Source organism: Hymenobacter terricola (assembly GCF_017921975.2).
Lineage (GTDB): Bacteria > Bacteroidota > Bacteroidia > Cytophagales > Hymenobacteraceae > Hymenobacter > Hymenobacter terricola.
In genome coordinates this window covers 1-114,385 of sequence record NZ_JAGEMO020000010.1, presented here as the reverse complement: position 1 = coordinate 114,385, position 114,385 = coordinate 1, and the positions used below count along the sequence as shown (strand labels likewise).

102 protein-coding genes and 1 tRNA gene are annotated in these 114,385 nt (G+C 61.7%); 53 read left to right on the top strand and 50 right to left on the bottom strand.

Translation table 11 applies throughout. The features are described 5' to 3' along the window. The first annotated feature begins 180 nt into the window (after positions 1-180). Together yidD and J4G38_RS10345 are read left to right on the top strand one after the other, a co-directional pair. Positions 181-405 (top strand): membrane protein insertion efficiency factor YidD, encoded by a 225-nt coding sequence (gene yidD / locus J4G38_RS10350; protein ID WP_210516474.1) that lies wholly within the window; start codon positions 181-183, stop codon positions 403-405. A 43-nt stretch (positions 406-448) separates the two neighbouring features. Further along, positions 449-1,348: a hypothetical protein gene (locus tag J4G38_RS10345; protein WP_210516476.1), complete on the top strand. Its 900-nt coding sequence runs from the start codon at positions 449-451 to the stop codon at positions 1,346-1,348. Between the two features lie 110 nt (positions 1,349-1,458). Here the strand turns inward: J4G38_RS10345 and lgt are convergent, their stop codons facing one another. The 7 genes from lgt to J4G38_RS10310 form a co-directional block, all read right to left on the bottom strand. Beyond that, the gene (gene lgt / locus J4G38_RS10340) at positions 1,459-2,394 is read right to left on the bottom strand and encodes a prolipoprotein diacylglyceryl transferase (protein WP_210516478.1); all 936 of its coding nucleotides are present in this window, start codon (positions 2,392-2,394) and stop codon (positions 1,459-1,461) included. A gap of 157 nt (positions 2,395-2,551) precedes the next feature. Continuing rightward, positions 2,552-2,860 carry a hypothetical protein gene (locus J4G38_RS10335; protein WP_210516480.1) on the bottom strand — a complete coding sequence of 103 codons (309 nt, stop codon included), beginning with the start codon at positions 2,858-2,860 and terminating at the stop codon, positions 2,552-2,554. Further along, positions 2,853-3,494 (bottom strand): RNA polymerase sigma factor, encoded by a 642-nt coding sequence (locus tag J4G38_RS10330; protein ID WP_226163338.1) that lies wholly within the window; start codon positions 3,492-3,494, stop codon positions 2,853-2,855. The genes J4G38_RS10335 and J4G38_RS10330 overlap by 8 nt, the downstream gene beginning before the upstream one ends. A gap of 172 nt (positions 3,495-3,666) precedes the next feature. Next, positions 3,667-5,640: an NAD(+) synthase gene (gene nadE / locus J4G38_RS10325; protein WP_210516482.1), complete on the bottom strand. Its 1,974-nt coding sequence runs from the start codon at positions 5,638-5,640 to the stop codon at positions 3,667-3,669. Positions 5,641-5,803: 163 nt separating this feature from the next. Then, the gene (gene rnc / locus J4G38_RS10320) at positions 5,804-6,529 is read right to left on the bottom strand and encodes a ribonuclease III (RefSeq protein ID WP_210516484.1); all 726 of its coding nucleotides are present in this window, start codon (positions 6,527-6,529) and stop codon (positions 5,804-5,806) included. Between the two features lie 198 nt (positions 6,530-6,727). Further along, positions 6,728-7,978: a beta-ketoacyl-ACP synthase II gene (gene fabF, locus J4G38_RS10315; protein WP_210516486.1), complete on the bottom strand. Its 1,251-nt coding sequence runs from the start codon at positions 7,976-7,978 to the stop codon at positions 6,728-6,730. 166 nt (positions 7,979-8,144) lie between these two features. Next, the gene (locus J4G38_RS10310) at positions 8,145-8,381 is read right to left on the bottom strand and encodes an acyl carrier protein (RefSeq protein ID WP_019948606.1); all 237 of its coding nucleotides are present in this window, start codon (positions 8,379-8,381) and stop codon (positions 8,145-8,147) included. Between the two features lie 174 nt (positions 8,382-8,555). Between J4G38_RS10310 and J4G38_RS10305 the strand changes: the two genes are divergently transcribed. Together J4G38_RS10305 and pyk are read left to right on the top strand one after the other, a co-directional pair. Further along, positions 8,556-8,984 carry an IPExxxVDY family protein gene (locus J4G38_RS10305; protein ID WP_210516488.1) on the top strand — a complete coding sequence of 143 codons (429 nt, stop codon included), beginning with the start codon at positions 8,556-8,558 and terminating at the stop codon, positions 8,982-8,984. Positions 8,985-9,158: 174 nt separating this feature from the next. Beyond that, positions 9,159-10,598 (top strand): pyruvate kinase, encoded by a 1,440-nt coding sequence (gene pyk, locus J4G38_RS10300; RefSeq protein ID WP_210516490.1) that lies wholly within the window; start codon positions 9,159-9,161, stop codon positions 10,596-10,598. Positions 10,599-10,669: 71 nt separating this feature from the next. On the opposite strand, the gene J4G38_RS10295 is transcribed toward pyk, so the two are convergent. Then, positions 10,670-12,142 carry a T9SS type A sorting domain-containing protein gene (locus J4G38_RS10295; protein WP_210516492.1) on the bottom strand — a complete coding sequence of 491 codons (1,473 nt, stop codon included), beginning with the start codon at positions 12,140-12,142 and terminating at the stop codon, positions 10,670-10,672. Positions 12,143-12,378: 236 nt separating this feature from the next. Next, positions 12,379-12,630, bottom strand: coding sequence for a 30S ribosomal protein S20 (gene rpsT / locus J4G38_RS10290; protein WP_046245794.1), 252 nt, complete (start codon positions 12,628-12,630; stop codon positions 12,379-12,381). Positions 12,631-12,923: 293 nt separating this feature from the next. On the opposite strand from rpsT, the gene J4G38_RS10285 reads away from it, so the two are divergent. Then, a complete protein-coding gene (locus J4G38_RS10285; protein ID WP_210516494.1) occupies positions 12,924-13,910 on the top strand; it encodes a YheT family hydrolase in 987 nt (328 codons plus the stop codon). A gap of 7 nt (positions 13,911-13,917) precedes the next feature. Here J4G38_RS10285 and rsmG read toward each other — a convergent pair whose 3' ends face one another. The 3 genes from rsmG to J4G38_RS10270 all read right to left on the bottom strand — a co-directional run bounded on the left by rsmG (position 13,918) and on the right by J4G38_RS10270 (position 16,387). Further along, entirely contained in the window at positions 13,918-14,535 is a 618-nt protein-coding gene (gene rsmG / locus J4G38_RS10280; RefSeq protein WP_210516496.1) for a 16S rRNA (guanine(527)-N(7))-methyltransferase RsmG, read from the bottom strand. Positions 14,536-14,684: 149 nt separating this feature from the next. Beyond that, positions 14,685-15,308 (bottom strand): RNA polymerase sigma factor, encoded by a 624-nt coding sequence (locus J4G38_RS10275; RefSeq protein WP_210516497.1) that lies wholly within the window; start codon positions 15,306-15,308, stop codon positions 14,685-14,687. Next, the gene (locus J4G38_RS10270) at positions 15,299-16,387 is read right to left on the bottom strand and encodes a glycosyltransferase (protein ID WP_210516499.1); all 1,089 of its coding nucleotides are present in this window, start codon (positions 16,385-16,387) and stop codon (positions 15,299-15,301) included. The genes J4G38_RS10275 and J4G38_RS10270 overlap by 10 nt, the downstream gene beginning before the upstream one ends. 131 nt (positions 16,388-16,518) lie before the next feature. Between J4G38_RS10270 and tgt the strand changes: the two genes are divergently transcribed. The 3 genes from tgt to J4G38_RS10255 all read left to right on the top strand — a co-directional run bounded on the left by tgt (position 16,519) and on the right by J4G38_RS10255 (position 19,816). After that, the gene (gene tgt / locus J4G38_RS10265; protein WP_210516501.1) at positions 16,519-17,649 is read left to right on the top strand and encodes a tRNA guanosine(34) transglycosylase Tgt; all 1,131 of its coding nucleotides are present in this window, start codon (positions 16,519-16,521) and stop codon (positions 17,647-17,649) included. A gap of 71 nt (positions 17,650-17,720) precedes the next feature. Next, entirely contained in the window at positions 17,721-18,800 is a 1,080-nt protein-coding gene (locus tag J4G38_RS10260) for an LptF/LptG family permease (RefSeq protein WP_210516503.1), read from the top strand. A 107-nt stretch (positions 18,801-18,907) separates the two neighbouring features. Further along, positions 18,908-19,816, top strand: a complete 909-nt coding sequence (locus tag J4G38_RS10255; protein WP_210516505.1) for a DMT family transporter — start codon at positions 18,908-18,910, stop codon at positions 19,814-19,816. Between the two features lie 23 nt (positions 19,817-19,839). Here the strand turns inward: J4G38_RS10255 and ispE are convergent, their stop codons facing one another. Next, on the bottom strand, positions 19,840-20,667 hold the full coding sequence (gene ispE / locus J4G38_RS10250; RefSeq protein WP_210516507.1) for a 4-(cytidine 5'-diphospho)-2-C-methyl-D-erythritol kinase: 828 nt from the start codon (positions 20,665-20,667) through the stop codon (positions 19,840-19,842). A gap of 58 nt (positions 20,668-20,725) precedes the next feature. On the opposite strand from ispE, the gene J4G38_RS10245 reads away from it, so the two are divergent. The 3 genes from J4G38_RS10245 (at position 20,726) to J4G38_RS10235 (ending at position 23,317) form a co-directional block, all read left to right on the top strand. Then, positions 20,726-21,367 carry a sugar transferase gene (locus J4G38_RS10245; RefSeq protein ID WP_210516509.1) on the top strand — a complete coding sequence of 214 codons (642 nt, stop codon included), beginning with the start codon at positions 20,726-20,728 and terminating at the stop codon, positions 21,365-21,367. A gap of 11 nt (positions 21,368-21,378) precedes the next feature. After that, positions 21,379-22,068 (top strand): acetyltransferase, encoded by a 690-nt coding sequence (locus tag J4G38_RS10240; protein ID WP_210516511.1) that lies wholly within the window; start codon positions 21,379-21,381, stop codon positions 22,066-22,068. A gap of 91 nt (positions 22,069-22,159) precedes the next feature. Continuing rightward, complete coding sequence (locus tag J4G38_RS10235) at positions 22,160-23,317, top strand: DegT/DnrJ/EryC1/StrS family aminotransferase (protein WP_210516513.1); 1,158 nt, start codon at positions 22,160-22,162, stop codon at positions 23,315-23,317. Between the two features lie 91 nt (positions 23,318-23,408). On the opposite strand, the gene J4G38_RS10230 is transcribed toward J4G38_RS10235, so the two are convergent. Beyond that, on the bottom strand, positions 23,409-24,020 hold the full coding sequence (locus tag J4G38_RS10230) for a hypothetical protein (RefSeq protein ID WP_210516515.1): 612 nt from the start codon (positions 24,018-24,020) through the stop codon (positions 23,409-23,411). A gap of 366 nt (positions 24,021-24,386) precedes the next feature. Here J4G38_RS10230 and J4G38_RS10225 point away from each other — a divergent pair, with 366 nt between their 5' ends. Continuing rightward, on the top strand, positions 24,387-24,719 hold the full coding sequence (locus tag J4G38_RS10225; protein ID WP_210516517.1) for a carboxypeptidase regulatory-like domain-containing protein: 333 nt from the start codon (positions 24,387-24,389) through the stop codon (positions 24,717-24,719). Positions 24,720-24,980: 261 nt separating this feature from the next. On the opposite strand, the gene J4G38_RS10220 is transcribed toward J4G38_RS10225, so the two are convergent. Then, positions 24,981-25,673 (bottom strand): hypothetical protein, encoded by a 693-nt coding sequence (locus J4G38_RS10220; protein WP_210516519.1) that lies wholly within the window; start codon positions 25,671-25,673, stop codon positions 24,981-24,983. 151 nt (positions 25,674-25,824) lie between these two features. On the opposite strand from J4G38_RS10220, the gene J4G38_RS10215 reads away from it, so the two are divergent. Beyond that, positions 25,825-26,406 carry a hypothetical protein gene (locus tag J4G38_RS10215; protein WP_210516520.1) on the top strand — a complete coding sequence of 194 codons (582 nt, stop codon included), beginning with the start codon at positions 25,825-25,827 and terminating at the stop codon, positions 26,404-26,406. Here J4G38_RS10215 and J4G38_RS10210 read toward each other — a convergent pair. Then, positions 26,401-27,564: a glycosyltransferase gene (locus J4G38_RS10210; RefSeq protein ID WP_210516521.1), complete on the bottom strand. Its 1,164-nt coding sequence runs from the start codon at positions 27,562-27,564 to the stop codon at positions 26,401-26,403. The genes J4G38_RS10215 and J4G38_RS10210 overlap by 6 nt on opposite strands. After that, positions 27,557-29,176: an MAC/perforin domain-containing protein gene (locus J4G38_RS10205; protein ID WP_210516522.1), complete on the bottom strand. Its 1,620-nt coding sequence runs from the start codon at positions 29,174-29,176 to the stop codon at positions 27,557-27,559. Before J4G38_RS10205 ends, J4G38_RS10210 begins: the two co-directional genes overlap by 8 nt. A gap of 305 nt (positions 29,177-29,481) precedes the next feature. On the opposite strand from J4G38_RS10205, the gene J4G38_RS10200 reads away from it, so the two are divergent. Further along, on the top strand, positions 29,482-31,275 hold the full coding sequence (locus tag J4G38_RS10200; RefSeq protein ID WP_210516523.1) for a glycoside hydrolase family 15 protein: 1,794 nt from the start codon (positions 29,482-29,484) through the stop codon (positions 31,273-31,275). A gap of 83 nt (positions 31,276-31,358) precedes the next feature. On the opposite strand, the gene J4G38_RS10195 is transcribed toward J4G38_RS10200, so the two are convergent. The 4 genes from J4G38_RS10195 to atpD form a co-directional block, all read right to left on the bottom strand. After that, entirely contained in the window at positions 31,359-33,536 is a 2,178-nt protein-coding gene (locus J4G38_RS10195) for a bifunctional alpha,alpha-trehalose-phosphate synthase (UDP-forming)/trehalose-phosphatase (protein WP_210516524.1), read from the bottom strand. Between the two features lie 145 nt (positions 33,537-33,681). After that, a complete protein-coding gene (locus tag J4G38_RS10190; protein ID WP_210516525.1) occupies positions 33,682-34,803 on the bottom strand; it encodes a trans-sulfuration enzyme family protein in 1,122 nt (373 codons plus the stop codon). A 77-nt stretch (positions 34,804-34,880) separates the two neighbouring features. Continuing rightward, on the bottom strand, positions 34,881-35,126 hold the full coding sequence (gene atpC / locus J4G38_RS10185; protein WP_210516526.1) for an ATP synthase F1 subunit epsilon: 246 nt from the start codon (positions 35,124-35,126) through the stop codon (positions 34,881-34,883). Positions 35,127-35,243: 117 nt separating this feature from the next. Continuing rightward, on the bottom strand, positions 35,244-36,749 hold the full coding sequence (gene atpD / locus J4G38_RS10180) for a F0F1 ATP synthase subunit beta (protein ID WP_210516527.1): 1,506 nt from the start codon (positions 36,747-36,749) through the stop codon (positions 35,244-35,246). A 276-nt stretch (positions 36,750-37,025) separates the two neighbouring features. Between atpD and J4G38_RS10175 the strand changes: the two genes are divergently transcribed. The 4 genes from J4G38_RS10175 to pth all read left to right on the top strand — a co-directional run bounded on the left by J4G38_RS10175 (position 37,026) and on the right by pth (position 39,644). Next, positions 37,026-37,098: transfer RNA gene (locus J4G38_RS10175), tRNA-Gln, on the top strand. Between the two features lie 145 nt (positions 37,099-37,243). Further along, the gene (locus tag J4G38_RS10170; RefSeq protein ID WP_210516528.1) at positions 37,244-38,170 is read left to right on the top strand and encodes a ribose-phosphate pyrophosphokinase; all 927 of its coding nucleotides are present in this window, start codon (positions 37,244-37,246) and stop codon (positions 38,168-38,170) included. 138 nt (positions 38,171-38,308) lie between these two features. Then, complete coding sequence (locus tag J4G38_RS10165; protein ID WP_210516529.1) at positions 38,309-38,881, top strand: 50S ribosomal protein L25/general stress protein Ctc; 573 nt, start codon at positions 38,309-38,311, stop codon at positions 38,879-38,881. A 196-nt stretch (positions 38,882-39,077) separates the two neighbouring features. Continuing rightward, positions 39,078-39,644 carry an aminoacyl-tRNA hydrolase gene (pth, locus tag J4G38_RS10160; protein ID WP_210516530.1) on the top strand — a complete coding sequence of 189 codons (567 nt, stop codon included), beginning with the start codon at positions 39,078-39,080 and terminating at the stop codon, positions 39,642-39,644. Positions 39,645-39,721: 77 nt separating this feature from the next. Here pth and metG read toward each other — a convergent pair whose 3' ends face one another. Continuing rightward, a complete protein-coding gene (metG, locus tag J4G38_RS10155; protein ID WP_210516531.1) occupies positions 39,722-41,764 on the bottom strand; it encodes a methionine--tRNA ligase in 2,043 nt (680 codons plus the stop codon). Between the two features lie 234 nt (positions 41,765-41,998). Here metG and J4G38_RS10150 point away from each other — a divergent pair, with 234 nt between their 5' ends. Then, positions 41,999-42,808 carry an OmpH family outer membrane protein gene (locus tag J4G38_RS10150; RefSeq protein ID WP_210516532.1) on the top strand — a complete coding sequence of 270 codons (810 nt, stop codon included), beginning with the start codon at positions 41,999-42,001 and terminating at the stop codon, positions 42,806-42,808. Between the two features lie 109 nt (positions 42,809-42,917). Here the strand turns inward: J4G38_RS10150 and J4G38_RS10145 are convergent, their stop codons facing one another. The 3 genes from J4G38_RS10145 to msrB all read right to left on the bottom strand — a co-directional run bounded on the left by J4G38_RS10145 (position 42,918) and on the right by msrB (position 44,854). Next, positions 42,918-43,277, bottom strand: coding sequence for a hypothetical protein (locus J4G38_RS10145; RefSeq protein WP_210516533.1), 360 nt, complete (start codon positions 43,275-43,277; stop codon positions 42,918-42,920). A gap of 75 nt (positions 43,278-43,352) precedes the next feature. Continuing rightward, positions 43,353-44,144 (bottom strand): DUF3050 domain-containing protein, encoded by a 792-nt coding sequence (locus J4G38_RS10140; protein WP_210516534.1) that lies wholly within the window; start codon positions 44,142-44,144, stop codon positions 43,353-43,355. A 158-nt stretch (positions 44,145-44,302) separates the two neighbouring features. After that, positions 44,303-44,854, bottom strand: a complete 552-nt coding sequence (msrB, locus tag J4G38_RS10135) for a peptide-methionine (R)-S-oxide reductase MsrB (protein ID WP_210516535.1) — start codon at positions 44,852-44,854, stop codon at positions 44,303-44,305. Between the two features lie 238 nt (positions 44,855-45,092). On the opposite strand from msrB, the gene typA reads away from it, so the two are divergent. From typA to galB, 3 genes are all read left to right on the top strand, one after another. After that, positions 45,093-46,904, top strand: coding sequence for a translational GTPase TypA (gene typA / locus J4G38_RS10130; RefSeq protein WP_210516536.1), 1,812 nt, complete (start codon positions 45,093-45,095; stop codon positions 46,902-46,904). Between the two features lie 140 nt (positions 46,905-47,044). Further along, a complete protein-coding gene (locus J4G38_RS10125; RefSeq protein ID WP_210516537.1) occupies positions 47,045-47,533 on the top strand; it encodes a DUF6630 family protein in 489 nt (162 codons plus the stop codon). A 52-nt stretch (positions 47,534-47,585) separates the two neighbouring features. Continuing rightward, positions 47,586-50,039 (top strand): beta-galactosidase GalB, encoded by a 2,454-nt coding sequence (galB, locus tag J4G38_RS10120; RefSeq protein ID WP_210516538.1) that lies wholly within the window; start codon positions 47,586-47,588, stop codon positions 50,037-50,039. Between the two features lie 9 nt (positions 50,040-50,048). Here galB and J4G38_RS10115 read toward each other — a convergent pair whose 3' ends face one another. Beyond that, positions 50,049-50,879 carry a TrmH family RNA methyltransferase gene (locus J4G38_RS10115; protein ID WP_210516540.1) on the bottom strand — a complete coding sequence of 277 codons (831 nt, stop codon included), beginning with the start codon at positions 50,877-50,879 and terminating at the stop codon, positions 50,049-50,051. Between the two features lie 82 nt (positions 50,880-50,961). On the opposite strand from J4G38_RS10115, the gene J4G38_RS10110 reads away from it, so the two are divergent. The 5 genes from J4G38_RS10110 to J4G38_RS10090 all read left to right on the top strand — a co-directional run bounded on the left by J4G38_RS10110 (position 50,962) and on the right by J4G38_RS10090 (position 55,319). Further along, complete coding sequence (locus tag J4G38_RS10110) at positions 50,962-52,452, top strand: ATP-binding protein (protein ID WP_210516542.1); 1,491 nt, start codon at positions 50,962-50,964, stop codon at positions 52,450-52,452. Positions 52,453-52,555: 103 nt separating this feature from the next. Further along, the gene (locus J4G38_RS10105; protein WP_210516545.1) at positions 52,556-52,966 is read left to right on the top strand and encodes a response regulator; all 411 of its coding nucleotides are present in this window, start codon (positions 52,556-52,558) and stop codon (positions 52,964-52,966) included. A gap of 177 nt (positions 52,967-53,143) precedes the next feature. Continuing rightward, entirely contained in the window at positions 53,144-54,142 is a 999-nt protein-coding gene (locus tag J4G38_RS10100; protein ID WP_210516547.1) for a hypothetical protein, read from the top strand. Between the two features lie 125 nt (positions 54,143-54,267). Beyond that, on the top strand, positions 54,268-55,017 hold the full coding sequence (locus tag J4G38_RS10095; protein WP_226163337.1) for an endonuclease III domain-containing protein: 750 nt from the start codon (positions 54,268-54,270) through the stop codon (positions 55,015-55,017). A gap of 17 nt (positions 55,018-55,034) precedes the next feature. Then, entirely contained in the window at positions 55,035-55,319 is a 285-nt protein-coding gene (locus tag J4G38_RS10090; protein WP_210516549.1) for a DUF167 domain-containing protein, read from the top strand. A gap of 15 nt (positions 55,320-55,334) precedes the next feature. Here J4G38_RS10090 and J4G38_RS10085 read toward each other — a convergent pair whose 3' ends face one another. The 3 genes from J4G38_RS10085 to J4G38_RS10075 form a co-directional block, all read right to left on the bottom strand. After that, on the bottom strand, positions 55,335-57,188 hold the full coding sequence (locus J4G38_RS10085; RefSeq protein ID WP_210516551.1) for a polysaccharide deacetylase family protein: 1,854 nt from the start codon (positions 57,186-57,188) through the stop codon (positions 55,335-55,337). Positions 57,189-57,389: 201 nt separating this feature from the next. Then, the gene (locus tag J4G38_RS10080; RefSeq protein ID WP_210516552.1) at positions 57,390-58,592 is read right to left on the bottom strand and encodes a threonine synthase; all 1,203 of its coding nucleotides are present in this window, start codon (positions 58,590-58,592) and stop codon (positions 57,390-57,392) included. Positions 58,593-58,655: 63 nt separating this feature from the next. Further along, on the bottom strand, positions 58,656-59,561 hold the full coding sequence (locus J4G38_RS10075; protein WP_210516553.1) for a LysR family transcriptional regulator: 906 nt from the start codon (positions 59,559-59,561) through the stop codon (positions 58,656-58,658). A 94-nt stretch (positions 59,562-59,655) separates the two neighbouring features. On the opposite strand from J4G38_RS10075, the gene J4G38_RS10070 reads away from it, so the two are divergent. The 3 genes from J4G38_RS10070 to J4G38_RS10060 all read left to right on the top strand — a co-directional run bounded on the left by J4G38_RS10070 (position 59,656) and on the right by J4G38_RS10060 (position 62,681). Beyond that, the gene (locus tag J4G38_RS10070) at positions 59,656-60,153 is read left to right on the top strand and encodes a hypothetical protein (protein ID WP_210516554.1); all 498 of its coding nucleotides are present in this window, start codon (positions 59,656-59,658) and stop codon (positions 60,151-60,153) included. A 9-nt stretch (positions 60,154-60,162) separates the two neighbouring features. After that, positions 60,163-61,569 (top strand): M64 family metallopeptidase, encoded by a 1,407-nt coding sequence (locus J4G38_RS10065; protein WP_210516555.1) that lies wholly within the window; start codon positions 60,163-60,165, stop codon positions 61,567-61,569. Between the two features lie 251 nt (positions 61,570-61,820). Beyond that, on the top strand, positions 61,821-62,681 hold the full coding sequence (locus tag J4G38_RS10060) for an aldo/keto reductase (protein ID WP_210516556.1): 861 nt from the start codon (positions 61,821-61,823) through the stop codon (positions 62,679-62,681). A 123-nt stretch (positions 62,682-62,804) separates the two neighbouring features. Here the strand turns inward: J4G38_RS10060 and J4G38_RS10055 are convergent, their stop codons facing one another. After that, on the bottom strand, positions 62,805-63,542 hold the full coding sequence (locus tag J4G38_RS10055) for an SDR family oxidoreductase (RefSeq protein WP_210516557.1): 738 nt from the start codon (positions 63,540-63,542) through the stop codon (positions 62,805-62,807). A 76-nt stretch (positions 63,543-63,618) separates the two neighbouring features. Beyond that, the gene (locus tag J4G38_RS10050; protein ID WP_210516558.1) at positions 63,619-64,509 is read right to left on the bottom strand and encodes an AraC family transcriptional regulator; all 891 of its coding nucleotides are present in this window, start codon (positions 64,507-64,509) and stop codon (positions 63,619-63,621) included. An 84-nt stretch (positions 64,510-64,593) separates the two neighbouring features. Here J4G38_RS10050 and J4G38_RS10045 point away from each other — a divergent pair, with 84 nt between their 5' ends. Next, positions 64,594-65,514, top strand: a complete 921-nt coding sequence (locus tag J4G38_RS10045) for a helix-turn-helix domain-containing protein (protein ID WP_210516560.1) — start codon at positions 64,594-64,596, stop codon at positions 65,512-65,514. Between the two features lie 170 nt (positions 65,515-65,684). Here J4G38_RS10045 and J4G38_RS10040 read toward each other — a convergent pair whose 3' ends face one another. Next, positions 65,685-66,311: a chloramphenicol acetyltransferase gene (locus J4G38_RS10040; protein ID WP_210516562.1), complete on the bottom strand. Its 627-nt coding sequence runs from the start codon at positions 66,309-66,311 to the stop codon at positions 65,685-65,687. A gap of 174 nt (positions 66,312-66,485) precedes the next feature. Between J4G38_RS10040 and J4G38_RS10035 the strand changes: the two genes are divergently transcribed. The 6 genes from J4G38_RS10035 (at position 66,486) to J4G38_RS10010 (ending at position 81,579) form a co-directional block, all read left to right on the top strand. Next, a complete protein-coding gene (locus tag J4G38_RS10035) occupies positions 66,486-67,181 on the top strand; it encodes an HAD family hydrolase (RefSeq protein ID WP_210516564.1) in 696 nt (231 codons plus the stop codon). Between the two features lie 117 nt (positions 67,182-67,298). Next, a complete protein-coding gene (locus J4G38_RS10030) occupies positions 67,299-72,851 on the top strand; it encodes an alpha-2-macroglobulin family protein (RefSeq protein ID WP_210516566.1) in 5,553 nt (1,850 codons plus the stop codon). Positions 72,852-72,926: 75 nt separating this feature from the next. Continuing rightward, positions 72,927-75,293 (top strand): penicillin-binding protein 1C, encoded by a 2,367-nt coding sequence (gene pbpC, locus J4G38_RS10025; RefSeq protein ID WP_226163335.1) that lies wholly within the window; start codon positions 72,927-72,929, stop codon positions 75,291-75,293. 182 nt (positions 75,294-75,475) lie between these two features. Then, positions 75,476-76,825 (top strand): TolC family protein, encoded by a 1,350-nt coding sequence (locus J4G38_RS10020; RefSeq protein WP_210516570.1) that lies wholly within the window; start codon positions 75,476-75,478, stop codon positions 76,823-76,825. Between the two features lie 218 nt (positions 76,826-77,043). Beyond that, positions 77,044-78,168, top strand: coding sequence for an efflux RND transporter periplasmic adaptor subunit (locus J4G38_RS10015; protein ID WP_226163334.1), 1,125 nt, complete (start codon positions 77,044-77,046; stop codon positions 78,166-78,168). A gap of 147 nt (positions 78,169-78,315) precedes the next feature. Continuing rightward, the gene (locus J4G38_RS10010) at positions 78,316-81,579 is read left to right on the top strand and encodes an efflux RND transporter permease subunit (RefSeq protein WP_210516574.1); all 3,264 of its coding nucleotides are present in this window, start codon (positions 78,316-78,318) and stop codon (positions 81,577-81,579) included. Positions 81,580-81,980: 401 nt separating this feature from the next. Here the strand turns inward: J4G38_RS10010 and J4G38_RS10005 are convergent, their stop codons facing one another. The 4 genes from J4G38_RS10005 to J4G38_RS09990 all read right to left on the bottom strand — a co-directional run bounded on the left by J4G38_RS10005 (position 81,981) and on the right by J4G38_RS09990 (position 85,903). Continuing rightward, on the bottom strand, positions 81,981-82,964 hold the full coding sequence (locus tag J4G38_RS10005) for a 2-dehydro-3-deoxygalactonokinase (protein ID WP_210516576.1): 984 nt from the start codon (positions 82,962-82,964) through the stop codon (positions 81,981-81,983). An 81-nt stretch (positions 82,965-83,045) separates the two neighbouring features. Further along, complete coding sequence (locus tag J4G38_RS10000; RefSeq protein ID WP_210516578.1) at positions 83,046-83,954, bottom strand: NADP-dependent oxidoreductase; 909 nt, start codon at positions 83,952-83,954, stop codon at positions 83,046-83,048. An 80-nt stretch (positions 83,955-84,034) separates the two neighbouring features. Further along, on the bottom strand, positions 84,035-85,183 hold the full coding sequence (gene dgoD, locus J4G38_RS09995; RefSeq protein WP_210516580.1) for a galactonate dehydratase: 1,149 nt from the start codon (positions 85,181-85,183) through the stop codon (positions 84,035-84,037). Between the two features lie 87 nt (positions 85,184-85,270). After that, a complete protein-coding gene (locus J4G38_RS09990) occupies positions 85,271-85,903 on the bottom strand; it encodes a bifunctional 4-hydroxy-2-oxoglutarate aldolase/2-dehydro-3-deoxy-phosphogluconate aldolase (RefSeq protein WP_210516582.1) in 633 nt (210 codons plus the stop codon). A gap of 107 nt (positions 85,904-86,010) precedes the next feature. Between J4G38_RS09990 and J4G38_RS09985 the strand changes: the two genes are divergently transcribed. From J4G38_RS09985 to J4G38_RS09965, 5 genes are all read left to right on the top strand, one after another. Next, a complete protein-coding gene (locus tag J4G38_RS09985; RefSeq protein WP_210516584.1) occupies positions 86,011-86,616 on the top strand; it encodes a 2,3-bisphosphoglycerate-dependent phosphoglycerate mutase in 606 nt (201 codons plus the stop codon). A 154-nt stretch (positions 86,617-86,770) separates the two neighbouring features. Next, a complete protein-coding gene (locus J4G38_RS09980; protein WP_210516586.1) occupies positions 86,771-88,084 on the top strand; it encodes a family 1 glycosylhydrolase in 1,314 nt (437 codons plus the stop codon). 96 nt (positions 88,085-88,180) lie between these two features. After that, positions 88,181-88,924 (top strand): SDR family NAD(P)-dependent oxidoreductase, encoded by a 744-nt coding sequence (locus J4G38_RS09975; protein ID WP_210516588.1) that lies wholly within the window; start codon positions 88,181-88,183, stop codon positions 88,922-88,924. Positions 88,925-89,019: 95 nt separating this feature from the next. Beyond that, entirely contained in the window at positions 89,020-89,490 is a 471-nt protein-coding gene (locus J4G38_RS09970) for a MaoC family dehydratase (protein WP_210516590.1), read from the top strand. 118 nt (positions 89,491-89,608) lie between these two features. Continuing rightward, positions 89,609-91,651, top strand: a complete 2,043-nt coding sequence (locus tag J4G38_RS09965) for an alpha/beta hydrolase family protein (RefSeq protein ID WP_210516591.1) — start codon at positions 89,609-89,611, stop codon at positions 91,649-91,651. Between the two features lie 177 nt (positions 91,652-91,828). Here J4G38_RS09965 and J4G38_RS09960 read toward each other — a convergent pair whose 3' ends face one another. The 3 genes from J4G38_RS09960 to J4G38_RS09950 form a co-directional block, all read right to left on the bottom strand. Beyond that, positions 91,829-92,224: a DUF779 domain-containing protein gene (locus J4G38_RS09960; RefSeq protein ID WP_210516593.1), complete on the bottom strand. Its 396-nt coding sequence runs from the start codon at positions 92,222-92,224 to the stop codon at positions 91,829-91,831. Between the two features lie 39 nt (positions 92,225-92,263). Continuing rightward, on the bottom strand, positions 92,264-92,611 hold the full coding sequence (locus tag J4G38_RS09955; protein WP_210516595.1) for a hypothetical protein: 348 nt from the start codon (positions 92,609-92,611) through the stop codon (positions 92,264-92,266). 215 nt (positions 92,612-92,826) lie between these two features. Further along, entirely contained in the window at positions 92,827-94,356 is a 1,530-nt protein-coding gene (locus J4G38_RS09950) for an aldehyde dehydrogenase family protein (protein WP_210516597.1), read from the bottom strand. A gap of 174 nt (positions 94,357-94,530) precedes the next feature. Here J4G38_RS09950 and J4G38_RS09945 point away from each other — a divergent pair, with 174 nt between their 5' ends. Further along, the gene (locus J4G38_RS09945; protein ID WP_210516599.1) at positions 94,531-95,457 is read left to right on the top strand and encodes an AraC family transcriptional regulator; all 927 of its coding nucleotides are present in this window, start codon (positions 94,531-94,533) and stop codon (positions 95,455-95,457) included. Between the two features lie 102 nt (positions 95,458-95,559). After that, a complete protein-coding gene (locus J4G38_RS09940; protein ID WP_210516601.1) occupies positions 95,560-96,078 on the top strand; it encodes a transposase in 519 nt (172 codons plus the stop codon). 153 nt (positions 96,079-96,231) lie between these two features. On the opposite strand, the gene J4G38_RS09935 is transcribed toward J4G38_RS09940, so the two are convergent. Then, the gene (locus J4G38_RS09935) at positions 96,232-97,158 is read right to left on the bottom strand and encodes a bestrophin family protein (RefSeq protein WP_210516603.1); all 927 of its coding nucleotides are present in this window, start codon (positions 97,156-97,158) and stop codon (positions 96,232-96,234) included. A gap of 176 nt (positions 97,159-97,334) precedes the next feature. Between J4G38_RS09935 and J4G38_RS09930 the strand changes: the two genes are divergently transcribed. Both J4G38_RS09930 and J4G38_RS09925 read left to right on the top strand, forming a co-directional pair. After that, entirely contained in the window at positions 97,335-98,288 is a 954-nt protein-coding gene (locus J4G38_RS09930) for a bifunctional helix-turn-helix transcriptional regulator/GNAT family N-acetyltransferase (protein WP_210516604.1), read from the top strand. Positions 98,289-98,430: 142 nt separating this feature from the next. Then, a complete protein-coding gene (locus J4G38_RS09925) occupies positions 98,431-99,633 on the top strand; it encodes an MFS transporter (protein WP_210516606.1) in 1,203 nt (400 codons plus the stop codon). 3 nt (positions 99,634-99,636) lie between these two features. On the opposite strand, the gene J4G38_RS09920 is transcribed toward J4G38_RS09925, so the two are convergent. The 5 genes from J4G38_RS09920 to J4G38_RS09900 all read right to left on the bottom strand — a co-directional run bounded on the left by J4G38_RS09920 (position 99,637) and on the right by J4G38_RS09900 (position 103,394). Next, positions 99,637-99,924 (bottom strand): hypothetical protein, encoded by a 288-nt coding sequence (locus tag J4G38_RS09920; RefSeq protein WP_210516608.1) that lies wholly within the window; start codon positions 99,922-99,924, stop codon positions 99,637-99,639. Positions 99,925-100,023: 99 nt separating this feature from the next. Further along, complete coding sequence (rfbD, locus tag J4G38_RS09915; protein ID WP_210516610.1) at positions 100,024-100,887, bottom strand: dTDP-4-dehydrorhamnose reductase; 864 nt, start codon at positions 100,885-100,887, stop codon at positions 100,024-100,026. Between the two features lie 22 nt (positions 100,888-100,909). Then, complete coding sequence (locus tag J4G38_RS09910) at positions 100,910-101,761, bottom strand: TIGR03915 family putative DNA repair protein (RefSeq protein WP_210517004.1); 852 nt, start codon at positions 101,759-101,761, stop codon at positions 100,910-100,912. A gap of 93 nt (positions 101,762-101,854) precedes the next feature. After that, complete coding sequence (locus J4G38_RS09905) at positions 101,855-102,118, bottom strand: hypothetical protein (protein ID WP_210516612.1); 264 nt, start codon at positions 102,116-102,118, stop codon at positions 101,855-101,857. A gap of 7 nt (positions 102,119-102,125) precedes the next feature. After that, the gene (locus tag J4G38_RS09900) at positions 102,126-103,394 is read right to left on the bottom strand and encodes a putative DNA modification/repair radical SAM protein (RefSeq protein WP_210516614.1); all 1,269 of its coding nucleotides are present in this window, start codon (positions 103,392-103,394) and stop codon (positions 102,126-102,128) included. Between the two features lie 215 nt (positions 103,395-103,609). Here J4G38_RS09900 and J4G38_RS09895 point away from each other — a divergent pair, with 215 nt between their 5' ends. Beyond that, positions 103,610-105,493: a BamA/TamA family outer membrane protein gene (locus J4G38_RS09895; protein ID WP_226163332.1), complete on the top strand. Its 1,884-nt coding sequence runs from the start codon at positions 103,610-103,612 to the stop codon at positions 105,491-105,493. Positions 105,494-105,726: 233 nt separating this feature from the next. Here the strand turns inward: J4G38_RS09895 and J4G38_RS28950 are convergent, their stop codons facing one another. Further along, on the bottom strand, positions 105,727-106,182 hold the full coding sequence (locus J4G38_RS28950; RefSeq protein ID WP_210516618.1) for an energy transducer TonB: 456 nt from the start codon (positions 106,180-106,182) through the stop codon (positions 105,727-105,729). A 383-nt stretch (positions 106,183-106,565) separates the two neighbouring features. Between J4G38_RS28950 and J4G38_RS09885 the strand changes: the two genes are divergently transcribed. The 5 genes from J4G38_RS09885 to J4G38_RS09865 are packed head-to-tail and all read left to right on the top strand — an operon-like array spanning position 106,566 to position 109,227. Next, positions 106,566-106,901: an ArsR/SmtB family transcription factor gene (locus J4G38_RS09885; RefSeq protein WP_210516620.1), complete on the top strand. Its 336-nt coding sequence runs from the start codon at positions 106,566-106,568 to the stop codon at positions 106,899-106,901. Between the two features lie 60 nt (positions 106,902-106,961). Continuing rightward, positions 106,962-107,498, top strand: coding sequence for an ArsI/CadI family heavy metal resistance metalloenzyme (locus J4G38_RS09880; protein ID WP_210516622.1), 537 nt, complete (start codon positions 106,962-106,964; stop codon positions 107,496-107,498). 35 nt (positions 107,499-107,533) lie between these two features. After that, on the top strand, positions 107,534-108,064 hold the full coding sequence (locus J4G38_RS09875) for a GNAT family N-acetyltransferase (RefSeq protein WP_210516624.1): 531 nt from the start codon (positions 107,534-107,536) through the stop codon (positions 108,062-108,064). A gap of 45 nt (positions 108,065-108,109) precedes the next feature. Then, positions 108,110-108,541 (top strand): arsenate reductase ArsC, encoded by a 432-nt coding sequence (locus J4G38_RS09870; RefSeq protein WP_210516626.1) that lies wholly within the window; start codon positions 108,110-108,112, stop codon positions 108,539-108,541. Then, positions 108,538-109,227 (top strand): MIP/aquaporin family protein, encoded by a 690-nt coding sequence (locus J4G38_RS09865; protein WP_210516628.1) that lies wholly within the window; start codon positions 108,538-108,540, stop codon positions 109,225-109,227. The genes J4G38_RS09870 and J4G38_RS09865 overlap by 4 nt, the downstream gene beginning before the upstream one ends. 240 nt (positions 109,228-109,467) lie before the next feature. Here J4G38_RS09865 and J4G38_RS09860 read toward each other — a convergent pair whose 3' ends face one another. From J4G38_RS09860 to J4G38_RS09845, 4 genes are all read right to left on the bottom strand, one after another. Then, complete coding sequence (locus tag J4G38_RS09860; RefSeq protein WP_210516630.1) at positions 109,468-110,919, bottom strand: OmpA family protein; 1,452 nt, start codon at positions 110,917-110,919, stop codon at positions 109,468-109,470. Between the two features lie 224 nt (positions 110,920-111,143). Then, entirely contained in the window at positions 111,144-111,884 is a 741-nt protein-coding gene (locus tag J4G38_RS09855) for an SDR family oxidoreductase (protein WP_210516632.1), read from the bottom strand. 92 nt (positions 111,885-111,976) lie between these two features. After that, the gene (locus J4G38_RS09850) at positions 111,977-112,879 is read right to left on the bottom strand and encodes a helix-turn-helix domain-containing protein (protein ID WP_210516634.1); all 903 of its coding nucleotides are present in this window, start codon (positions 112,877-112,879) and stop codon (positions 111,977-111,979) included. 302 nt (positions 112,880-113,181) lie between these two features. Further along, complete coding sequence (locus J4G38_RS09845) at positions 113,182-113,619, bottom strand: hypothetical protein (protein ID WP_210516636.1); 438 nt, start codon at positions 113,617-113,619, stop codon at positions 113,182-113,184. Between the two features lie 117 nt (positions 113,620-113,736). Here J4G38_RS09845 and J4G38_RS09840 point away from each other — a divergent pair. Next, positions 113,737-114,385, top strand: a 649-nt coding sequence (locus J4G38_RS09840; protein ID WP_226163330.1) for a CvfB family protein, incomplete at its 3' end; no start/stop codon positions are given.

The window sequence follows — 114,385 nt, the reverse complement described above, 5'->3', positions numbered from 1 at the left end:
AGTAAGCCGCACCGTTGTAGTTTTGACGGATTTCCCATACTCCCGTCATTCTGCATGAGTTACTGCGAGTGCCGGGGCGCGTTGGCTGAGCACAATCAAAAACCCCAAGTTCCGGTAGCCGCACCCTGGGGAGCCTATTTCCTACGCCGGGTGTTGTGGCCGAACTGATTCTTTCTCCCCATGCTGTCCCGGCTGTTTCGCGCCCTTTTTCTTGGTATCGTGTGGTTTTACCGCCACTTCATCTCACCACTCACGGCGCCCAGCTGCCGCTACTCGCCCACTTGCTCGGCCTACGCGGCCGAGGCCATTACCAAATACGGGCCGTGGCGCGGCGGGCGTTTGGCGCTGCGGCGCATTGCCAGCTGCCACCCCTGGGGCGGCCACGGCTACGACCCCGTACCGTAGGCCCGGGGCTGCGTATAGGCAGGCTCACCTGATGCTTTTATTGATGCGCTTTATTCCCCTGTTGCCGGCCGCCGTGGCCTTGTTGTTTACCGCTGCCTGCTCGCAGGCCCAATCCGATAAAGCCAGCGACTCACCCACGGCCTCGGACATGCCCAAGGGCGGCGACCGCCGCAAGGATAAAGATGCTGCGGCCGCAATCCCCGGCCTGCGCAAAGTTGGCTCGCTCAAAGACGTGGTGCCCGAAAGCTCGGGCCTGGCCCCGGCCAATGCCGGCCAGAGCTACTTCAGCTTCGGCGACGACGGCAACGCCCCCACCCTCTACGAAATCAGCGGCGCGGGCAAGCTGGTGCGCACCCTGGAAGTACCCGCCGCCAACACCGACTGGGAAAGCCTGAGCCGCGACGGCCAGGGCAACTACTACATCGGCGACTGCGGCAACAACGAAAGCATACGCCGCGACCTCAAGCTCTTCAAGTTCCGGCCCGATGCGCCCACCACCGTGGGCACCATCGCCTTCAAATACCCCGACCAAACCGAGTTTCCGCCCAAGAAAAAGCAACGCAATTTTGACTGCGAAGCCAGCCTCTGGCACGACGGCCAGGTCTGGCTTTTCACCAAAGACCGGGGCCAGGACCGCACCAGCAAGGTGTACACCGTGCCCGACCAGCCCGGCACCTACACGGCTAAACTGGTCACGTCCCTCGCCATTCCCGGCGAAGTAACCGACGCTGCTCTGCGCGCCGATGGCCACCGCCTCGTGTTGCTGGGCCGTGGCGAGCTGTTTATTCTCGACGGTAATTCCTGGGCCGAAATCCTCAAGGCCACGCCCCGCGAAATTTCCCTGGCCGGCGCGGGCCAGACCGAAGGCGCGGTGTTCAAAGACGACCAGACGCTGCTCATCAGCACTGAGCAAGGAGCGCTGTACGAGTTCAAGCTGCCGTAGACGTGCAGGTTATATAAAAAGGGGTTTCGCAAGGTTGGTCGTTCTGCCAAACCTTGCGAAACCCTTTTTTTGTCAAACTCCTTGCTGATTGGGAGTTGCGGGAAATCCGGTTAGGCGCGCGGCTGGTTTAGGGCGGGCGCAGCGCCTTTGGCAGGCTGCGGGTCGCCGGCTTTCCCCAGGTCGCGCGGGGCGTAGCCGTAGGGGTTTTGGGGGTCTTTGCCGGCCCGCCACAGCACCCAGATACCGATGAATATCAACGGAATACTCAGCAACTGACCCTGGTTGAACAGGTGGCCGTTTTCGAAGGCCACTTGGTTTTCTTTCAGGTATTCGCCCAGGAACCGCTGCGTAAACAGCAGCACCACGAACAAGCCGAACAGCTGCCCGCGCGGCGTGCGCTCCTTGGTCCGGTTCCACATCGAGTAGAGCAGGATGAGCAGGAAGATGCAGAACAGCGCCTCGTAAATCTGGGTGGGATGGCGCGGCACGGCCACGCCCTGAATCAGGTGCTCGGTATCGCGGGGGAAAATGAAGGCCCATGGCACGTTGGTAGGCTTGCCCACAATTTCGGAGTTCATCAGATTGCCGGTGCGGATGCAGGCCCCGCCCAAGGCCACCACAATCACAATACGGTCGAGCACCCACAGGTAATCGAACTTATTGTTGCGCGCAAACAGCCAGCAGGCCAGCAAGATGCCAATGGTAGCGCCGTGGCTGGCCAGCCCGCCCTGCCAGATGCGGAACACCACCATGGGGTCGGCCATCAGCGCGTCGAAGTCATAAAACAGCATGTGGCCCAGCCGCGCCCCCACGATGGTGCCGATGAGCATGTAAATCGTAATCACGTCGACCCACTGCGGCGACACCCGCTCCGAGCGGTAGATGTGCGTGAGAATGAATGTGCCCAGCACAAAGGGCAGCATGAAAAACAGGCCGTACCAACGCAGCATTATCGGCCCCAGCTGGTGGCCGAACACCGACCACGGACCAAAGGAATGGATAATGGGATTGACGTCCCAGGTAATAGCGGCGAGAAGAGGCAGCATACGCAACAAAAATGAATTATGGTTTCAAAGGTACTACCCCTCGCTTCTTGGGCTTCGGCCGGGCAAAATGCCCGTACCGTCCCAGAGCAAGCAAGCGCAATGCAAGGAAGGCTGAACAAGAAGCCGCCATTCCTGGAATGTGGTTGAAGAGGGAGAATCAGCGCTGAAGCACCGGCGACTGCTGACCGTTGGAGCAGGCATCGCAATGAGTACCACCCGCTGCCGGGCGCAGCGCCGCCCCGTCTCCGCTGAGCGTCATCACCAACGCCCCGAGCAACGCCGCGTAGGCCGGCCGGCGCAGCCACCCAGGCAGCGTTTGGCGCTGTCCAGAAGCATCGGCGGTGAGCCTGGCATGCACCCGGTTATAAAAGAACGGCCGGGGCCCGGCGTGGGGCTGGGCTTGCAACTGGTGTACCAGGGTGTCCCATTCTTCGTCGGACATGGAACGAGCGGCTGAATCAGACATGGTAAGAATGGGATTGAAGGTGTTTACGGAGGGTTTGGCGGGCCCGGAATAGCAACGATTCCACGGCGGGCACGGTCGTATTGAGTACCGCCGCGATTTCCTCATAGCTCAACTCTTGCTCATGGCGCAGGGTGAAGGCCACCTGTTGTTGGTTTGGCAAACGGGCAACGTGGTCCAGTAAAACCTGCAGCTGCTGCTGGCCTTCGAGCAGCGCCAGGGGATGCGCGTGGTCGGGTACTTCATGCAGTACGTCATTGTCGAAACCCAGTAGGCTGGTGAAATAGGCAAAGCGCTTTTTGGTGCGGGCCTTCCGGCGATTTTTCAGGGCCCGCGACGTGGCCAACCGGTAAAGCCAGGTACTAAGGGCAGCTTCGCCCCGAAACCGGCCAATGGTCTGATAAACTTCCACGAAGACTTCCTGGGCAATATCTTCGGCCTCTTCCGGGGACCGCAGCAGGGAAAGCACCGTCCGGTAGATACGGTCCTGATAGCGCTCTACCAGGGTGCGAAACGCAGCTTCACTGCCCGACTGCAGCTGCGCTACCAAATTGGCATCGGCCGCCGAACCAATCAACTGAGCACAGGTCGGAGGGTCGTGGGTCTGGGCCGGCAGCAGTGGAAGCAAGTAAGCCACAAGAACTGGGACTGTAGGATTCGGAAAAGGGTCCGCTCAGTACCGGGCCTTCGCGGCGGCTACCAAGGGTTCATTGTCTTAGGTTCCATCCACTCCAAAAACTTGCGCCCGGCCTTCACTTTATTTCGAAGCAGTTGAGGAATTTCATTCCGGCAGTCATGTCGCGCTCGCACTACAGCGCCGCCAGTTCCTCCGCAAACCCGCCGCTGAGGATGGGAAACCGCAGCCAGGAGCGCGGGTCCACGTTGTAGTCGTCCAGGTGAAAGCTGGGGGCGTAGCGTTCCCGCTTCCACTGGTTGCGGCTCCAGAGGTTGTAGAAGCGGCGCACAAAGGTTTTCAGCTGCTCGTGGTCGAAGCCGGTTTCCTCGGTTTTCAGCGCGGCCAGCACCTGTTGGGGGCTGAGCCGGTCGTAGAATGCCAGCCGCTCAATACGGTTGAGCAGCGTGTACGGCATGAGGTCGCGCTCGTCGGTCTGCTTGTCTTCCAGCGGGCGCAGCTCGGCGGTGGGTTGCAGGGCATTCACGTGGCGCAGGGCGGCGTAGCCCAGCTCGGTTTCGGCCCAGCGCAGCCACTTCTTCACAAAGTCCTTGTCGACGCCCGCAATTGGGGAGATGCTGCCGGCCGTGTCGCCGTCCATGGTGCAGTAGCCCACGCTGGCCTCCGAGCGGTTGGACGTGGTGATGAGCAGGCAGTTCTGCACGTTGGCCAGCATCCAGATGCCCGGCGCCCGCACCCGCGCCTGAATATTTTGCAGGGCCAAATCGTCGGTTTGCCAGGTCAGCTCCCGGCCCAGCGCGCCCTGGATTTTGCCCACGTAGCCGGCTACTTCGTCGTCAATATTCCAGTTGTGAAACCGCGCCCCGATGCTGTCCGCCAGCTCCTGGGCCGAATTAAGGGTGTCGTCCGAAGAATTCACCGTGCCCTGGTAAGCGCAGGTCAGCAGCTGCCGCACCAACTCCTGGTTTACAGTTAAAAGGTGAGAGTGAAAAGTTAAAAGCTCGCTTGGATGCTGTTTACTTTTTAACTTTTCACTTTCACCTTTTAACTCGTTCTCCACAATCTGAGTAGCGGAGCCGCCTGCGCCGGCCTGCTGCACCACCGTTTCGCTCGCCGCCGGGAAGCAGCCGCTGCGGCGCTTGAACTCTTCCAGGCCCAGTTCCTCCACGCCCAGCCGCACCATCTCGGCCACGCCCACCGCGCAAAAGCTAGAGTCTGCCCCACCGCTCAAACTCAGCACGAAACCGCGGCTGCGCGCCTTGCGCAAATAGTCGAACAGCGCCAGGCTCATGGCTTGGTTCAGCTCCTTGTATTCGTCGGGCGTAGGCAGCGGCACTATTTCAACGGCCGGCTCCGGCGCGGTGCTGAAATCCACGTCCACCCACTCCAAATCCACTTCCTTAAAGCTCAGCAGCTGGTTGCGCCGCAGCAGATGCCCGTTGCGCGCCACCAGAATCTCGCCGTCGAAGATGATGCGCCCCGCCTCATTGCCCAGCAGATTGGCGTAGAGGTACGTGCAGTTGAACGTGCGCGAGGCCTTCATCACCAGCTGGTAGCGCACGTCGGTTTTGCTCATCGCAAAGTGGCTGGCCGAGGGGTTCACAATCAAATCCACTTTGCCCATGAGCCGGCAGGCGGGCCGTACGTTGTCGGCCCGCCAGGCATCTTCGCATATCTCAAACCCAAAGCGCACGCCCTGGTGCTCGAAGATGAGGTCGCCCAACGGCCACGCCTCCCCTTCCAAGCTCACGGTCGTGGTTTCGCCCGCCACCCAGGGCGCGAAGAAGCGCGTCTCGTAGTGCACCCCGTCATTGGCCAGAAACTGCTTCGCCGCGAAGCCCAGAATCTGGCCATCGCGCAGCACCGCCGCCGTATTGTAGGTGCGATGGTTGAGGCGAACGGGCAGCCCCACCACCACGCAAATCCCCTGCGTCCACTCCCGCACCTGCTGCAAATGCGCCAGCGCCGCCTGCGGCATCCAGTCGCTCAGAAACAGGTCTTCGCAGCCGTAGCCGCTCAGGCACAGCTCGGGCAGGCACAGCAGGTCTACGCCGGACGCTTTGGCCTGCTCAATGGCGGTCTGGATGTTCCGCAGGTTATTGGCCCAGTCAATGGGAATCTGGTTGAGGGCGGCTCCGGCAATACGCATGACGCTTCGCTTAATGAGGAATTGGGAATGAGGGATGAATAACTGGGCTTTCAAGAATTAACAACGTTTCGGCCAGGCCGGGTTTTCGCCAGTCTGATTTTTCTATCAACCCGACTCCAGCAAGTCTTCATTCCTCATTCCCAATTCCTCATTAAGCGAAGCGTTAAGCCACTCCCAGCGCCGTCAGCGCCCGGTCGGCCGCCAACTGCTCTGCCTGCTTCTTGCTCAGGCCCATGCCGGTGGCCACCACCTCCTCGTCCAGCAGCACCGTGGCGGTGAACTCCATCATCCCGCCCGGCCGGGCTTCGCCGGTGATGTCGTAGCGGAGGTTTTTGCCCTGGCGCTGGGCCCATTCCACCAACTTGCTCTTGAAATTGGCCGTGGTAGTGGTAAGCGTATGCACGTCCACAAAACCCTTCACGAGGCGGGCGAGCACAAATTTCCGGGCGGCTTTGTAACCTAAATCCAGGTATACGGCCCCTACCAACGCCTCCAGCGCATTGCCGTTCACGGAGCGCGAGCGGGCGGCCCGGCCCTGCGCGGCATCCAGTTGCACCAGCTTATCGAGGCCCAGCTTAAGGGCGATACCGTTCAGGCTTTCGCGGTTCACGATGCGCGAGCGCACCTCCGTCAGAAAGCCCTCCTGCTCGTAAGGGTACTTTTTGAAGAGGTATTCGGCCACCACCGTGCCCAGCACGGCATCGCCGAGGAATTCCAGCCGCTCATTGGTCTGGTGGCGGCCCGCGCCGGGCTGCTGCCGCACCGCCGAAGAATGAGTAAACGCCAGCCGGTAGAGCTTGGCATTCTTAGGCGACTGCCCCGTTACGGTAGCCACCGCCTGCCGAAACGCCTTGTCGGAAGCAAAAAACCGGGAAACGAAACCAAGCAAAGGAAAGGAGGCTAAGAAGTGGTAGAAAAGGCAGTTGATTGTAAAACCAGAACGCCATGCTCATCTGGCGTCCGCTTGCCAAAGCATCTCGCGTGCAATAGTAATTCAATCGAAAGAATTACCTGCGCGGTAGAGATGCTCCGGCAAGCGGACGCCAGATGAGCATGACGTTGTGCTGTTAGCGGTTGCACCGCCGGCTTACAGTTTGCGGAACACCACCGAAGTATTGTGCCCGCCAAAGCCAAAGGTATTGCTCATGGCCACGCGCACCTCCCGGGCCTGGGCCACGTTTGGCGTGAAGTTCAGGGCCTGGTTGATTTCGGGGTCGGGGGTGTGCAGGTTGATTGTGGGCGGCACTAGGCTGTTTTGCATGGCCAGCAGGCAGGCCACTGCCTCAATGCCGCCAGCGCCGCCCAGCAGGTGGCCGGTCATGCTTTTGGTCGAGGAAATATTGAGCTTCTCCGCGTGCTCGCCAAATACCTGTTCAATGGCTTTGATTTCGGCGCCATCGCCCAGCGGCGTGCTGGTGCCGTGGGTATTGATGTAGTCAACATCCTCGGGCTTGATGCCAGCGTCGCGCAACGCGTTTTTCATTACCAGCACCACGCCGCTGCCGCTCGGGTCGGGCGCGGTGATGTGGTACGCGTCCGACGACATGCCGCCACCGATGAGCTCGGCGTATATCTTGGCGCCGCGCGCCTTGGCGTGCTCGTATTCTTCGAGCACCAGCGCGCCGGCCCCTTCGCCCAGCACAAAACCGTCGCGGTCCTTGTCATAGGGCCGCGAGGCCGAGGCCGGGTCGTCGTTGCGCTCACTCATGGCCTTGAGGGCATTGAAACCGCCCACGCCCGACTCGGTAATGGCGGCTTCGGAGCCGCCGGTTATCACGGCATCGGCGAGGCCGAGGCGAATGTTATTAAAGGCCGCGATAATGGCGTCGTTCGACGAGGCGCAGGCCGAAGTGGTGACGAAATTGGGCCCGCGGAAGCCGTTTTTGATGGAAATATTGCCCGACGAGGAATCGGCAATCATGCGCGGAATAAAGAACGGCGAGTAGCGCGGCGTGCCGTCGCCGCGCTCAAACTGGAAGCATTCTTCCTGCAGGGATTTCAGGCCGCCGATGCCGGAGCCCCAAATCACGCCGACCCGGTCTTTATCGACGCCGCTTTCGAGCAGGCCCGAATCGGCAATGGCTTCGTCGGACGCCACGACCGCAAATTGCGTGAAGAGGTCCATTTTGCGGTGCTCCTTGCGGTCGAAGAAAGCATCGGGCTCGTAGCCTTTTACCTCGCAGGCAAAGCGGGTTTTAAACTTGGCCGGGTCGAAACGGGTGATGGTAGCAGCCCCGCTCAGGCCCGTGCGCAGGCCTTCCCAGTACGTTGGGGCAGTGTTGCCCAGTGGAGTGATGGCCCCAAGGCCGGTAACGACAACCCGTCGGATGGACGACATAAGCAAGCGCCACTGGCGCGAAAGGTGAAGCGGGATAAAACCGCAAAACCGGCCGGCGGCGGGCCGGCCGGTATGCGCAGAACGAAGGTGGTTATGCCGGGCGAAGCGAGGAAGCTGAGTAGAGAATCTGGCTCAAATTGCGCGCTTCGCCCAGGATGACACAAAACTATTTAGCGTGCTCTTCGAGGTAGCTGATGGCCTGGCCCACGGTACCGATGTTCTCGGCCTGGTCGTCGGGGATGCTCACGTTGAATTCCTTTTCGAACTCCATAATCAGCTCGACGGTATCCAGCGAGTCGGCACCCAGGTCGTTGGTGAAGCTGGCTTCGGGAGTAACTTCCGAGGCTTCGACGCCCAGTTTATCAATAATAATGGCCTTTACTTTTTCTGCGATTTCAGACATTTCCGTGGGGGTTTAAAGAAAACTACGGCACAAAGTAACGAGAGATTTTCCAACTAACCCACCGCCGCGCTTTCGAATGGTAGGTACAAGATTATGGCGGCGGCCCTGGCAGCGGCCCGCTGCAAGCCGTAGCTTTGCCCCTGCCCGCCCGCGGGTGCCCTATTTGCGGCTGCTATGAAGACCTTCACCCTGGACGTTGAGTATGAGTGCGACTTTGCCCTATTCGGGCTCGTGAGCAGCACCCGCGACTATACCCTGGCCTGGACCCTGAACCGGGCCCTGCGCCTGCGCCTCGTGAAGCAGCCCGAGCTGCTGCTGAACCTGCTCAGCCGCGGCCGGCTGGTATTCACGCACTACCTGCACGCCACCGAAACCCTCACGTTTCGCCTGCTGCGCAACCGCTCCATCGTGCCCTCCAACCTAAAAAAGCCCTTTCTGGCGCCCGATATAAAGGAATACGACTACCTGCTGGCCGTGAGCAACGGCAGCGGCGCCCTCGCCGACGAAGCGCTAATCCAACAGCTCACCGCCCTCGACGCCGTGCAGTACGTATGCCAGTTCGACCCCAATACCCTCAAATACAAGGAGAATTTGATTCTGTGAAAGCCCGCCGCGGCATTTCATTTAAATTAAACGACTTTTGCGCTGCCGGTAAGGTTGAGCCCGGTTTAAATTGCCGGCTTAGCGCCAAAACCGCCCCAGTTTCAGCTTCGCTGGAACGTCCCCTCCTTGACAAAATGAGGGGAGTTTTTTTGTTCTGACATTTCTGCATAACGCATGGAAAACCGCCCCACATTTAACAAGACCAAAATCGTGGCCACCGTCGGCCCCGCTTCCAACACCTACGAGCGTCTCGGCATCCTCATGCGGGAGGGCGTCGACGTGTTCCGCCTCAACTTTTCGCACGGCTCCTACGAGGACCACCTCTCGGTCATCAACACCGTGCGCCGGCTGAATAAGGACATGAAAACCTCCGTGGGCCTGCTCCAGGACTTGCAGGGGCCTAAAATCCGCCTCGGCGAGGTGGAAGGCGGCGGCGTCGAAATCAAGGCCGGCGACAAAATCAAGCTGGTGTGCGGCGAGAAGGAAATCAGCACGGCCACGCGCCTGAGCACCATTTACCTGGGCCTGGCCCGCGACGTGAAGCCCGGCGACCAGATTCTGATTGACGACGGCAAAATTGAGTTGAAGGTGCTGGCTACCGACCGCGACCACGAAGTGGACGTGGAAGTAATCTACGGCGGCCTGGTGAAGCCCCGCAAAGGCATCAACCTGCCCGATTCGGAAGTATCGGCGCCCTCCATGACCGAGAAGGACATTGAGGACCTGGAGTTTGGCTTGCTGCACGACGTGGACTGGGTGGCGCTGAGCTTCGCCCGCAAAGCGGACGACATTCGCTTCATCAAAAACCTCATTGCCCAGGCCGGCAAAAACACCCGCGTGGTGGCCAAGATTGAAACACCCGACGGCCTGCGCAACATCGACGAAATCATCGCCATCACCGATGCCGTGATGGTGGCCCGCGGCGACCTCGGCGTGGAAGTGAAGATGGAAGAGGTGCCGATGGCCCAAAAGATGATTATTGCCAAGTGCAACGCGGCCGGCAAGCCCGTCATCGTGGCTACCCAGATGATGGAAAGCATGATTACGGCCCCCCGCCCCACCCGCGCCGAAACTAGCGACGTAGCCAACGCCGTACTCGACGGGGCCGACGCCGTGATGCTCTCGGCCGAAACCGCCGTGGGCGCCTACCCGGCCGAGGTTATCCGCTCCATGGTGGGCACCATTCTAAGCGTGGAAAGCCGCAGTCCGCAGCTCTTCCACAAGTGGTGGCCCATCGACCCCGCCAGCACCAACTTCATGGCCGACAGCGTCCTTTCCGCCTCCTGCCACCTGGCTAAGAACACGGGCGCCAAGGCCATTACCGGCATGACGCACCACGGCTACACCGCCTTCCAGCTGGCCAAGTACCGCCCGAAGGCCGATATTTTTATCTTCACCGACAACCGCAACCTGCTCACGTCCCTGAGCCTGGTGTGGGGCGTGCGCAGCTTCTACTACGACCGCCTTATCAGCACCGACAGCACCATTACGGACATCCGCTACGTCCTCACCACCACCGGCCACCTGGAGCCCGGCGACGTGTTCATCAACACCGGCTCGATGCCCATTCAGGACAAAGGCAAAGCCAATATGGTGAAAGTCAGCATCGCCTAAACACCATCGAGGCACTACATAAAAAGAGCCCGTTACTTACGTAGCGGGCTCTTTTTATAGGTAGACTGGATTTACTCGTGAGTCAGTTTCCAGTTGGCCATGGCGTTGGGGCCGCTCAGGTGCAGCAGGTAGAGGCCGGCCGGCTGCCCGGCCAGCGGCACGGTAATAGTGGTTTGGCCGGTTGGCACGGTGGCGCTCCACACGGGGCGGCCCAGCGCATCGGTCAGGCGCAGGGCGCAGCCGGGGCGGGCGGGCGTGGCCAGCGTGAGCGTGGCCGCGTCGGTGGCGGGGTTGGGGTGTAGCGTGGCCAGGGATGCTGCCTGGGCGGCGCGGGTGGGCAGCAGGTTTATAAAGTTGGCCACAGAGCCACAAGTGACACTCCCACCGGATGTAGTCCTGAGCGAGTATTGCAGGAAGGTTTCGTAGGTTCTGGTATCGCCCACGCCAATTTGTGGCGCGAATGCTTGAAACCAGTTACCATCGGAGACAGGCGCATACGACGCTACGCCTCCGACGGTGCTGAAGCTATGCATTTGCTCGTACGCCAGCACGGCATTGCCTGCTTGGCAGGAAGGAATGGCCGATAATGAAATACCTAGACCAACCACCAGGCTGGTGGCCTGAGGAACAAGCGCTTTGTACTCGCCAGACAGCAGCGGCAGGGCCTCGTACTGCGGTGATTGGCCCGTGCGGAGCGAGAAGGCCAGTCGGCCATTCTGCACCGGCCCAATCACCGCGCCGGGCGTTCCGAAGCAGCCAAAAATGGCATAGTTGACGATTCGGGCCTGTTGGCGGTACGTGTACAGCAGCGAGTCGGCCACTACTTGGCGCGTTTGAATGATACGTAGCGTATAGGTACTGGTGCAGGGCGGGCTGCCCACCGACTGCGGGGTTTCTGCGTACCCAAATTGGTCGCCGGGCCGCATGTTAAATAACGTGGCTGGATAAACCGGCGAATTGGCGAGCGGAACCGGGAGTTGGGAGGCTTCATACTGCGGAGCCGAGTTGCTGGTTACTAGCCAGCGTGGCCCGGCCAGCAGGCCGTATTGCCGGCTCAAGCGCACCACTTGGCCCGAGCTGAGCGTGATAATTGCCACAGAATCAGAGGGACTACCGGGGATAATGCTCACAGGCTGCCACGTCCGGCTGGTAAGTGTGGCCGTAAGAGTAGGCGTGGTACTGGCGGCCCAAGTGCTGCCCACGGCAGCGCGCGGGCGCAGGCGTAATGACAGCGCGGCTTGATAACTGCCTTCCGCCACGCTTTCCAGCGAGAATTCTGCCGTGCCCGGCTGCCATACCAATCGCGCGCCAAACAAGTTATTTCGGCTCCTGCGACTGGTGCTGAATGCATAAGCGCCACCTAACGCGGTGCCGTCGAAAGGCCGCAGCAACCGATTGAAAGCCCAGGCCGAATCTCCAGTGACCGTGGTATACGCCGAGTCGAGCCGCAGCAGAAAAGAAGAACCGGGGCTGCCACTGGTGGCAAATGAGTAAATCAGCCCCGGCCGGAACGGCCGCCACGCCTGCTGGGCACTCGCGGTCATAGCAGTAAACAATAGGAGCGCGGCCAGAAGCAGCCGTGCCCAACGGTAGGCGTTGCCCATGAGCAGAGTGGGATGAGGTGGAAGAAGGCCCGTAAGGTACATCCTTTCCTCGTTAAGCAACTTTTGGTATTCGCCAAACGCAAGAAGCCCTGCTCGTTGCCGAGCAGGGCTTCTGTAAGAGGCGGAGAACCAGACCTTGGGGCGGCGCAGTCTGGTCCTCCTAAACTCGCTACGCGCTAAAGCGCATTGACGAGCTTTGTCAGCTTGCTTTTGTTGTTAGCAGCTTTGTTCTTGTGGATGATGTTCTTTTTGGCCAAACGGTCCAACATCGACGACACTTTTTTCAGCAGTTCCTGGGCCGCCGTTTTGTCGGTGGCTTCGCGCAGGCGCTTGATGGCGGTGCGGGTGGATTTGTGCTGGTAACGGTTCAACACGCGCTTAGCTTCGTTGCTGCGGATGCGTTTGAGGGCCGACTTATGGTTTGCCATGAGCAGGAATATATTGGAGCGTTATGCTTGAGTTCTGTGTTTGGGAGGGCAAAGGTACGAAGCGGCCCGGCATATTCAAACCCCGCCGGCAAAAATATTGAAGCAAGGCCCTGTTGGCTCCGCAATTTCTCCACCGAACAAGGCCCGGCGGTTCGGATTTTGCCGCATGCGGTGGCGCATTCATGGCAATTTCACTTTGACTGGCTGAAATTAGTATGCATGCCGATTAGGCACGAACTTTACTGTCTATCCAATCCCATCCAGCGCGCAACTTCATTTTACTTATCCGCGCCATGCCTCTCGTAGCCGAATCCCGTTATCAGCCGCCGTTTTACTTGTTCAACGGCCATTTGCAGACCATTGTGCCCAGCCTGTGGCGCACGGTGCCCGAGGTGGCCTACCAGCGCGAGCGGCTGGAACTGCCCGATGGCGACTTCCTGAACCTGGATTGGAGCTGCCTGCCCGCCATGCGCCCCACCGACGGCCTCGTCATTGTATCGCACGGCCTCGAAGGCGACGCTTCCCGGCCCTACGTGCGGGGCATGGTGCGCGCCCTCAACCGCGCCGGCCTCGACGCGCTGGCCTGGAACTACCGCAGCTGCGGCGGCGAGATGAACCGCCTGCTCCGCTCCTACCACCTCGGCGACACCGAGGATTTGGACCTGGTGCTGCGGCACGCGCTGGCCACCGGGCGCTACCAGCGGGCGTATTTGGTGGGTTTCAGCGCGGGCGGTAATGTGACGCTGAAGTACTTGGGCGAGGACGCCGACCGGGTGCCGAAGGAGGTGAAGCGCGCGGCGGTTTTCTCGGTGCCAACCGACTTGCAGGCCAGCTCGGTGCACATCGGCCGGCTGCAGAACCAGGTGTATATGCGGCGATTCCTGAAATCGTTGCGGCTCAAGGTGCGGGCCAAGGCCGAGCTGCTGCCAGGACAGGTAGACCTGGAGGGCATCGAAGAGCTGCGCGATTTTCAGCAGTTCGACAATCGCTACACCGCACCTATGCACGGTTTCGACTCGGCCGATGCCTACTACCGCTATGCCAGTTCCGGGCGCTACCTGAGTGGCATCCGGATACCCACGCTGCTGGTAAATGCCCAGAATGACCCATTTTTGCCGGCCTCCTGCTTTCCGCGGGACGTAGCGGCCAGCTCACCGTTTGTGTTTCTGGAAACCCCGCCCGAGGGCGGGCACGTCGGCTTTGCGGAAGGCTCGCCCGATGGGGAATACTATTCGGAACGGCGGGCGGCCGAGTTCCTCACCGCGGAAGTACCCGCGTAGCAGGCAGCTACTTGGCGGGCACGAAAACCACCTTTTTCGTCTCGTAGAATTCTTCGCTGAAGAAATCACTCAAATCCGTGACGGTGGCTTTCAGGCCGGATTCGGCAATTTCCTCGGTTAAATCCCCGCCTTTCAAATAATAGAGCCCGCTGCCGGCGGCGCCCTGGGGCTTGAAGCGGTGGGCCACCCAGGGGTGAAAGGTGGCGAGGCGCGCCACGGCCCGACTCACCACGTAGTCGTATTTGGTGCGCAGCTGCTCGGCGCGGGTTTGCTCGGCCGTCACGTTGTTCAGGCCCAGGGCGGCGGCCATGAACTGCACGGCCCGGATTTTCTTGCCGATGCTGTCGACGAGGTGGAAATGCACTTCCGGAAACAGGATGGCCAGCGGCAGGCCGGGCAGGCCGCCGCCGGTGCCCACGTCGAGTACAGCACTGCCTTTGGGGAACTGAATTACTTTAGCAACGCTCAGGGAGTGCAGCAGGTGGCGTTCCGTGAAATTTTCCATGTCGGGCCGCGACACGAGGTTGATGGCTTCGTTGGTGGCCCGAAACTCGGTTTCCAGCTGCTTGAAAAGCTTAAGCTGCTGGGGGGTGAGTTCGGGAAAGTAGTGCTGCAGAAGATTCATGCGGGGTGGGCTTAAAAAACGGTCATTCTGAATGCAGCGAAGCGGAATGAAGAATCTCTACCACGAGAGTAATAATTACTTCCGTGGTAGAGATTCTTCATTCCGCTTCGCTGCATTCAGAATGACAAAACGCAAGGCGGCAATTGAGATTAAATAATTTGCTTGGTGTGCTTCACCATGTCATAGAGCAGCTCGCGAGCGCGGTGCAGCTGGGCTTTCACGGTGCCGAGCGGGGCTTTGAGCTCGGTGGCAATTTCTTCGTAGCTGAGCTCGTCGAAATAGCGCAGCGACACCAGGCGCTGGTATTTATCGGGCAGGCGCGACACGACGTGGCGCATGATTTCGATTTTCTGGTTGCGCACGGCGTGCTCGGCCGGGTTCAGGTCGTTGTCGCGGAAATCGATGGTGATTTCGTCGCCATTGTCCACTTTAATAGCAGAGTCAATCGACATGGTTTTGATTTTATTCTTGCGAATAAAATCGATGCAGTTGTTGGTGGCAATGCGGAACAGCCAGGTGCTGAACGCATACTCGGGATTGAACTTGTGGAGGTTGCGGAAGGCCTTGGCGAACGCCTCGATGGTAAGGTCTTCGGCATCGTCCTGGTTGCGCACCATCTTGAGGACCACGTGGTAGACGGGCTTCTTGTAGATGTGCATCAGCTCGGCGTAGGCTTTCTCGTCGCCGTGGTCTACGGCGGCGCGAATCAGCTTGAAATCGTGCTTGGCTTTGGCTGAAAACTGCTTTTGAATGTCTTGATTGTTTATTTCCATCGAAGGGTGCGGTTAAGGAACAGCGAGATTCCCAGGGCCAGGTATTGGAAAAAATAAACCGCGTCGAGCACGGGCAGAAGCCCGACGATTACGGACTGGTCGAGGCGCCGGCTAAGACGGGCATACACGGCACTCACAAACAAAGTTCGGAGGATGTATATCACCGCCAAAGGTACCCAATTGTTTGGCGAAATTAATAGCACAACCGTAGTCAGATAAAACAACATATTGGCCATTATGAAGGTGCCCACCCGCAAACGGTCGGCCAAACGGTAGGCCCGGCCGGCCGATAAATGCCGGCGTTTCTGGCGCCACCAGGCGCGCCAGGTAGCGGCCGGCTCGCTGAGCGTATGGGCCGAGGGCTCGGCTACCACGGCCACGCGCTGGCCCTGGCGCACGGCATCCTGCACCAGCAAATCGTCGTCGCCGGAGAGCTGGCGGATGTGCGAGGCAAAGCCTTTGGTGGCCGTGAAGCAGGCACGGGTGTAAGCCAGGTTGCGGCCCACGCCCATATAGGGCCAGCCGCGCCAGGCGAAGCTGAGATACTGCGCCGCAGTGAGCAGCGTTTCATAGCGGATGAGCTGGTTGAGAAAGCCGGGTGCTTCGGTGTAGGCCGAGAACCCGAGGACAAGGTCGGCCCCATTGGCTTGTGAAAAGCCGCGCTGCATGAGGCGCAGCCACTGATTGGTGGCTGGAATGCAGTCGGCATCGATGAAGAGCAGGCGGGCGTAGCGCGTGGCTTTGACGCCGAGCGTGAGGGCGTATTTCTTGGGCGCGAAGCCGTCGGGCGTCTTGCTGACGGTGACGAGGCGGACTGTTGAGGGATAATACTGGGTGAGCTGCTGGGCGTAGAGGAAGGTGTCGTCGTGGCTACGGTCGTCGATGAGGACGATTTCGAAGCCGGCGGGGTAGTCCTGCTTCAGCAGCAGGGGCAGCAGCCGGCGCAGGTTATCCAGCTCGTTGCGGGCGCAGACGACGATGGAAACCGGCTCGGAATCGGGCCCGGGCGCGTCGGATGGCGCCTCGAGGGGCCGGCGGGCGAAGGGCCGGAAGAAATACGCCGCGTAGAACAGCTGCACCAGCACGCACGCAAGCAGAAGCCAGAAAAAGGGGGACTTGGGTACGTACGAAAGAAGCAACGGGGAAGCGGCACGAATGAGCCGGTAAAAGTACGGGGCGCGCAGCGGGCGGGCTACCTTTGCGCCCGCTTATGACCTTCGACCTCCTCGCCCAAGACCCTGGCACCAAAGCCCGCGCCGGCCTCATTCAAACAGCCCACGGCGCGATAGAAACGCCCATTTTCATGCCCGTGGGCACGGCCGGCACCGTGAAAGCCGTGTCGCAAACCACCCTCAAAGAGGACGTGAAGGCCCAGATTATTCTCGGCAATACCTACCACCTTTACCTGCGGCCGGGCCTGGAAGTGCTGCAAGCGGCCGGCGGCCTGCACAAGTTCAACGGCTGGGACCGGCCCATTCTCACGGACTCGGGCGGCTACCAGGTGTACTCGCTGAGCAACACCCGGAAGATTAAGGAAGAGGGCGTGAAATTCCGCTCGCACATCGACGGCAGCCAGCATTTGTTCTCGCCGGAGGGCGTGATGGACATTCAGCGCGTTATCGGGGCCGATATTATCATGGCTTTTGATGAGTGCACGCCCTGGCCCTGCGAGTACGACTACGCCGCCCGCTCGCTGGATATGACGCACCGCTGGCTCCAACGCTGCATCGAGCGGTTTGACAGCACTGAAGGGCTTTATGGCTACGAGCAGGCCCTATTTCCCATCGTGCAGGGCAGCACGTTCAAGGATTTGCGCATCAGGTCGGCCGAGTTTATTGCGGCCCAGGGGCGCGCGGGCAACGCCATTGGCGGCCTGAGCGTGGGCGAGCCGGCCGAGCTGATGTACGAAATGACCGAGCTGGTCTGCGACATTCTGCCCAAAGACAAGCCGCGCTACCTGATGGGCGTGGGCACGCCGGCCAACATCCTCGAAAACATTGCGCTGGGCGTGGACATGTTCGACTGCGTGATGCCGACCCGCAACGCCCGCAACGGCATGCTGTTCACCACGCAGGGCATCCTGAACGTGACCAATAAAAAGTGGGCCACGGACTTCACGCCCATCGACCCTGAACTGGGCGGACACGCCAGCACGTTCTACTCACGGGCGTACCTGCGCCACCTTTTTCAGTGCCAGGAAATGCTGGGGCCGCAAATTGCCTCAGCCCACAACCTGGCGTTTTACCTGTGGCTGGTGGGCGAGGCACGCAAGCAAATCGTGGCCGGCACGTTTGGCCCCTGGAAGGACCGGATGGTGAAGCAGGTGATGACGCGGCTATAAAATCAGTTAACAATTATCAGTGAGCAGTTATCAGTGCCGTTCTGAATTGTTCACTGTTCACTGACTTAAACATGAATATCCTCGACAAATACATTATCAAGAAGTTTCTGGCCGCGTTTTTCTTCTCGGTGGTTATTCTCGTGTCGGTTATTTGCGTCATTGATTTTACGGAGAAAAACGACGACTTTATTCAGCATAATTTGCCGATGTCGAAAGTTCTTTTCGGCTATTACATCTACCTCTTTCCTTATTTCGCCAATTTACTTTCGCCAATTACCATTTTTATCGCCGTGGTTTTTGTGACGGCGCAATTGGCGGCGCGGACTGAGATTGTGGCCATTCTGGCCAGTGGGGTGAGCTTCAAACGGCTAATGCTGCCGTATGCCATGGGGGGTTCGGTGGTGGGGCTGCTGATATTTGGGCTGATTGGCTGGGTGCTGCCGGTGGGCAATAAGGCGCGGGTGGCGTTTGAGCGGGCGTACATCAAATTGCCCTACCGGTTTCAGGGGCGCAACGTGCACATCAAGATTGGGCCGCGCAGCTACGTGTATATGGAAAGCTATGACAACACGAGCAACCGGGGCTACCGCTTCGCGCTGGAAACCGTGGACAGCACCATTCTGCGCCGCCGGCTCACGGCCGAGGCCATCAACTGGGATTCGACCAAGCACATGTGGCATCTCACGCCGCAGCTGGTGCGCACCTTCACCGGCGCGCAGGACGAAAGCCTGAAAACCATCCCGGCCCGCGACACCACCCTGAACCTGCTGCCCGCCGACTTCGCCAGCCAGTACAAGCTGGCCGAAACCCTCACCCTGCCTCAGCTGAACGCCTACATCCGCACCAAGATTGAGCGCGGCGCCGACGATACGCAGCTCTACATGAGCGAGAAATACGAACGGTATTCTTACCCGTTTGCCATCGTTATTCTCACCCTGATTGGGGTAACGCTCAGCGCCCGCAAGTCGCGGGCCGGCGTGGGCGGGCAAATTGCGCTGGGGTTTGTGCTGGCTTTCGTGTTCATTATTTTCGTAATGCTGAGCCGCAATCTGGCGCAGGTGGGCAGCCTGTCGCCCATTGTGGCGGCCTGGGTGCCCAGCGGCGTCTTCACCCTTATTGGGCTGACGCTGTACCGGTTTGTGCCGAAGTAATTGTTGATTTGCTGATTATGGGATGTGCTGATGTGCTGATAAGGGACCAGCCGAATTGCATTGAAAAACCAGCACAGTAGCACATCCCACAATCAGCACATCAATTCATGCTCCGCGACTACCTCAAGCTTCATTTCATTGTGCTCCTGTGGGGCTTCACGGCCATTCTGGGCAAGCTGCTGACGGTGCCGCCGGTGGAGCTGGTGTTCTGGCGCACGCTGCTGGCGGCCACCGGCCTGGCCGCACTGCTGGGGGCGCGGGGGCTGCCGTGGCGCGTATCAATGGGGCAGGCGGGACGGCTGCTGGCGGTGGGCGCGCTGGTGGCGGCGCACTGGATTACCTTTTTTCTGGCGGCGCGGCTGTCATCGGTGAGCGTGTGCCTGGCGGGCCTGGCCACGCTGGCGCTGTGGACCTCGCTGCTGGAGCCGCTGCTGCTGTGGCGGCGGGTGCGCGGCTACGAGGTGGGCCTGGGCCTCATCACGATGGTGGGCCTGTACCTGGTGAGCCAGGCCGAGCTGGACCAGCTGCTGGGCCTGGGCGTGGCGGTGGTTTCGGCGGGGCTGTCGGCGCTGTTCAGCGTGCTGAACTCCAAGCTGATTAAGACGCATCCGCCGCTGCGGCTCACATTTTATGAGATGGCGGGGGCTTGTTTGAGCGTGGTGCTGTTCTTCCCGGTTTACAGCCGCTATTTCACGCAGGGCCGGGGCTTGCAGCTGGCCTGGCACGGCTACGACTGGCTGTGGCTGGGCCTGCTGGCCGGCGTGTGCACGGTGTACGCCTTCTCCACGTCGGTGGAACTGATGAAGCGTCTCTCCCCTTTCGCCGTCAACCTGACCGTTAATCTGGAGCCGGTGTACGGCATTGTGCTGGCAGTGCTGGTGTTTGGCAGCAAGGAGCGCATGGCCACTGGCTTCTACTGGGGCACCCTGCTCATCGTCATCAGCGTGCTGATTCACCCGCTGGTGGCACGGTGGGCGAAGGACAAGGAGCCGGTGGTCGTCAACCTCACCCCCTGACCCCCTCTCCCAAAAAGAGGGGGTCAGGGGGTGAGGTTGCCCTGCCACACGCTGTACTCCGCTGGCCACTGCAGTGCCGCCGGTTCCCCACCCTCCCATAGCCCATACACGGCCGAGCCGGAGCCCGAAAGGCTGGCATAATCCGCGCCCGCCGCGTAGAGCTGCTGCTTAATCTCGGCCAGCACTGGATGAGCGGGCGCGAGGGCCGCTTCAAAATCGTTGCTGACCGTGGCGCGCCAGGTGGCCATGGGTTGCGCCAGCGCCTCGCGCAACGGGTATTTTGGTGGCTGCGGGGTGATGCGGGCATAAGCCTCGGCCGTGCTGATGTGCAGGTTGGGGTATACCACCACGCAGCTGGTGCCGGCCAGGTTCAGACTGATGTCCTCGAACATATCGCCTTTCTCCACGGCCAGTACGGGCTTGTTGCGGATGAAAAAGGCACAGTCGGAGCCCAGGCGGCGGGCGTAGCTTTCCAGTGCTTCAGCGGAAAGGCCCAGGCCGAAAAGCTCGTTGGTGGCCTTGAGGGCGAAGGCACAATCGGCGGAGCCACCGCCCAGGCCCGCGCCGATGGGCACAATCTTGTGCAGGTAAAGCTGGGCCGGCGGCAACTGCGGAAAGTCAGCTTGGAGCAGCTCGTAAGCCTTGAGGCAGAGGTTGGTGCCGGGGTCGCCGGGAATGGGGCGACCGGTGAGCGTGATGCTGGTGGCCTGGCCGGCGGGGGCGGGCAAAATTTCCAGCGCATCGGTCCAGGGCAGGGGCACAAACACCGATTCGAGGGTGTGGAAGCCGTCGGGGCGGCGCTGGGTGATGTAGAGGCCGAGGTTGAGCTTGGCGTTGGGGAAGACGAGCATACGGGGCGCGAACGGAAACGAAACGGTGGGGCGGCGGTGGCAAAGGTACTTTTGCTACGTGTCCGCCCCCGCTTCCTTTTATTCCCGCCACGGCAAACGCCTGCTCGACCTGGTGCTGGCGGCCCCGCTGCTGCTGCTCGCGCTGCCGTTGCTGGCCGGCGCGGCGGCGCTGGCGGCGGGCCAGAACCGGGGCCGCTGGCTGTTTCGGCAGGCGCGGCCGGGCTGGCACGGGCAGCTGTTCACGCTGTATAAGCTGCAAACCATGACCGAAGCCCGCGATGCCCATGGCCGGCTCCTGCCCGATGCCGAGCGCCTGCCCGCCCTCGGCCGCTGGCTGCGCGCCACTTCCCTCGACGAGCTGCCCCAGCTCTGGAACGTGCTGCGCGGCGACCTCAGCCTGGTGGGCCCGCGCCCGCTGCTGCCCGAATATTTGCCCCTGTACTCGGTGGCCCAGGCCCGCCGCCACGCCGTGCGCCCCGGCCTCACCGGCTGGGCACAGGTGAACGGCCGCAACACCATTTCCTGGGAAGAAAAATTCACCTTCGACGTCTGGTACGTCGATAACGTCTCCTTCCGGCTGGATTTGACCATCTTGTGGCGCACCGCCGGGCGGGTGCTGCGCGGCAGCGGCATCACCGCGCCGGGCCAGGCCACCACCACGCCCTTCCGGGGCAGCACTCCGCCCCCGGTTTCCTCGTAGCACATTTCGTTATGACCCAACTTTTCTTTTCTGATTTTGAGATTGAGTCGGCGGAAGCGCTGCCGCCGCTGGTGATTTTTGGCGCGGGCGGGCTGGGCCGCGAGGTGCTGCTGCTGCTGCGCCAGCTCAACGAGGCGCACCCTAGCTGGAGCGTGCGCGGCTTCTACGACGACCAGCCCCCCGCCACGGCCACCGTGGCCGGCCTCCCCTACCTCGGCACCGCGGCCGACCTCAACGCCACCGCCGAACCACTAGCCGTGGCCGTGGCCGTGGGCAACCCCGGCGGCCGGGCGGCCGTGGTTGCCCGGCTTACGTCGCCGCTGCTGAGCTTTCCGGTGCTGGTGCACCCCGACGTGGCCCTGCGGCCCCACCAGAACATTGCGCTGGGGTCCGGCTGCATCATTCAGCAGGGCTGCATCCTGACCTGTGACATTGCCCTGGGCCGGTTCGTGCTGCTCAACCTGGGCTGCACCGTGGGCCACGACGCCGTACTGGACGACTTTTGCTCCCTCATGCCGCACGCCAACGTGAGCGGCGCGGCCCACCTCGAAACCGGCGTGTACGTCGGCACCAGTGCCACCATTATACAAGGCGTGCGCATTGGGGCGCGCGGCATTCTGGGGGCCGGGGCCGTGGCCGTGCGCGACATTCCGGCCCATGTCACGGCCGTGGGCGTACCGGCTAAGGTGATTAACAGTTAGCAGTGAAAAGTCAGCAATTGACCAAGCTCCGCTTTTACTAACTGTTCATTACTAATTGTCAACTATTCACTGCTCACTGCTCACTGATTTAATGCGTAGCCAGGATTACGACCGTCTTTTTCTTTCCCCGCCCCACCTTGGCCGGCACGAGCTGAACTACGTGCACAAGGCCATTGAGGACAATTGGGTGGCCCCGGCCGGCCCCAACATCACCGGGTTTGAGGGCGATATCTGCCAGGCTGCCGGCATGGCGCACGCCGTGGCCCTCACCTCGGGCACGGCCGCCATTCATCTGGGGCTGATTTTGCTGGGCGTGGGGCCCGGCGATGAGGTGCTGTGCCCGTCCTTCACCTTCGTAGCCACGGCCAACCCGGTGCTCTATCTCGGGGCCACGCCGGTGTTCGTCGACAGCGAAGCCGATACCTGGAACCTGTGCCCCGAGCGCCTGCGCGAAGCCATTGTGGCCCGCCTCGCCCTGGGCAAAAAGCCCAAGGCCCTCATCCTCGTCCACCTCTACGGGATGCCCGCCCGGCTGCCCGAAATCCTGGCCCTGGCGCAGGAATTCGACATTCCCATCCTCGAAGACGCGGCCGAGGCGCTGGGTTCCCGCTTCGAGGGGCAGCCGCTGGGCAGCTTCGGCGCGGTGGGGGTGTTTTCCTTCAATGGCAACAAGATTCTGACCACCAGCGGCGGCGGCGCCCTGGTCACCAACGATGCCACGCTGGCCCAGCGCGCCCGTTTTCTGGCCACCCAGGCCAAGGACCACGCGCCGCACTACCAGCACTCCGAAGTAGGCTACAACTACCGGCTGAGCAACCTGCTGGCCGGCATCGGCCGGGGCCAGATGGAGCTGCTGGACGAACGGGTGAAGCGCCGCCGCGAAATCTTCGCCTGGTACCAGAAGCACCTCGCCGGCCGGCCGGGCCTCACCGTGGCCCTGGCTCCCGAGCCCGCCGGCAGCCGCTCGAACCGCTGGCTCACCACCATCCTACTAAATCAGCCGGAGGCCGACTCCGACGCCCCGCTCGCCACCCCCGAAACGCTGCGCCTGCACCTCGAAACCCACAACATCGAGAGCCGCCCGCTTTGGAAACCGCTGCACCTCCAGCCCCTCTTCGCCACCGCGCCCATGTACGGCGGCGAGGTCTGCGCCGACCTGTTTGCCCGGGGCCTGTGCCTGCCCAGCGGCACCGCCATGACCGAAGCCGACCTGCGCCGCGTGGCCGAAGCCGTGCGCGAAGTGCTATAAATTCGCCCCGTGTCACCCATTAAAAACGGCCCCAACCGGAAGGCAGGGGCCGTTTTTAGTAGTAGAGGACGTAGCTGACCTAAGTTGCGGACTACTCGGCCGGGTCAGTTTCTGTGGGGGCCGGAGGTGTAGCGGCGGGCTTGGCAGCGGGCCGTTTGGCGGCCAGGCGGCGGGCAACCACCGGGGCCGCGGCACGGGGCGCAGCTGGCCGGGCGGCTTTGGCAGCCGGAGCCGGCTTGACCCCGGGGGCCGCAGCGGCAGCGACCTTCGCGGCCTTGGGGCCCTGTTTGGCTTCCCTGGCCGTTTGCTTGGCTTCCGATTTGGCTTGTTTGGCGTGTTGCTTGGCCTGCTTGCGGCGCTGCTTCACCAGTTGAGCAGCCAGGCGCTTCACGGTTTTGGTGACGCCTTTGGGGGGTTGCCCGGCCTGGTCTTCGGCGGTGCCCAGGTAGGGCTGCAGCGCGGCGGCCAGTTCGCCGGCCAGCGCTTTGCGGGCGCGCTTGGCCGTGAGCGGGGTGGGGTTTGGCACCGCTTTGGCCTGCGCTTTGGCTTGCTTGCTTTGCTGCTTGGTGAGCTGTTTGGCAAGCTGCCGCAGGGTCTTGGCAACGGCTTTGGGGGGCTGGCCGGGGGTGGAGGCGTCGCCGCCGAGGTGGGAGGCAACGGCTTCGGCCAACTGGCCGGCGAGGAGCTTTTTGGGGGTACTCATAGGAAGAGAGGGATGAGGGGCCGCCGTGCAGCAGGCCCGGTTGCAGAATTAGCGTAGCGCCAGCAGCACGATGGCCAGCAGGGCCATTGCAGCCATGCAAACACTGACAATTAGGGTGTCGCGCGAGGGCGAGGCAGGGGTTTCCATGGGGCAATATTACAAAATCATTACCCCGTCAGCCGCTAAAAACGGCCTTTTCCAATGTTATGTTTTTCAAGCGTGCCGTGCCGTGGGCCGTTATAGCCATTCCAGAACAGGCGGGGCAGCGCCAATTGATAACCATTTCATAGCATGCAGACGGGCCGGGGCGGGCGTATTTTTGACAGGGGCCCCATCGGGCCCTTCCTCACCTCTTTCCGGAGCCGTATGCTGTTGGTGCGCCTGCTGTGGGTAATCATTCTTGGGGTGGGAGCCCTGCCCGGCGCGGCCCAGCCGGGGCAGCCGCTGCGCACCTATCGCGGGCTGGTGACGGACACCAACCGGCGGCCGCTGGTGGGGGCCAGCGTATTGGTGAAAGGCACCCGCACGGCCGTCACCACCAACTCCGAGGGGCAGTTCCTGCTCGCGCTGCCCGCCGGGGCCTACGAGCTGCTGGTGGATTACCCCGGCTACATCAGCCCCCCGGCCCTGCTCGGCCCCACCGATTCCGTCATCACCGTCATGTTGCGCTCGACCCGGCCCCGTGCCACGCGGCGCTAACGGCCGCGATTGAATAGCCGAAATGAGCCGTACCTCGGTACGCTCCCCTCCCGGCAGGTCCGCAACCCGGCCGTGCTTCGGTACGGTCCGGTGCCCGAATACCCGGAAGCCCATCGTACCTCGGTACGGTCCCCTTCCGAAGTCCCAAAAGGCAGCCGTACCTCGGTACGATGGGCTTCCGGACCTAAAAAAGCCGCCTGTACCGAGGTACAGGCGGCTTTTTGGCATTCAGCAAGCAGGTTGTACCGAAGTACGCTCGGGTTAGACCTCGGGAATGGTCGGGGGGGTTTGGGGCGTGGTCTTGTTGCCGCGCGCCGTCGAGAAATCAAAAAAGCTGTACACCTTTTCCGGCTTGTCGAAGGTGAGCTCCAGCTGGGCCTTGAGGCGGTGCTGGGCGCGGGCAATGGCGGCGCGGTCGTCGGCCAGGTCCACAATGGCGGTGTCGATGGTCGCGGCCTGCTTGTCGCGGTTTTCATCGGTGGCCACCAGGGCATCGTACAGCTTTTTGGCATCGGCTCCGAGCCCGGGGTACAGGCGGCCCTGCTCGGCGGTGTAGAGGGCGAGCAGCGCCTGCGCCTCGGTGAGCAGCTTGGGCTGCTTGCGAGCGGCCAGCTTGCTCTTGCCAAACTTCTTGAAATCGGCGTAGATGGGCAGCTTGCGGAGCTTGGGCGTGATGTGGTCCTTCATGGTGTCGTCCACGAATTCGAGCCAGGCGGTGCGGGCCAGGTGGTAGGCGTCGGTGCCGCTGGCCGTGGACTGGTTGCGGTCGGCCAGGGTTTCGTCGAAGCCGGTGATGGCCGTGTCCAGGTCGGCCAGCAGCGGGTCAAACTCCTTGCCGAGGGCGGCTTCGCGGCCGGCCCGCAGGGCATAGCTGGCCTGGGCTTTGAAATCGGGCCGGGCCATGCGCAGCGCCAGAAACAGGTTGTCGAAGTAGGTAGAGTACGCGCCTTTCATGAGAATAAACAAGGAGAAAAGGTAAACCGGAAAGCCCGGCCGTGCGCTGATTATCAGCTGCACTGTAAGAATACGGTTTTTTTCTGGAGCAGCCCGTTGCACACCGTAGCACGGTGTTTGCCGTTAAAGGCTTATCCACTCTTTTTTCGTCATGAATAATTCCCGCCTTCTCGCCGCTTTCCTGCTGGCCCTCCCCTTCGCCGCCGCCGCGCAAACCAAGCCGGCCACCACCAGTACCACCAAGTCCACCACCACGGCCACCACGCCGGCGGCCACCCCCGGCACCCAGCAGCAAACCGAAGTCACCGAAGACCTGGACCCGGCCACGGGCAAGGTCATTCGGCGCACCACGCGCACCATCAACGTGCCGGCCGGCACCACCCCGGCCCCTTCCAGCGCGTCCACCACCATGGATGCTCCCATCGCGGCGGCCTCCGACGCCCAGGTCACGGCCTTTCTGCGCAAGAAAACCACTGTTTCCACGCTCACCACTACCGGCCTGCTCAGCGCCTACGAGGCCTTTATCGAGCGCGTCCGCACCGACCGCCCCAACTGGAAACCCGCCGACTGGAACAACGCCGCCGCCGTGCTCAGCAGCCTCACCGAGCGCTACCAGCAGCTGCGGAGCACCTTTTCGCTCGATGACAAGCTGACCATCCGCTCGCAGCAGGGCGAGTTTCAGGCCCTGCGCACCGCCAAGCAGATTTCCTCGCAGGTCTCGGACAAGCTATAAAGCCGCCCCAATCCGGCTAAACAGCGCCTGCCACTGCCGGCTCACCGCCGCAAACGCGTAGGCGGGCGATGCCGCATTCCGGCGCGCCCGGCCCGCCATTACTTCCCGGTGGGCCGGGTTCCGGTAGAGGGTTTCCAGGCCGGCGGCCACGGCTTCGGGCGTGGTCAGGGCCTCGGCGAAGTAGCCGTTTGCGGTTCTTTCGTGGTCTATTTCCAGCAGCGTGGCGTGGTTCTGCCACAGCTCAGCCAGCACGCCGTGGGCCGGCAGCACCTGGGCCTTATGGGCGGCGGCGTGCTCGAAAGCCAGCAGGCCCCAGCCTTCGGCGTTGGCGGTATTCAGGCCCACGTCGCAGGCATTGTAGATGAGGTTGAGGGTGGCGGTTGAGACCTTATCCGTGGTCAGCTGCACCCGGCCGCGCAGGCCGTGCTGGTGCACCAGGGCCAGGATATTTTCATTGCCACACCTTTGGTTGGTGTGCAGCCAGAGCTTCACCGCCGGGTGCTTGCCCTGGGCAAAAAGCCGGAATCCGGCCAGCGTCAGCCCCATTTCCTTGCGCTCTTGAAAGCAGTTGGCGTTGAGCACCAGGAATTCTTCGGGGTCGCGGCGGTGGCCGGGCAGCAGCTGGGCGCGGGCCGCGGCCTGGTCCAGCTCATAAAAAGCCGCATTTTCCACGCAGTGCGGAATCACGGCCAGCTTGGCCCGCAAATCGGGGCGGCCCAGCTGCTGGCAAGCCGCTGCGTACTGCGCCTGGGCAAACTGCGTGGGCACCACCAGGGCATCGACGCGGGCCAAATCTTGGGCCCAATCCGGCACCAGCAGGCGGCCGGGCACGGTGCAGTAGTACACGATGCGGGGCCGGCGCCGGCTGCTTTCCAGAAAATACAGGTAGCGCGGCAGGCGAAAAAAGTCGTGGTTGATAAGCACGATGTCAATGCCCTCCGCCTCGATAAGCCGCCCCATTTCAACCCCGGCCACATGGTCCCATACGTGGGGGTTGGCGTGCAGGCGCACGCCCGGCGCGGCGGGGTGGCCCGGAACGCCATCAATCCCTGGTACCTGCACAGCGTGTGCAGGTACCAGGGAATTGACGAGGGTCTCGACGACCCGGGAGAGGCCGGTTCCGCCGTTGGCGAACCCGACCACCAGGACCTTAGGCAACGGCTTCCGTCTCGGCTTCGGCCGCCGCGTGGGCATGAAGGGCCGTGCCCCGCACGATAACGGGCGGGAGCCCCATCGCCGACAAGCCGTAGGTTAGCTCGCCCTGCCCGTTCACGTAGGGGTTCAGGAACCCGTACACGGTCAGCGGTTTCGGAAAGGTCATCATCGTGGCACCGTGCAGCATGGGCGGCTCGGCATATTGCTCCACGCCCGCGCGGGTGGCGCTGAAGGTGGTGAGCAAGCCGTAGTTGGCCCGGCCGCTGGGCTGCTCGTCGCTCCCGGTGAAGGGCCGGTTGAAGTAGGCTTTCAGGCCCGGCCCGGCCCCGCAGTTCGCCGCGAGGAAGTTGCCGAACGCCGGCCCGGCCTTCAGCATCAGGTGAGTGGCCCCCACGAGGCTGGCCATGCTCACAATCAGAATATTTTTAGTGGATTGGTAGGGCTGGAGGGCCGCCAGGGCCGGCGCGAAAAAGTCGACCAGGTCGGCGGGGTTCTGCGGGGCCACCCAGGCATTGGCATACACCAGGGCGAGGGTTTGGGGGTCCAGCACGGCCACTTCCAGCCGACCCCGCGAATAGCGCGGCGGCACCGATACGGGCGTGCTGAACAGGTCCGGGCGCACCTCGGTGCCGGCCACCCGCACGCGCCCGGTGATGTCCGAAATGTCGGCCCCGATGTATTTGGCGCTGTAATCCCGCAGGGCATCGCGCACGGCGGTGGCCTGGTCGCCACTGAAAATGGTGTCGATGGACGTCACCTGCACGTCCGGAATGGCCGCGCCGCCGGTGGCAATGCTCAGCAGCCACTTCTCGAAGGCGTCGTGGTTGTTTTCATCCACGGCCGGCACCACCGAGGCCAGGATGCTGTTGTCGCCGCCCGCCACGTACACGTACCGCTCCGTGCTGTCGAACCACTTCTTGTCGGCAGTCTTGAAGTCGACGCTGGCACTGGCCGACACGTCGGCGAACACGCCTTTGTACTCCGCTTTCAGCTTCGCACTCGTTTCCGTACCCGTAAAGTGGGAGCTCGAGTGCACGGCCACGCTGTATTCCAGGCGGCCGCCCATCTGCACCCCGGACACGAAGTGGGTGCCGAACTTGCGGAAGAACCGCAGGAAGGCCTGGGGCTGCGCCGCGTCGTAGCGGGTGGGCAGGGCCAGGTAGTCCGAATCCGACGTCAGGTTGGCCGACAGCGCCGAGGCCGCCCGGGTGGCCAGGTTCAGGTCGTAGAGGTGCGTGTTAGCCGTCAGCGCGCCGAAGGAGCTGGACGTTTTGTTGTCCACGTCCTTGCTGAACGAGGTTTCGGCCGAGGCGCTGAAGCCCATGTAGCTGCCTTCCACGTTGGCTTTGGCGGCGAAATGCGAGTTGTATTCTTCGCGGCTGCTGTAGCTGGAAGCCGTCGCGTAGGAAGAGGTATTTTCCACGAAAGTCGCGTTCCGGGGAATGGCGAAGTTCACCGTTGGGTGCGCGGTGGGGAAGCCCTTCACCACGTCGCCGGCGTCCATGTTGTAGACCTGGCCCAGCAGGCTGCCGGCGAAGGGGCCGCACATATTGAGGCTGGCTCCCAGAATCCCGGAGCCGTTGATTAACTGTACTGTTGCGTTGGAATTGGGCATAAAAAGAGGATGGAGAAGATGATGAATGGCCAGCAGCCGAGGGATTCCCGACAGGAATTTCTGCCACTTGGCCATGCAAAGCACGAGCTTACCAGCGGCCTCCTTCAGCGTAGAAATAGCCATTCACCACCTCCCGTATTTCTACCTGCCCCGAACGTCGGGCCGGGCAGCACGCGGTGCTCGGGCGCGCTGGCTTCGGGGCCGGGCCGGTAACCCCAGCCGTCGGAACGGGGTATTACCGGCAGGGCTCGTCAGAAAGCGCGCCCTTCATGCGGTTGATTTCTTCGCCGCGCAGCCCCCTCCTCATGACGAAACATACCTATGACATGGGCCTGATTGGCAATTGCGCCTTTCTTGGCCTCATCGGCACCGATACCGCCGTGCGCTGGCTCTGCTGGCCCCGGTTCGACAGCAGCTTCGTGTTTGGCAGCCTCCTCGACGAAGACAAGGGCGGCGAGTACAGCATCCGGCCCGCCGCCGGGGCTGCGTTCACATCCAACCAGTACTACGAGGCCAACACCAACGTGCTGCACACCGAAATCACGGCCGCCGACGGGCGCTACCGCGTCACGGATTTTGCGCCCCGCTTCGCGCAGTACGAGCGCTACTACAAGCCGCTCATGCTGGTGCGGAAGGTGGAGCCGCTGGCCGGTACGCCCCGCGTGCGCGTGGCCTGCCGCCCCGTGGGCCAGTACGGCGAGCAGGAGCTGACGCGCCGCCGCAGCTCCAACCACATTGCCTTTCTGGGGCTGGAAGAGGAAATCCGCCTCACCACCAACATTCCGCTCACCTACGTGCTCGATGAGGAAGATTTTGTGCTCAACGAAACCAAATACCTCGTCCTCACCTACGGCGCGCCGCTGGAAGCCCCCCTGGAAAGCACGGCGGAGCAGTTTTTGCGCAACACCCAGGACTACTGGCGCAAGTGGGTGAAGAGCACCAGCATCGGCACGTTCCACCAGGCCGAGGTGATTCGCTCGGCGCTGGCCCTCAAGATTCACCAGTACGAAGACACCGGGGCCATCATCGCGGCCACCACCACCAGCCTGCCCGAGGCCCCCGGCAGCACCCGCAACTGGGACTACCGCTTCTGCTGGATGCGCGACACGTTCTACATCCTCACGGCCTTCAACAACATCGGCCACTTCGAGGAGATGGAGCGGTATTTCCACTTCATCGCCAACATCACCACCAAGGTGCAGGTGCAGGACAAGTACCAGCCGCTCTACAGCATCAGCGGCCGGGCCGATTTGGTGGAAACCGAGCTGCCGCTGGCCGGCTACCTTGGCAACCAGCCCGTGCGCATCGGCAACGACGCCTATACCCACATCCAGAACGATGTGTACGGCCAGGTGCTGGTGGCCCTGCTGCCGCTCTACGTCGATGCCCGCTTCGTGCACCCCACCCAGCTTCCGCCCGAGAAGCTCGCCTCCGAAGCCCTGCGCCTCATGGAAATAACCCTCGACCAGCCCGATGCCGGCCTCTGGGAATTCCGCCACATCGCGCAGCGACACTGCTACACCTTCCTGTTTCACTGGGCCGGCGGCCACGCGGCCCGGCAAGTAGCCCGCAGCCTCGGCAATACCGCTATGGAAGCCCGCGCCACCCGCCTCATTGAGGCCGCCACCGACCGTATTGAGCAGTGCTACGACGCCGGGCGCGGGGTGTACACCAACGCCATCGGCTCCGAAAACCTGGACGCCAGCACGCTCCAGCTCATCCTCATGGGCTACCTCGACCCCGCTTCCGACAAGGCCAAAAACCACCTCATCGAGCTGGAAAAGGACTTGAAAACCCCCGAAGGCCTCTTCTACCGCTACCGCCACCCCGACGATTTCGGCACGCCCGAAACCACCTTTCTCATTTGCTCCTTCTGGTACGTGGAGGCCCTGGCCTGCGTCGGCCGCCTCGATGATGCGGCCCGCGAGTTCGAGAAACTGCTGGCCTACAGCAACCACCTGGGCCTGCTCTCCGAGGATGTGGACGCCAAAACCGGCTCGCAGTGGGGTAATTTCCCACAGGCCTACAGCCACGTTGGCCTGGTGAATGCGGCTTACCGCATCGCCCAGCGGCTCGATAAGCCGCAGTTTGTGGGGTAGCCGGAAGGTAAAAAAGGACGTCAGGCTTCGGCTGCGCGGACGCCGGATAAGCACGGCGTTCAGTATTATTGCTTCTCCTTCCCCTACCCCAGCAGCTTCCGCAGCAGCTGCCGTACTTCCGTGGGTGAGCCCACATGGAACCGCGCCGACGAATGCGGCGCCGAGCCCACCCGCACCGTAAAGGCCTCCGGCGGCAGCGCCCGGAACGTGTCCTCGTCCGTCCGGTCATCGCCCAGGGCCAGGATAAAATCGGGGCTGTACTGGCTGAGCCAGCGGGTAGCCGCCGTGCCTTTGTTGATGCCGGCATTTTTGATTTCCAGCACCTTGTTGCCTTCCATCACCTGCAAATCGGTGTTGGAGGTCATGAAAGAAAGGTGGTTGAGCAGCTCGCGGGCGCGCACGGCTCCCAGTTCGGTATCGACGCGGCGGTAGTGCCACACCAGCGAGTAATCCTTCTCCTCAATGAACGAGCCGGCCGTGCGGGCCACGTACAGCTCCAGCACCGGGCGCAGCTCGCGCTTCCAGTCGTTGCGCAGGGGCTGAAAGAGGCTCCACTCATCCCCCGCCGCCCGCAGCCACACGCCGTGCTCGGCAATGAAATCGACGGGCAAATCCCCCAGCCATTTCTCCAGCGTACCCCGGTCGCGCCCACTGATAATGACCACGCGGTTCCGGGGGTTATCGGCCAGGGCGCGCAGCAGCAGGCGCAGCTCCTGGTCGGGCTGGGCGCGCTGCGGGTTGGGGTGGAAGTCTACCAGCGTGCCGTCGTAGTCCAGCAGCAGCAGCCGCTGCGAGGCCGCGTGGTAGGCGTCGAGCAGCTGGTTGGTAGGCGCGGGCGTCAGCGTTTCGGTGGCCAGGGTCTGCTGCTTCATTTTGGTGTAGGCCAGCTGATTCAGGAAAAGCCGGGTCCAGGAAAACACGTTGTAGCGCTTCACCAAGGCCCGCATGACCGTCATGCGCTGGATTTGCTCTTCCTCGGGCATCACCAGGGCCTCGTGCATGGCCTCGGCCAGCTGGTTGATGTCGGTGGGGTTGATGATAAGGGCATCGGACAATTCGCGGGCGGCCCCGGCCCGCTCGCTCAGGATGAGCACACCGCGCTGGTCGGCTTTGCTGGCCACAAATTCCTTGGCCACGAGGTTCATGCCGTCGCGCATGGGCGTCACCAGCGCCACCTCCGCCAGGCGGTAGAGCGAAGCCAGCTCCTCCAGCGGCAGCGAGCGGTAGAAGTAGTGAATCGGGTTCCAGGCAATGGTGCGGAAGTGCGCGTTGATGCGCCCCACCAGCTCGTCGATTTCCACCTTCAAATCAGCGTATTGGGCCACCTGGTCGCGCGAGGGCACCACCAGCATAATCAGGCTCACCTGCTCGCGCCACTCGGGGTAGCGCTGTAGCAGCAGCTCAAACGCTCGCAGGCGCTGGGCAATGCCCTTGGTGTAATCGAGCCTATCGATGGAGAGAATCACGCGCACGTCGTGCAGCGCCTCCCGGTACACGGCTTCGTGCTCCTTCGCCACTTCCGAGGCCGCCGCCTGGGCGTACCGCTCGTAGTCGATGCCCATCGGGAAGGCATCGACGCGCACGGCCCGCTGCTCCACCTCAATCTGGCCATTGATGGCCGACAAGCCGAGCACCTGCGACACGGTATCCAGGAAATGCCGCATGTAGCCGAAGGTGTGAAAGCCAATCAAATCGGCCCCCAGCATGCCACGTATCAGTTCCGAACGCCACGGCAGCACCCGAATCAGCTCATACGACGGAAACGGAATGTGCAGGAAGAAGCCGATGGTGGCCTCAGGCCGGGCACGACGCAGCAGCTCGGGCAGCAGCAGCAGCTGGTAGTCGTGCACCCAGATGATGTCGTCGGGGCCGGTTTGGGCCAGCACGGCGGCGCAGAATTTCTCGTTCACGGCCACGTAAGCATCCCAGTGGGCCTGCTCGTAGGTGGCAAACTGCGTGAAGTAGTGGAAAGTGGGCCAGAGCGTGGAATTGCTGAAGCCTTCGTAGAAGTCCCGGATTTCGGCCTCGGTCAGAAACACCGGGGCCATGCTGTCGGCGGCCAGCTGCTCGGTCACGTATTGCTCTTCCTCGGCATCCTGTACGAACAGCCCCGGCCAGCCCACCCACACGTTGCCATCGGCCCGGTAGATGGAGCCCAAACCCGTTGCCAGCCCGCCTTCGCTGGGCTGAAACGTGAGGCTTTCTTCGGTGCGCAGGACTTTGGTGGGGAGGCGGTTGGAAACGATTATCGTGCGGGACATAGGCAAGTGGCAAGGTTTATTAACCCTTTGGTTTACGGTAGTAAACCCGTTTTAGCCAATATCCTCCCACTTACAGCCACCAACCAGGCGCGCACTGCCGCTTAAAATCACCCCAAAAACACCCTTCCGGTCGCTGGCTTCCCTCCTACCCCAGCGCCTGCGCCAGGTCCGCCAGCAGCTCTTCCACGGGCTCAATGCCCACGCTCAGCCGCACCAGCCCCACTGAGATGCCCAGCTCTGCCCGCTGCGCGTCGGTGAGGGCCCGGTGCGAGGTATAAAGTGGGTGCGAGCACGACGAATCCACGCCCGCCAACGAGGGCGCGAACGGGAACAAGCGGCTGCGCTGCATGAAGCCGTTGACCACCGCCGCATCATCGGGCAGGCGGAACGAGAGCATGCCCCCAAAACGGCCCGCCCCCTGCATCGTTGCCAGCGTGTGTTGCGGGTGCGTGGGCAGCCCTGGGTAATACACCGCCTCTACGGCCGGGTGCTGGTCCAGAAATTCCGCTACTATCAAGGCATTCTCGCTGTGGGCGGCCACGCGCAGGCGCATGGTTTTCATGCCGCGCACGCTCAGCCAGCTTTCCATCGGGCTCAAAGTCAGGCCAAATACCACCCCAATTTGCCGCAGCCGGGCCGCGTCCTCAGCCACGCGGGCCACCACGGCCCCGGCCGTCACATCGGAGTGACCGGCCAGGTATTTGGTCACGCTGTGCAGCACCAGGTCGGCTCCGTAAGTCAGGGGCCGGGTCAATACGGGAGTCGAAAACGTGTTGTCGACCACCAGCTTCAGGCCGTGCTGCTGGCATTCGGCCACCAAGGCGTGCAGGTCCACCACGCGCAGCAGCGGGTTGCTCATCGTTTCACACAGCAGCAGCCTGGTGGTGGGCTGCACGTAATTCTTCAGCTCATACAACTGCTCAAACGGCACGTAGCTCACCGAAATCCCCAGCCGCGACAGCTCCAGATTCAGCAGCGCCGCCGAGCCACCGTAGATATCGGCCGCACACAGCACATGGTCGCCGGCCTGGCAATAGGTGAGAATGGCCGCGAAAATTGCCGCCATGCCCGAGCCCGTAGCCACCGCGCCCGCGCCGCCTTCCCAGCGGTTCACGGCCGCGGCCAGCTCGTCGGTGTTAGGGTTGCCGTTGCGCGAGTACAGGTAGCGGCTGCCCGGCTCGTCGAAGTACTGCTGCACCGCGTCGAGGTCCTCAAACTTGAAAACCGAGGTTTGGTAGATGGGGGTGATTTTGGGCTGAATATTCATGGGAGCAATAAAGCAGAAAAGCCTCCCCGGTTACGGAAAGGCTCTTCAAAAGTATTCAATAGTCTTCGATACCAGGCTTAGGCCACCGCGCCTTCGGCCAGCACAATCACGTTGTTGCGCAGCACTTCCACCACGCCGCCTTCGATGCGGATGGCTTCGCGGCCATTGGCGCCGGTCAGGTTCACCTCGCCGGCTTTCAGGGCGGCAATCAGCGGGGCATGGTTATTCAGCACTTCAAACGAGCCATCGGCCCCCGGAAACTGGGCCGACGTCACTTCGCCTTCGAATACCTTGCGGTCGGGGGTGATGATTTCTAAATGCATTTCTTAGTTGTCAGTTGTCAGTTGTCAGTTGTTAGTTGCTAGTTGTTAGGCTTCAGCAGCTCGTTGTCTTTGCTAGAACAAGCTAACAACTGACAACGAGCAACCGACAACTAAAACCTATTTTGCTTCCGCAATCAGCTTCTCGCCTTTCACCACGGCATCCTCAATGGTACCCACGAGGTTGAACGCCGCCTCGGGGAGGTGGTCGTACTTGCCGGCGATGATTTCGTTGAAGCCGCGGATAGTGTCCTTGATGTCAACCAATACGCCTTGCAGGCCGGTGAACTGCTGGGCCACGAAGAAGGGCTGCGACAGGAAACGCTGCACGCGACGGGCGCGGTTCACGACTTGCTTGTCCTCTTCCGAAAGCTCATCCATTCCCAGAATGGCGATGATGTCCTGCAATTCTTTGTAGCGCTGCAGAATTTCCTTCACGCGCTGGGCAGTGTCGTAATGCTCAGCCCCCAGCACTTCGGCCGACAGGATGCGCGAGGTAGAGTCCAGCGGGTCCACGGCGGGGTAAATGCCCAGCTCGGAGATTTTGCGGCTCAATACCGTGGTAGCATCCAAGTGGGCAAACGTCGTCGACGGGGCCGGGTCAGTCAAGTCATCAGCCGGCACATACACGGCCTGCACCGAGGTGATGGAACCGCGTTTGGTCGAGGTGATGCGCTCCTGCATGGCACCCATTTCGGTGGCCAGCGTGGGCTGGTAACCTACGGCCGAAGGCATCCGGCCCAAGAGAGCCGATACTTCCGAACCCGCCTGCGTGAAGCGGAAAATGTTGTCGATGAAGAACAGGATGTCGCGGCCGGCACCGGTGCCGTCGCCATCGCGGAAGTTCTCGGCCACCGTGAGGCCCGAGAGGGCTACGCGGGCACGGGCTCCGGGGGGCTCGTTCATCTGGCCGAACACGAGGGTTGCCTGCGATTCCAGCAGGGCGGTTTCGTCCACTTTCGACAAATCCCAGCCGCCTTCTTCCATCGAATGCTTGAAAGCATCGCCGTACTTGATAATGTCCGACTCAATGAATTCACGCAGCAAGTCGTTGCCCTCACGGGTGCGCTCGCCTACGCCGGCAAACACCGACAGACCCGCGTAGGCCTTGGCGATGTTGTTCACCAGTTCCATGATGAGTACGGTTTTGCCCACGCCGGCCCCACCGAACAAACCAATTTTACCACCCTTCACATAAGGCGCGAGCAGGTCGATTACCTTGATGCCGGTGTACAGAATCTCCGACGAAGTAGCCAAATCTTCGAAAGGCGGAGCCTGACGGTGAATCGGCAGCGGGCCGTCGCTCTTGGGCTGTGGAATCCCGTCAATCGCCTGGCCGATAACGTTGAACAGGCGGCCTTTGATGGCGTCACCGGTCGGCATCGACATTGGCGCGCCGAGGTCGCGCACTTCAGCGCCACGGGTCAGGCCTTCGGTCGAGTCCATGGCAATGGTCCGAACCCGGTCCTCGCCCAAATGCTGCTGGCATTCCAACACCACCACTTGGCCGTTGTCTTTCGTGACTTCAAGCGCGTCGAGGATGTTGGGCAGCTTCGTGTTTTCACCCGCGAAGCTCACGTCCACGACGGGGCCGATGACCTGGGTGATTTTGCCGGTATTCGCCATTGCGATGTAATTAGTATGAAGTTAATGCGGTTTTCAGGCCGCAAAATTACGGCAGAAGCACGGCTTTTCCAACCTTATCCGCACAAGTCTGCCATCTTCATTGTGGAACGCAATCAGCATCATTATCAGGTGAAAATCAGGCACCAATGAACGTTTGGCGGCTTTGTGCTCCCCGGCGGCCCGATTTTCTCCAGAAAATTTTTCCACAAAACCTTGCCTCGAATTTTTCCGGTAGTACATTTGCAGTCCCAAACGGCACGTAGCCCGCCGGGAAATTGTCCGATGGTGTAACTGGCAACACGCTTGATTTTGATTCAAGAAAGTCCAGGTTCGAGCCCTGGTCGGACAACGACAAAGCTCGAGTAACCGAAAAGGCGCTGGCTTCTCCAATATCGGGAGTGGTCAGCGCCTTTCGCTTTTCTACCAGACTGTTTCGACAGCCCCAACACTACGAGCCTTCCGCGCATCAACTCAATAAATCAGCACCTTCCCCTATGAAACAGGTCAAAATATTCGCCGGAAGCGCCTCCCGCGCCCTCGCCGAAAATATTGCTGCCGCCTACGGCACCACGCTGGGCGACCTCAGCCTCCAGCGCTTCGCCGACAATGAAATGGGCCCGAGCTTCAACGAAAGCGTGCGGGGCTGCGAGGTGTTCCTCATCCAAAGCACCTGTCCGCCCGCCGAGCACCTCATGGAGCTTATGCTGATGGTGGACGCCGCCAAGCGCGCCTCGGCCCACAAAGTGGTAATCGTGATGCCCTACATGGGCTACGCCCGGCAAGACCGCAAGGACAAGCCCCGCGTTAGCATCGGCGCCAAAGTGGTGGCCAACATCATCCAGAGCGTGGGCACCGACCGCCTGATGACCTGCGACCTGCACGCCGGCCAGATTCAGGGCTTCTTCGATATCCCGGTCGACCACCTCGACGGCGCCACCGTGCTGGCCCCCTACATCAAGTCGCTGAACCTCGACAACCTGATTTTTGCCTCGCCCGACGTAGGCGGCGTGGTGCGCACCCGCGCCTTCGCCAAGAAATTCGGCGCGGAAATCGTAGTCTGCGACAAAATGCGCCTCCGGGCCAATGAAATTGCTTCCATGCAGGTGATTGGCGACGTGAAGGGCATGAACGTGGTGTTTGTAGATGACATGGTGGACACGGCCGGCACCATCTGCAAAGCCGCCGAACTGGTGATGGAGCGCGGGGCGCTATCCGTCCGCGCCGTGGTCACGCACCCGCTGCTGAGCGGCCCGGCCCACGACCGCATCCGGGCCTCGGCCCTCACCGAAATGATTACGACCGACACCATTCCGCTGCGTCAGGAGAACGAGAAAATCCGGGTTATTTCGCTGGCTCCGCTGTTTGCGGCGGCCATTCGCAACGTGGTGACGCACGAGAGCATCAGCTCGCTGTTTGTGTAGTTGCCTGTCAGTGCGCATGTAGCGAAGCAATGACGAGCCTTAGCTTTTAATTCCCAATCCCTTCCCGTACCTTTGCGGCCCGTTTGCCTCCAACGTTGGAGGCAAACGGGCCATTTTTCATCCCCAAAAACCACTTTTATGAAAAGCCTCGAGATTGTAGGGTTTAAAAGAGCGAATCTCGGTAAAACGGACGCCAAGGCATTGCGCCTCGACGCTCAAGTACCGTGTGTATTATATGGCGGCAAAGACACCGTGCACTTCTCGGTGCCCGCTATCCTGTTCCGCGAATTGTTGTACACGCCAGAGGCGCACATCGTGGACCTGAACGTGGAAGGCACCCTGTACCGCGCTATCGTGCAGGACGCCCAGTTCCACCCCGTAAACGAAATGCTCCTCCACGTTGACTTCCTGGAATTGGAAGAAGGCAAAGAGGTGAAAATGGACATCCCCGTGAAATACATCGGCGTATCGCCGGGCGTATTGGCCGGTGGCAAACTGGTGAGCAAGCTGCGCAAAGTGCGCGTGCGCGCCACGATGGACAACCTCCCCGACTACGTGGAAGTGAACATCGGCACGATGGAGCTCGGCAAATCCATCAAAGTAGGTGCCGTAGTGCCGAACAACTACACCATCCTGACCAGCGTCGAGGCACCGATTGCCACTATCACCATCCCGCGCGCGCTGAAAGGCGAGCTGGCCGCGGGCAAATAAGTATCGCGGATTTAGTCGGATTATCCGGATTCCAGGGATTTGGCTGGCTAATTTCCCGATACAATCAAAAAGCCGCTCCAATTTTGGGGCGGCTTTTTGATTGTAGAACCCAGCAGTATACCCCAATACCGCGGTAGAAGTACGTTAACGCAACCAATAATCCGTGAAATCCGGGCCATCCGATTAAATCCGCGATATGAAGTTTCTGGTTCTCTGCCTGGGCAACATTGGCCCCGAATACGCCGACACCCGGCACAACATCGGCTTCATGGTGGCCGATTATCTGGCAGCTAAATTTGAGGCCCCGCGCTTTGAAATCAGCCGCCACGCCTTTGTGACCGAATTCAAGCACAAAGGCCACACCTACGCGCTGGTGAAACCCACCACTTACATGAACCTGAGTGGCAAAGCCGCCGCGCACTGGCTGAGCGCGCTAAAAATTCCGGTCGAAAACATGCTGGTCGTGACCGATGACCTCGCGCTGCCTTTTGGCAAGCTGCGCCTGAAAGGCCAGGGCTCAGCCGGCGGCCACAATGGCCTGAAGGACATTCAGGCCACTCTGGGCACGGATGTTTACGCGCGGCTGCGCTTTGGCGTGGATGCTAATTTCCCCAAAGGCCGCCAGGTTGATTACGTATTGAATCCTTTTTCGCCCGATGAATTAATTGAATTGCCGACGCGGATTGAAAAAGCGGCGGATGCTATTCTGGCGTTCGGGTCAATCGGTTTGGAACGTGCGATGAACGTAGTTAACGTGAAATAAGCGCCGCTATTCAGAGGCAAAAAAAGCCCGGTTGCGTAGCGCAACCGGGCTTTTTTTGCCTCTGAATAGCGGCGCGATTACGCGATGCTGCTGCCGTTGCGCACGGGCACGCTGGGCTGCATCAGCGCCAGGGTGCCATCGGCATTTTCGGCCATCAGGAGCATGCCCTGGCTTTTAATGCCTTTGATTTCGCGGGGCGCGAGGTTGAGTAATACCTGCACTTGCTGGCCAATCAGGGCCTCGGGAATGAAGTATTCGGCGATTCCGCTCACGATGGTGCGTTGCTCCAGGCCCAGGTCAACGGTTAGTTTGAGCAGCTTTTTGGTTTTGGCTACTTTTTCTGCTGCCACAATGGTGCCGATGCGTAAATCCATCTGCCCGAAATCATCGAACGACACATCCGATTTAGCCGGTGTGACGGGCGTACTGGCGAGCTGGTTTTCTTTCTTGGTGTCGAGCAGCTTTTGCACCTGCGTTTCGACCACGGCATCTTCGATTTTGGCGAATAGTAATTCCGCCTCGCGCAGCTGGTGGCCGGCAGCCAGCGCATCAGGGCGGCCAGCACTGGCCCAATTACCAAGCTCCAGATTGAGCATGGCGGCCAGTTTCCGGGCCGATTCGGGCAGGAAGGGCTCCAGCACCGGGGCAAGGGCCGCCGCAATTTGCAGGGCTACGTGCAGCACGGTGCCAGTGCGCGCGGCATCGGTTTTAATAAGGTGCCAGGGCTGGGTTTCGGCCAGGTACTTATTACCCAAACGCGCCAGGTTCAATACTTCAGCCAAGGCGTCGCGGAAGCGGTAATTTTCAATTAGCTCCCCAATTTTGGCGGGAAATTCGACTAATTGGGCGAAGGTTTCTTCGTCAATGGTGGTTAATTCGCCCAACTCCGGCACCTTGCCTTCAAAGAATTTGTGCGTGAGCACCACAGCCCGGTTCACGAAATTACCGAGGGTAGCAACCAATTCGTTGTTGTTGCGGGCCTGGAAATCCTTCCAGGTAAAGTCGTTGTCTTTGGTTTCGGGGGCGTTGGCGCACAGCACGTAACGCAGCACATCGGCCTGGCCCGGGAAATCCTGTAAATACTCGTGCAGCCATACCGCCCAATTGCGGGAAGTGCTTATTTTATCGCCTTCCAGGTTTAGAAATTCATTCGCCGGCACGTTATCCGGCAAAATAAATTCGCCGTGCGCCTTCAGCATCACCGGAAATATGATGCAGTGAAATACGATATTATCCTTGCCAATGAAATGTACCAGCTTCGAGCCGGCATCTTTCCAGTACAGTTCCCACTCGTCGGGGAAGGCTTCTTTGGTGGCCGAGATATAGCCAATTGGTGCGTCAAACCACACGTAGAGCACTTTTCCCTCGGCACCGGGCACTGGCACGGGCACGCCCCAGTCCAGGTCGCGCGTCACGGCGCGGGGGTGCAGGCCTTGGTCAATCCACGATTTGCACTGGCCGTATACGTTGGTTTTCCAGTCGTTTTTATGGCCTTCAATTATCCATTCGCGCAGCCAGGGCTCGTATTGGTCGAGGGGCAAAAACCAGTGCTTGGTAGCGCGCAACACCGGGTGCGCCCCGCTAAGCATACTGCGCGGATTAATTAGTTCCGTGGGGCTGAGCGAGGTACCGCAGCGCTCGCACTGGTCGCCGTACGCATTTTCGTTGCCGCAATTGGGGCAGGTGCCCACAATGTAGCGGTCGGCCAGAAACTGCTGGGCCTTTTCATCGAAATACTGCTGAGTGGTTTGCTCAATGAATTTACCTTCGTTATTCAGCTTGGTAAAAAACCCGCTGGAAACCTCGGCGTGCGTGGCCGATGACGTGCGCGAATACACGTCGAACGACACGTTGAAATCCTTGAATGAATCGCGAATCAAGGCGTGATATTTGTCCACTACCTGCTGCGGAGTGACGCCTTCTTTTTGGGCGCGAATAGTAATCGGAACGCCGTGTTCGTCGGAACCGCAGATAAATTTTACGTCGCGGCCTGCCGAGCGCAGGTAACGCACATAAATGTCGGCGGGCAAATAAACACCGGCTAAATGGCCAATGTGCACCGGGCCGTTGGCGTAGGGTAAAGCAGCGGTAACGGTGTAACGCTTAGGGAGAGATGACATAAATCAGGTAAGAAAGCACGTAGCGCAGCAACCCTTATTTCCGAAGAAAATCGTGGTAATTATTGCGCGGCACAAAGAAACAATAAAAAAAAGCGCAGCATTAAATCAACAAAAAAACCAAGCAAACCGTTTGACACTTAATTCATTTTATATTTGAGCGCGATTGAATAGAAATTACCGCGCAAAACGCTCACAACACCTCCTTTTCTCACCCTTCACCAACCATTTTTTCAAATGAAAAAACCTGCTGCTCCGGTTAAAACGGAAAAACGCGCAAAACGCACGCCCGAAGAAAAGTCGGCCCGCAAATCGGCAAAAAATGCTGGCCGTGCCACAGCCGACCTGAACGAGGACCGCGACACGAAAAAGGCAAGCCAGAAGAAGTCGCTTAAATCGGCTGCGAAGCAACTGCAAAAGGAGCTAAACAACCGCATGAACGAAGTGGTGACGCGCATCCGCAAAGAAACGAAGGCTAAGCTGAAGGAAGTGGTGAAAGAGGCTACGCGCCGCCTCGACGGCGACACCGAGCGCATGTTTGAGCAAGCCCTGCACACGATAGTACGGCATTACGACTCGGTTGCAGGCACACCTGCCGCGTCGAACGGCAGTGAAACCGGCACGGCTCCGGCATCGGGCAAGGCAACCCGTGGCCGCAAAAAAGGCCAGACGCTGAACAAAGACGGCTCCGTGCGCAAGGCACGCACGCCCCGCGCCACCGACGGGACTACCGAGGCTACTGCCGAAACTCCAGCCCCCAAAACCCGGGGCCGCAAGCCCGGCGCCACCGCCGCGAAGGCTAAACCTGCCGCTACTGGTGCCCGCCGGGGCCCCAAGCCCCGGGTGGCAGCCTTAACGACTGATGACAACGACGATACCAGCATCGTTGACGGGCGACGCGGCCCAAAACCCAAGCCTAACCCAGGCCCAAGCGGTGCCCGCCGGGGGCCGAAGCCCCGCGTACAAGCCGCCCCCGCGCCACAGCCCGAGGCAACCGATGTATTGAATTCGGCGGACAGCCCGCGCACTGGCGAAGTAAGCGCATAGCTTTTTCGCAGCAGCGGAGGGAATTTCCGCAGCAAAAAGCCCACTCCGATGAATCGGGGTGGGCTTTTTGCTGGCCCGTGGCATGGGTAAATCAGGTAACCGCGCTGCTTTACGGCCGGCGGGTGGTGTCCACGGGCGAGTCGTAGTTGAGGCGTTGCAGGCGGGTTTCGGGGGTGGTGGTGTTGGGGTCGTTTGAATTGACGTTTTCGATGCGCTTTTGACGGTTAATGTCGGACGCCTGCTCGCCGAGACGCACGCGGTTGGGAGTGGCGTCGGGCACGGCGGAATTGGTGCCGGTGCCGTTGCTGTTGTAAATGGCCCGGCGGTCGGCGTCGGAGCTCACCTGGGTGGGCACCGAGGTGGGAGTTGAGGTTTCAGCCGTTTGCTCGGTGGCCGTGCAGGCAGTCAGCAGCAGCGCGGTGCCAAAGGCCAGCATCGGCCGGGGGGCAAAATGGGGGAAATGTATCATGGCCAGCCACTGGAAAAGGCCACCTGAACAGGTGGCCATCTTCAAACGCAGGTCTGGGGGTAGTGGTTGGCGGTATCAGACCAATACCGAGCTGGCTTTGCCAGGCTTGATGCCATTCCAGAGCTCGATGCGCGCCTCCAGGCACCGAATCGTGACCTGCTGGCAGTCGAGCCAGCGCTCGGGGTCGTCGGCACACAGCTCGCGCACCATTTGCTGGGCCAGGGGGGCGTGCACTTCCTCATCGAGCTGAATATGCCGGTCGAGGTAGTACGTGAAAGTATCGAGCTGGCCCGGAAACCGGTCGCGCAGCTCGCCCACCAATTGGCGGAACATGGCCGGAATCAAGTCTTCGCGGCCAAAAGTGAAAGCCGCCGCCACCGCATGCGGCTTGCCCGCATCGATGATGCTGAACGTGGTTTTGACAAACTGACGCACCGAATTAGGCACCTGAGCAGCCTCCAGCGCCTCGGCAACGCTACTGCCCGCGGCTACGGCAGCCACCAGCCGGCGAATGGGCGCGGTGTCGGCGCCGCACTCTTCCATGGCCCGCACGTAGAGCTCAAAATGGCTGGCCGGCTGCCCCTGTAAGTCAACGTCGGATTCTTCTTCCAGCACAATTTCGTTGATGAGGCGCCGCGTGGCCGCGTTGGCCGTGGGCACCCACGGCAACTGCACGCACGTCAAATCGCGCTGCAAAGACTTGAGCAGCGACATAAAGTCCCAAACTGCGAATACGTGGTGCTCCATGAAGCGCCGCAAATCCGGCAGGGTATGCAGCTGGAAGTACAAGCCATTGTTGAGCAGCAGCTGGCGGGTGTGCGCCACCTCCTGCTGCAAGTACTCGATAGGGTCAGAAGCAGTTTCCATTATACTGAAAGATAAAATATAATTATTAGGCTAATTTTATTATACGATAAAAAACGCAAAGCAGGTCAATTAATGCTGCAAATTAACGAATAAGCCCCCCGGCATGGATTGCCGAAGGGCCATTGTTTGTGAATTTTCTCAGAAAATCACAGTACGTTCTACTTTTTATTCTCGAATACCAGCGCGTCACCGTCCATACAATAGCGCTGGTGCGTGGGCGCGGGGCCGTCGTCGAACACGTGGCCGAGGTGGCCGCCGCATTTGGCGCACACAATTTCGTCACGGCTCATGCCAAAGCTGGTGTCAGAGTCCACTTTCACGCTATTGTCGGTGGCCGGAGCAAAAAAGCTGGGCCAGCCGGTGCCCGAGTCAAACTTAGTGTCGGAGGTAAACAGCAGATTGTGGTCGGCGGCACAGTAATAGGAGCCAGCTACATGGTTGTTGTACAGCTTATTAGAGAACGGGCGCTCGGTGCCGTCTTCGCGCAGAATGTAGTATTGAGCCGGCGTGAGGATTTTATGCCACTCCGCATCGGTTTTGCGCACCGGAAACTCGTCGGGCTTGCCGGTCAAGGGCTTGGGCTGGAAATAGGTTTTGCCGGCTGCGGTGCGGGCGGGATGAGCGCTATTGGCGGCCACGTCCCGCTTCTGAGAGCAGGCCGCATTGAGGGCCAGGACCGAAACAAATAGAAACAACAGGGAAAAACGCATGATTGGAGGGGTTGGGGTGATGGGTGACCAACATACGGGACCGGGCCACGGTTCGGTCGGCAGAGTAGACGAAAACCGGCCGGGAACCTTACGCCCCAGCTAACCGATTTAGAGCGACAGGCTTGGCTATGAAGCAGCCGACGAGCGCATCACCTCAGCCGGACGCCTGTTAATACTTGACTACCACAAGGCTTTGCGCCTTTTTATCCGTACCTTTGCACCCGCAAAAACAACCTATATGGCCCAGAACATTCGGAATATTGCCATCATCGCTCACGTTGACCACGGCAAGACAACCCTAGTGGATAAAATCATCCACGCATCCAAGATTTTCGACGCGCACCAGCACTTCGACGACCTCATCCTCGACGACAACCCCCTGGAGCGCGAGCGCGGCATTACCATCGTTTCCAAAAACGTATCGGTACGCTACAAAGATGTAAAAATCAACATCATCGACACCCCTGGTCACGCCGACTTCGGCGGCGAAGTGGAGCGCGTGTTGAAGCTGGCCGACGGCGTTCTGCTGCTCGTGGATGCCTTTGAAGGTGCCATGCCGCAGACCCGTTTCGTGCTCGGCAAAGCCATCGATTTGGGCCTGAAACCCATTGTGGTGGTGAACAAAGTGGACAAAGAAAACTGCCGTCCGGACGAGGTGCACGAGCAGGTTTTCGACCTGATGTTCAACCTTGGTGCCTCAGAAGACCAGCTTGATTTCGTGACGCTGTACGGTTCTTCGAAGCAGGGCTGGATGAGCACCGACTGGAAGCACAAAACGGAAGACCTGATTCCGCTGCTCGACGCGGTGGTGGCTTCCATCCCGCCCGCCCCAACCCTGGAAGGCACGCCCCAGATGCAAATCACCTCGCTCGACTACTCGTCGTTCGTGGGTCGTATCGCCATTGGCCGCGTGCACCGCGGTACGCTGCGTGAGGGTGCCAACATGAGCCTGATGAAGGCCGACGGCAGCATCAAAAAGGTAAAAATCCGCGAGCTGCACGTCTTTGAAGGCCTTGGCCGCGTGAAGGTGGCCGAAGTAAGCAGCGGCGAAATCTGCGCCGTATCGGGCATTGAAGGCTTCGATATTGGCGATACGCTGGCCGACAACGACAACCCCGAGCAGTTGGAGCGCATCAGCATCGACGAGCCGACGATGAACATGCTGTTCACCATCAACAACTCGCCATTCTTCGGCAAAGAAGGCAAGTTTGTGACCTCGCGTCACTTGCGTGACCGCCTGTTCAAAGAAACCGAGAAGAACCTCGCCCTGCGCGTGGAGGCGACCGACAAAGAGGATACCTTCCTCGTGTTCGGCCGCGGCATTCTCCACTTGTCGGTGCTGATTGAAACGATGCGCCGCGAAGGCTACGAACTGCAAGTGGGCCAGCCCCAGGTGTTGTTCAAAGAAGACGATAACGGCAAGCGCCTGGAGCCCATCGAGCTATTGGTGGTGGACGTGCCCGAGGAATCGGCCGGCAAAGTAATCGAGCTGGTGAGCATGCGCAAGGGCGAAATGACCATCATGGAGCCCAAGGGCGACTTGCAGCATTTGGAGTTCACTATTCCGTCGCGCGGCCTCATTGGCCTGCGTAACAACGTGCTGACCGCCACCGGCGGCGAGGCCATCATGAACCACCGCTTTGTGGATTATGAGGAGCACAAAGGCACCATCCCCGGCCGCATCGCCGGCTCGCTGATTTCGCTGGAAACCGGCCCCGGCACGGCGTACACGATTGATAAGCTGCAGGACCGTGGCTCGTTCTTCGTGGACCCGGGTGAGGAAGTGTACGGCGGCCAGGTTATCGGCGAGCACACCCGCCCGAATGACCTGACGGTGAACATCCAGAAAGGCAAGAAACTGACCAACATGCGTGCTTCCGGCACGGATGACAACGCGAAGATTGTGCCCAAGCGTCAGTTCTCGCTGGAAGAAGCCATGGAATACATCCAGAAGGATGAGTACCTGGAAGTGACGCCGAAGTCGATTCGGATGCGCAAGATTCTGCTCGACGAGAACGAGCGTTTGCGCTACGCCAAGCAGGCCGACTAACTCACGCATTTATCCGGATTCACCGGATTTCGCGGATTATTTGTTGAAGAGGGCGCGGCTTTGGTCGCGCCCTTTTTTGTGGGTATCCAAATTTTCAGGTCAATTTTGCTTTCATGAATGAAAATGCAATAACTCGGTTTGTGCAGTTTTTTACCCTCGCCGATGCCGCCGCTGCCCAGCGCATAACCGAGCGCCTGGCGCTGGTGCTGCGCGACCCGGCCGCCTACCAGGAGCAGTTTGCGGAGGAGCTGGAGGAGCGCGGTATTGTGAGCGCGCTGCCGACGCAGGAGCTACGCGATTTGGCCCTGATTGACGCGCTGCTGAGCGAGGATTTGCTTTGGGAAAGCGACTATCAGGAGAAAGCCAACGAAATTGCTGAAGGCCTGAACGAGATATTGCAGCAGCAAAAACGGGTGCAACGCCTGCAACCGGCTGCCCTGCTGAGCCGCCGGGAGCCCGGCCCCGAGCAGCTCGACGCCGTGCAGGATGCGCTGGAAGTTCTGGGACTGGCGCTGGTGCTGTTTACGCTGGACAGTGACTCGTATCCGCTGGGAGTAGTGGCCGAGACACAGGCGGAAAATGCGCGCCAACAGGCCAGAGAGTTGGGATTTGGCGTGACGGTTTATTAGTGGTGTACGGAGGTGGGGGCCGTAACTTTCGGGCCTCCTACACCCCTCCCCTATGTCATTGAAGAAGCTTTTGGCGGCGGCGCTGCTGCTGGCCACGCTACCGGCGGCGGCCCAGTCCCGGCACGAATATCTGCTCGATTCGAACTGGAAATTCAGCAAGGGCGACGTGCCCGATGCGGCGAAGCCGGAGTTTGCGGATGCCAAGTGGCAGACGGTGAGCGTGCCGCACGACTGGGCCATCGGCGGGCCCTTCGATGGCAACAACGACCTGCAATCGGTCAAAATCGAGCAGAATAATGAAAAGGCGGCGACTCTGAAAGCCGGGCGCACGGGCGGGCTGCCCTTTATCGGCACGGGCTGGTACCGGCGGCAGCTGGCGGTGCCCGGTTTTGGGCCGGGCCAGCGGGCGGTGCTGCTTTTCGACGGGGCCATGAGCAACGCCCACGTCTTTGTAAACGGCAAGGAGGCAGGCTTCTGGCCGTACGGCTACAACTCATTTTCGCTGGACATTACTTCCTTTTTGAAGCCCGGCGATGGCAACGTGCTGGCCGTGCGCCTGCAAAACCAGCCCGAAGCCTCGCGCTGGTACCCCGGCGCCGGCCTCTACCGCAACGTGCACCTGGTGGTGACCGACGACGTGCACATTCCCGTGTGGGGCACCTACCTCACCACGCCCGAAATCACCGCACAGCTGGCTAAAGTCCGACTGAAAACCACGGTGGAAACGCCGGATAAAGCCTTCCAGCCGCTGCGGCTGCAAACCGAAATCCGTGATGCGGCGGGCTCCGTGGTGGCCACTACCAGCAGCGCGCTGCTGGCCACCGACGGGCTGGAATTTGAGCAGAACCTGGTGGTGCCCACGCCCCGGCTATGGTCGCCGGAAACGCCGGTGCTCTACACGGCGGTGTCGAAGCTGTATGCGGGCGAGGTGCTGAAGGACGAGTACCGCACGCCTTTTGGCATTCGCTCCTTCAAGTTTGAGGCCGGCCAGGGCTTCTCGCTGAACGGGCAGCCGCGCAAGTTCAAGGGCGTGTGCAACCACCACGATTTGGGACCGCTGGGCACGGCCGTGAACACGGCGGCGCTGCGCCGGCAGCTGGCGCTGCTGAAAGACATGGGCTGCGACGCCATCCGGACCTCGCACAACATGCCCGCGCCGGAGCTGGTCCAGCTGTGCGACGAAATGGGCTTTCTGCTGATGGTAGAGTCCTTTGATGAGTGGAAGACGCCCAAGGTGAAGAATGGCTACAGCCAGTATTTCGATGAATGGTCGGAACGCGACCTGGTGAACATGGTGCACCGCGACCGCAACCACCCGTCGGTCATCCTGTGGAGCATCGGCAACGAGGTACCCGACCAGAGCATGCCCGGCGGCAACCAGATTCTCAAGCGCCTGCAGGACATCGTGCACCGCGAAGACCCCACCCGCCCCGTAACCATGGGCATGGACCGGTTTGATGACGACATCAAGAACAACTTCGCCTCGGTGCTCGACGTGCCGGGCTTCAACTACAAGCCCCACCGCTACCCCGAGGCCTACGCCAAGCTGCCGCAGCGCTTTTTGCTGGGCTCGGAAACGGCCTCGACGGTGAGCTCGCGGGGCGTGTACAAGTTTCCGGTGGTGAAGGCCAAGGAGCAGAAGTACGCGGATAATCAGTGCTCGTCGTACGACCTGGAGGCGTGCAGCTGGTCGCAGACGCCGGACGAGGAATTTGTGGCCCAGGACGACTTGCCCTACGCCGTGGGCGAGTTCGTCTGGACCGGTTTCGACTACCTGGGCGAGCCAACGCCTTATGACGAAAAATGGCCCTCGCACAGCTCGATGTTCGGCATGCTGGATTTGGCCGGCATGCCCAAAGACCGGTACTACCTCTACCGCGCCCGCTGGAACACCGCCCAGCCCACCCTGCACCTGCTGCCCCACTGGACCTGGCCCGGCCGCGAAGGCCAGCCCACGCCCGTGTTCTGCTACACCAGCTACCCCTCGGCCGAGCTGTTTGTGAACGGCCAGAGCCAGGGCCGCCGCACCAAAGGCCCTTCCGACCAGCCCCAGACCCGCTACCGCCTGATGTGGAACGACGTGAAATACGCGCCCGGCAGCATCAAGGTGGTGGCCTACGACGCCCAGGGCAAGGAAGTGGCCACGGAGGAAGTGCGCACCGCCGGCAAACCCCACCACATCCGCCTGGTGGCCGACCACGCCACGCTCGCCGCCGATGGCAAAGACCTGACTTTCCTCACCGCCCGCGTCGAAGACACGCAGGGCAACCTTTGCCCCGACGCCAGCCCGGAAATCAGCTTTGCGGTGAGTGGCGCGGGCCACTTTCGCGCCATCGGCAACGGCGACCCCACCAGCCTGGAGTCCTTCCAGAAACCCCAGATGCAGGCCTTCCACGGGCAGCTGGTAGCCATTGTGCAGGCCGGCGAAAAGGCTGGCCCGGTAAGCGTGAAAGCCATGGGCAAAGGGCTGCAGAACGGCCAGATTCAGCTGGCCGTGGGCAAATAATCCGGGGTGCTACTGGCCGGTGGTGCGCTGCCGCACGGCTTCGAAGGCCAGCACGGCGCCGGCCACGCTCACGTTGAGCGAGTCGATGCGCCCCATCATGGGAATGATGATGGTTTCGTCGCAGGCGGCGAGGGCAGCGAGGGTCAGGCCGTCGGCTTCGGTGCCGAGCACCAGGGCGGTGGCCCCCCGGAAGTCGCACTCGGTGTAGGAATGCGCCTTCGGCGTGAGCGCGGCGGCGTAGCTGCGAATGTTGTTTTCCCGCAGGAAAGCCATGATATCGGCCATCGGCGCGGCCACCACGGGCACCGTGAACACGCAGCCAATGCTGGCCCGGATGGCATTGGGGTTGAACAAATCGGTGCGCGGGTCGCCGATGAGCACGGCATCGACCGGGGCGGCGTCGGCGGTGCGGAGGATGGCGCCGAGGTTGCCGGGCTTCTCCACGGCTTCGAGCACGAGGAGGAGCGGGCGGGGCGGCAGGCGCAGGTCGGCGAGGGTGCGGGCGGGGGTGCGCAGCACGGCCAGCAGGCCATCGGAGCCTTCGCGGTAGGCTACCTTCTCGAAGACGGGGCGCGTCACTTCAAACCACTCCGGGGCTGGGGCGCTGCCAGCAAAGAGGCGGTGCAGGGCCGTCAGGCCACTTTCGCCGGCCAGCTCGGGGCAGGTGTAGACGGTGGCCACGGCCACGCCGGCTTCGACAGCAATGGTGAGCTCGCGCAGGCCTTCGACCAGGGTGAGGCCCAGGGCGCGGCGCTCGGCGGATTTTTGCTGGAGGCGCAGCAGCTGCTTGATGCGCGGGTTTTGGGGGCTGCTGAGGCGGTCGGAAGGGGCAAAGAACATGGCCGCGAAGATACGGGCGGCACGACGGGCCCCAACCCAAAGGCCGGCTCCGGCGTAGGGCGGGCCATTACCTTCGCAATCAATGGCATTAAAAACCGACACCAAAATCATCGTGGGCTTTGCCCTGGCCGTGGGCGTATTGTTGCTCACGGCCGCCGCTTCGTTCTGGAGCATCCGGGGCCTGAGCCTGCAAACCGACCAGGTAGAGCACACCTACAAGGTGATGCAGGAAGTTTCGAACGTGACGGCCGTGCTCAAGGACGCGCAGGCCGGCACCCGCGGCTACCTGCTCACCGGCGACACCGTGTACCTGCGGCCCTACAGCATGGCCACCGGAATGCTGCCCAGCAGCCTGCAGCGGCTGGAAGCCCTCACCGCCGACAATCCGGCCCAACAGGCGCGGTTCGACTCGCTGCGGATGCTGGTGGAGCAGGAGTTCCGCATCCTGCGCCCGCTCACGGAGATTAATAAATCCATGAGCAAGTCGGTGATGGAAACCCTGCTCGACACCGACCGCCAGACGCTGCGTCAGGTGCGCATCCTGTACGGCCGCATTCAGGCCAACGAAATGGCCTTGCTGGCCCAGCGCAGTGCCCTGCAAGCCGTGTTCGAGAAAGCCACGCCCATCGTGGTGCTGGTGTCGGCCATCCTGGCGGTGCTGATTGTGGTGTGGCTGGTGACAAAAATCGTGAAGGAGCTGGCCGACAACCGCCGCCTGCAGGACGAGCTGGCCGGCATCAACGCCGAGGTGGGCCGGCGCATCGCCCAGATTCGGGCCCTGGCCGAGCAGGTGGTGCAGGGCGACTATTCGGTAAAAATCACGGACTCGGCTGAGGACAACCTAGGCGGGCTGGCGGCCTCGCTCAACCGCATGACCCAAACGCTGGATTCAAGCTTCAGCGCCCTGCAAAAGCGCAACCAGGAGCTCGACCAGTTTGCCTACGTGGCCTCGCACGACCTTAAGGCGCCCCTGCGCGGCGTGACCACCATTGTGAAGTGGATTGAGGACGAGCTGGCGGCCGAGATTTCGCCCCAGCTTCGCACCTACCTCGACCAGATGAAGGGCCGCCTCAGCCGCCTCGAAGACCTGATAAACGGCCTGCTGGCCTACGCCCGCGTGGGCCGCACCGCCCAATCGCGCGCGACCGTGGACGTGCACCAGCTGCTGGAAGAAGTGGGCGAGCTGGTGGTTCCGCCGGATTTTACCCTCACGATTGGCCCCGATATGCCCACCCTGCTCACCGACCGGCTGAGCCTGCAGCAGGTATTTACCAACCTGCTTTCGAACGCCGTGAAGTACCACCAGCGCGGCGCCGGCCACCTGGAAGTGACCTGCCACGACATTGGCCACTGCTATGAATTCCGGGTGCAGGACGACGGCCCGGGCATTGCGCCGGAGTACCACCAGAAGATTTTTCTGCTGTTCCAAACCCTGCGCGACCGGCACACGGCCGAGAGCACCGGCATTGGCCTGAGTATCGTGCAGAAAATTATTGACGAGCACCACGGCACCGTCCGCGTCGAATCGGCCCCAGGCCAGGGCGCCGGCTTTATCTTTACCTGGCCAAAGTAAACTTCGGTTGCCACGCAACCGTCTGACCTGTTTCAGGCTCGCTTACGGTGGCAGTTTGTTGCATGAGGGGCTACTTTATTGGTCCCGCCTTTATTCTTGTGTTATGCGCTCGGTTTTACTAGTAGAAGACGATATTTTCGATACGATGACGGCGGAGAAATCCTTCGCTAAGTTCAGCATTCCGCACCAGCTCCACACCGCCTTCAATGGCGAGGAAGCCCTGGACCTGCTGCTGGGCCGCAACGGCGTCGAGGCCCTGCGGCCCCTGCCCGAAGTCATTCTGCTGGACCTGAACATGCCCCGCATGAACGGCCTGGAATTCCTGACCGAACTGCGCGCCAACCCCGAATTGCAGCACATTCCGGTGTTCATCACCACCACTTCCGGCATGGACGTGGACCGGCTGAACGCCGCCAGCCTCGACGTAAGCGGCTATATCCTCAAGCCGCTGGACTTTGAAACCGGCGCCGACCTAGCCGACAGCCTGAGTTTACTGGAAAAGCTGCTGAAGTAGCTGCGTGGCCCCCGGCCGCGCCGGGTTCACTGGAATTTCACGATAATGGAGCGGAATTTACACCCGTTACCTTTCGTTTGATTTATTGCAAAACCAGCGTTCCATCGCCGGCTTATCGATTATTCGCCCGTCATTGGTACCTTGTTCAGCCCCGTGGCCCTTACGCTGTCCTTTACCATGAAAATTCCCATTCTTTTTCCAGCCTTGCTTCTGGCGTTGCTCGGTGCGCGGGTGGCCCAGGCGCAGGACGATGGCCCCCGCCAGCTGGGAGCCCCGCCCGCGCTGCCCGCCCCGGCCCGGCCACGCGTCACGCCCGCTCCCCGCCAGCTCGACGCCGTGCCCGTGGCCCCGCCCGACTCCTCCCACCGCGCCGCGGTGACGGCGCCCCTGCCCGGCCCCATGCCGGCACCGGGAGCGCCCCCCGCCCCGGCGCCAGTCTATGCGCCCACGCCGGCCGGCCAGCTGCCGGGCAACAACTACCGGGCCGCCCGCTTCCAGGTGGGCCTCAAAAACGGCTTGATTTACAACGCGTCCGACGTGGAAGTAAAAAGCCCGCTGTTTGGACGGTCTTACCTGCTGCTGGATGGGCAGCGCAAATTTGAGCTGGCCGAAGTCGGTTTCTACGAGGATGAATCGGGCCACTACGTGCGCACCACGCTGCCCAACTCCTCGCGCGAAACCACCCTGCGCCGCGAAAAAACCGGCCGCATCAGCCTGTATTCCATCACCACTTCGCAGTACAGCCCCGGTGGCTATGGCTACCCTGGCTATGGCTACGGCGGTTTTGGCTACGGCGGCATGGGCGGCTACCCCTACGGCGGAGGCTACGGGGGCTACCGCACCATCAAGACCGAGTATTTCTCAAAAGACAACGGCCCCATCCAAAACATCAGCACCAACAACCTGATGCTGGCCACCCGCGACAACGCCGGCGCCCAGCAGCTGCTGATGGAATCGCGCAGCTACCAGCGGGCTACCGTGCTCAGCTACGTGGCGGGCGGCGGCCTGCTGGCCTACGGCTTGCTACAGTCGCTGCGGCCCAACGACGGCGGCGCGGCCGTGTCGCCGTTTGTTTATCTGGCCATTCCAATACTCATTGTGCCCATCGTGCTGCAAAGCAAACAGGCCAAAAACCAGCGCCAGGCCATTGCGCTGTATAATTCGGCCGGGCGATAGAAGCCCGACAAAAACGTTGAGGGGTAAAAGCTGCAGGTCAGGCGTCGAGCCTGGCATTGCAACTTTTACCCCCTTCGCATTTTTACCCCGGCAACCCCGGCCCCGATGGCCCGCGTAAGCCGGGGATGCCGCCTCCCACCTCCCCTACCGCCGAAACGCTGGCCACCGACTTTGCCGCCCGCCAGGCCAAAGCCTTGCTGGTCCACGCCCGTCTGTGCACCGAATACGGCGCCCCTTTCCCATTTTTCAGCACCAAAGACCCGCTGAGCGAGTTGGTGAGCGCCCTGCTGTCGCACCGCACCAAAAACGCCGACTCGCACCGGGCTTACCAGGAGCTACGGGCGGCTTACCCCACCTGGGAAGCCGTGCGCGAGGCTCCCACCAATGCCGTGCAGCACGCCATCCGGGCCTGCACCTGGCCCGAGCAAAAGGCTCCCCGCATCCAGGCCGTGCTGCGCGAAATCAGCAAGCGCGGCGGCACCGATGCGCCTTGCTCGCTCGATTTTCTGGCCGAAATGCCCATTCCCGAAGCCCGCGCCTGGTTGGAAAGCATCAGCGGCGTGGGGCCGAAAACCAGCGCCGCTACGCTCCTCTTCAGCACGCTGCGCATCCCGGCCATGCCCGTTGACAGCCACCACCACCGCGTGGCCCAGCGCCTGGGCCTCATCGGGCCGAAGGTGGGCGAAGGACCGGCCCACAAGCTGCTGGAAGCCTTGCTGCCGCCCGGCTGGGACGCCCAGCAGGTGTACGACCACCACGAGGCGCTCATGTTTCACGGCCAGAAGTGCTGCTACTTTAGCGGGCCGGCCTGTGGCCGGTGCGTGGTGCTGGACCAGTGCCCGTTCGGGCAGGCCCGACTGGGACGCCCGGCGTAGGCTATTTTTGCCACTGCATGGCCCTTCTTCACCTCAAAGCCAAGCCCGGCAGCCGCGTCAACCAACTGCTCATCGGCCCCGACGGTACCGCTACGGTGCGCCTGAACGCGCCCGCCCACGATGGCAAGGCCAACGCTGCGCTTCAGACTTATCTGGCCGCCGTTTTTGGCATTGCCAAAAGCCGGGTGACCCTGCTGGCCGGCCACACCTCGCCCTTCAAAAAAGTAGAGCTGGTCGAGGTCAGCGACGAACAGCTGCGGCAAGTGCTGGTGCAATTTCGGGATGAGAATATGGCGCAATAGCGCGGCGCACCGCGCTTATTTGCCGCGCTTCCAGCGGTAATATTTGCGGTACCAGGGCGACGTTTTTTTGAATAGGCTGCTCGTTGTTTCGTTCGGGAACATATTTATCCGAAACACCTGCATTCGGTCGTCTTCCAGGTGCAGGCCGCCGGTGTCGGTGGCAATGCCGAGGGCGAAACCGGCGTCGCGCACCGCATTTTTCACCGCCTCGTTGATGTCGCCATACGGATAGGCAAAGCTGACAATTTCAGTTTTCAGAACGGCTTCTAATTCCGTTTTGCTGCGCTGAATTTCGGTAGCGGCGGCGGCTAGTGGCAGGGTGGTTAGCTTTGGGTGCGACATGGTGTGCGCGCCAATTTCCCAGCCAGCAGCCACGAAACGCCGTTTTTGGGCCAGGTCCATAATATCGGAGCGGGGCTCGGTGGGGTCTACGGCCAGGTCCCATTGATTATAGCGCACGTCAAAATCGCCCAATAAATACAGCACCCCCCGGTAGCCGTACTGCTGCATTAGCGGCAGCAGATTGGTGTAATTATCGGTGTAGCCGTCGTCGAACGTGAGAATAATAGGGCGCGCCGGAAAATCAGCCAATGACAATTCACCGTTCGCATATTTCAAATAATCAGCAAACGTAATGGGCGTTAATTTCTGCTTTTTGAAATAGGCCAGGTGTTTTTCAAAATTGTCTTTCGTGACGTAAATCTGATGTTTAGTGGCCAGCGGTGCATCGGGGATTTTATGGTACATCAGCACCGGAATAAAGCCCGGCGAAGCTTTGTGCATCCGGGCGGCCTGGTATACGGCCAGCACCCGCGCCGCCACGGTGGCGGCGTCATAGTGCGCCCGTACCTGCTGCCGCAACGCCACCGTGACCGGCTGCGGGGCCGGCAGGAAAGCCCGCGCATCGGCCAGCAGCGCATTGTAATCCACTTCATTGGCGGAAACGACTGCTGAAATATCCCCAAAGTTGGAAGCGGCGGCCGAGGCAAACGTCTCTTCGGTAACCAAACCTGCGTAGCTGGCTTCGCCCAACGCCAGCACCGGCCGGCCCGCCCCTAGCGCCTCAATGGCCACCCGCCCCGCGCCGATGACCAGCGTGGTGCGTGCCAGCCAGCCGGCCACGTCATCGGTGAAGCCCACCACTTCTATCCGGTCTCCAAAATCGGCCTGGAGCTGCGCTAGCGCAGCCTTTCCGGCTGCGGGCAGGTGTTCCAGCTCCCCACCGATTAGGGCCAAGCTGAGGAGTGGAAATTCGCGCAGCAAAGCCGGGAAAACGTGTTGGAGCAGGGCGGCGGCCCGCTCGCCCTTGCCGCCGTTGAAGCGGCCGATGAACGATATTCTTACTGAAGAATGAGGAATGAATACCGAAGAATTATTGCTCGTTAATTCTTCGTTGCCAAAGGCCACGCCGTTTGGAATGGTGACGATTTTGGCGGCGTCCATCTTCACTTCCGCTACTAGGTGCGCCCGCAGGTTTTCGCAGATGGCGATGACTTTATCGCCGTAGATATCAAACAGCGAGGTAGACGTATGCAGGTGTTGGCGGCCGTGCACGGTGCTCACCAGCGGCACTTTCAGGCCGCGCAGGGCGAGGTAGCTCACCCAGCTGGCGGCCCGGGAATGGGCGTGCACTACGTCAATATTTTCGAGCTGCACCAGCTGCCGGATGCGCTGGCTGTTGCGCAGCCGCTGCCCAAAACGACGGTTGCTGATGGGCACGCGAACCTGCGTGGCCTGGGTGGGCAGCTGGTCGGAATCGGACAGCAGCCAGACGGTGTGGCCCTGCTGGCGGTGCGCCTCGGCCAGCTGCACGGCATAGGCCACGGAGCCCGCAAAAAACTCGGCCGAAAGAACGTGGAGGATGCGCATGCGGCAAAGGTATTGCCGAGGTTGGAGTCGGTTGCTGTAAGGAAAATCCCGAAACGCTATGCTGAGCACCAAACGTCATGCTGAGCGCAGCCGAAGCATCTCGCGTGCTTTAGTAAACCAATCGCAGGGAAAGGATTACTGCTGCACGCGAGATGCTTCGGCTACGCTCAGCATGACGTTCCTTTTTCGTTCTCTCAACCCCTATTCCCAGGCCCGGCCGGCCACGTTGTCCATGTATTTCTGGCCGTTGCCGGTGTTCAGGAGCAGGATTTTCTCGTCGCGGTGCAGCCAGCCGGAATCGAGCAGCTGGCGGGCGGCCGTCCACACGGCGCCGCCTTCGGGGGCTACGAACAGGCCTTCCTGCTGGCCAAGGTCGCGCATGCCGGCCAGCATGCCTTCTTCGCTCACGCTCACCACCGTGCCGTTGGACTCGCGCAGCACGCGCAGCATCATGGCCTCGCCCAGCGGGTGCGGCACGGCCAGGCCGTTGGCCAGCGTGGCGCGGCCCTGGTAGGCGTGGCAGTTGGGCTGGTGGCCGAGGTAGGTTTCGAGGAGCGGACAGCAGTTTTCGGCCTGCACGGCCACCATGCGTGGCAGTTTCACGCCGGGCGCGAGCCAGCCGAGGGCCTTCATTTCCTGAAAGGCTTTCCAGATGCCGATGAGGCCGGTGCCGCCGCCGGCGGGGTAGAGCAGCACGTCGGGCAGGGTCCAGCCCAGCTGCTCGGCGATTTCGTAGCCCATGGTTTTCTTGCCTTCGAGGCGGTAGGGCTCTTTCAGGGTCGAGATGTCGAGCAGGGCGCCGTCGGCGTTGCGCTGGCGCACACGCGCCCCGCAGTCGCTGATGAGGCCATCGACCAGCTCCACTTCGGCCCCGTACCAGTAGCATTCTTCCTTGAAGGCCTGCGGGGTGTGGCGGGGCATCACCACCACGGCTTTGAGGCCGGCGCGGGCGCAGTAGGCGGCCAGGGCCACGCCCGCGTTGCCGGCCGTGGGGATGATGCAGCCTTCCACGCCCAGTTCTTTGGCTTTGGAAACGGCCATGCTAAGGCCGCGCGCTTTGAACGAGCCGGTGGGATTTTGGCCTTCGTCCTTCAAGAGAAGGGAGGACAGCTCGTGGCGCGCGGCCAGGCGCGGCAAGCGCAGCAGCGGGGTCAGGCCTTCGCCTAAGGTGACTTTGTTTTCGTCGTGGAGCAGGGGCAGCAACGCGCTGTAGCGCCACATCGACGCATCGGTCTGGTCGATTACGTCGCGGCTGAGGGGTTCCTGCAAGTCGTAGCCGGCCACGAGGGGCAGGCTGCAACAGGCTGAAACGCGCTGCAAATCGAAGGCAGAACACGCGGTGCCGCAGGCCGAGCAGTGCAATGCGGCTAAACGGGAAAGGGAATCGGAGGCGACCAGGTTCATGGGGCAAAGTACGGAAATACCCGGACCGGGGTATGCCTGTTTGGGATGGGCATTTGGAATAGCCTATGCCTTGCCGGAATAGTAGCGCCTGGTGAATTGCAGGAAATCCTTGTAAGGTGCGTTGTTCTCCGTGCCCTTGCGCTGGATGAAATTGAACTTGCGCCGCAGGGGAAAATCCTTGATTTTGACTTCGACGAACTCGCCGGAAGCCAGCTCTTTCACCACGGCCTGCCGGGGCAGGAAAGCCAGGCAGGTATCGACCCGCACGAAGTTTTTGAGGGCTTCGGTGCCGCCCAGGCGCACCCGCACGGGCAGGGCGGCCAGCTTGATGCGGTGCCGGGCCAGGGCTTCTTCGAGCACGGCCAGGGTGCCGGAACCGTCCTCGCGCAGGGCCAGCGGCGTGGTGAGCAGGTCGTGGATTTCGAGGGTGCGGTGTTCGAGCGGCGTGTTGGCGGCGCACACGGCCACCACGTCGTCGGTGAGCAGGGGCGTGTAGGTCACGTTGCTCACTTTGTGGATGCCTTCGATGATGCCCAACTCGATTTCATGGTCGAGCAGGGCCCGCAGGATGTTATCGGAATTGCGGTTTTTGAGGCTGAGCTGGCGGTTGGGGTGCAGCCGCAGGTAGGCCGACACCACGGGCGGCAGCACGTAGAGCGAGATGGTGGTGCTGGCCCCGATGATGAGGTGCATGGTGGGCGCGAACGCCGTGCTCAGCTCGCTCATTTCCTGGTGCAGCTCCTGTTGCAGCTGCTTGGCTTGCAGCAGCTTCTGGTAGAGCTTGAGGCCGGCCGGCGTGAGCTGAATGCTGCTGCCGAGGCGCTCGAACAGGCCGGTTTTGTAGTGCTCCTCCAGGGCTTTCACCTGCTTGCTCACAGCCGACTGGCTGATAAACAGCGCCTGGCTGGCCTTGGTGAAACTCAGGCGCTGGGCTACTTCGAGGAAGACTTCGTGCGGATGGGAAAGCATAAGGCAAAGATGCGCCGACAGCCTTTAGATTGAGCTGCGATGAGAAGCCAAAATAGATTCAATTCATTATTAACAAAGCCCTACATTTAACTTCATGAAACAGCTTTCGAAGCCGTTGCTGCTGCTCGGGCTGCTAACCGGCGTGGCCGGATGCACCCGGCGGCCGGCGGCGGCTTACCAACCGCTGGTGGCTACTGCTACCCTTGCCGCCCCGCAGCTGCTGTTTCTCAGCTGCCGGATGACGGCGGCCACCACGGGTTCGCGGCTGGAAGTACTGCAGGCCAGGGCCGTGCCCGGCGACCTGAAAACGCCGGAAGCCGATGCCGACACGCCGGATTTCGTGCGCGTGTCGCAGCTGGACAACCGGGGGCAGGCCCTGGCCCAGCTGCGCGTGGCGCACCCGCTGCGGCACAGCGTAGAGCACGTTGGCGACGACCACCGCACCTTCCAGCGCAGCGAGGTGAAGCTGCCGAGTGGCGAGTTTTTTGTGCGGCTGGCGTTGCGGCCCACCGCGGCCACCATCCGCGTGGAAGAAGTAGCCGACGGCAACACCACTTTGCTCACCGAATTTCCTGTTCCGCCTAAGTCTTAACCCGAATTCATGAAAAAACTCGCTACTCTCTGGCTGCTCATGCTGCTGGGCGGCGCGCTGGCCACGCCGGCCGCTGCCCAAACGTTCCCGGTGGATACGCTGGTGAAAACCGGCCCGCTCACCAAGCGCATTAACCTGGTTTTCGTGCCCGACGGCTACCGGGCCAGCGAGATGCCGCTGTTTCTGACCCGTGTGACCCAGACGATGAACAGCCTGTTTGGCCAGACGCCGTTTCTGGAATACCGCTCGTATTTCAATGCGTTTGCCATTGAAGTGCCGTCGACGCAAAGCGGCTCGACGCACCCGCGCACCGCCCCGGACTGCTCCCCCACATCGGTGGTCTACGCAAACACCACCGCGTTTGGCAGCACCTTCGACTACGGCGGCATTCACCGCTTGCTGGTGCCTGCAGCCACTGCGGCCATAGGCACCGTGCTGGCCAATAATTTCCCGCGCTATGACCAGGTATTCGTGTTGGTAAACGACACCGAGTACGGCGGCTCGGGCGGGGCGCTGGCCACGGCTTCGGCCAATACCAGCGCCACCGAAATCATGGTGCACGAAATCGGCCACTCGTTCGCGGGGCTCTCGGATGAGTACTGGGCCGGGGCGCAGTACGCCCGCGAAACCCAGAACATGACCCAAACCACCAACCCCGCCACCGTGCGCTGGGCCCCGTGGGTGGGAACAAATGGCATCGGCATCTACCCGCACACCACCGACCCAACCTGGCAAAAGCCCCACCAGAACTGCAAGATGCAGTTTCTGGGCATGCCGTTTTGCGCCGTGTGCCGCGAGGCTTTCGTGGAAAAATTCCACACCCTGGTTTCGCCGCTGCAATCGTACTCGCCCACGGCGCTTGCCATCAACGCGCCCACCCAAAACCTACAGTTTGCCCTCACGCTGCTGCCGCCGGCGCCCAATTCCATCAGAGTAACCTGGACTCGCGACGGCATCGTGTTTGCCCGCAACACCACCAGCATCACCGTACCCCTTGCGCAGCTGCCGGTGGGCACCCACGTGGTGCGCGCCGTGGTGATTGATACCACGGCCCTCACGCGCCGGGCCACTCACCTCACGCAGCACAGCTACACCGTGGACTGGACCATCAACCGCACCGTTACCGGCGTGACCATGGCCTCGGCCACGGCCGAATACGAGGTCGAAACTTACCCCAACCCGGTGGGCGACCTGCTGAACCTGAACTACACGCTGCCCCGGACGGCGCCGGTAGTCCTCACCGTGCTCGACGCGGCGGGCCGCACCGTGCGCACCATTCGCTACAACCGCCAGGCCCCCGGCCGCTATCAATACCAATTGAAGCCCGACGAGCTGGGCATTCGGGCCGTGGGCGTGTACACGCTGCTCCTGAACGTGGACGGCGTGCCCATTTCGCGGCAGCTGGTGAAGGAATAGCGCTTTAGCGAAGCCGCACGGCCGGTTTAGCGGCAAGGTGGGGCGCGTTAACCCGGTTGGGTAAAAGCTCCGCTGCATCCCCTGGTCAGTTTCATTGGTGGCTCAACCGGCAGCTGTCACTAGCGGGCTGGTTCCTCAATTTGTGGCACACAAACCGGAATTCGGATAGCACACCCAGCTGCCTGGCCTCGGAACTTTGTCCTATCCAATGGCTGCCAGGGCAGCTACTCATCACCACCTATCCTTAATTCATGGACAACGCATTGTCAGCAGCACCCACCTTCTTATTGGGAGGTGATTTACCTATCAACCGGCTCGGCTTTGGCGCGATGCGCATTATGGCGCAGCCCGCCTGGGGCCAGCCCGCCGACCGCCCGGCCATGCTCGCGCTGCTGCGCCGCGTGGTGGAGCTCGGGGTCAACTTTATCGACACGGCTGATATGTACGGCCCCTTCGTGTCGGAAGAGCTAATCGCCGAAGCCCTGCACCCCTACCCGGCCGGGCTGGTTATCGGCACCAAGGGCGGGTGCGTGAGCTTCGGGCCACCCCCGGAAGGCGTGCTGCTCGACGGCACGCCGCAGCACCTGCACGATGCCCTCCACGGCAGCCTGCGCCGCCTCCACCTGGAGCGCATCGACCTTTACCAGCTGCACCGCATCGACCCGCGCGTACCCGCTGAGCGCACCTTCACGGCGTTGGCCGAGTTCCGGCAGCAGGGCCTGGTGCGGCACCTGGGCTTGTCGGAAGTGTCGGTTGAGGACATCAGACTGGCCCAGCAGTTTTTCCCGGTGGCTTCCGTCCAGAACCGCTACAGCCTTTTCGACCGGGCGGCCGAGCCCGTGCTGGACTATTGCCGCGAGCAGGGCATTGCCTTCATTCCGTGGTTTCCCATCGGCGGGGGCCAGGTGCAGGACATGGCCATTGTGGAGCAGGTAGCGGCGCGGCACCAGGTGGCGGCGCGCCAGCTGGCCCTGAGCTGGCTGCTGCACCACGCCCCCAACATCCTGCCCATCCCGGGCACCGGCAGCATTGCCCACCTCGAAGAAAACGTGCGGGCAGCCTCCATCCAGCTGACCGCGCTGGATATGCAGGAGCTGGATGCCCTCCGCTAGGGCTTGGGAACGGTAGTCAAAAGCCCGTCATGCTGAGCGCAGCGAAGCATCTCTACCGCAGTAGTAAATGGGAATTACTTACGCGGTAGAGATGCTTCGGCTGCGCTCAGCATGACGGGCTGTTTACCACGGGCTGATGCCTGTTTCCGGCGCATTATCATCGCTAAAAAACTGGCTGGTGGGGCCATCCGGACCCAACAGGGCAGCTTTTACGACGCGGGCGGCGGCTTCGGGCACGCTGCCGGGGCCGCTGTGGTGGTTGAAGTCGGTGGCGGTGTAGCCGGGGTCCACGGCGTTTACTTTGAAGGGGGTATCGCGCAGCTCGTAGGCCAGCATGATGGTGTAGGCATTTAGGGCCGCTTTGGAGGGCTGGTAGGCGGCGCCCTTCACGGCGTAATACTTCCACGACGGGTCGTTGTGCAGCGTCAGCGAGCCCAGCCCGGAGGTGACGTTCACGATGCGGGGCGCGGGCGACGGGCGCATGAGGTCGATGAAGGCCTGCGTCACCTCAATCACGCCAAACAGGTTGGTTTCGAACACTTCCTTAATCATGCTGATGTCGGCGCTGAGCGGCGGTTGCGACATCGTCCCCAAAATGCCGGCGTTGTTGATGAGGACGTCCAGGACGGGCGTTTTTTGGCCCACGGCCTCACGGGCGGCTTTTATGGAAGCGCCATCTGCGGTGTCGATTTGAACGGGCTCGACCTGGGAAAAACCTTCCGATTTCAATTGGTCGACGGCCTGCTGGCCGTTTTCTAAATTGCGGCTGCCGAGGTACACGTAATAGCCGTTTTGGAGGAGCTGCCGGGCCGTTTCGAAGCCGATGCTTCGGTTGGCGCCGGTAATGAGTGCGGTTTTCATGGTCAATGATTTTCAATTGGTTAACAGCACAAAATTACCGGGCTCCGTTGGCGCGGCTGGCACCCATTCCGCGGTATTACTGGTACATTTTACGGATGGTGGCGCGGTACTCGGCCGGCGTAGTGCCGGTTTCGCGCTTGAAGAAGCGGTTGAAATAGGAAGCGTCCGAAAACCCGAGGTCAAAGGCAATTTCCTTGAGCGAATGCTGGGTGTAGAACAGCAGCCGCCGGGCTTCGAGCACCAGCCGCTCGTGCACGTGCTTGATGGCCGGCCGGCCGCTCTGGGCTTTCACCACCTCGCTCAGGTGCCCCGCCGAAATGTGCAGCGCCGCCGCGTAAGCGCCCACCTCGTGCAGCTCGCGGTAGCATTCCTCAATCCGGGCCTGGAAGGTCTTCAGCAGCTGCTGGTCGGCCGAGGGCTCGTCGCCCGTAAACTGCTCCATATACAAGCGGCTCAGGTAGGTGAGCAGCACCGTCAGGTAGGCGCTCAGCATGCGGTGCTGCCACTCGCCGGGGCGTTGGCACTCGGCTTCGAGCTTGGCCAGCAGCTCCCCCACAAAGGCTCCGTCGGCTTCGGTGAGCAGCAGTTCGTGCCCGTGGTAGGGATTCTGGATGAGCGGCAGGTTGCGCAGGGCCGCGTTCTGCTGCAAGGCCAGGAACTCGTTCGTGAACGTGAGGCGGGTGCCCCAAAAGGGCGTGGGGGCCTCTTTTACCAGAATTTGGTTCGGGTCCGAGAAGTACAGCGTGTTGTTCTTCCGGTTGTAGGGCGTCATGTCCACCCAGTGCCGGCCGCGGTTGTGCTTCACAAAAACCAGCAGGTAATAGGCCTTGCGGTGCGGTATCAGCAGGTTTTCTTCGTAGGTCAGCTCGCCTTCCGAGCGCAGGAGGGTAAACAGTTTGCTCCCGGTCACTTCGTCCCGCTCGAACGGATAGATGGGGACCGGCTGCTGGCTGCTGAGCGTATACATGGGCTGAGTCTGTATTTTTGGTAGCTACAACTACGGCGCTGTTTCCGTGTTCATCCGGAAGCGCTGCTATTATTCAACATCCGCATGAAATCTTCCACGGCCCGCTTTGCCATCCTGAATACGGTCGCCGACTTCACGGAGCACTACGGCTTTGCCGCGCCCAGCCATCCGCTCCTGACGGTCATCGACCTGGCCCGGTACCCGCCGCCCGATTTTGCGCTGAAACCCGCCCTGCGCCACCTCTACCTCGTTGTGTTGAAACGGCACTTCCACGGCCAGCTCCCCTACGGGCAGCAGGTGTACGACTACCGGCACGGCGTGCTGGGCTTTTATGCGCCCGGCCAGCCCGTGCAGTTTTGCCCCCGGCCGGGGGCTCCCGTGTCGGAAAATCCGCAGGGCTGGATGGTGGTTTTTCACCCCGATTTGCTGCTGCACCGCCCGCCCGGCCCGTTTCCGGGCAGCTACCCGTTTTTTGCCTACCGCGTGCAGCAGGCCCTGGACCTGTCGGCCACCGACGAGCAGCTGCTGAACCACGCCGTGACCGCCTTGCGGCAGGAGAGCGCGCAGCCCGCCGATGCCTTCAGCCAGCAATTGCTGAGCACTCAGCTCGACGTGCTGCTGCAATACGCCAGCCGGGCCTACCACCGACAATTCCCCACGGAACCAGCCAACGGCCCCGACCTGCTCAGCCGCTTCGAGGCCCTGCTGGCCACCTACCTCGACCACGCCGCCGAGCAGCCCCTGCCCACCGTGCAGCATTTCGCGGAGGCGCTGCACGTATTGCCCGCCTACCTGGGCGACGTGCTCCGCACCCACACGGGCCAGAATGCGCAGCAGCACCTGCACCACGCGCTTATTGAAAAAGCCCGCCGCCTGCTCCTGGGCACGTCCCTGAGCATTCGCGAAACCGCGTTTTACCTTGGTTTTGATAACCCGTCGTACTTCAGCCGCCTGTTCAAGGACAAAACCGGCCTCACGCCCGCCGGGTTCCGGCAGTCGGCCTAGGGTGCCCGAAGTGCCTTTGCGCTCCCCTCGCCTCGCTTAAGAAGGTGAGCGCGGGAAGTTTCAGCTGGTTTGTGCTCAGAAAGTCACAGGGAACCCATTTGAACGTCGTGCTTCGACTCCGCGGACGCCAGATGAACCTGATGCGTTCCTTCGAATCACGAACCGCCTGCCTATCCCAGCCGCCGTTGCAGCGCGGCCAGGAACAGCCCGGCGTGGTAGCCGTCGCCGAGGCCGTGGTGCAGATTGACCGACACGGGCATCCGGCGGGTAGCGCCGTCCTCAAACACCTGGCCGAAGGAGATTTTGGGGCAGCTATCGGGGTGGCTGAAGCTGCGGGCGTGCGAGAGCGCCGTGAAGCGCACCCACGGCAGGGCCGAGCAATGCACCACATCAGGCCGGCCGGTGGTGGCGGTGAGGCGCAGGCCGGTGCTGGCCTGCACGGCCGCAATTTCGGCCTCGGCGGCGGCGATGAAGCCAGCCAGCGTGTCGTGCTGCTCGATGAAGCTGAAGGCAAATGTGTGGTCGGCCCGGCCAAGGGTGGCGGAGGCATGGATACGGTCGTAGCAATATACCTGGCCGTTTTCGATGCGGTAGCGGAAGGCTTCGACTTCGTTGGCCGCCTCCAGGGCGTGGTAGAGGTAGTAGAGAAAAAACGACACGCCCAGCCGTTTGGCTTCGGCCTGCGCGGCCGTGCAGTCGACGTTGGCAGTGAGGCCGAAAAAAGGCTCTTCGAAGGCGGAGAAGAAGGCAAAATGCTCGCGGCGCGGCCAGGTTTTGAGGTCAATCAGGTGCTTCATAGCAGGCAAAGGTCGGTAGCTTTGCGGCGTTCCTAATTGGTCATGCAGAGCGCAGCGAAGCATCTCGCGTGTGGTAGTAATCCAGTCGCCAGAAAAGATATGGTGGTGGCACGCGAGCCGCTTCGCTATACTCTGCATAACGTTCCACCGCATAACGTTCTAAAATCGTTTCCCATGCCTACCCAAACTTTCATCGCCTTCGACGCCGACGATACCCTCTGGCCCAACCAGCCGCACTTCGACAACGTCGAAGCCGAACTGCTGCAACTGCTGGCGCCTTATGCCGATGTCGATACCATCAACGCCCGGCTCTACGACGTGCAGCGGGCCAACATGCAGCTGTTCGGCTACGGGGCCAAGTCGTTCATGCTCTCGATGATTGAAACCACGATTCAGCTCTCGGGCGGCGCCGTGGTGGGGAGCGAAATCCAGCAGATTCTGGATATGGGCAAGGACTTGCTGCGCTTCGCCATTGAGCCGCTGCCCGACGTGGTGGAGGTGCTGAAGGAGCTAAAGCAGCGCGGCCATCAGCTCATCATTCTCACCAAAGGCGACCTGTTCGACCAGGAAAGCAAAATTGCCCGCTCCGGCCTGGGTGACTTCTTCGACTACGTCGAAATCGTGAGCGAGAAGGACGAGCCCACCTACCGCCGCCTCTTCGCCCGCCTCGGCATCACGCCCGAGAACTTCGTGATGATTGGCAACTCCCTGAAATCCGACATTCTGCCGGTAGTGCGGCTGGGCTTCCCTGCCATCCACGTCCCCTACCACGCCAACTGGATTCACGAGCACGTGCCCGCCGAGCTGCTGGCGGGGCTGGAGTTTCGGGTGGTGGAGCGGCTGCGCGAGGTACTGGAGTACGTGAGGTGAACGGAGCCGGAATCGTCCAACGCCAACCCACGAAATATTACGTCTCTACCAGCGTTCACTCGCACAACGCTGGCACTTTTCTGCTACCTTCCGGCCACAATTCCACTCCCCCTCCCCATGCTGGCCCGTTACCGCTTTTTGCCACTGCTGCTTGTGCTGCTGGCCGCCTCGTCGTGCTCCAAAAAAACCGCTCAGGAACAGGCCGCCGAAACGGCCCAGACCGACGGCGACGAAATCGACCCCTACTCCAATCTGGTGTTCACGTTCGATGAAAAAGTGGTGGACGAGGGCCAGCAGAACCGCTGGGATACCACGCGCTACGTGACGTTCTCGCCCAACATTCGCGGCAAGTTCAAGTGGACCGGCGACCGGGAACTGACCTTTTCGCCGCTGGAGCCCTTCCGGCCCAGCACCGTTTTCGCGGCTAGCCTGCGGCCCGAAACGCTGCCCAGCGGCAAGCAGAAGCTGGCCCTGAACCGCGCCAAATTTCACACGCCGTATTTGGATATGGCCGCGCCGCAGGTGTTCTACGGCAGCTCGAAGCGGGCGGCAGGCACGGCGGAATTGAAGGCCAACCTGGTTTTCAACTACCCCGTGCGGCCCTCGGATGTGAAGTCTCGCCTGAAAGTGACGCAGGACGGCAAGCCCATTGCGGTGGAAGTAAACTCCGCCGAGCCCGATGCCATGGTGGCCATCACCTTCATGCAGGGCGTGCGGCCGGGCTCGCCGGTGCAGATTGACATTGCGCCCGGCCTGCGCCCCGCCGCCGGCACCAAAGCCACCGAAAAAACCCTTACCGCCCAGGCCGAAATCCCCGACCAAAGCACGATGGAAGTGCGCGAGCTCACCGGCTCGCTGTTCAACGGCCTGCCCGTGGTGACGGTGCTGACCACCCAGCCCGTGCGCGCCACCGACATTCAGGCCAACCTGAAAGTGACGCCCACGGTGGCCTTTTCGGTGGAAGCGCTGGAAAGCGGCTTCGCCCTGCGCGGTGGGTTTGAGGTGGGAAAAACGTACCAGATTGCTTTGGCGGCCGGCACCACGGGCGCGCTGGGCGGCACGCTGGGCCAGGCGTTCAGCCAGGCCGTTTCGTTTGGTGATGAGCGGCCGAGTCTGACGTTCACCAGCACCGACAAGGCCATGTACCTCGACGCGCTGGGCAACCGGAATCTGGGCCTGCGCATCAACGAAGTGGCCAAAGTGAAGGTGACCATCGCGAAGGTCTACGCCAACAATATTCAGCAGCTGATGCGCGGCGAAAAGCAGTACGGCTACCCCGAATACGACGAAGATGAGCCCCGCGAAGCCAACACCGACGAAAACGGCGACTACATCGACCGCAGCTTCCAGTATTACGACACCGAAACCATCGGCAACGTCCTATCGGAGCGCACGATTTCGGTGGATGCGTTGCCTAAGGAAGGCGGGATGCGCCTACTGAACCTGGATTTGAAAGCGCTGGAATTTCAGGGGCCGATGAAGGGCCTGTACGTCATCCGCGTGCAGGACACCGAGCGGCAGTGGCTGCAAGTGAGCAAGCTGGTGGCCGTGACCGATTTGGGCCTGATTGTGAAGCAGGGCGCCACGGGCGGCACCACGGTTTTCGCCAATTCCATCCGCACGGCCGAGCCGCTGGCGGGCGTCACGGTGAACCTCGTGAGCTCGAATAATCAGGTGATTGGCACGACGACCACGGACAAATCCGGCGTGGCGCAGTTTGACTCCGCCGCCAGCATGAAGCGCTTCTCGCTGGGCATGATTACGGCGGTGAAGGATGCCGACTTTTCCTTCCTCGACCTCACCAAAAGCCGGGTCGAAACCTCGCGGTTTGAAGTGGGCGGATTGACCTCGAACGCGGCGCATTATCAGGCGTTTCTGTACGGCGAGCGCGACCTGTACCGGCCCGGCGACACGGTACGGACCAACGCCGTCATCCGCACCGAGGACTGGAAGATTCCGCCCACCGGCCTGCCAATGAAAATCCGCCTGCTGCTGCCCAGCGGCAAGGAATACAGCAGCTTGCAGCAGAAGCTGAGCGCGGCCGGCAGCTTCGAAAGCAGCTTCATTCTGCCGCCCACCGTCATGACCGGCCAGTACTCGATGGAGGTGCTCACCGGCAACGACGTGCTGCTGACCTCGCGGCCAATCAGCGTGGAAGAATTCATCCCCGACCGCCTGAAAGTGACCGTGACCGCCGCGCCCGCCGTGCTCAAACCGGGCCAGGACGTGACGGCCAACATCACGGCCATCAACCTGTTTGGCCCGCCCGCCGCCGACCGCAAGTTTGAGGTCGAATTCTCGCTGAAGCAGAAGTATTTCTCGGCCCCGAAATACCCCGACTACAACTTCACCATCAACAGCGGCGAGCGGCACAAATCGACCAACGGCGACGGCGAGGACAGCGAAAGCGCCCTCACCTCGCGCTTCGAGAAAACCGTGCGCGAAGGCAGCACCGACGCCGCCGGCCACGGCACCGCCGCCTACACCATCCCCGATTTCCACGACCTCGGCACGCTGGAAGGCGTGGCCTTCGCCACGGTGTTCGACGAAACCGGCCGGCCCGTGAACCGCCTCGCCACCTTCGACGTGCAGACGCAGGCCACGATGTTCGGCATCGGCAACCTACCCGACCTCATCGGCACCAAGCAGCCGCTCACGGTGAAGCTGCTGGCCCTCACGCCCGCCGGCAAACCCACCTCGACCCCGGCCGAGGTGAAGGTGGTGCGCATGCTCTGGGAAACCGTGCTGGAGCGCCAGGGCGGCCGCTACGTGTATAATTCGCAGCAGCGCGAGCAAACCATTCTCAGCAAATCCTACACCGTGGGGGCCGAAACCAGCTTCAGCTTCACCCCCATTTACTCGGGCGAATACGAGGTAAGAATCAGTCGGCCGGGCGCTACCAGCTACGTCACGCAGCGGTTTTATGCCTACGGCTACGGCGATACGCAGGCCAATTCCTTCGAGGTGAACAACGAGGGCGAGGTGACCATTGAGGCCGACAAGCCCAAATACGCCCCCGGCGAAACCGCTAATTTGCTGCTGAAATCGCCCTTTGCCGGCCGCATTCTGGTAACGGTGGAGCGGGCCAACGTGCTCGACCATTTCTACGTGACCACTGACGGCAAGGCGGCTGAGGTGAAAATCCCCATCAAAACCGAGCACGTCCCCAACGTGTACGTGACCGCCACCGCCGTGCGCGCCCATACCGCCCAGGACCGCCTGCCCCTCACCGTGGCGCGTGGCTTCCTGCCCCTCACCGTCGAAAAGCCCGATTCGCGCCTCGCCGTGGCCATTGCCGCACCCGCCGCCAGCCGCTCCCAGACCTGGCAAACCGTAGAAATCACCACTGCACCCCGCGCCCAGCTCACCCTGGCCGTGGTGGACGAGGGCATTCTGCAACGCAACGACTATCGCACTCCCGACCCGCACGGCTACTTCTACCAGAAACGGGCCTTGGAAGTATCGGCCTTCGATGTATATCCTTTCCTCCTACCGGAACTGGGCACCAGCAGCAGCGGCGGTGATGCCGCCGACATGGCCCGCCGTACCAACCCCATCCCCAACCGCCGCGTGAAACTGGTGGCCAAATGGAGCGGCGTCCTCACCGCCGACGGCGACGGCAAAGTGCGCTACCGGGTGCGCGTGCCGCAGTTCAGCGGGGCGCTCCGCATCATGGCCGTGGCCTACAAAGACGATGCCTTCGGCTCGGCCGAAGCCACGATGAAGGTGGCCGACCCGGTGGTAATTTCCACGGCGCTGCCGCGGTTTATGAGTCCCGGCGACACGATTGACGTGCCGGTGACGCTGACGAATACGACGGGTAAGCTAATGAGCGATGTTGCTGTTCGTATGCATGTCAATAGTCCACTTCACACAGCACCGCCAATGAATGCAATGGACCCTCTTGATGCTCCCGCTGGCGAGAGTTGGGACGCAACCTCTATTCATGAACTCAAGCCTGGCACTGAAATGCGACGCACTTTTCATATCCGAGCTTTAGCTAGTATAGGCGTTGGCACTGTCAAAGTCGAGGTGTATTCAAAAGCCACTAAAGAAACATTCACGGAAACAATTGAACTCCCCGTTCGCCCCGCCGCCTCGCTCGAAAAGCGCACCGGCAGCGGCGTAGTGGCCGGCGGAGCCACGCTCCCGCTCAACCTGAAAACCGATTTCCTGCCCACCTCGCTCAGCAGCAGGCTTGTCGTGAGCCGCTCGCCGCTCACGGAGTTCAGCAAGGATTTGCGCTACCTGCTGCAATACCCCTACGGCTGCCTGGAGCAAACCGTGTCGGCCGCTTTCCCGCAGCTCTACTACGCCGATTTGGCCGCCACCTTGCAGCAGAAAACCGGGGCCGCTGCGAAAGCCCAGCGCTACAACCCGAACTACCACGTCCAGGAAGCCATCCGCAAGATTGAGAGCATGCAGCTCTACAACGGCAGCCTAAGCTACTGGCCGGGCGGCGACTACGACAACTGGTGGGCCACCGCCTACGCCGCCCATTTCCTGCAGGAAGCCCAGCAGGCCGGCTTCGCGGTGAATAAATCGGTCCTCGACAAGGTGCTGAAATACCTGGCCTTCCGCCTCAAAAAGCGCGAAACCGAACCCTACCAGTACTTCGACGCCAACAACCTGGCCCGCCAGCGCACGATAGCCAGCAAGGAAATTGCCTACTCGCTCTACGTCCTCGCCCTGGCCGGACGCCAGGACCCCGTAGCCCTGAACTACTACCGCGCCAACCGCCCCCTGCTGGCCGAAGACTCCCAATTCCTGCTGGCCTGCACCCAGAGCCTGCTCGGCAACCAGCGCGCCTTCCGCGAGCTGCTGCCCACCCGGTTCGGCGGCGAGCGCGCCGCCCACCGCGCCCTCGACGGCTCGTTCTACTCGCCCATCCGCGACGAAGGCCTGGTGCTCAACGCCCTCGTCAGCACCGACCCCAACAACCCGCAAATCCCCGGCATCGCCCGCCAGCTCAGCCGCCAGATGAAGTCGGCCTACTGGCTCAGCACCCAGGAACGCGCCTTCGCCCTGCTGGCCCTCGGCAAAATAGCCCGCCAGAACGCCCGCAGCACCGCCACCGCCACGCTCACCATCGACGGCAAACCAGCGGGGAATTTCACCGGCAAAGACCTCACCCTACGCAACGTGGCCAACCGCAACGTGAGCATCCGCACGGCTGGCAAGGGCAGCCTCTACTACTTCTGGGAAACCGAAGGCATCTCGGCCAGCGGCCAGGTGCATGAAGAAGATGCCTACCTGAAAGTTCGCCGCCAGTTCCTGAACCGCGACGGTGTGCCGCTGGGCACGCCCAGCTTCCGCCAGAATGATTTGGTGGTGGTGCGCATCACCATCGAAGCCGGCGACGCGGCCGGCGAAATCAAGAACGTGGCCATCACCGACCTGCTCCCCGCCGGCCTCGAAATCGAGAACCCACGCATCGGCCCGCTCCGCGAATTGGCTTGGGCGACGAATGCCGCCACGCCCGACTACCTGGACGTGCGCGACGACCGGATTAACCTGTTCACCACCGCCACAAGTACGCCGAAGAACTTTTATTACTTGTGCCGGGCCGTGTCAAAAGGCACGTTCAAGCTCGGCCCGGTGAACGCGGATGCGATGTATAACGCGGAGTACCACAGCTACAACGGGGCCGGCGTGGTGCGCGTCCGTTGAACGACACTGCGGACACTGCGATTTTAACACCCCGAAACACTGCGTGAAATGAAAACCGGACGACTATTTCACGCAGTGTTCCGCAGTGTTAAAGCGCAGTGTCTCGCAGTGTCGTTCATTGCCTGCTTCGCCCTCGACCGCCTCTTCCCCCTGCCGCCCGCGCCGCGCTACTCTCCCATCGTGCTGGCGGCCGATGGCAGCGTGCTCCACGCCTTCCTGAACCCCACCCAGAAGTGGCGGATGAAGACCGAATTAGCGGAAATAACGCCGGCCTTGCAGCAAGCCATTATCAACAAGGAAGACCGGTATTTCCACTACCATTTCGGGGTCAATCCACTCGCAATAATGCAGGCCGCCGGGCGCAATATTTTCCAAACCGGCCGCACCACCGGGGCCAGTACCATCACCATGCAGGTGGCCCGGCTGCTGGAACCCAAGGAGCGCACCTTCGGCAATAAGCTGCTGGAAATGCTGCGCGCCATGCAGCTGGAGGCGCATTACAGCAAGGCCGAAATCCTCCAGCTCTACCTGAACCTGGTGCCCTACGGCGGCAATATCGAAGGCGTGAAATCGGCCGCGCTGCTCTACTTTCAGCAGCCGCCCGACTATCTTTCCCTGGCCCAAACCGTGACGCTGGCCATTATTCCCAACCAGCCGCGTGTGCTGGTGTTGGGCAAGAACAACGACCGGATTCTGGCCGAACGCAACCGCTGGCTGCGGCAGTTTCAACAGCAGCATTTGTTTCCGGACCAGGATATTGAGGATGCCATAAATGAGCCGCTGGACGTGCAGCGCCACGCGGCGCCCACACTGGCTCCGCACCTGGCGCGGCGGCTCGTCACGCAGTTTCCCAGCCAGCCCATTATTCACTCCACGCTGCGCCGCAACCCGCAAGCCAAAGCCGAGGACCTGACCCGCAACTACGTGCGCCGCCTGCACGAATTGGGCATTTCGCAGGCCGCCGTGCTGGTCGTGAACAACCGCACCCGCGCCGTGGAGGCGTACGTGGGCTCCGCCGACTTCCAGGATGCGGCCAGCAGCGGGCAGGTTGATGGCGTGCGCGCTGTCCGTTCGCCGGGCAGCACGCTGAAGCCATTTTTGTATGCTCTAGCCGTTGATAGAGGCATCGTGACGCCGAAGCTGAAGCTGCCCGATGTGCCCACCAATTTCAGCGGCTTCCGCCCCGAGAATTTCGATAAAAGCTGCGCCGGCGAAGTGACGGTGGAGCGGGCATTGACTTACTCGCTCAACATTCCGGCCGTGCGGGTTTTGGCCGACGTGGGCGTGCCCGTTTTCACCGACAAGCTGCGGCTGGCCGGTTTCAAAAGCGTGGCGAAAGCAGCCCCCCGGCTAGGTTTAAGCACCATTCTGGGCGGCTGTGGCGCGACGCTGGAGGAGCTGACGGGGCTGTACGCGGCGCTGGCGGATGGCGGGCAGTACGCACCGCTGGCGCTCGTGCTTAATGAAGAATTAAGACTGAGGAATGAGGAATGGAAAGCGAAGCGAAAAGAGTCCCCGCCAAATTCTTCATTCCTCATTCCTCATTCTTCATTGGTTTCCCCCGCCGCCGCCTTCCTCATCACCGACATCCTCGCCCAGCGCACCCGGCCCGACCTGCCGATGGGCTACCAGAACAGCCGCCACCTCCCCAAAATCGCCTGGAAAACCGGCACCAGCTACGGCCGCCGCGACGCCTGGAGCATCGGCTACAACCAGGACTACACCATTGGCGTGTGGGTGGGCAACTTTTCGGGCCAGGGCAGCCCGGCCCTGACGGGGGCCGACGTGGCCTCGCCCCTGCTCTTCGACCTGTTCAACGCCCTCGCCTACAACTCGCCCAACCGCTGGACCACGCCACCCGCCACCCTCGATTTCCGGCTGGTGTGCGCCGAAACCGGCCTCGTCCCCGGCGAGCACTGCCCCAACCAGCTCATCGATTATTACCTGCCCGGCATGTCCACGGCCCGGCGCTGCGAACACCAGAAAGAAGCCCTGGTTTCGGCCGATGGCACGATTTCCTACTGCCGGGCCTGCGTGCCAGCGGCGGGTTTCAAGCGGCAGCTGTTCCCCAATCCGTTGCCCGAAGTGCTGGCTTTTCGGGAGGCGCAGGGCCTGCCATCCAGCCGGCTGCCGCCGCACAACCCCGCCTGCCGGCTGGTGCGCGGCACTGACGATGGCGCGGGCGCGGCCCTGGCCATCACCTCACCGCTCGACCACGCCGAATACGTGCTCGACCGCCACGACAAGCAGCAAATGCTCCTAAGCTGCGCGGCGGGCAGCGAGGTGCGCCAGGTATTCTGGTACGTGAACGACCGGTTTTTGCGGGCCGCCTCGGCTACCGAGCGCGTGTTTTTCCGACCGCCCAGCGGGGCCGTAAAAATCTCCTGCGCCGATGACCACGGGCGCAACGTGGATATTCAATTGCAGGTGGCTGAGCTTTAGACCAGGCGACTTTCACCGACCGAAGCGACCGAAGCGACCGGCTAAATACGGCGCTTTCTCAACTTTTAAGCGGGGCGTCAGTTAAACCTTCTCGGCATTAGCTACTTACTGGCCATCAAAACAGCTTGGCATCATTTCGCACCCGGCAGTATATTAAAGGGACTATCTTTATTTATCTATCTATGAAACAACTATTCCGAACGATGAAGCCCGTGCTTCGGCTGCTTCTATTCGCTCCGTTTTACGCTTTATCGCAACCAACCACTCCCCCCACCAAGCCCCTTTCGCGGCAGGAGTGCGTGGAGTTTGCCCTGAAAAACCAGCCCGCGGTGCGCCAGGCCCTTATCGACCAGGAAATTGGGGAGCGCAACATTCGCATCGGGCTCAGCAGCTGGCTGCCCCAGATTACGGGCACGGCCACCTACGCGCACAATTTGCAGCTGCCGACCTCCGTGCTGCCCAATTTCACGGACCCCTCGGCGGGCCAGCAAATCGTGCGCATTGGCCTGAACAACACCTCCACGCTGGGCCTGCAGGGCACCCAGCTGATTTACAACAACGACGTGCTGCGCGCGGCCCGCGCGGCCCGCTACATCCGCCAGCAAACCGGCCTGAATACCACCAGCTTCAAGATTGATGTGGTGACGAACGTGAGCAAGGCGTTCTACGACATTCTGCTTACGCGGGAGCAGCTCAAGGTGCTCGACGAGGCCATCCGGCGGCAGGCCAAGCAGCTGCGCGATTCCAAAGCGCAGTACGACGTGGGCATCGTGGATAAAACCGACTACAAGCGGGCCGAAATCAGCCTGCGCAACGCCTACGCCACCCGCAAAACCACCACCGAGGCGCTGAAAGGCAAGGATGCCTACCTCAAGCAGCTCATGGGCGTTGATGCCCAAAACCCGCTCGCGCTCACCTACGACACGCTGCAATTGGTGCAGGAAATCACCCTCGACACCCTGGAGCAGCTGGCCTACGAGCGCCGCGTCGAAATCCAGCAGCTCCAGACCCAGCAGCAGCTCCAGCGGCTCAACATCGACTTTTACCGCTACGGGTTTCTGCCCTCGCTCTCGGCCTACGGCAACTACAACCGGGTGTTCCAGAACAATGAGTTCAGCCAGCTTTACAACACGGCATTTCCCAATTCGCAGGTCGGCCTGCAGCTGGCCGTGCCCATTTTCACGGGCACGCGCCGCCTCCAAAACCTGCGCATCACCGAGCTGCAGCAGGACCGCCTCGACCTGGACGTGGTGGACGCCCGCAACCAAATCAACACCGAATACCAGCAGGCCCTGGCCACCTACAAAAGCGCCCTCAACGACCTGAATACCCAGCGCGATAACGTGGCCGATGCCCGCGAAGTCTACAAAATCATCAAGCTGCAATACGACGAGGGCCTGCGGGCTTACCTGGAAGTCATCACCTCCGAAAACGACCTGCGCAATTCCCAGTTCAGCTACTACAACTCGCTCTACAGCGTGCTGGCCGCCAAACTGGACGTGCAGCGTGCCTTGGGCGACATTACTTTTTAATGAACCATCCAGCCCCGAACGAAAGAAACGGTCATGCTGAGCTTGTCGAAGCATCTCTACTGCGCAAGTAATCCAGCTGCTTCAACGAAGCAGTGGAGATGCTTCGGCTGCGCGGACGCCAGATGAGCATGACGTTCCGTTATTCATTATAATCCAGCCTGCCACCCCCGACTATGAACAACCATTCTCTCCGGCTTCTCCCCGTTTTCCTGACCGCTTTGACGCTCGCTTCCTGCGGCAACAAGCAGGAAGAGGAAGCCAAAAAGAACGCCCCCCCGCCGCCCGTTTCGGTGTCGGTTTACAAAGTCGACCAGGAGCCGGTGGTGAGCTTCGACACCTACCCCGGCACCGTCGTGCCGCTCAACGAGGTGGAGCTGCGCGCCGAGGTGGGGGGCTACGTCACGGGCATCTTCATCAAAGACGGGCAGCGCGTGACCAAGGGCCAGCGCCTCTACGAAGTGGACCAGACCCGCTTCCAGGCCGACTACCGCCAGGCCCAGGCCCAGCTGGCCGTCACCCGCGCCAACTACGCCAAAGCCGCCAAGGACGCCGAGCGCTACAACCGCCTCGCCGAGCAGGACGCCATCGCCAAGCAGCGCGTAGACTACGCCGCCACCGACGTGGCCAACGCCGCTTCGCAGATAACGGCCGCCCAGGCCACCGTCACCAACGTGGCCCAGAACCTGAAACGCTCGGTGGTGGTGGCGCCGTTTGCGGGCACCATCGGCATTTCGCAGGTCAAGCTCGGCTCGCTGGCCACGCAGGGCACCACGCTGCTCAACACCCTTTCGTCCGACGACCCCATTGCCGTGGACGTGGCCGTGGGCGAGCAGCAGATTGCGCGCTTCCAGGGCCTGAAGGCCCGGCCCGCCGCCAAAGCTGATTCGGTGTACACGCTGCTGCTGGCCGGCCAGCAGGCGTTTTCCGCTCCGGGCAAAATCACGACCATCGACCGCGCTGTCGACCCGGAAACCGGCACCGTGAAGGTGCGCGTGCAGTTCCCCAACGCCAAGCGCACGCTGCTGGCCGGCATGAACACCACCCTGCGCGTGCGCAACACCGACACCGGCCGCCAGCTCACCATTCCCTACAAGGCCGTGACCGAGCAAATGGGCGAATTCTTCGTGTACGTGGTGGGCGACAGCAGCAAAGTGGCGCAACGCAAAGTGGCCCTGGGCACCCGCGTCAAAGACAAAGTAGTCGTGCGCCAAGGGCTTAAAGCCAACGAAACCATCGTGAGCGAAGGCGTGCAGAACCTGCGCCAGGGCGTGGTGGTGAAAGTGGGCGACCCCAACGCGGCGCCCCCCGCGGCGGCTGGGGCGCCCACGGCGGCAGCGAAATAATTGAATGACAACCAAAGACCGTCATGCTCATCTGGCGTCCGCGCAGCGAAGCATCTCGCTCGGGATAGTAACTCAATTTTTCAACGATGCGAGCGAGATGCTTCGCTGCGCTCTGCATGACGTTCCTGGCTGCGTGCCATCTAGCTTATGATTTCAGACGTTTTCATTCGGCGACCGGTCACGGCCATTGTCATTTCCATTGTGCTGGTGCTGCTCGGGACGCTGGCGGTCCTCAACCTGCCCATTAGCCAATACCCCGACATCTCCCCGCCCGTGGTGCAGATTTCGGGCAGCTTCACCGGGGCCGATGCCCAGACCGTGGAGCAAACCGTGATGACGCCCATCGAAACGCAGGTCAACGGCACGCCCGGCATGGCCTACCTGCAATCGAACGCCACCAACGACGGCCGCGTGTCGGCCAACGTCACCTTCAACATCGGCACCAACATCGACATCGCCACCCTCGACGTGCAGAACCGCGTGAGCGTGGCCGAGCCCACCCTTCCCGACGAGGTGAAGCGCCTGGGCCTCACCGTGAAAAAGCGCAACCCCACCATCCTCATCGTGCTGGCCATTTATGCGCCCAAGCGCACCCACGACGTGGCTTTTCTCGACAACTACACCAACATTTACGTGCGCGACGCCCTGCTGCGCGTGCCCGGCGTGGGCGACGTCACGTCCCTCGGCCAGGATTTTTCGATGCGCATCTGGCTCAAGCCCGACAAGATGGCCCAGCTCGGCCTGAAAGTCGACGACGTGACCAACGCCCTGCGCGAGCAGAACGTGCAGGTGGCCGCCGGCTCGGTGGGCACGGCCCCGCAGTATTCGTCGCAGGCGTTTCAGTACACGGTGGTTGTGAACGGCCGCCTCACCAAAGTCGAAGAATTTGAGAACATCGTGGTGCGCACCAAGCCCGAAGATGGCTCGGTGGTCTACCTCAAAGACGTGGCCCGCGTGCAGCTCGGCCAGTTCGATTTCTCGCGCTACAACACCACCAACGGCCAACCTACCACGCTGCTGCTCATCAACCAGACGCCCGGCGGCAACGCCCTGCAAACGGCCAACGGCATCTACGCCGCGATGGATGCGCTGCAAAAGAAATTCCCACCGGATATGCGGTACCGGGCCGTTTTCGAGTCCGTGACCGTGGTGCAGGTCTCCATCGAGGAAGTGCTGAAAACGCTGGGCATTGCCCTGCTGCTGGTCACGCTGGTGGTGTTCATTTTCCTGCAAAGCTGGCGCGCCACGCTCATCCCCATTCTGGCCATTCCGGTGGCCATCGTGGGCACGTTCATCCTGTTCATCCCGCTGGGCTTCACCGTGAACACGCTCACGCTGTTCGGCTTCGTGCTGGCCATCGGCATCGTGGTCGACGACGCCATCGTGGTGGTCGAGGCCGTGCAGCACTACATCGACACCGAAGGCGTTCCGGCCCGCGAGGCCACCGAAAAGGCCATGAAGGACATCACGGCGCCGGTTATCGCCATTGCCCTGATTTTGTCGGCGGTATTTGTGCCCGTGGGTTTCATTCCGGGCATCGTGGGCAAGCTTTACCAGCAGTTTGCCATCACCATTGCCATTTCGGTGGTGCTCTCGGCGTTTATCGCCTTGTCGCTCACGCCGGCGCTGTGCGCGCTCATGCTGCGGCCCAGCGCCAAAAAAGAAGAAGCCAAGGGGCTGAACAAGCTGTTTGCTATGTTTAACGACTGGTTTGAGCGCACCACCGGGCACTACACCAACGGGGTAAAGCAGGCCATCAAGGCCACGCCCTTCGTGCTTATTTTGCTCGTTTGCGTCTACGTGGGCACCTTTTTGCTGTTCCGGGGCAAGCCGTCGGGCTTTATCCCGACGGAGGACGAAGGCCGCCTGTTCGTGTCGCTGGAGCTGCCGCAGGGCGCGTCCAGCTCCCGCACGCAAGCCGTGATGGACCAAATGGTCAAAATCATCGGCCAAAAAGTGCCGGCCGTGAAGAACTACACCGGCGTGAGCGGCCTCAACGCCCTGAACTTCACCTTCAAGCCCAGCAGCGGCACCATGTTCCTCCAAATGAAGCCCTGGGACGAGCGCACCGACGAAGCCGACCAGCTGGAAGGCGTCATCGGGAGGCTGCAAAAGGAGTTTGCGGCCATCAAAGGGGCCAACATCGTGGTGATTCCGCCGCCCGCCATTCCGGGCCTGGGCAACACCGGCGGCTTCAGCTTCCAGCTGGAGCAGCGCGAGCAGGCCGGCGACATCAAGGCGTTTGAAGCCACGGTGAACAAGTTTGTGGCCGCCGCCAACCAGCGCCCCGAAATCGGCCGGGCCTTCACCTTCTTCACCGCCAAAACGCCCGGCTACCAGGTGACCGTGGACCGCGAAAAGGCCAAGAAACTCGGGGTGCCGCTCACCAACATCTTCGGCACGATGTCGACCTACATGGGCTCGACTTACATCAACGACTTCACGAAATACGGCCGCAACTTCCGCGTGGTGGCCCAGGCCGACACGTTTTACCGCAAAGACATCGCCGACCTCAGCAACTACTACGTGCAGAACCAGGCCGGCCAGCAGGTGCCCCTCGGCTCGCTCATCACCACCAAAGTGGTGGAAAACGCGCCCCTGATTTCGCACTACAACCTGTTCCGGGCCGCCGAAATCAACGGCGACGCCAAGCCCGGCTACAGCTCCGGCCAGGCCATCGCCGCCCTGCAGGAAGTGGCCGCCCAAACCCTGCCCGCCGAATACGGCTTCGACTTTTCGGCCCTGAGCCGCGAAGAAATCAGCGCCGGCAACAGCACCATCATCATCTTCGGGCTGAGCATTCTGTTTGTGTTTTTGCTGCTGGCGGCGCTGTATGAAAGCTGGTCGGTGCCGTTCTCGGTGCTGCTGGCGGTGCCGCTGGGCGCGTTCGGGGCCATCGTGGCCCTCACCTTCCTGCCCAAGCTCACCAACAACGTGTACGCCCAAATCGGCCTCATCACCCTCATTGGCCTCGCGGCCAAAAACGCCATTCTGATTGTGGAGTTCGCCAAAGAGCGGGTCGACTGGGGCATGGACGTGGTGGAAGCCACCCTGGCCGCCGTCACGCTGCGCCTGCGCCCCATCATCATGACCTCGCTGGCCTTCATCCTGGGCGTGCTGCCGCTGGCTTTTTCTTCCGGCGCGGGCGCCGTGTCCCGCCAAACGATAGGCTGGACGGTGACCGGCGGCATGCTGGCCGCCACCTTCCTGGCCATTTTTGCCGTCCCCGTCCTCTTCGTGCTCATCACCAAGCTCGGCTACGGCAAGAAAAAACTAGCCGACCTGGCCGCCAACTACAAGCCCGAAGACCATGACCTGGGCGGCCACAAGCCCGCCGCCGAACCCGGCAACCCCGCCAGGCCCCCCGAAGGCCCCAGCACCCCACCCGCCGGCCCCGACGAGAAGAAGTAAGCCAACAAAACGCCCCAATTGCTTGCAATCGGGGCATTTTTGTGCCCAGCTAGCGCCCCCACCTCCCAGCGGGAGCCTTCAATTGGTCAGCCACTCCCTTCAATGAACCAGCCGGAGCCTTCGATTGCCCAACCGGACCGGACAACCGCTCAACCGTCCCCTCCTATCGCTCCGCCGGCCTCTTCAATCGGTCAGCGCACGCCTCCGGACACTCAGCGCACCCCTCCGGACACTCAGCGCATGCCTTCGACCACTCAGCGCACCCCTCCGACCACTCAGCGCATGACTCCGGACACTCAGCGTAAGGTCTTTTTTGTGTTTATCACCGGTAGATTTGCATTTGATGGCAATAGCCGTGCATTCGGAGCCACCCGGCAGCTTTTCCAGTAGTCCGGCCCTTTCTACTGCACTGGCAATTGGGCATTCAGCACGGCCCGCTGCCCGTTCAGGGCCACCTCAACGGCGGTTTTCATCTGCACCGGGCACTTATCGGCAACGCCCAGCACGCGCAACGCGGCGCGGTAGTGCGCCACCAACACCGGCTCACCAGCCAGGGTAATCTGGCTGGGCAATGCGGCCAGCAGGTCGCCGCACTCACTGCCAATGAGCAGCCCGCTCAGGTAGAAATAATTCTCCTGCTTGCCGGCGCTTTTGAATAAATCGTTGGTGCGCACCCGAAAGGCGTTGTGCAGCAGGTTGGCTTGCCGGCTATCCTGCACGCCTTTTTCGAACCAGCGCAGGTTTTCCCCTTCCTCCAGCTTCCCGCCTTCTTCCACGGATGCGGCCAGGATTCCCTTGGCGGAAAGCAGCGAGAAAAACTCACCCGTCATGTACGTTTTCAGCGCCACGGCCTGGCCATGCCGCACCACTACGTGCTTGGCGTGCGTGCCGGGATGCAGGAAAAGCTGCTCTTCCGCCGTGTTTTCAAAGTTGCAACCCACGAGTTGTGTTTCCTCGCCGCGCATCACGTCATCGGCACTTCTCACCCCCGAAATCAACAGCGTGGCGTGCCTGAAATCGGCCGTCGGGGCAATGGTTCTGGCAAGCAAATCCGAGCCATCGGTAGCAAAAGGCAGCGGCTTATACGGCAGCTCCAGCATGCCAATGGTGGACGAAGCCATGCCCGAAATCACCACCGGCACGTCATTCAGCGAAGTTCCCACCACTTCCTCCAGCTCCTTCAGGTGCTGCTGCATTATGGCCAGGTAAAACCCCACGCGCTGCTCTGGCGGCTGGCCAGCTTGCTGCCACAGCTCCGCCGTGGCGGCGTTGCCTTCCCCGGAGCTCGTTTCGGCCAGAATCGTCAGCGTCTCGCGCTCCACGAGGCGCAGGCGGAAGGACGAGGTGCCCCAATCGCAGCTGAGGAAGGTGGGCTTGGGGGGCATGTAGTGGCAGTTGTTGACAATCAATAGCGCGTCATGGCGCAAGCGCTGGTTTGGCGAAACCCCAACTACGCGCCGAGGCCGTTACCCGATGTTGATAACGTACTTGCCCAGCGCGTGGCCCTGCTGGCTCTTCTCCTGGGCCTCCCCGGTTTTAGCCAGGGGGAAAGTTTCCGCAATTGGCATCCGCAGCTTGCCTTCCCCGAAGAGCTTGGTGGCAAAGGCCCAGCCTGGCTGCGGGGCTGCCATATTGGTTTGGAAGAACTTCACGCCGTGTTTGGTCGCTTCAAAATCGGCGATGGTAATCACTTTATCGGGGCTGCCGGTGAGCTGAATGAGCTCCGGAACCGCGCCGTGGCCGGCCACATCAAACCCCAGGTCGATGGGGGCAGTGGTTACCTGTTGCACCCGGGCGGCCAGGCCTGCGCCGTAGGTTATCGGAATGGCCCCGAGCGAGCGCAGGAATTCGTGGTTCTTTTCGCTGGCCGTCCCGATAACCGTCAGCCCTTTCGCCACCGCAAACTGGACGGCCACCAGCCCCACGCCCCCTACCGCGCCGTTGATGAGGATGGTTTGCCCGGCCGTGGCCCCCAGTAATTCCAGGACCTGGTAAGCCGTCACGGCCCCCACGGCGAGGCCCGCCGCTTCTTCGAAAGACATGGTTCCGGGCTTCCGGACCCAGCTCGCCAGCACCACTTGCTCCTGGGTGGCGCCGCCCGCCGCCAGCCCAAACACGGCGTCGCCCACGGCCACACCGGTCACGCCCGGCCCCACTTCATCCACAATCCCGGCGGCATCGCTGCCCACGCTGGCCGGAAACGTAACGGGCATCATCGCCGCCATCATGCCGCTGCGCACTTTCCAGTCAAAGGGATTGACACCGGCGGCGCGGGCCGCGATGCGAACCTGGCCGGCCCCGGCGTGTGCTTCCGGAACGTCCATCACGGTCAGGACCTCGGGGCCACCGTACTGCTTGTATTGAACTGCTTTCATATTGATTTTATGAGATGTACATACGCTGTTCTGAACAGAAAAAACGTCAATTAGTTAGCGGGCAAAATCGTGGCAGGGGCCTACCACTCCGCCACGCTGCCGTCCACATTGCGCCAGATGGGGTTGTGCCAATCGTGCCCAATGGCGGCCCGTGCCCGCAGGTATTCCTCGTTGATTTCGATGCCCAGGCCCGGCCCTTCCGGGATTCTGCAGTAGCCATTTTCGTAGTCGAACACTGATTTATCGACCAGGTAATCGAGCAAGTCATTCTCCTTGTTGTAGTGAATGCCCAGGCTCTGCTCCTGAATGAAGGCGTTGTGGCAAGTGGCATCAACCTGCAGGCAGGCGGCCAGCGCAATGGGCCCCAGCGGGCAATGCGGGGCCGCCGCCACGTCAAAGGCCTCGGCCATGCTGATAATTTTCTTGCACTCCGTGATGCCGCCGGCGTGCGACAGGTCGGGCTGAATGATGTCCACGTAGCCATCAATGAGCAGCTGTTTGAAGTCCCAGCGCGAAAACATGCGCTCGCCGGTGGCAATGGGAATGGTGGTGTGCCGGGCAATTTCGCGCAGGGCCTCGTTGTTCTCGGGCAGCACCGGCTCCTCAATAAACATGGGCCGGAAGGCTTCCAGCTCCTTCGCCAGCACCTTGGCCATGCTCTTGTGCACCCGCCCGTGGAAGTCGATGCCGATGCCCAGCCCCAGGCCGCCGGCCTCACGCACGGCCGCCACGCGGGCCAGCACCTCGTCAATCTTGACGTAGGAATCGACGTAGTTCATTTCATCGGTGGCATTCATTTTCACGGCGGTAAAGCCTTTGGCGACCATTTCAGCCGCCGCCAAACCAACGTGCTCCGGCCGGTCGCCGCCAATCCAGGAATACACGCGCATGGTTTCGCGGGCCTTGCCGCCCAGCAGCATGTGCACCGGCGCGTTGTGGTACTTGCCCTTAATGTCCCACAAGGCCTGGTCGATGCCCGCGATGGCCGACATCAGAATGGGCCCGCCGCGGTAGAAGCCGCCCCGGTACATCACCTGCCAATGGTCTTCGATGTTGAGCGGGTCTTTGCCGATGAGGGTTGACATCAGCTCGGTAACGGCAGCGGCCACGGTGGCGGCCTTGCCCTCAATCACCGGCTCGCCCCAGCCGATGAAGCCGGTATCGGTTTCGATTTTGAGAAACAGCCAGCGCGGCGGCACCTGGAAGAGGGTGAAACGGAGGATTTTCATGAGTGGATTAGGGGGATGCAGAATCAAAAGAACGTCATGTCGAGCGTAGCCGAGACATGGCCTTCAGGCGCAACTGTTCAATGTCTACTACTGCCCAGCCACGGCCGTCACAAAAGCCCGCGCCCGCGCCGCCAGCTGTGTCAGATACTCCTCCGTCACGGCCTGTTTGGTATCTACCAGCGCGCTGCCCAGCCCGAACGCGGCGGCCCCAGCCTCGGCGAAGCTTTTGATGTTATCCAATGACACGCCGCCCGTGGGCATGAGCGGGATGAACGGCAGCGGCCCGGCGATGTCCTTGAAATAGCTCGCGCCGCTGGCCCCGGCCGGGAATACCTTAACGATGTCGCCGCCGTATTCGTAGGCTTGCAGAATCTCGGTGGCGGTGTAGGCGCCGGGGATGCTCACGGCGCCGTAGCGCTTGGTCATGCGGATGGTTTTCTTGTTGAGCGTGGGCGAGATGATGTATTTCGCGCCGGCCAGCAGGGCGGCGCGAGCGGTTTCGGGGTCGAGCACGGTGCCCGCACCCACCAAAAAATCGTCGTCCATCGCCCCCGAAATTTCTGCGATGGAAGCCAGCGCGCCGGGCGAATTCAGGGTCACTTCCATCATGCGCACGCCGCCCGCGTGCAGGGCTTGCGCAATGCGCAGCAGCGTTTTAGGGTCGGCGCCGCGCACGATGGCGACTACCTTGTTTTCGAGAATATGCGACAGCGGGTTCATACGGGCTTCAGGAGTTGGCGCGCATCATTGCGACTTTCTGGCAACGTAGAACCCCTAATCCGGGTTAGGAGTAGCGGAAGTATTCTCAACCGTAGCAAATCAACCCAATGGCCATCCTTGTGCTCGTCCGGCACGGCGAATCGACGTCGAACCTGGCAAATGTGTTTACCGGCTGGCTCGATGTGGCCCTCACCCCCAAAGGCGACGCCGAGGCCCAAACGGTAGCCGAAAAGCTGCGCGGCTTTCACTTCGACGTGGCCTACAGCTCCACTCTCATCCGGGCCGAGCGCACGCTCGACATTATTGTGGCGCGGCCGGCGTGGGCCACCATCCCGGTGCACCACGCCGACGCCCTGAAGGAGCGGATGTACGGCGACCTGCAGGGCCTCAATAAGACCGAAATCGCCACGAAATACGGCCAGGAGCAGGTTGATATCTGGCGGCGCAGCTATGATGTGGCCCCGCCCAACGGCGAAAGCCTGCAACAAACCCAGGCCCGGGCCGTGAAATACTTCGAGGCCGAAATCGCGCCGCAGCTGCGCGCCGGCAAGGATATTCTCATCGTCTCGCACGGCAACACGCTGCGCGGACTGCGCATGCACCTGGAAAAGCTCACGCCGGAGCAGGTAGTGGCGCTGGAAATCGTGACCGGCGGCGTGCACGAATACCAATTCGACGCGCAGCTGAATATTGTGGAGATGCGAAATCTGTAGCGTACGCTTCAGCTTGCGCCAGTAAGCCGGCTAATTGGATGGCCGGGAAACGCAACGCGAAGGCGGCGAAAGGAGTAAGCTGGCCAATAAGGCTGTTCTACTGCCTTTTTCCGTTCACTGGCGCAAGCTGAAGCGTGCGCTACATTCCCTTCCCATGGGCCCGCAATTCCTTTTCGCCACCGGCATCGAAAACAGTAATCCGACCATCCAAAACGGCAAGTTGCGCGTGGATGAAATGGAAAAATGTGGGCACTACAAGTTCTGGCAGAAGGATTTTGAGCTGGTGCAGGAGCTGGGCATCTGCTTCCTGCGCTACGGGCCGCCCATTCACACCACGTTTCTGGGGCCGGGCCAATACGACTGGTCGTTTGCCGACATGACGTTTCAGGACTTGCTGCGGCGCAACATCGCGCCCATCGTGGACCTGTGCCACTTCGGCGTGCCCGACTGGATTGGCAATTTCCAGAACCCCGATTTTCCGGTGCTGTTTGCGCAGTATGCGCGGGCGTTTGCCCAGCGGTTTCCGTGGGTGCAGCTCTACACGCCGGTGAATGAAATGTACATCTGCGCGCAGTTTTCGGCCCTTTACGGCTGGTGGAACGAGCAGCTCAGCAGCGACCAGGCCTTCGTGACGGCCCTCAAGCACATCGTGAAAGCCAACGTGCTGGCCATGCAGGCCATCCTCGAAATCCGGCCCGATGCCATCTTTATTCAGAGCGAATCGTCGGAGTATTTTCACGCCGAAAACCCGGCCGCCATCAAGCCCGCTGAAATCATGAACTCCCGGCGCTTCCTGTCGCTGGACCTGAACTACGGCCGGCGCGTGAACTCCGAGATGTACGAGTACCTGATGGACAGCGGCATGACGCGGGACGAATACCACTTCTTCCTGGGCAATAGTTTGAAGCACCACTGCATCATGGGCAATGACTACTACAAGACCAACGAGCACCGCGTCGCGGCCGATGGCAGCACCCGTGCCTCGGGCGAAGTATTTGGCTACCACGTCATCACCAGCCAATACCACCAGCGCTACAACCTGCCCGTGATGCACACTGAAACCAACCTCTGGCAGGGCCCCTGCGGCGACGAAGCCGTGAACTGGCTCTGGAAAGAGTGGGCCAACGTGCTGCGTGTGCGCAACGACGGCGTGCCTATGATTGGCTTCACCTGGTACTCCCTCACCGACCAGGTGGACTGGGACACCGCCCTGCGCGAAAACAACGGCGTGGTGAACCCGCTGGGTTTGTACGATTTGGACCGCAATATCCGGCCCGTGGGCGAGGCCTACAAGCAGCTAATTACCGACTGGAACCAGGTACTGCCCGCCCAAAGCGTGTGCCTGCAAGTGCCCGTCGTGATGCCGCAGGACAGCAACCAGAACTGGGCCAAGGAGCAAAAAGCTGACGTGAAAGCTGCCACCGCCGATAAATCGACCGAACCCGCCAACGCCGCTCCGCAATCCTAGCCGGTAGCGTGGACTCTGCGAGTCCGCGCGAGAACGAAACCCAAACGAAATCCGCCACGCGCGGACTCGCAGAGTCCACGCTATACTCCTTTCTCAATGAATCCCCGATTTCAGGACAAAGTCGTCATCATCACCGGCGGGGCCAGCGGCATTGGCTTGGCCGCCGCCAGGCGTTTTGCCTCCGAAGGCGCCCGCGTGGTACTGGCTGATTACAACCAGGCCAACCTCGACGCGGCCGTGCCCGAAGTGCAGGCTGCCGGCGCGCCCGATGTGTGGGCCAGCCTCTGCAACGTCTCGGTCGAGGCGCAGGTGGAAGCTACTGTGGCGGGCACGCTGGAGCGTTTTGGCCGCCTGGATGTGGTGGTGAATAACGCCGGCCTCATGCAGTTTAAAGCCCTGGAAGAGCTGACCGGCGACGACTGGCTGCGCATCCTGAACGTGGATTTGCTGGGCGCGTTCTACTTCACCAAGCAAGCATTTCTGCACATGAAGCCGGGCGGCAGCATCGTGAACGTGGCCAGTGTGCACGCCGTCGAAACCAGCCCGCTGGTGGCGCCTTATGCAGCGGCGAAGGCGGCAATGTTGTCCCTCACGCGCTCGTCGTCGCTGGAAGGCAAGCCGAAAGGAATCCGCACCAACGTCATTCTGCCCGGCGCCATCGACACGCCCATGCTCTGGGACAACCCCAATGTGAAATCCGGCGTCGAAGTCATCGACAAAGCCGACGTGGGCAAGCCCGAGGACGTGGCCGCAATCATTGCCTACCTGGCTTCGGATGATGCCGCCTTCGTGCAGGGCGCGGAGGTGCGCGTGGACGGCGGCCGGCTGGACCGGCTCTAGCGCCCTCGGCTCAATGAGGAATGAGGAATTTCGGGCACCTTTGCTCATTCTTCATTCTTCATTTCTCATTCTTCATTGATTGAGCGCAGCGTTACATGAGTAAACTACTTATCCGCAGTCTCGCCGAGTTGGAAGGCCACGTTGGCCAGGCCATGGGCATGTCCGAATTCCACACCATCACGCAAGAGCAAATCAACCAGTTTGCCGCCGCCACGCTCGATTTCCAGTGGATTCATACCGACGCCGAGCGGGCCGCCACGGAATCGCCGTTCAAGGCCACTATTGCCCACGGCTACCTCACGGTGGCGCTGCTGCCCTACTTGTGGCAGCAAATTGTGACCATTGAGAACCTTCAACTACAGGTGAACTACGAAATCGAAAACCTGCGCTTCAACCAGGCCGTGACCGTGAACAGTGCCGTGCGCCTGCACGCCAAGCTGCTATCGGTGGCCAATTTGCGCGGCATCGCCAAAACCCGCATCGAGGTATCGCTGGAAATTGAAGGCGTGAAAAAGCCGGCCTATACGGGCGTAATTACGTTCCTGTACCACTTTCAGGAGCAATAGAAATATAGTACGCCTCAGCTTAGTGGGGCTACAGCCGGGAATGACCGAATAGCGTGAGCTGTCCGGTCATTTTTTTGGTTACATTGGCCGAAATATTCATCTTTTTCTGCAAATACTTATGAAACACATTTTTCTGGGGTTGGGCTTGCTACTGGCCCTGGCCACGCCACAAACCAGTGTGGCGCAGGCCGCCAAAACGGGCGGCCTGCCCCCGCTCATTGACCGCGAGCTGCTGTTTGGCGACCCCGAAGTTTCGGGCGCGCAGCTCTCGCCCGACGGCAAGTTCCTGTCCTTCATCCGGCCCTACAACGGCACCCGCAACCTCTGGGTGAAGGCCCTGAGCGAGCCCTTCGACAAGGCCCGGCCGATGACCAACGACCAGGCCCGCCCCGTGCGCAACTACTTCTGGAGCCGCGACGGCAAGTACCTGCTCTACAGCCAGGACAAAGGCGGCGACGAGAACTTCAACATCTACGCCGTGAACCCGGCCGAGGCCCTGCCCGCCGGCCAGGCTGTGCCCATCGCCCGCGACCTCACCGGCCTGAAGGGCGTGCGCGTGCAGATTATCAACGCGCCCCTCACCGACCCCAACACGCTGTACATCGGCCTGAATGACCGCGACAAGGCCTGGCACGACCTCTACAAGCTGAACCTGACCACCGGCGAGAAAACCCTGGTGCGCCAGAATACCGACCGCATCGGCGACTGGGTATTCGACTGGAAAGACCAGCTGCGGCTGGCGGCCCGCTCGAATCCCGACGGCAGCACCGAGTGGCTGCGCGTGGAGGGCGAGAAAATGACGCCCTTCTACAAAACCTCGATTGACGAGCAGAGCGCCGTGGAAGGCTTCGCCAAGGACGACCAGCACGTCTATCTGACCACGAATAAGGGGCGGCGCAACCTGGCCGAAATCGTGCTCCTCGACCCCGCCACCGGCCAGGAGCAGCCCTACCAGGCCGACCCGCTCAAGCGCGTGGACGTGGGCGGCCTCACGATTTCGGAGAAAACCCACGAGCCGGTGTTCGTGAGCTTCGAGGACGACCGCATGCGCCGCGTGTGGAAGGATAAGGCTTTTGAGCAGGATTTTGCCACCGTGAGCCGGCAGCTGCCCGGGCTGGATGTGAATCCGATGTCGCACACTACCGATGAACGCCTGTGGCTGCTCGCGGCCAGCTCGGCCACTCAGCCCAGCGTAGCTTACCTGTTCGACCGCCAGACCAAGCAGCTCACCAGGCAGTACGAAACCCGCCCCAAGCTGCACCCCGCCGACCTGGCCGATATGAAAGTGGTGCGCTACAAGTCGTCGGACGGGCTGGAGATTCCGGCTTACCTGACGCTTCCCAAAGGTGTGGTGGCCAAGAATCTGCCCGTCATCATCCTGCCCCACGGTGGGCCCTGGGCGCGCGATGTGTACGGCTACAACGCCATGTCGCAGTTTCTGGCCAACCGCGGCTACGCCGTGCTCTCGCCCAATTTCCGGGCCAGCACCGGCTACGGCAAGCAGTTCCTGGATGCCGGCAACGGCGAATGGGGCCGCAAAATGCAGGACGACCTGACCTGGGGCGTGAAGTACCTCGTGGCCCAGGGCGTGGCCGACCCCAAGCGCGTGGGCATCATGGGCGGCTCGTACGGCGGCTACGCCACCCTGGCCGGTGTGGCCTTCACGCCCGATTTGTACAGCGCGGCCGTGGCCATCGTGGCCCCCTCCAACCTGATGACGCTGCTCAACGCCATTCCGCCCTACTGGGAAGCCGGCCGCAAGCAGATGTACGCCCGCATGGCCGACCCCGGCACCGCAGAAGGCCGCGCGGCTCTGGCCCGCATGTCGCCGCTGGGCTCGGCCGATAAAATCAAGACCCCGCTCCTGGTGGTGCAGGGGGCCAACGACCCGCGCGTGAACAAGGCCGAAGCCGACCAGATTGTAGTGGCCCTGCGCGACCGCAACTACCCCGTGCAGTACCTGCTGGCTCTCGACGAAGGCCACGGCTTCGCCCGCCCCGTGAACAACATGGCCATGTTCGCGGCCTCTGAGAAGTTCCTGGCCGGCCAGCTGCACGGCCGCTACCAGGAAAGCATGACGCCCGCCGTAGCCAAGCGCCTGCAGGAAATCACCGTGGACCCCAAAACGGTGATGCTGGTGAGCAAGACCAACGTGAAGTAGGCCGTCACCTCACCCCCTGCCCCCCGCGCCCGCGGAGAGGGGGCACCGGCTTTACTCCTGACAATATTTTCATCAACAAAAGAGCCCAATGCAAATGCATTGGGCTCTTTTGTTAATCTTTGGTCCGAACCGGTGCCCCCTCTCCGCAGGAGAGGGGGTCAGGGGGTGAGGTGACCGTCAGGCCGTCGCCTCCGGCACTTCATCCCCCGCAAATACCGGCTCCATGTCCTTTTCCTCATCCTCGGTAAACAGCCGCGAACGAATCAAAAACCGCACGCCGAGCGGGATTTCCAGCGAGAAGCTCGCGCCCCTACCCTTCACCACATCCACCGTGAGCTGGGTGTGTTTCCAGTACTCAAACTGGCTGGCGCTCATGAAAAAGTCGCAGCCGTAGATGCGGCCCAGCCACGTATCGTTGCCGCCCACCCGGAACTCGCCCTTGGCAAAGCACATGGGCGAGGAGCCGTCGCAGCAGCCGCCGCTTTGGTGGAACATGAGCGGGCCGTGCTCGTCGCGGAGCAGGTCGATGGTGGCTTCGGCGGCGGCGGTGACGAGGACGCGGGGGGTGGGCATTTAGATGAGATGGGGTAAGGTAAGGTGAAAGACTACTGGCTAACGCCGACGGCGGTATGTGTAAGTGAGGCCCGTCCTCTCTTCGCGCACCAGCACCTCTTTATCCGGGGCGACGGTGCCCGAACCGGAGCGGCTGCGCCACTGGTAGGCTAGTTGCCTGTTAGCGTCCCAATAGTGGTGAAGGTTGCCTTCGCTGATAATGCTGTTTTGCACAGCGTTAGGCATACGGTCGGTTTTTGGAGCCTCGCCGAATGAGATGGCCCCCGGCAGCGCTTCGAAATTGTCAGTTTTCCAGTCTGGGTTTTTAGCGCCAGGCACTGGCAAAAGCTGAGCGTGAGCGATAGAAATACTACAGCACAACGCGAAGGATACAGCCAGGATTTTCATAGAGCTGAGGCAATAAGTTTTAATTAAGACGCATCTACTCATGAAAAAGCTGCTTCACAACGGCTTAAACGCCAGCACGTCATGCTGAGCACAGCCGCAGCATCTCGCGTGTGGTAGCAATTCAATCGTTGAACAAAAGAATTACTGCTGCACGCGAGATGCTTCGACTGCGCTCGGCATGACGTCCTCTTTACGTCAGCCAGCTACGGCCGGGCCTAAAAGAAGCCCAGTTTCTGCTGGCTGTAGCTGATGAGCATGTTCTTGTTCTGGCGGTAATGCGAGAGCATCATCTTGTGGTTTTCGCGGCCAAAACCGGAGGCTTTGTAGCCGCCGAAGGGCGCGCCGGCGGGGTAGTCGTGGTAGCAGTTCACCCACACGCGGCCGGCCTGGATGGCGCGGGGCACCTCGTACAGCTCGTGGGCATTGCGGGTCCACACGCCGGCACCGAGGCCGTAAAGCGTGTCGTTGGCGATTTCAATGGCCTCCTCCATGGTTTTGAAAGTCGTCACGGACACCACCGGGCCGAAGATTTCCTCCTGGAAAATGCGCATTTTGTTGTGCCCGCGGAACATGGTAGGCTGGATGTAGTAGCCCTCGGCCAGGCCGCCATCCTCATGGACGTGGGCTTCGCCGCCCACCAGCACTTCGGCCCCTTCGGCCTTGCCGATTTCGAGGTAGCTCAGGATTTTCTCGAACTGGTCGTTCGAGGCCTGGGCGCCCATCATGGTGGTCATGTCGAGCGGGTTGCCCAGCTTGATGGCCTTCACGCGCTCGATGACGCGGGCAATGAATTCGTCGTAAATGTCTTCTTGCACGAGTATCCGCGAGGGGCAGGTGCAGATTTCGCCCTGGTTCAGGGCAAACATCACGGCGCCTTCGATGGCTTTGTCCAGGAAGTCGTCATCGGCGTCCATCACCGATTTGAAGAAGACGTTCGGCGACTTGCCGCCCAGCTCCATCGTCACCGGAATGAGGTTTTCGGAAGCGTACTGCATGATGAGGCGGCCGGTGGTCGTCTCGCCCGTGAAGCTGGCCTTCTGAATGCGCGGCGACGAGGCCAGCGGCTTGCCGGCTTCCAGGCCGAAGCCGTTCACCACGTTAATCACGCCGGCGGGCACCAGGTCCTGAATCAATTCCATCAGCACCATGATGCTGGCGGGGGTTTGCTCGGCGGGCTTCATCACCACGGTGCAGCCGGCGGCGATGGCCGGGGCCAGCTTCCAGGTGGCCATCAGCAGCGGGAAGTTCCAGGGAATAATCTGGCCGATGACGCCCAGCGGCTCCTGGATATTGAGCGACAGCGTGGTCGAATTCAGCTCGGTAGCGCTGCCTTCTTCGGCCCGAATCACGCTGGCGAAATACCGGAAGTGGTCGATGACCAGCGGCATGTCGGCGTAGGTGGTTTCGCGGATGGGCTTGCCGTTCTCGACGCATTCCACGGCGGCGAGCATGGCGAGGTTCTCCTCGATGCGGTTGGCAATTTTGTTGAGGATGTTGCTGCGCTCGGTGGCCGAGGTTTTGCCCCAGGTTTTGAAGGCTTCGTGGGCGGCATCAAGGGCCAAATCGATGTCCTCCTTGGTGCTGCGGGCCACTTTGGTGAACACCTTGCCGTCGATGGGCGAGGGGTTTTCGAAATACTGGCCTTTTACCGGGGGCACCCATTTGCCCCCGATGAAGTTGTCGTAGTGGGACTTGAACTGGGGGCGGGCCACCAGGGTGGTGGTTTCTTCGAGGGTTTCAGCCATGGCTTTGTTGGATGGGAATTAGGTGAAATCAGGACGGTGTAAAGGTCCTTTTTTATGTGGTGGGCCAGTTGTGGTATTATCGCAAAGAGTGCGAAAATTGTCGCAACTTGCTGAACACTCCGGCCCGCTGCCCGCGTTGGGAGTGGGTACTCCCTCACCTCAGCCATCCCACCCATGCCCTCCCGCGTTCATTTGCCTGCTGCCGTGGCTCCCCTTGCGTTGGAGCGCCTGCATTCCCTCATTGAAAACCGGACCGTGTATGCGCTCGAAGGCTTCGAGCTGAACATTTTTGAAACCCACCGCGCCGCCCACCGCGTGCCCTTGCGCCTCGAAGGACTGGCCCTGACCACCATGCTGCGCGGCAAAAAAGTAATGCACCTGCCCGGCCGCGCCGCCTTCGACTACCTGCCCGGCGAATCGGTGGTGGTGGACAAGGATGAGCTGATGGAAATCGACTTCCCCGACGCCTGCCTCTGCCAGCCCACGCAGTGCCTGGCCGTGGCCATCGCGGCCGATACCATCCGCCACACCGTGGACATGCTCAACGAGCGCTACCCCAGGGCCGAACCCCACCAGCCCTGGGCCATCGAAGGCCCCGACTACGCCCACCTCACCAATACCCCGGAGCTGACCGACACGCTGGGCCGCCTCGTGGCCGTGTCGCGCACGTCCGACGTGAACAAGGACGTGCTGGCCGGCTTCACTTTGCAGGAACTGCTGGTGCGCCTGATGCAGACGCAGGCCCGCCAGCTCATTTTCCACGACTATGCCCGGCACCTCACCACGCACCGCTTCGCCGCCGTGGTGGGCTACATCAAGGACCACCTCGCCGAAAACCTCACCATCGACAAGCTCAGTGCGCTGGCCTGCATGAGCAAGGCTACGTTCTTCCGTGTGTTCAAGCGCGAGTTCGGCCTCACGCCGGTCGAGTTCATCATCAAGGAGCGGCTGAGCGAGGCCAAGCGCCTGCTGCGCCACCCGCTGGCCAGCGTAGCAGAAGTGTGTTTGCGAGCGGGTTTCAACAATATGTCGTACTTCCAGTCGCTGTTCAAAAAGTACGAGGGCGTGACGCCGGGAGCATATAAAAGGAACATCATGTAGGAACGCGCCGTGGCGCGTTCGGCGCCCGCGCCGATAGGGGTATTGGCGACCGTTCAACGATTGAACGCGCCATGGCGCGTTCCCACATGCCGTTCCCACATTATGGCGCACAAAGACCAGAAACAATTCCGCCTGCCAACACACAACTATGGGCGGAGTGGGGTGTATTTCATCACCATTTGCGTCTTGAACCGCACTCCAGCCTTTGGCAACATCACGAATGGCCAGATGGCACTTTCGCAAATCGGCGAAACGGTGAGCCGGTACTGGCAGGGGATTCCGACGCATTACGTCTTGGCCCGGTTAGACCAATGGGTTATCATGCCCGACCATTTCCATGGTCTTTTGATTTTGAAACCCAACGGGAATGACTCCCTTACAAACCAGGAAGATGCTACACCAGCGGGCTTGCGGCCATTGCGACCAGCCTCCGTGCCCGCTATTATCAACCAGTTCAAGGGCAGCGTCAAGCGCTGGTGCAACCAGCATGGCTACGAAGATTTTGCCTGGCAATCCCGCTATCACGACCACATCGTGCGCAACGTGGAAGCCTTGGGAAATATCCGGGAATACATCATCCGCAACCCCAAAAACTGGGACCCGGATAAAATAGACTGGTAGGAACGCGCCCTGGCGCGTTCGGCGTCCGCGCCAGGGGATACTGTTCAACGATTGAACGCGCCATGGTGCGTTCCCACAATACCGTTCCCACAATACCGCTCAACGATTGAACGCGCCATGGCGCGTTCCTACACGCCGCTCCCATATACGCCGTTAAAACACCACGCTGTACGGCGCATCGGCCAGGCCGCGAATGTCCTCGTGCAGCTCGACGTGCAGAATTTCGTGCACATTGGCCCGGATGCGGTTTGCCATTTGGGTGAGCGGGAGGTCGTTGCTGTCTTTGCCGAACGGGTCCTCAATTTCGTCGCCAATCATCTCCACGCCCAGCAGCGCGTAGGCCCCGAACATGGTGATGGGCACCGTCAGCCACTGGTAGGTATCGAGCAGGTTGAACGGCATTATCAGGATGAATACCGAGATGAACCCCTTGATGAAATAGCTGTAGGAGAACGGAATGGGCGTGGTTTTGATGCGCTCGCAGCCGCCCGCCACATCCAGCAGGGCCTCGTGGTGGCGCTGGATGGTGATGAGGTGCGTGGGTAGTAGCACTCCCGCCGCCACCAGCTGCTCATAGAACTCCTGAAGCAATGCGGACAGGCACGAAGGCACATGCCAGGCCTGTTGCAGCTGCGCGATGAAACCGGCCTGCACTTCCTCCAGCTTGTCGAACCGCACGCCGTGGCGCAGGTGGCCGTCGAGAGCAATGGGGAAGTTGGAAAGCAGTCGGGCGAAGTAGGTGCGGTTGGAATAATCGTCGGCGGGCAGGCGGGCGTGGAGCAGCACGGCCAGGTTGCGGCAGTTGTTCACGAGCTGGCCCCAGAGGCGGCGGCCCTCATAAAACCGGTCGTAGGCCGTGTTGGTCCGGAAGGCCAGCAGCAGGCTGAGCATAATGCCCAGGAAGGAGAAAAACTCCTTGTCGACGGCCACGTTCATCCGTTCGAACCGGATGACGCCGGCCGTGACCACCGCGGCGTAGAGGCCCACGAACAGCACCCGTTTCAGCAGCAGGCGGATAATGGCCGAGGAGCCCAGGTGGCGCAGGGCCTCCCACCAATCGGTCGATTTGTAAACAATCATAAGCGTAACGGCGGCCCGTGAGTAAGGTTCCGCTCGCCAAAAGTACGCTTCTGTCCGGCCGGGCAGCGCCATACTTTTCCTGAGCGCGACTTCAAAAGCAGGAATCAATGAGTCAAACATCCCAATTTTTTTTATATTTGTAAGTACTTACGTAAGTTAGTGGTTTATCTTTACTCATGGATTTATTTGAGCAATTGGGGCCAACGGCCCTGGGAAGCCGGCTGCGCCGGCTAAGCGAGCTGATGACCGGGCAGGCAGCCGAGGTGTATTCGCTCTACAACATTCCATTTGAGCCGCGCTGGTTTCCGGTATTCTATGCCGTGGCGGCCCAGCCGGGCCAGCCGGTGGGCGAAGTCGCCAAAACCGTGGGCCACACCCATGCGGCCGTGAGCCAGGTGGTGAAAGAGCTGGCCCGCCACGGTCTGGTGCAGGTGCAGCGCACCGACGGCGACCTGCGCCGCAGCGTGCTGACGCTTACCGAGGCAGGCGCCAACTTGTGGCCCGCCCTGCAAGAACAGGCCCTTGACGTGCGCCAGGCCACCGAAGAGCTGCTGGCCGATACCCGCCACAACCTCTGGCTGGCCATCGGGGAGATGGAATATGCGCTGTCGCGCCGCAGCCTGGCCAGCCGCGTGAAGGCCGTGCGCGACCAGCGCGTGGCGGCCGGGGTGCACCTGCTGGACTACGCGCCGCAGCACCAGCCCGATTTCAAGCGGCTTAATGTGGAGTGGATTGAGCAGCATTTCGAGGTGGAGGAAACCGACCTGAAATCCCTCGACCATCCCGACGAATACATTCTGCAGCGCGGCGGGCACATTCTGCTGGCTGAATACCAGGGGCAAATTGTGGGCACCTGCGCCCTAATCAAAATGGAGGACGACACCTTCGAGCTGGCCAAAATGGCCGTTTCACCTGCCGCGCAGGGCTTGCGCATTGGCCTGCGGCTGGGCGAGGCAGCCCTGCTGAAGGCGCAGGCCCTGGGCGCCCGGCGCGTGTACCTGGAAAGCAACACCAAGCTCAAACCAGCGCTCAGCCTGTACCACAAGCTGGGCTTCCACAAAACGGTGGCCGGCCAGCCCTCGCCCTACGAGCGCTGCAACATTCAAATGGAGCTGATTTTCCCGGGCTGATGCCTTGGATAGGCGCTGCGCCAAGGGACAGGCAGCGGCGGGGAAGCAGAGGGGGGCACCGCGTATTTATCGCAACCATCGGGCGCGTTGGCCTGTTGCAGAGCCTCATGTTTGCGCGGCCTTCGGTTACGCACCCGTCCTCATGCCCGAGCTAGCCACCGCCACCATTCCCTTACCCGCCCGCCCCGCCGCCCAGCTCAGCAATGCGCTGGTGTGGCTTATGGCCCTCACCTGCGGCCTGGTGGTGGCCAATATTTACTACAACCAGCCGCTGCTGGCCGCCATCGGCCGCACGTTTCACCTCTCGGATAGCAGCGCCAGCCTGGTGGCCACAGCCACGCAGGTGGGCTACACGCTGGGCATGCTCTTCGTGGTGCCGCTGGGCGACAAACTGGAGCGCAAGCGCCTGATGCTCCTCCTGCTGCTGGGCGCGGCCGGGTGCCTGGCGGGGGCGGCTTTCGCGCCCAGCTTTGGGGTGCTGGCTGGGGCCAGCGTGCTGCTGGGCATCTGCTCGGCGGTGCCGCAGCTGCTGCTGCCCATGGCCGCCCACCTGGCCCCGGAGGCCGACCGGGGCCGCATTGTGGGCCGCATCATGAGCGGGCTGTTGATTGGCATTCTGGTGTCGCGCACGGTGAGCGGCTACGTGGGCGCGCACCTGGGCTGGCGGGCCATGTTCGAAATTGCGGCCGGCCTGATGCTGGCCCTGGCGGCCCTGCTGGCCTGGCGGCTGCCTACCGACCAACCGGCCTTCGCGGGTTCCTACGGTTCGCTAATGAAGTCCCTCCTGACCCTGATGCGGGACCTGGCCCCGCTGCGGCAGTCGGCGCTGGTGGGCGGGTTCCTGTTCGCCTCGTTCAGCGTGTTCTGGACCACGCTGGCGTTTTTTCTGGAAAGTCCGGCCTACCATTCTGGTAGCGACGTGGCCGGCTTTTTTGGGCTGATTGGGGCCTTTGGGGCCCTGGCCGCGCCATTGGCGGGCAAGGCCGCCGACACGCGCGGGCCCAGCTTCGCCATTGCCATCGGCATTGGGCTGGTGCTGGTGGCCTACGTAGTACTGGGCCTGGGCGGCTTCCACCTGGCCGGGCTGGTGCTGGGCGTGGTGCTGCTGGACGTGGGCGTGCAGGCGGCTCACATCTCCAACCAAACCAAGATTTTCTCCTTGGTGCCCGAGGCCCGCAGCCGCCTCAACACGGTGTACATGACGGGCTATTTCACGGGCGGCTCCGTGGGCTCGGTGGCCGGTGGCCTGGCCTGGACGCACGGCGGCTGGCCGGGCGTGTGCCTGCTAGGGGCCGGTTTTGCGGGCGCGGCGTATGTGGTGAGCCGGTTTTATGGGCGCGGGTAGGGCTTATTTCGAAGTCGAAACCGCATCCCACGAATACCGGTCTACCTCAGTCGAACTAAATGGTTTGTGAATGCCGATGATATTCACCGGCATGGCATCCCGGGTCTGGAAGCGCACGGTCACGCTGCCATCGGCATTTACGGGCACCAAGCCGTAGCTGCAGCCGGCCACAGGCAGGGCCGACGCAGCTGCGGCAGCCTCCGGCATAAGCTTGATTTCCTTCATTACCAGCACCAATAAGCAGGCGGCGATAATGGTAAGAACGGTTTTGGTGTACCAATCAGTTGTCATGGCAGCGAGCTGGCAATGGTTAGTGGCTGGCGCAAAATAAGCCCCCACCGGCGAACCAACGGGGGCTCTCAATCGCAGGTCGAACCAAGCGCATCTCAGCTATTCGGCCGCAGCCAAACGGCCCAGGCATATCTGCAGGCTGGTGCGCCAGTGCGGAATGGCCACGCCCAGCTGGGCTTTGGCCTTGGTCTTGTCCATGACCGAAAACGGCGGGCGGGTGGCTTTGGTGGGGTATTCGGCGGTGCGGATGGGCGTGGTTTTGACCGTCGTGCCACTCAACTCGAAGATGGCGGTGGCGAAATCGTACCACGAGGTCAGGCCCTCGTTGCTGTAGTGGTAGAGGCCGAATGCCTGGCTCTGGGTGTCGATGAGGTGCAGGATGCAGCCGGCCAAATCGATGGCGTAGGTGGGCGTGCCCAGCTGGTCCCAAATCACGCGCAGCTCGTCGCGCTCACGGCCAAATCTGAGCATGGTTTTCACGAAATTGCCCGCAAACTCGGAGTAGAGCCAGCTGGTGCGCAGGATGAAATACCGGGCCGTGTGGGGCGGAATCACCTGCTCGCCTTCCAGCTTGGTGAGGCCGTAGGCACTAATGGGTGCGGTTTCGTCGGTTTCGAGCAGGGGCTGGTTGCCGGTGCCGGCAAACACGAAATCGGTCGAAATCTGGATGAGAATGGTGCCGTACTCGCCGCAGAGCCGGGCCAGGTTTTCCACGCCGTCGCGGTTAATTTTTCGGGCCAGCTCCAGCTCGTCCTCGGCTTTGTCGACGGCCGTATAGGCGGCGCAGTTGATGACGTAAGTTGGGCGGTGCTGCTCAAACAGCGCTTGGAGGCCAGCTAGGTCCAGGATGTTGGCCTGCGCTTCGGGCAGGAACTTCAGGCCCGGTGTGTTTCGCTCCTTCGCCACGTGCGCCAAGCATTGCCCCAACTGCCCGGAGGCCCCAAAAACCAGTACGCTACCCATAAACTGTGCTGCTTAATTGCTTTTATTCGGGCCGCAAGTTAGCATCGGTCGGCGGGCGCTTGTTGTCGATGGACACGAAACGCTGCTCCCGCGGCTGCTTTTCGCTGAGGTAGCGCCAGTAGCGCAGCGGCATGTGGCGGCGGTGCAGCTTCAGGTTTTTGCGCTCGGGAATGTTAACGTGGTCGAAATACGTCTGCCACAACAGCCTGAACAGGGGCTCCCGCTCGTCGAGCACGGTGGCGGAAATATCCGTTGCTTTCTGCCCGGCGGCCGGCTCAAACTGCACCACGTCGGTGCGCGTCAGGTCGTAGTACAGGCCGTAGTGGCGGCGGCGGTCGTATATCAGCCAGCGCTGGTCGGCGTAGCGCTTGGTGAAATGCGCGGCGATGAGCGGCAGCACGTCCATATCCGGCTCGATGGTGGCGTGGAACAGCTCGTCCTGGGTTTTCTCGAAGCGCACGAAGGCTTCCATGCGGTGCTTCTCGCGGAACAGTTGCTGGGCCAGGCGCTGAATGCGGCGCACGTCGGCGCTGGCGTAGTTCTCCGAAATGTCCCGGGCCATGCGCAGGGCCAAATCCACGTAGCGAAAAATGAGCAGTTCGCGCCCGGCATCTTCGCTGAGAAAAACGTGGTAAAGACGGGCACGGGCCTCGCGGTCCATCGTTTTCAATAAACCATCCCACACGCGGGCGGCCTGGGCTTCATTGGTTTCGCGGTGCGCGGGCTGGGCAAACAGGCCAGTCTGGGCCGTAGCCTCGGGCTGAATGCTGCTGGGAGCTGCCCGCCAGTCGTACACCGTGAACAGCACCGTGAGCAGGCCCTCGAAGGTGCCGTCGTAGGTGTAGTCGCGCGGCGGGGCCGTGAGGACGGGCACGCCAACGCGGCGCGGCTGGTTCACCTCACGGGCCCCCTCCGGGGCCGCCCCCCTCTCCGCGGGAGAGGGGGGCTGGGGGGGTGAGGTGTCCACTTACGCCGCTTGCTGGCTCTGCTCGCCTTGGCGCGCCTGGTTGCGGGCGCGGGCATCGTCGTGCAGCTGGCGCACCAGCGGCATCAGCTCGCTGATGCGGCAGCAGCACGAGAGGCGGGCAACTTTGTCGGAAGGCGCCACGAGGCGCGCGGGCTGGCGATGAATGACTTTCATGACGGAGAAAAAAATGTCATTTTGCACGCCGCCCAGGCTGCTGGTTGGCAGCTTGAGCCGGCCTTGGGGGAAAAAAGCGTCGGGTTGCATAGCAGGGTTAAGAGGCTTGGGCGAATAAATCGAGCTGCTGCGTGACCAGGGCCGAGCGCACCGAGCCGGCCCCGAACAGAATCTGGCGGCGCACCTGCTGCTCGCTCAGCTCGCCGATGATGGGCTGGTGCTCGCCCTGGCAGGTGAGAAAGAATTTGGCTCGTTTCAGCACCACGCCTAGCTGGCGCAGGGTTTCCAGGTTGAGGGTGGCGAAGCGGCGGGCAGCCACGATGCGCTTGGCCGAGCGGGTGCCCACGCCGGGAATGCGCAGTATCATTTCGTACTCGGCTGTGTTCACATCCACCGGGAAAACATGGCGGTTGCGCAGGGCCCAGGCCAGCTTGGGGTCGATTTCGAGGTCGAGATGCGGGTGCGCCGGGTCGAGGATTTCGTCGGCCTGGAAGCCGTAGAAGCGCATCAGCCAGTCGGTCTGGTACAGGCGGTGCTCGCGGATGACGGGCGGCTGCGTGACCTGCGGCAGGCGGGCGTCGTCCGTCACCGGAATGTAGCCGGAGTAGTACACCCGCTTCAGCCCGTAGCCCTGGTAGAGCGAGTCGGTGAGCTTGATAATCTGTAGGTCCGTTTCGGTGCTGGCCCCCACGATGAGCTGCGTGCTCTGGCCGGCGGTGGCGAAGGCCGGCACCTTTTTGAACAGCGCCTTTTCCTCCTTATTCTGAATAATGCCGTCCCGAATCTGGGCCATTGGCGTCAGGATTTCCTGGTAGTTTTTCTCCGGCGCCAGCGTGGTCAGGGCCAGCTCCGAGGGCAGCTCAATGTTCACGCTGAGGCGGTCGGCGTACAGGCCGGCTTCCTGAATCAGTTCCTCGCTGGCGCCGGGAATGGTTTTGACGTGGATGTAGCCGTTGAACTTGTGCTCGGTGCGCAGCTTTTTCGCAATGCGCACGAGGCGCTCCATCGTGTAGTCGGGGCTGGAGAAAATGCCGGAGCTCAAAAACAGCCCTTCGATGTAGTTGCGGCGGTAGAAGTTGATGGTGAGGTCCACCACTTCGTCCACGGTGAAGGCGGCACGCTTCACGTCGTTCGAGCGGCGCGACACGCAGTAGGCGCAGTCGAAAATGCAGTGGTTGGTGAGCAGAATCTTGAGCAGGCTCACGCAGCGGCCGTCCTCGGTGTAGCTGTGGCAAATGCCCATGCCTTCGGAGTTGCCGAGGCCTTTATTCTCATTCTTGCGCTTGCCGCCACTGCTGCTGCACGAAGCATCGTACTTCGCGGCATCAGCTAATATGCTTAGTTTCTCTTGAATGCGCTCGTTCATGTGGCAGGACTTGCTTTCGGGCTTAAAAGTAGTGATAAACGGCCAAATAGGTACAATACATTAAGCTAATTTTTTTGGTAAAAGTTTCTTTTTGCTTACTAATCATTCTCAGCAGCTGTGCTGGCCGTGCAACTGTGGCCCGTTGCTGCGGCTCCTTTTCGTACTTTGCGGCGTTGCGTCTTATTATGAGCTTTCGAGGTTATTTTCTGCTGCTAATGGTGTTCCTTGGCCTGCTGGCTGGGCCTACCCAGGCGCAGACCTTTGACCCGCGCACGGCCGTGCCGCCCGACTCGCTGCACGCCCGCGAGGAAATCCTGCCGCACCGGGCCGACTCCCTGCGCCAGCGTTTCGACGAGCAGCGCATGATAACGCGCCTGCAAGCCTACACCCGCCGCAAAACCATTGCCGGCCGGACGGCGTCGGCGCTGCTCAACTTCACCAAGCGCAAGGAAGAGCAGGCCGGCCTCGACGCCGTGCTGCTGGACCGGCAGTTTGACCGCCACAACTTCAAGATTGTGCGCCGCATCGACATCCGCACGCTCGATGCCTTCGGCTACAGCCTCACCGACTCGACCCGGCAGCCGCGCACTTTCCTCGAAAAATCGGGCAACGCGCTGCACATCAAAACCTCGCGCTCGCGGGTGCGGCAGGTGCTGCTGTTCCGGCCCGGCCAGCCCCTGCAGCCCCAGGCCCTGGCCGAATCGGAACGCCTGCTGCGCCAAACCCCCGAAATCCTGGACGCCCGCGTGCTGGTGAACGAAGTCACCACCACCCGCGACAGCGTCGACATTGAGGTGCTCACCACCGACGTGTTCAGCATCACGGCCGGCATCGAAGTGGGCACGCCCACGGCCGGCCTCATCACCTTCGGCGATGACAACTTCCTGGGCCAGGGCCACCAGCTTGCCAATTCTTATCGCTACGGCCGCGACCTGCCCCAGGCCTGGGCCTACGAAGGCAGTTACACGGCCCCGTTTCGCCACTTTGTGTACGCCCAGGCCCGCTACCGCAACGAGTTCAACTACCGGTCGGGCGGGGCATCCGTGAAGCGCGATTTTTACTCGCCCAGTGCCCGCTACGCCGGTGCCCTCAGCCTCGACAGCTACTCCCAGAACGTGGCCCTGGCCGCCCCGCCCGAGGGCCAGCCCTACGTGTACTATCCGCTGCGCTACTTCGTGCAGGACGCCTGGGTGGGCCGCTCCCTGCGCCTGCGCTCCTACGACCTGGGCTACGAAAACCCCGGCCGCATAATCGTTGCCGCCCGCATCTACCGCACCGAGTACAGCGCCATTCCGACGGTGGACTACCGCCCCGGCACCCTGCTGCTGGGCACGGTGGGCTACTCGGTGCGCCGCTACTATAAGGACCGGTACCTGTTCGGCTTCGGCCGCACCGAGGACGTGCCGACGGGCACACTCATCAGCTTTACGGCGGGCTACGACGTGAACCGCGTGATACCGCGCCGCTATTTTGATGCCCGCATCGCGGCGGCCAGCTTCAGCACCCGCAGCGGCTACCTGTACGCGGCCGTGGACCTGAGCGGCTACCAGCGCCTCGATGCCGGCCGGGATTGGGAACAGGGCCTGCTGGGCACCGAGCTCACGGCGTTCACCAAGCTCTACCATTTCGGCAACTGGCAGTACCGGCATTTTCTCACTAGCAAAGGCACCATCGGCATCAACCGCCGGCCGGGCGAAAACCTGCAGGGCATCAACAACGAGCGCGGCCTGCGGGGGTTTTCCTCGTCGGCGCCCATTCTGGCCACCAGCCGCTTCGTGCTTAATTACGAAACCACGGTGTTTACGCCGCTTTCGCTGCTGGGCTTCCGGCTGGCCACCATTGCCTTCGCCGACGCGGCCTGGGTGAGCGACCGGCCCACGGGAGGCACCCCGTTTGCGGGCGCGCCTTACACGGCTTTCGGGCTGGGACTACGCTTCCGCAACGAGTTTACAGCCCTGCGCACCTTCCAAATCCTCGTCGGCTACTACCCCCGCGGCCTCACCGCCCCCAACGGCGTGCGTCTTTTCGAAACGGCCCGCGAAACCGTCACCTTCAACGATTTTGGCCTCGGCTCGCCCGGCACCGCGCAATACCAATGACAGGTCGGGCCAACCCGTCATTGCAAGGAGGCACGACGTAGCCTCCGCAGCACAGCGCAATTACTCCGGCCCGTTCCCAACAAGCAGCCATCCATCGGGTCAAGCCCTTTCCCGGAAAGCAAAAAGCCCCGAATCCACTCAGATTCGGGGCTTTTTGCAGTGTGAGGCATTCAACAGGAACAGGGCAGATTAGCTGCGCGGCGCTCGCAATAGCAGGCTGGGCCGCTGCTCCCCTACCGGTCCGAAGTGAAGGAAATGGGCACGGTGCAGGCCACGCGCACGGGCTGGCCATTGGAGCGGGCGGGCTCCCAGGGCGGCATCAGCCACACCAGGCGCAGGGCCTCGTCGTTGAGGCCGTTGCCGGGGCCGCTCACCACGTGCGCGTCCTGCACTTTGCCTTGGGCACTGAGAATAAAGTTGACGAAGACCCGGCCCGAAATGTGGCGCTGCAAGGCCTGCTGGGGGTAGCGTATGGACTTGCTGAGGTACGCGGCAAAGGCTTTGTCGCCGCCCATAAACTGGGGCCGCACTTCGGGATTGATGAACACCGAATCGGGCTTGATGGCGGCGGCGGTAATCGGCGTGCCGTTTTGTGCGGAGGCGTTGGGGCCGGTTTGGGCCTGGCTCTGGCCAGTGGCCAGCAGCCCCAGCAAGCCTACGAATGGGAGAAAGCGTAGCGATTGATTCACGAGCAAGGGAATAATAGAGAGTGGAGAGAATAAATAGCGAACTAGTGGGGTGGCTTTTAAATCAGTAACAAACTAAAGATACGTAAGGATAATTTAAATTGTCTTTTCAGCAGAAAAATAAATTTCCAATGTTGAGCTTATAACCAAATAAAAAAGCACTAGGACTACTTTGGCGTTTGTTTGAACATTGCATTGCGGCATTTCACGCCGCATTTATCGCCTGCAAAAGTACGTGCGTTTGGCACTTTTAATGTTTCCGGGAGTTTATTATTTTTTGTCATATTATTTAATTATTTCAAGATTTTTCAGTAACCACTGCCTGACTCTTTAAAAAATAGCCTACCTTTACAATCGTTAATCGACGATAAACAAAATCCGTATTTATGGCTGCTCACAAACGCGAACAGTTCACCCCGGCCGAACAGCAAATTGCCGTCATCGCTAAGGCGCTGGGGCATCCGGCGCGGGTGGCCATCCTGCGGCTGCTGGCCCAGCGCCAGTCGTGCGTGTGCGGCGAGCTGGTGCTGGAATTACCCATTTCGCAAAGCACCGTGTCGCAGCACCTCAAGGAACTGAAAGCCGCCGGGCTGGTGCAGGGCGAAGTGGACGGGCCGCGCGTGTGCTACTGCCTCGCCCCCGCCGGCTGGGCCACGGCCCGCCAACTACTCACCGATTTCCTGCACGACGTGCCGCCGGTAGCCCCCGGCTGCGCCTGCTAGCGCCGCTTGGCGGCATACTTCTACTTCGCTCCTCCCCTTTTTTACTTTCAACCCAACGCCATGGAACCTACCGTTTTCCCTCGGATGCACGTCTCGTTGTACGTGTCTGATTTGGCCGCTACGGTCAATTTCTACACCGCTTTTTTTGGGCAGCCGGCCGCCAAGATTAAGCGCGGCTACGCCAAATACGTGCTGGATAAACCCTCGCTCATCATCTCCTTCGTGGAGAACCCCGAGCGGGTGAACAGCCACTTCGGCCACCTTGGCTTTCAGGTAGAAACCGTGGCGGAGCTGGACGAGCGGCTGGCCGTGGCCCGCAAAGCCGGCCTGGTATCGCGCGAGGAAATGGGCACCAGCTGCTGCTACGCCAGGCAGGACAAGTTCTGGGTCCTCGACCCCGACGGCGTGGAGTGGGAGGTGTATTACTTCCACGAAGACGCGGAGTTCAACGACCCACGCTACCAGACCGAGTACGACGCGGCCAGCAATGGCCAGTGCTGCATTGCGCCGGCCGCCGCCGAAATCCTGACCACCGCTCCCATGGCCTTCACGCTGGCCGGGCCTGCGGCCTGCAGCCCCGGCGGCAATTGCTGCTGAGGGCGCCTTGTGCCTCCGGTCCGACACAACTTCCGATGAAACTGGAAACCATGACGGCTGCGCACTGGCCCCAGGTGCGGGCCATTTACGAGCAGGGCATTGCCACGGGCAACGCCACTTTCGCCAGCGAAGCGCCCGGCTGGGAAGAATGGGACCGCAGCCACCTGGCCCACAGCCGCCTGGTGGCTCTGGATGCCGCCGGGCAGGTGCTGGGCTGGGCGGCCCTCTCGCCCGTGTCGAACCGCTGCGTGTATGGTGGCGTGGCCGAGGTGAGCGTGTACGTGGCCGGCGCGGCGCGGGACCAGGGCGCGGGCCGGCAGCTGCTGGCCGGGCTGGTAGCCCAATCCGAAGCCAACGGCATCTGGACGCTGCAGGCGGGCATTTTTCCCGAAAACACCGCCAGCCTTCGGGCACACGCCGGGGCCGGGTTCCGGGAAGTGGGGCGCCGCGAGCGCATTGGGCAAATGCGCGGCGCGTGGCGCGACACCCTGCTACTGGAACGGCGCAGCAACGTGGTCGGTGCCGCCGTAGCCGCGCCGGAGGCACCATCGTTCCGCGGCGCGTAGCCGGCCTGTTCTTCACTCCTCTCTGGAAAAACCTTACATAGCCTGATGTCCTCTTCCCCTAATGTGCTGGTGCTGTGCACTGGCAATTCCTGCCGCAGCCAGCTGCTGCACGGCTACCTCGCCCAGCAGCTCGGCGACCGGGCCGTGGTGTATAGCGCCGGCATCGAAACCCACGGGCTGAACCCGCGCGCCGTGCGCGTGATGGCCGAAGACGGCGTGGACATTGCCCACCACACCAGCAACAACGTGGACGAGTACGCCCGTGTCCCGTTCGACTACGTGCTGACGGTGTGCGACCACGCCAACGAGGTGTGCCCGGTGTTCCCCTCCTCGGCCCAGCGGCTGCACCACAATTTCCCGGACCCGGCCAAGGCCACCGGCACCGAAGAAGAAATAATGGACCAGTTCCGGGACGTGCGCGACCAGGTGAAGGCCTATGCCCACGATTTCGTGCACGCCTACTTCGCCATGGCGTGAGGACCGTTTTGCTCCGCCATTGCCTACTGGCCGAAGCCCTGGGCACGGCCATTCTACTCATATTCGGGACCGGCGCGGCCGTGGTTGATGAGCAGACCCACGCCCTGGGGCACGGTGGCGTAGCCGCCGCCTTCGGGCTGGTGGTGCTGATACTGATTCAGGGCCTGGGCCACGTGAGCGGCGCGCACGTCAACCCGGCCGTGACCATTGGCTTCTGGGCGGCGGGGCGCTTCCCCGGCCGGCGGGTGCTGCCCTACGTGGCCGCGCAGCTAGTGGGGGCGTTCATCGGCAGCGCGCTGGTGAAGCTGGTGGCTACGCCCGGCTCCGCACTCGGGGCCACGCTGCCGGCCCACAGCGCGGGCCAGGCCTTTGGGCTGGAGCTATTCCTCACCTTCTGGCTGATGCTGGTGATTTTGCGCGTCACGTCCAGCTTCTATGAGCAGGGCTTGCTGGTGGGGCTGACCATTGCCGCCGTTGTGGGCCTGGAGGCCCTGGTGGCCGGCCCGCTCTGCGGGGCATCCATGAACCCGGCGCGCTCCCTGGCCCCGGCCTTCGTGAGTGGGCACCTGGAAGCGGCCTGGGTGTACGTGGCCGCGCCGCTGGCCGGCGTGCTCCTGGCCGTGGTGGTAGACAAGCTGTTGGAACAGCGGGTGCCCGCAGAGGCAGAAGCGCCGGCAAAGACCTAACGGACCATCATGCATTGCTGCGAGCTACAGATGGCGCGGGGTTCTGCTCCGTGCCGACTATTGGCGGGCCTCTGGCCCGCATCGCCGGAACGACTTGCGGCCTATTGTGCAACGACTGCAGGCCAGAGGCCTGCTAATAGCCGGCACGGGGCACATCGCTGCGCTCTGCATGACCTTTGACAAAAAAAGGGCCCCACCAAGCTGGTGGGGCCCTTTTTGTCAACTCCCAATTGAGCCGCGTTAGGGCTGTGGGGCGGGGGCTGGCGCGAACTCAAACCGGAACTCGACCCGCCGGTTGCGGGACATGCCCGCGGGCGTGGTGTTGGGAGCCACCGGCTCGCTCTCGCCCCGGCCTTCGGTGATGATGCGGTTGGCATCGACGCCCTTGTTGGTGAAGTAGCGTTTCACGGCTTCGGCCCGCCGTTCGGAGAGGGCCTGGTTGAACTCGTCGGTGCCGCGGCTATCGGCGTGGCCGATGATGCGCAGCTGGTAATCCGGGTGGGCTTTCATGGCCTGTGCTATCCGGTTGGCCGTGGGGTACGAGCGGCGCTCGATGACCGTGCTGTTGGTGCGGAAGCGGATGGGCACTTGCAGCTTCTGCACGGCCGAGTCGATGGCCAGTGGGCAGCCCACCGAGTCGACACGGGCACCAGCGGGCGTGCCGGGGCACTTGTCCACGTTGTCGGGTATGCCGTCGGCGTCCTGGTCAAGCACCACGGGGCAGCCGGTGGCATCTACCTGGGTGCCGGCGGGCGTGTTGGGGCACTTGTCGTTGGGGTCGGCTATGCCGTCGTTGTCGGCATCGGGGCAGCCTTTCAGCTCGGGCTTGCCGGGGGTGTCGGGGCAGGCATCTTCGCTGTCGCGCACGCCGTCGCTGTCGCGGTCAGGGCAGCCTTCGAGGGTGGCCAGGCCTTTTTCGGTGGGGCATTTGTCCTGGTAGTCGGGCACGCCGTCGCCGTCGCCATCCAGGGGGCAGCCGGTGGGGTCCACGGCCACGCCGGCGGGCGTGTTGGGGCACTTGTCCTTGCGGTCGGGCACGCCGTCGCCGTCGGTGTCTTTGGGCTTGCCGAAGGCGATGGTGAGGCCCACGGTGTGCTGCAGGTACCGGTCGTCGAACTTGTCGGAGTCACGGATGGGCTCGCCGTCGATGTTGGCATTGAGCGGAATGTGCTGGCCGGTCTGCACAAACAGCCCGATGCCATCGGAGAGGCGGAAGTTGATGCCGGCCGCCCCAAATAGGTCGAAATACGACTTATTCTCGTTCACATTGGCCCCGCGCACCTGGCCTTCGCGGCTCATGTGGACGTAGCCCGGCGCGGCCAGCAGGTAGGGCTGCACCACGGCGTCTTCCTTCAGCGCCCAGCCGTTGTTGAGCTTGAGCTTCAGGGCCAGGTCCACGTTCACCACGTTGGTGCTGAAGAAGGTGGCCGCGCTTTGGGTGCCTTTGAGCTTCACGTAGCTGCCCTGCAGGCCCAGGTCGAGGCCGGGCGACAGGTAGCGATTGATGGCAATGCCGGGGCCGTAGTAGTTGCGGTTCCACTTCCAGAAATCGGAGCCGAGGCTGCCCTTGTACTGGTAGGCGCTGCCGAACAGGCTGATGGCCGTTTTGCGGTCGGGCGTCTGGGCGTGGCTGTGCGGGGCGGCCAGCAGTGCTAGTCCCAGGGCCAGGAGGGGTGTTAGAATACGTCTCATGCAAACGAGTTTTTGGGTGAGAGAACGACCCGATTACACGATTCAGCAGGGCGCCGGGCTACACGCACAACCATTCGCTATACCCGTTGAATACCAGAAGGTTATTGCTGAGTTTAATATTAAAACGGCCAAAAGCAGGTTAGCTCCACGGTTGCGCCTCGACGGTAACGGGCCTTATTTTATTGGGAAATAAGCCGGTCAAATTGCCACGGCGAAGGGCGGCGCTAGCCTTGCGCCGTGGGGCGAACCACTATTTCGCCTATCTCCACATCGGCAGGCTGCTCGATGGCAAACGCAATGGCGCGGGCGATGGCATCGGGCGAGATGGCCATTTTGTCCCGTGAGGCTTCAATTTGGGCCTTCACCGCCGGGTTGGTCATGGATTCGGCGAAGTCCGTGTGCACGAAGCCCGGCGAAATAACGGTCACGCGCAGCTTTTCGCCGGCTTCCTGGCGCAGCCCCTCGGAGATGGCCCGCACGGCGTTTTTGGTGCCGGCATACACCGACTGGAGCGGCATAATCTTGAGCCCGGCCGTTGAAAGAACGTTGACGAACTGCCCGAAACCCTGCCGGCGAAAAACCGGCAGCGCGGCGGCAATGCCATAGAGCACGCCTTTCAGATTGACGTCAATCATGGCCTCCCAATCCTCCACGCGCAGGTCGTCGAGGAGCGAAATGGGCCCGATGCCGGCGTTGTTGATGAGGACGTCCAGCTTCCCAAACCGCTGCCGGGCCAGCTCGATGAGGGCCGCCACGTCGTCGCGCCGCGTTACGTCGGTGCGGGCGTAGGCCGCCTCGCCCCCGGCGGCCACAATGTGGTCGGCAAGCGTCTTGAGGCCCTCGGCCCGGCGGGCCCCGAGAACGACTTTCGCGCCGCGCCCGGCCAGCAGCAGCGCCGTGGCCTTGCCGATGCCGCTGCTGGCGCCCGTGATGGCGATTACCTTGCCCGTGATTCCATTTTCCATGCTGTTGCCTTTGTTGGTTTTGTTACCTCTCCTTGAGGACCACAAAGGTCGTGGCGGCAAGCCGGGCGAAATTATGCGAATCAATCAATAACTTATGAAAGCACCCCCGGCTGCCGGCGGTAGCGGTTGGGGGGCTGGCCGGTGTGCTTTTTGAAGAAGAGGTTGAAATTGGAGGCGTGTTCGAAGCCCAGGCAGTAGCCGATTTCGGCCATGCTCCAGGTGCTGTGCCGCAGCAGTGCTTTGGCCTCGTCCACCATCTTCCCGGCCAGGTGCGCGGTGGTGGTTTTGCCCGTGGTTTCTTTCAGCGCCTTGTTCAGGTGGTTGGGGTGCACGGCCAGCTGCCGGGCAAATTCATTCGCATTTTTGAGCGGCAAGGGGTGCTGCGGCGTGGCCAGCGGAAACTGCCGGTCCAGCAGCTCCAAAAAAAGAGCGCTGAGGCGGGCGGCCGAGGTGCCCGGCTGGTAGCAGGGCGCGGTGGGCGCAAGCTTCAGCGACTCGTGCAAAATCAGCTGCACATAGTTGCGCAGCATATCGTACTTGTGGACGTAGGAAGACTGCATTTCCGCCAATAATTGCTCGAAAAGGTCACTGAACCGGCCCACTGCCGCCGGCCCCGGAAACAGCACCGGGGTGCCCCCCACCCGGAACAACGGCGACCCGGCCACGCTGGTCGTTTTCAGCTGCCGGGTGATGAACTCCTCCGTAAACAAACAGGCAAAGCCCGTGGCGCTGCCCGACAGCCGCTCCCAGGAATGCGGAATCAGGGGGTTGGCAAAAACCAGGGCTGGCCCCTGCACCGCCACGCGTTGGTCGGCATACGAAATGATGCCTTGCACATTACACAGCAGCTTTATCTTGTAGAAATCCCGCCGGATGTGCGGGAACGGCCCGGCGGCCGCAAAGTCCTCAAGCCGGTACGCGCTGACCTGGCTGGCATCGGGCCGCCCCTGCCCGTACCGCTGGTAATACTCAGCGATGGTTTCTCTGGGATTCATTCCGCAAAGTTATGCCATTCAAATAGCAGTTCCACCCAAGCACCTGTCCCCGCCGAGTGCCGGCAGCTGCACGACCTGGTGGAGCGCAGGTGCTGGCGCGGCTGCGGGAAGCGGGGATGTTAACGCGATACCGCAACCCTGATTTCGCTACCGAACGGCACTCGCCTTATGCCAAGCGGCTTTTTGATTTCCTGCGAAAGCACTGCTACTACGGCTGGGAGGCGAGCCAATATGCTTGCACCCGTATCTGCTCGCCATTGACAGCAAGCAACGGCTGCCATCCCAGATGAACGTTGTATGATTTAGGCGTGTCGTTTTCTGCGGTCAGTACCACTTCCTTTCCAAGAGCCAAGGAGAGTCCTATCAAGTAATCTATACAATTGCTGATGGACAGCAAATGAATTAATATTTCGCGGGTCGATGTCGTTTTCCACCTCATCATCGCGGAAGAAATGGCACCTTATAGGCATTTCTTCCACGAAGAAGGTTGCCATAGGCATATTGGCCTGGCCGTGACCATCCCAATAGCTCTCTGCCGTTGCAAAATCAATTTGGCTGAGCCGGACGGCATCGCCATCGGTGAACGTTACGAATGTTACGCGGTAGTTCGCATTGACGAAATCAGCCCGGATTTTCCAGTCTGCCCTGCTGGCGTCCAGCACGTAGATGTCGCGCCACGAGCCGTCTGCTTCGTATACGTACTGCTGCAATTGCTCCCAGCTCACGGTTTCAATGGCCACTTAAATCATTCATCATCTACCGGAATTGAGGTGAAGGGCACAAAGCCGCTGCTGTTTCTTGTGGCTGCCGTCGCATGAACCGACCTTTGCAGCTTTACCAAATTAAATACCTCTCAGATGGCCAGCCTCCTCCTCGGCGATTACAACGACCTCGAAGTAGCCCGCGAAACCAGCATCGGCCTCTACCTCACCTCCGACGATGGCGACCTGCTGCTGCCCGAAAAGTACGTAGAGGCCGGCACCCGCGTGGGCGACATCGTGCGCGTGTTCGTGTACCGCGACTCCGAAGACCGCCTCATTGCCACCAACCTGCGGCCCCTGGCGCTGGTGAACTCCTACGCCGGCCTCACGGTGAAGGACCACGGCCCGGCCGGCGCGTTTCTGGAGTGGGGCCTGGAGAAAGACCTGCTCCTGCCCTTCCGCAACCAGCGGCGCGACCTGCGCCCCGGCGAGCGGGTGTTCGTGTACGTGTACCTCGATGAGGAAAGCGACCGGCTCGTGGCCTCCACCAAGTGGAAGCAGTTCCTCAGCCAGGAGCCCTTCCGGGGCGAGCCCGGCGACGCGGTGCGCCTGCTGGTGGCCGACGAAACCGAGCTGGGCTACCCCGTCATCGTGAACGGGACGCACCAGGGGCTGCTGTTTCACAACGAAGTGTTCCGGCCCCTGCGCCTGGGCGAGGCCCTGCCCGGCTTCCTCCGCCAGGTGCGGGCCGATGGCAAGCTCGACGTGCGCCTGCAAAAAGAAGGCTACGGCGAAGTGGAATCGG

Coding starts and splice junctions, on each gene's coding strand:
- J4G38_RS10060 (WP_210516556.1), top strand. CDS start 61,821: ATGGACAACGCATTGTCAGCAGCACCCACCTTCTTATTGGGAGGTGAT.
- lgt (WP_210516478.1), bottom strand. CDS start 2,394: ATGCTGCCTCTTCTCGCCGCTATTACCTGGGACGTCAATCCCATTATC.
- J4G38_RS10295 (WP_210516492.1), bottom strand. CDS start 12,142: ATGACCGCGAGTGCCCAGCAGGCGTGGCGGCCGTTCCGGCCGGGGCTG.
- J4G38_RS10065 (WP_210516555.1), top strand. CDS start 60,163: ATGAAAAAACTCGCTACTCTCTGGCTGCTCATGCTGCTGGGCGGCGCG.
- J4G38_RS09945 (WP_210516599.1), top strand. CDS start 94,531: ATGCCCTCCCGCGTTCATTTGCCTGCTGCCGTGGCTCCCCTTGCGTTG.
- J4G38_RS10260 (WP_210516503.1), top strand. CDS start 17,721: ATGAATATCCTCGACAAATACATTATCAAGAAGTTTCTGGCCGCGTTT.
- J4G38_RS10145 (WP_210516533.1), bottom strand. CDS start 43,277: ATGATACATTTCCCCCATTTTGCCCCCCGGCCGATGCTGGCCTTTGGC.
- pth (WP_210516530.1), top strand. CDS start 39,078: ATGAAGTTTCTGGTTCTCTGCCTGGGCAACATTGGCCCCGAATACGCC.
- J4G38_RS10055 (WP_210516557.1), bottom strand. CDS start 63,542: ATGAAAACCGCACTCATTACCGGCGCCAACCGAAGCATCGGCTTCGAA.
- J4G38_RS10095 (WP_226163337.1), top strand. CDS start 54,268: ATGCCGCCTCCCACCTCCCCTACCGCCGAAACGCTGGCCACCGACTTT.
- J4G38_RS10030 (WP_210516566.1), top strand. CDS start 67,299: ATGCTGGCCCGTTACCGCTTTTTGCCACTGCTGCTTGTGCTGCTGGCC.
- J4G38_RS10070 (WP_210516554.1), top strand. CDS start 59,656: ATGAAACAGCTTTCGAAGCCGTTGCTGCTGCTCGGGCTGCTAACCGGC.
- J4G38_RS10105 (WP_210516545.1), top strand. CDS start 52,556: ATGCGCTCGGTTTTACTAGTAGAAGACGATATTTTCGATACGATGACG.
- J4G38_RS10285 (WP_210516494.1), top strand. CDS start 12,924: ATGCCTCTCGTAGCCGAATCCCGTTATCAGCCGCCGTTTTACTTGTTC.
- galB (WP_210516538.1), top strand. CDS start 47,586: ATGTCATTGAAGAAGCTTTTGGCGGCGGCGCTGCTGCTGGCCACGCTA.
- fabF (WP_210516486.1), bottom strand. CDS start 7,978: ATGTCGTCCATCCGACGGGTTGTCGTTACCGGCCTTGGGGCCATCACT.
- J4G38_RS10195 (WP_210516524.1), bottom strand. CDS start 33,536: ATGTCCCGCACGATAATCGTTTCCAACCGCCTCCCCACCAAAGTCCTG.
- J4G38_RS10080 (WP_210516552.1), bottom strand. CDS start 58,592: ATGAACCTGGTCGCCTCCGATTCCCTTTCCCGTTTAGCCGCATTGCAC.
- J4G38_RS09925 (WP_210516606.1), top strand. CDS start 98,431: ATGCCCGAGCTAGCCACCGCCACCATTCCCTTACCCGCCCGCCCCGCC.
- J4G38_RS09970 (WP_210516590.1), top strand. CDS start 89,020: ATGAGTAAACTACTTATCCGCAGTCTCGCCGAGTTGGAAGGCCACGTT.
- J4G38_RS09985 (WP_210516584.1), top strand. CDS start 86,011: ATGGCCATCCTTGTGCTCGTCCGGCACGGCGAATCGACGTCGAACCTG.
- metG (WP_210516531.1), bottom strand. CDS start 41,764: ATGTCATCTCTCCCTAAGCGTTACACCGTTACCGCTGCTTTACCCTAC.
- J4G38_RS09855 (WP_210516632.1), bottom strand. CDS start 111,884: ATGGAAAATGGAATCACGGGCAAGGTAATCGCCATCACGGGCGCCAGC.
- J4G38_RS09895 (WP_226163332.1), top strand. CDS start 103,610: ATGGTGTTCCTTGGCCTGCTGGCTGGGCCTACCCAGGCGCAGACCTTT.
- rsmG (WP_210516496.1), bottom strand. CDS start 14,535: ATGAATCTTCTGCAGCACTACTTTCCCGAACTCACCCCCCAGCAGCTT.
- J4G38_RS10075 (WP_210516553.1), bottom strand. CDS start 59,561: ATGCTTTCCCATCCGCACGAAGTCTTCCTCGAAGTAGCCCAGCGCCTG.
- J4G38_RS10215 (WP_210516520.1), top strand. CDS start 25,825: ATGAATAATTCCCGCCTTCTCGCCGCTTTCCTGCTGGCCCTCCCCTTC.
- J4G38_RS09850 (WP_210516634.1), bottom strand. CDS start 112,879: ATGAATCCCAGAGAAACCATCGCTGAGTATTACCAGCGGTACGGGCAG.
- J4G38_RS09980 (WP_210516586.1), top strand. CDS start 86,771: ATGGGCCCGCAATTCCTTTTCGCCACCGGCATCGAAAACAGTAATCCG.
- J4G38_RS09920 (WP_210516608.1), bottom strand. CDS start 99,924: ATGACAACTGATTGGTACACCAAAACCGTTCTTACCATTATCGCCGCC.
- J4G38_RS10235 (WP_210516513.1), top strand. CDS start 22,160: ATGCGTAGCCAGGATTACGACCGTCTTTTTCTTTCCCCGCCCCACCTT.
- typA (WP_210516536.1), top strand. CDS start 45,093: ATGGCCCAGAACATTCGGAATATTGCCATCATCGCTCACGTTGACCAC.
- J4G38_RS09960 (WP_210516593.1), bottom strand. CDS start 92,224: ATGCCCACCCCCCGCGTCCTCGTCACCGCCGCCGCCGAAGCCACCATC.
- J4G38_RS10000 (WP_210516578.1), bottom strand. CDS start 83,954: ATGAAAGCAGTTCAATACAAGCAGTACGGTGGCCCCGAGGTCCTGACC.
- J4G38_RS10240 (WP_210516511.1), top strand. CDS start 21,379: ATGACCCAACTTTTCTTTTCTGATTTTGAGATTGAGTCGGCGGAAGCG.
- J4G38_RS09975 (WP_210516588.1), top strand. CDS start 88,181: ATGAATCCCCGATTTCAGGACAAAGTCGTCATCATCACCGGCGGGGCC.
- J4G38_RS10220 (WP_210516519.1), bottom strand. CDS start 25,673: ATGAAAGGCGCGTACTCTACCTACTTCGACAACCTGTTTCTGGCGCTG.
- J4G38_RS10150 (WP_210516532.1), top strand. CDS start 41,999: ATGAAAAAACCTGCTGCTCCGGTTAAAACGGAAAAACGCGCAAAACGC.
- J4G38_RS10050 (WP_210516558.1), bottom strand. CDS start 64,509: ATGTATACGCTCAGCAGCCAGCAGCCGGTCCCCATCTATCCGTTCGAG.
- J4G38_RS10100 (WP_210516547.1), top strand. CDS start 53,144: ATGAAAATTCCCATTCTTTTTCCAGCCTTGCTTCTGGCGTTGCTCGGT.
- J4G38_RS10345 (WP_210516476.1), top strand. CDS start 449: ATGCGCTTTATTCCCCTGTTGCCGGCCGCCGTGGCCTTGTTGTTTACC.
- J4G38_RS10310 (WP_019948606.1), bottom strand. CDS start 8,381: ATGTCTGAAATCGCAGAAAAAGTAAAGGCCATTATTATTGATAAACTG.
- J4G38_RS10200 (WP_210516523.1), top strand. CDS start 29,482: ATGACGAAACATACCTATGACATGGGCCTGATTGGCAATTGCGCCTTT.
- J4G38_RS10335 (WP_210516480.1), bottom strand. CDS start 2,860: ATGTCTGATTCAGCCGCTCGTTCCATGTCCGACGAAGAATGGGACACC.
- J4G38_RS10165 (WP_210516529.1), top strand. CDS start 38,309: ATGAAAAGCCTCGAGATTGTAGGGTTTAAAAGAGCGAATCTCGGTAAA.
- J4G38_RS10090 (WP_210516549.1), top strand. CDS start 55,035: ATGGCCCTTCTTCACCTCAAAGCCAAGCCCGGCAGCCGCGTCAACCAA.
- J4G38_RS10230 (WP_210516515.1), bottom strand. CDS start 24,020: ATGAGTACCCCCAAAAAGCTCCTCGCCGGCCAGTTGGCCGAAGCCGTT.
- J4G38_RS09940 (WP_210516601.1), top strand. CDS start 95,560: ATGGCGCACAAAGACCAGAAACAATTCCGCCTGCCAACACACAACTAT.
- J4G38_RS10205 (WP_210516522.1), bottom strand. CDS start 29,176: ATGCCCAATTCCAACGCAACAGTACAGTTAATCAACGGCTCCGGGATT.
- J4G38_RS09950 (WP_210516597.1), bottom strand. CDS start 94,356: ATGGCTGAAACCCTCGAAGAAACCACCACCCTGGTGGCCCGCCCCCAG.
- J4G38_RS10190 (WP_210516525.1), bottom strand. CDS start 34,803: ATGAATATTCAGCCCAAAATCACCCCCATCTACCAAACCTCGGTTTTC.
- nadE (WP_210516482.1), bottom strand. CDS start 5,640: ATGCGTATTGCCGGAGCCGCCCTCAACCAGATTCCCATTGACTGGGCC.
- J4G38_RS09990 (WP_210516582.1), bottom strand. CDS start 85,903: ATGAACCCGCTGTCGCATATTCTCGAAAACAAGGTAGTCGCCATCGTG.
- msrB (WP_210516535.1), bottom strand. CDS start 44,854: ATGCGTTTTTCCCTGTTGTTTCTATTTGTTTCGGTCCTGGCCCTCAAT.
- atpC (WP_210516526.1), bottom strand. CDS start 35,126: ATGCATTTAGAAATCATCACCCCCGACCGCAAGGTATTCGAAGGCGAA.
- J4G38_RS10305 (WP_210516488.1), top strand. CDS start 8,556: ATGAAGACCTTCACCCTGGACGTTGAGTATGAGTGCGACTTTGCCCTA.
- J4G38_RS10110 (WP_210516542.1), top strand. CDS start 50,962: ATGGCATTAAAAACCGACACCAAAATCATCGTGGGCTTTGCCCTGGCC.
- J4G38_RS10170 (WP_210516528.1), top strand. CDS start 37,244: ATGAAACAGGTCAAAATATTCGCCGGAAGCGCCTCCCGCGCCCTCGCC.
- J4G38_RS10045 (WP_210516560.1), top strand. CDS start 64,594: ATGAAATCTTCCACGGCCCGCTTTGCCATCCTGAATACGGTCGCCGAC.
- J4G38_RS09955 (WP_210516595.1), bottom strand. CDS start 92,611: ATGAAAATCCTGGCTGTATCCTTCGCGTTGTGCTGTAGTATTTCTATC.
- J4G38_RS09905 (WP_210516612.1), bottom strand. CDS start 102,118: ATGCAACCCGACGCTTTTTTCCCCCAAGGCCGGCTCAAGCTGCCAACC.
- J4G38_RS09900 (WP_210516614.1), bottom strand. CDS start 103,394: ATGAACGAGCGCATTCAAGAGAAACTAAGCATATTAGCTGATGCCGCG.
- J4G38_RS10035 (WP_210516564.1), top strand. CDS start 66,486: ATGCCTACCCAAACTTTCATCGCCTTCGACGCCGACGATACCCTCTGG.
- J4G38_RS10040 (WP_210516562.1), bottom strand. CDS start 66,311: ATGAAGCACCTGATTGACCTCAAAACCTGGCCGCGCCGCGAGCATTTT.
- J4G38_RS10255 (WP_210516505.1), top strand. CDS start 18,908: ATGCTCCGCGACTACCTCAAGCTTCATTTCATTGTGCTCCTGTGGGGC.
- J4G38_RS09935 (WP_210516603.1), bottom strand. CDS start 97,158: ATGATTGTTTACAAATCGACCGATTGGTGGGAGGCCCTGCGCCACCTG.
- J4G38_RS10005 (WP_210516576.1), bottom strand. CDS start 82,964: ATGCCCCCCAAGCCCACCTTCCTCAGCTGCGATTGGGGCACCTCGTCC.
- ispE (WP_210516507.1), bottom strand. CDS start 20,667: ATGCTCGTCTTCCCCAACGCCAAGCTCAACCTCGGCCTCTACATCACC.
- J4G38_RS09870 (WP_210516626.1), top strand. CDS start 108,110: ATGTCCTCTTCCCCTAATGTGCTGGTGCTGTGCACTGGCAATTCCTGC.
- J4G38_RS10225 (WP_210516517.1), top strand. CDS start 24,387: ATGCTGTTGGTGCGCCTGCTGTGGGTAATCATTCTTGGGGTGGGAGCC.
- tgt (WP_210516501.1), top strand. CDS start 16,519: ATGACCTTCGACCTCCTCGCCCAAGACCCTGGCACCAAAGCCCGCGCC.
- rfbD (WP_210516610.1), bottom strand. CDS start 100,887: ATGGGTAGCGTACTGGTTTTTGGGGCCTCCGGGCAGTTGGGGCAATGC.
- pyk (WP_210516490.1), top strand. CDS start 9,159: ATGGAAAACCGCCCCACATTTAACAAGACCAAAATCGTGGCCACCGTC.
- J4G38_RS09885 (WP_210516620.1), top strand. CDS start 106,566: ATGGCTGCTCACAAACGCGAACAGTTCACCCCGGCCGAACAGCAAATT.
- yidD (WP_210516474.1), top strand. CDS start 181: ATGCTGTCCCGGCTGTTTCGCGCCCTTTTTCTTGGTATCGTGTGGTTT.
- J4G38_RS09965 (WP_210516591.1), top strand. CDS start 89,609: ATGAAACACATTTTTCTGGGGTTGGGCTTGCTACTGGCCCTGGCCACG.
- J4G38_RS09860 (WP_210516630.1), bottom strand. CDS start 110,919: ATGAGACGTATTCTAACACCCCTCCTGGCCCTGGGACTAGCACTGCTG.
- J4G38_RS09880 (WP_210516622.1), top strand. CDS start 106,962: ATGGAACCTACCGTTTTCCCTCGGATGCACGTCTCGTTGTACGTGTCT.
- J4G38_RS10275 (WP_210516497.1), bottom strand. CDS start 15,308: ATGGAAATAAACAATCAAGACATTCAAAAGCAGTTTTCAGCCAAAGCC.
- J4G38_RS10140 (WP_210516534.1), bottom strand. CDS start 44,144: ATGGAAACTGCTTCTGACCCTATCGAGTACTTGCAGCAGGAGGTGGCG.
- J4G38_RS09930 (WP_210516604.1), top strand. CDS start 97,335: ATGGATTTATTTGAGCAATTGGGGCCAACGGCCCTGGGAAGCCGGCTG.
- J4G38_RS10115 (WP_210516540.1), bottom strand. CDS start 50,879: ATGTTCTTTGCCCCTTCCGACCGCCTCAGCAGCCCCCAAAACCCGCGC.
- J4G38_RS09875 (WP_210516624.1), top strand. CDS start 107,534: ATGAAACTGGAAACCATGACGGCTGCGCACTGGCCCCAGGTGCGGGCC.
- J4G38_RS10085 (WP_210516551.1), bottom strand. CDS start 57,188: ATGCGCATCCTCCACGTTCTTTCGGCCGAGTTTTTTGCGGGCTCCGTG.
- J4G38_RS10010 (WP_210516574.1), top strand. CDS start 78,316: ATGATTTCAGACGTTTTCATTCGGCGACCGGTCACGGCCATTGTCATT.
- rpsT (WP_046245794.1), bottom strand. CDS start 12,630: ATGGCAAACCATAAGTCGGCCCTCAAACGCATCCGCAGCAACGAAGCT.
- atpD (WP_210516527.1), bottom strand. CDS start 36,749: ATGGCGAATACCGGCAAAATCACCCAGGTCATCGGCCCCGTCGTGGAC.
- J4G38_RS10020 (WP_210516570.1), top strand. CDS start 75,476: ATGAAACAACTATTCCGAACGATGAAGCCCGTGCTTCGGCTGCTTCTA.
- dgoD (WP_210516580.1), bottom strand. CDS start 85,183: ATGAAAATCCTCCGTTTCACCCTCTTCCAGGTGCCGCCGCGCTGGCTG.